Here is a 101797-nt window from a genome sequence, read left to right on the forward strand (position 1 = left end):
TTCTTCCATTTCTTTCAAGGCAGGAATAATCACTTCCTGTTCTTCCATACCCAATAGACCATCGTCTCCTGCGTGTGGGTTCAGTGCCAGTACAGCAATACGTGGAGCACCGATACCGAAATCCTGTTTCAGACAATGATGAAAAATCATTAACTTTTCCTTAATCAGTTCCTTTGTGATGGTAGTAGCAATCTCCCTGACCGGAATATGAGTTGTCACTAACGCCATCCGGAAATCTCCCTTCATCAAGATCATCAAAGATTTACTGCCTGCACCCAGACGTTCTTCGATATACTCCGTATGACCAGGGAAAGAAAACTCTTCAGATTGAATGGTATGCTTATTGATCGGAGCAGTAACAATCACGTCGATCAGCCCTTCCCGATAATCTTCAATAGCCCGCTCCAATGCTCCCAATGCAGCTTTTCCCGCTTCAGGATCAGCCTTGGAAAACTCAACCTTCACCTCATCATCGGTGCAGTTCACTACACTCAACCGGTTATAGGAAGCATCGGAAGCTGAGTTTATAATACTAAAATTAGTAGGCAAATCCAAAGACTTGCGATGATAGGCAGCCACTTTAGGTGAGCCATAGATAATCGGAGTACACAACTCCAACATGGTAGGATCAGAGAAAGTTTTCAAGATGACCTCATAACCTACCCCATTAATATCTCCTTGGGTAATGCCGATTCTTATTTTGTTATCTTCCATGTTTTTATTTTTTAGTTTTTTCCGCTTCTTTAGTCACTCCTAATGGAATCTGTGTTTCCTGTGTTTCTCCCGGAAGTCTCAGTGTATACAAAGAAGCTTCTATCTGGCGGAGTAAGTTACGTTTCATTTTTTCCGGTGAATATACAAATACTTCTGCTACAACTACTCGATGATTCTTTTCATCGACACGTGAATGAGATACAAACGGACCACCCATAAAGTCGCCTTCCATACGCCACAATCCACGTGCTTCCAACGCATATTTATCATGCACCTTGATCGGACGAACATCTGTCCGCAACGAATCGGTGGACATATAAACACCTTCTTTGAATCCCGGGATATTAGCTTTCATGAAAGAGTCGCGTTTGTGTACGAAATATTCCTTTGTAAAGGTATCATTATCTGTATACGGATAGGAGTAAATTACAAAATTCTGATCAGCTGCACCTTTGTTGGTAGAAGCCCAGAAGAAATCCTTGCCTGTCTTATAGTTAGCCAATTCCGAAGGAATCCATATCTCCGCACCAAACAAGCTATCCACTCTATTCGAAATATAATCGCTGTGCTTATTCTCCAATGAAGTAATCTGTCGATTCATTTCAGCACGTGTAAAGAAGTCGATAATAACTTGTTTGTTTTCAGTCACAAATTTCTCGAACTCCTCTTCGTTTGGAGCCTGAATAGTCAGTATTAACTGAGGTGAAGCATATACGTCTTTAGCAAATTTGAAAGAGCCTTTTGTAAAAGTATCTTTGATATCTACAATAATAATATTACGAATCAACTTCAACGTAGAATCATAATCTCTCGTTGAAGTATACATAATCCGGAAAGAAGGTTCCGACTGGGGCAAACCAGGCATATCGGAATCGAGAACATCATGCAAGGCTCTTCCTGCAGCACGATCCCATACTCCGGGATCTACAACAACCAGAAGTTCATACGGACGACCACTGGAAGTATGATTCCCTCTCACGCCACATGAGGCAAAAACAAAGACCACTAAGGCCATGCTCAAATAAAAAAAGTACTTTTTCATGATGATCGATTTTTATAAATTAATTTTTATTGAGTTCCTCCTGTTTCGCTGTAGATAACATACCACATGCAGCAAAGATATCCTCTCCCCTCGAAGCGCGAATTGTAGTAAACAATCCATGTGAAGTAAGATAATCACGGAAACGATTCATTGTTTCCATATCAGCTCCTTCAAGGTTTACTCCCGGAATAGCATGAAAACGAATCAGGTTAATCCGGCAATCCAATCCCCGAAGTAATTTCAATAGCTCCTTAGCATATACTTGCGAATCATTGAGTCCTTTGAAAACAATATATTCAAACGAAAGTCTACGTTGTTTACTAAAATCATAGTTTTTTAACAGTTCTACCATTTCGGTAATAGAAAAGGCTCTTTCTGCCGGCATCAAATCAGAACGCTGTGAAGGTAACGGAGAATGTAAGCTGATAGCAAGATGGCAATCACTCTCCTCGATAAAACGCTGCAATCCTTTTCTTAAGCCAATGGTAGAAAGTGTGATACGCTTTGGACTCCATCCATATCCGTAGGAACCCGTCATGATATCCAGTGCTTTTAATACCTCATCCAGATTGTCAAGCGGTTCGCCCATCCCCATCATTACAACATTCGTCAGCTGATCTCTTTCGGGCAATGAATGAATCTGATTGATAATCTGATTGGCAGTCAGATTAGCTGTGTACCCCTGTTTTCCAGTCATACAAAACTTACAATTCATTTTGCAACCGACCTGAGAAGAGACACAAAGCGTCGCCCGGTCATCATCCGGAATATAAACCGCCTCTACAAAATGATTCTCTCCTACACGATAGAGATATTTCACCGTACCGTCCACAGAACGTATCTCGTCTACCGGAGTAGCCGACCCTACCTCATAGCCTTCTTTCAGCAACTCACGGTACTTTAATGACAAGTTCGTCATTTCATCGATTGTAGTCACTTTCTTATCATAAAGCCACGATGCAATCTGCTTGGCAGCAAAACCCGGCATACCCAGCTTCTTTACCACCGATTGTAGCTCTAAGAGGGTCATTCCTAAAAGAGAATATTTAGACATTATTCTTTCTGTTCATGGTTTATATTTGCAAATGTAAGTAAATAAAGTCGATTTACGTATAGCGAGGATGTAAAAGTTAGCAAAAAAGGTCGTTCCCCGAAGAGGAACGACCTTTTGAAGTTATCGTTTTACGATTAATATTAGAAGAACAAATAACGAGTATCTTTTACATTTGCTTTCAGATACAAGTCGTTCATCAAGCGGCCTGCAAGGCGCTCGTGCATAGAAGTTAGTTTAGCTTCTTCTTCTTTTGCATCGAAAGTTTCGTTCAGTTTGTCCTTAGCATACATTTGCAATACATATACTCCAGCATTACCCTTAATAGGAGCACTCAACTTATTCATCTCAGCAACAGAAGCATAAGCACCTACCAACGGCTCATTGCTACGCAAAGCTGTTACATAAGCAGGAGCGGCAAACGTAACCATTTTCAAAGAATCGCCAACTGCACCATTCATTGCCTTATACTGATCCAATGAAACTGCATTGGCAGCTTTCATATCAGCCATAATCTTTTCAGCTTTCTTATCTTTTATAATCTCAGCTCTCAACTGATCCTGTACTTGTTTCAAAGAACGATATCCTTCCGGAGTAATGCCTGTCAGACCTACTACTAGCATATGATCACTATCACCACATTCATACAATCCTGAAACTTCACCAGGTTTTGCTTTATCAAATACCCATCTCAAAGCCTCTTTAGTACCTCTTACACCTCCGATAGCATGTTCGTAGCTATACATGTCATGTCTGTCGAGTAATTTATATCCGGCTTCTTCTGCATTAGCTACCATCTTCTCTACTGTAGGATTAGCAGCGATAAACTGGCTGAAATCATTATAAGCGCGACTGTATGTATCCTTACTGAATTCTACTTCACGTTTGATAACAGCAACTTTATATTTGTCTTTTACAGCTTTCTTGTTAGTTACCTGAAAAATAACATTTGCCTGACCCATAGGCACGTTAGTCAATTCATTTACATTTGCATTGGTAATAGTCGTGATGAGCTTCAAATTATCACCATCAAGCGGTGCACCTTCGTACTGTGAAGAAGTCAGCCAGCTAGTATCACCATTCTGACCATACTTTTTAGCCAACTCTACAAAATCAGCACCACCTTTAATTGCATTGTAGATACTGTCAGCTAATGTTTTTGTTTTATTAGCATCTTCAGCAAATACTTGAATCTGACGGAACTCGATAGAGTCGGGAGCAGCAGTTTTAGCAACTAATTTAAAAGAATTGATTGTATTATCAGTTCCATTATAATAAGGTCCGTAAATAGAACCTACAGAAACAGAGTCCAAACGAGCAACAACATCTGCCGGGAAAGCAGTCTTGTTATAGAACAAGTCTACATAAGGAGCTTCAGAACCAACCGAACGAATGAGAGAAGTATAGTCTTCTGCCGTAGCCAGTTGCGTTGTAGCTTCATCTACTTCTTTCTGAATAACAGCTCTATCTTCTGCACTTGGAGTTACCTGTACGTCGATATATTTAATATCGCGAGCTTCCTGATATTGTTTGAATTGCTCTTTCTTCTTATTATAAAGGTCTTTCAATTCAGACTCAGATACAGTCAATGTAGAATCTACTACTGTAGAATAAGGAACAACAGCCATCAACAAATCATACTGATTTACTCTTGCATCGAAAGCATCCTGAGCTTCTATCGGGTTAGAAATAAGAGACTTCGTAATTAATGCCTGATATTTCTGTGCCAGACGGCTTTGAATCAATGTCTTTTCAATGAAGCTCCAATATTTATACATATTGTTATATTGTTCAACATATTGAGCGGGCATTTGACTTTCATTCATCTTAGAGTATTCTACTAAGAATTTATTCAGCATATCCTTGTCAAATCGACCCGTCTGTGGATTGCGGAAAGGAGTCTGTTGCAACAAAGGATTAGCACCAGTGTTCAGAATGTCTTGAATTTCAGTAGCAGAAACAGTCAATCCCAGTTTTTTTGCTTCTTTCTCAACCAATTTATTGTTTACATAGGTGTTCCAGACTTCGTCACGGACCTGATTGGCTTGTTCATCATTTAAAGAGCTCAACCCACGTGAAAGTTTTAACACTTCGGTATATTCTTCTACCAAACCCTGAAACTCCTGAGCGGTAAGAGCATCTCCGTTCACCTCACCTACGTCATTCGTCTGATGCGGCTGTAGCACCTTCCATGCGTCACCCGCAATGAAGGCAAACAGCGCCAAGCCGATAACAATCACCAATAGAGGTCCTTTCGACCTGATGTTTTGTAATGTTGCCATTTTGATTAATACAATTTATGTTTATTATTTATTTCTTCCTAATGTCATTTTAGCGCACGAAGATACAAAAAATGCTAATATGCTTCTATTTATTAGCCAAAAATTTCATGTCTATCGTCATTATTCCATGACTTTTAGTCGCACAAGTTCTATTTTAGTCGCCGTAACCTTGATTATCTTGAACTGATAACGTCCTATCCGAATCAATTCATGTAATTTCGGAAAACTTTGATATTGGTTAAGAATTAATCCTCCCACTGTCAGATATTCGTCCGACTCGGGCAGATCAAGTCCAAATGTTTCATTCACCTTTTCAATCTCCAAACGGGCAGACAATACATATTCATGTTCCTCAATCTGTTTGCAGATATAGGACGTATTATCATGTTCATCTTCAATGTCACCAAAAATTTCTTCTACCAAATCTTCCAGAGACACAATACCGGATGTACCTCCAAACTCATCCACTACTACAGCAATCGTCTTTTTCTGTTGCATGAAAAGTTTCATCAACTTATTGGCAGACATGGTTTCGGGCACAATCGGGACTTTCTTCACATTATTACGCCAATCATCCGGATTACGGAACATTTCTGACGAATGAATATAACCTACCACGTTATCTATATTCACATCATATACAATGATCTTTGAAATTCCTGATTCTATAAAACGACCCTTCAGTTCATCCAACGAAGTAGTCAGATCGACAGCCACTACTTCAGTACGAGGGACGATGCAATCGCGAATTTTGATATTTGAGAAATCAAGTGCATTCTGAAATATCTTCACTTCCGTATCGAGATCCTCTTCATTTTCGGCATTACTGATACTCGTTTGAACAAAATAATCCAGATCTACTTTACCAAAAGCTTTATCAGAGACATCTTTATTCACTTTCACTCCAAAAATCCGAAGGAACAAATAAGACATTCCGGAAGAAAACTTAGATATAGGATATAATACTACATAACATATAAATAGAGGTACAGCAAAAATATTTAAAACCAGATTAGGATTAATTTTGAATAATGTCTTTGGTAAAAACTCTCCAGTCACCAAGATAATCAGAGTAGAAATTACAGTTTGCGATAACACCATCAGAAAATGGTTTTCTATAAAACTGGATAACAGATTATCACCAATAATCTGCGCCATCAGAATACCATAAATAACCAAAGCAATATTATTCCCTACCAACATGGTAGAAATAAATTCATTCGGATTTTTAAAGAAAATGGAAAGAATTCGGGAAGTAATCCCCCCCTTGCGCTCCATCTCGAAACGCAATTTATCCACTGAAACAAAAGCAATCTCCATCCCCGAAAAGAAAGCGGAAAATGCCATCGTAATGATTAAAGAGAGATAGATATTCATAACTTATTTCACAGAATCTTTTTTCAATCTGACGGGTTGAGGAAGAGGTTGTGTCTCCGGCTGAGGAGAAGTAGTATCTTCATCTACATCGAAAACACCACTCACATTACGAAAAACGTACTGAGTCAATTGCTCGTTCGAATCAAGACCATACGAATAAATAATCCGGTCAGGTTGTTGAATACGAATAAACTTGTCAGTATATATTTTCTTGGTTGCTTGATTCCAATAAAGCAATTCTGTATTAAAGCGTTCTCCTTTCCGGTTCTGAATATCAACATGCCCCATCAGCTTCCACAGCTTTTCTTTGTCATAATAGTAGGCAGTATCCGCTTTAATACTGGCTTCTACATGAAAGACAGAGTCAAATTGCTCCAGATATACCCCTTTCTCAAAAGCCCAATACGAAGGTACTTTACGGTCATATACCAACCATTCTTCAGTATCCACCTTATATCGAGTCACACCTGAATCGGAAATAAAAGTCGTTACTCCTAATGTTTGCATTACTGGCAAAGAATCACGTTCGGTAATGGCATCACCCATAGCTTTCTTCTTTCCTCCACAGGAAGAAAATAAAAGAAGCATAACAATTGCCCCAAAGACAATTGTTATGCTCATGCATTTATGCAATAAACGGTTACTTCGTTTTCGCAACATAAAATTTATCTAATCGTTACAGTCTCTCCAATCCAACCACCGATTGTAATACGGTCACCTGCTTTATAGCCTAACATAAAGAGATCTTTAGCCTGTGGAGTATAAGCAGAATATTTAGAGATAAGTTTATTAGCCTCATCAGCCACACTCGGGTCTACCGATTTTGCACGTTGCAACTTGTCGATAACCGCAAAGTATGTACAGCTATTCAATGCAGTTTCGTCACTCCAGTTAGGATTTGCTGCATATAGGTTGGCAATCAAGACATAAGGAGCACCATAATTCCCGTTAAAACCAATTGCTTTCTGTGCATAAGCTCTTGCCTGAGACAATTTCTTATCAGCAGTCAATACACCTGCAATTTTATAAGCATGCTCAGCTTTTTTTACATTATCTGTCTCCAGATTAATAGCCTCATCCAAGAATTTAATTGTACCCTCAATATCACCTTTTTTATACGCCTGAGCAGCACAAGCAACAGCAGCTTCAGCTGTCGGTTCAATTTTATAAATATAATATCCTGCTTGCATATATGCTTCGCTTTCTGTGCATCTCATCATCTTCATGATATCAATCACTTTTTTCAAATAAGCCATATCAGACTGGTTAGCTTCCACTTTCGGACCATAAATAGCTTGCAGCGATTCACAATCAGCTGTACCACTATTTACAAACAAAGCAACCAGATTATCTTTGATCTGCTGCAATGCTTTTTTACCCGATTCTTTTACTTCAGCAGCAATAGCAGCATCCGTATATTCAGAAGCTGCCAGATAATCCTGAATAAACTGTTCTTTGTGAGCAGGATCTGTTTTTAATTTATCCAACGACATTTGCAGAAAATAAAATAAAGTTGCAGCTGCAGATTCACCTTTCACAGCATTTACAGATTCACTCAACCATTGATATGCTTGATTCACATCAATTTTCGGAGCAAAAGCAATATAATCTACCGCCTTGACACCCAGTGCTTCTTCAGGAGAAGACACTTTAACTCCTTTGGCAATAAAATCGGGAGTATTTTTAATACGCACATCATGCGTATTCATCAATTCATCAAAATATTTCTGGTATTCCGGACTATTCTTATCTTTGATTTGCCCCATTAAACCTTTCAGAATTTTATATCCGTCAGTAAAAGTATAGAAACGAAGTGTCGGACAATTATCCAATACAGCTTTCCAAGGAGTATATGCATCTTTAAAATTTCCGGCTTTCACTGCTTCATGTGAGATACTACTGTTCGAATTACAGTTAGCATCATCCTGCGCCACCACAGTCGTCGCTCCAGCCGAAAGGAACAGCATAGCCACAAGCGTCTTAATTTTCATTATATCTAATTTTAGTTGTTATTATTAAGTTGTCTAATCTCTCTCAAATTTTTCACTTTATTCTACCCTGCGCTTGAAGAACCAACGTTCATTGAAAGTAAGTCCTATACTCACACGAAATATATTTTCATCTACCATATTTAATTCTTTTCCTTTCACACGGACAAATTGTCCACTAATACTCAGAATAGAGCGCGAACGTGGAACAGGCAAACCGAAACCGGCTGTAATTCCAAATTCTTTTGTAGCATTTTTACCCTCAATCTTATAATATGGTGTAGAATAAAAGCCTCCCAAACGATATTTCACATGCGCGAGATAGCTACGTCCCAACAAATTTGGAATATATTCTGCACCAACAGATATTCTCGAACGATCACAATAGGTAAAAGTCTCATCAAAGTTCTGGCGTAAATCTTCATCACTTGTTGCAAGAGAAGAGTTCACCTTCGACCATTTCTGCAAACTATAATCTACACCTACTGTCAGACGTCTGTCATAGTTATAAGTAACTCCTGCTCCAAAACTATTAGGAGTTCCCAATGTAGCATTCGGGGTCTGGCTAGTTATGGTACTAACCTGTCTGGTTACTGTAAAATCATTATTCAAATTCTGCTTCGGAGTATATACAGCTCCAAAAGTCAGTTGGCGTTTTTTATCGAGTATCTGCGTATATTGGAGACCGAAATCCAGTTTAATATCCGAAACGGATATTAAGGTAGTTTCCTTATAAGAAAAAGCACTGGATTCATTTGGGAAGAGCTGAGTCCGACTACGAGTGATATCTCCCCAAAAATAGGAAACATTTGCACCTATCGACAGATTCTTCAGCACTTTCACTCCCAATCCGGCATATAACTGATGCAAACCACCGTCCCCGGTAAAGCTTCTGCTATATTGTAACCCATTATCCGTCGTCTTGGTATCCGATACCGAATATCCGACATTGGAATACGGCAACAAACCGATACTCATTGCCATCCATGGCTGCAAACGGAATTGCATGGCAAGATAATCCAAGCTGGAATTCTTAGCATTGAGCTTTACACCTCCGCCACTAACGTTCATATTCTGCATAGTGACACCCCCTTCGAACAGGAATGTCAAAGAGTCAATAGCTGTATACGAAGCAGGATTCAACGCATTGATTTGCAATCCATCCCTGAGTCCGTAAGCAATCCCCCCCATTGCTTTACTATTTCCAAAATACTGGTCAGACAAATCGCCAAAGCCATATCGTGTATAAGGAGAGTTTGTATTATTCTGGGCAATTGCCATTCCGGTAACCATCGTGAGCAATAGCGCACAAAGAGTGTGTTTAAATCCTACCATTATTATAGTTTAAAATTCTATTTAATCCTTTCAACACTAAAAATCTATCTGCAAAGATGACACTTTTTACGTTGGTATCAAAAGAAAATTCATCTCCGCCCGTTAAAAAAACCAAAAGTTCAGGATATTTATGCTTCATAGCTTCAATATAACCCGAAATCTCATATTCCATTCCTTTCAGCACCCCTGCCCGTATTGCAGTCTCAGTATTTTTTCCCATCGGAAGTTTACATCCGTTGGAATCTATCAGAGGCAAGCGTCCGGTAAACTGATGAAGTGCCTTGAAACGCATTTGCATACCGGGAGAAATATTACCACCATGATATTGCCCTTTCGAGTCAATAAATTCGTAAGTGATACAAGTTCCAGCATCAATCACGAGTACATCCTTATCAGGAAACCGCTCATTTGCACCAACCACGGCTGCCATTCGATCGTAGCCCAATGTCTCGGGAGTTTCGTATAAATTGACTACCGGCAAAGAAGTTTCATGATTCAGCCACAGCAAAGGAAACGGCAATGCTGCCAAATCTGCCAATACCCGTTCATTCAATTCAATGACAGTAGCAACAATTCCTCGTTTAATTGGATATTTGGCACAAAGTTCTGCCATACAACCCAATGAATGATTGGATTCAGTCAGCACCTCGATCATGTCATCACCTTCAAAAAGTGCCACTTTAGCCATTGTATTTCCTATGTCAATAATTAAATTCAATGCTTTTGCTCTTTTTATGAGGGCGCAAAGGTAAAGCAAAAAAAGATAACTGAAAGCATATCAGGTGAATTATCTTTTCTATATGTACATTTTAAAAAATTAAGAAGAAGAAGCATTCACTTAAATCAAATTATTTATTTCAAAATACATGATTTAGACTATATTATTCATTGATATATTTCACTATGTGTTCAGTAGTTTTGTAAGCAAAAAAAACAAAAGAAAAAGTTGTTTTCAACCGAAACAAAAACCATATTTCACCAAAATGAAAATTGTGTTTTATCCCACCGGAGACCCCATGTACAAGAAATAAACATTCTATCTGTCCGAAATTGAGACTTTGTTTACACAAAATGAAACCTCTATTTTTCCGAATCCAACTATTCTTTGTATCTTCGTCGCCAAAATAAAACAGGTATTCTTCATGAAAAGGATCATTTTATATACATTACTTTCTCTCAATCTGCTGTTATTGCCCAATGAACAAGCATCAGCAAGCAATGATTCCATCCGGCTCAGCTTATTGACTTGTGCTCCCGGAGAAGAGATTTATTCTTTGTTTGGACACACAGCTATCCGTTACGAGAATCTGATACAAGGCATCGATGTGGTATTCAACTACGGTATGTTCAGCTATCACTCTCCCAACTTCATTTTTCGTTTTTCCCTCGGTGAGACTGATTATTCGCTGGGAGTCGCCGACTTTACACACTTTGCAGCAGAATATAATTTTTATGGTCGTAGCGTATGGCAACAAACACTAAACCTGACCGATGAGGAAAAAGTACACCTCATCAATCTCCTGCAAGAGAATTACCGCCCGGAAAACCGGATTTATCGTTATAACTTTTTCTATGATAATTGTGCCACCCGTCCGCGAGACAAAATCGAAGAAAGCATCACCGGCAGAGTTATCTATCCGGAAGGCAGTTCCCATTCTTTCCGCGACATCGTCCACGAATACTGTAAAAATCATCCTTGGTCACGTTTCGGCATTGACCTCTGTATCGGGAGTGAAGCCGACCGTCCGATTACCCAGAGGCAGATGATGTTCTCTCCATTTTATCTGATGAATTTCTTCGCCAATGCAAAAATAAATCATGATGGACAACAACGACCTCTCATTTCATCTACAAAAATAATTGTGGATGCCACGCCTGATACGGAGGAAAGCAATTGGATACCCACTCCCTTTCAATCCACATTGCTTCTGTTTATACTGACTGCCGCTATCACCATCTACGGCATCCGTAAGCAAAAAGGTTTTTGGGTATTCGATCTTATACTGTTTGGTGTTGCAGGTATGGTAGGATGCGTGCTTGCCTTCCTCGCATTGTTTTCAGAGCACCCAACAGTCAGCTCCAACTATCTGCTGTTCGTTTTTCATCCGGGACAGTTATTTTTCCTTCCATACATCATTTATTGTATCCGAAAAGGAAAGAAATGCTGGTATATGAGCCTCAACACGCTCGTTTTAACATTATTTATAGTGCTTTTCCCGTTCATTCCGCAGAGAATTAACTTAGCTGTCGTACCTTTGGCGCTCAGTTTGCTAATACGTTCTGCGAGCAACCTGATTTTGACTTATAAAAAGAAATAATGAAAGGATTACTAACTTCTCTTATCACCGTACTCACATTCACAGGGCTGCAAGCTCAGTCTCTCCCCGCTTCTCCTAAATTAGTGGTGGGGCTGACTATCGACCAGTTACGTACGGACTATCTGGAAGCCTTTTCCTCACTTTATGGAGACCGGGGATTCAAGAGGATATGGAAAGAGGGAAGAGTCTTCTGCAATGCCCAATATACTTTCAATAACGTAGACCGTGCATCTGCCATCGCAGCCATATATACTGGTACAACGCCCTCTCTAAACGGAATTATTTCAAATCAGTGGATGGACGTTTCTACCTTGCGTATGGTCAATAGTACAGACGATAGTGCTTATATGGGATACTACGGAGACATGACAACTGCTCCGACAAAGTTACTTACTTCCACCATTTCTGACGAACTAAAAATAGCTACGCAGGGCAAAGGACAAGTTTATGGTATCGCTCCTACCTGTGATGCAGCCATCTTCTCTGCCGGGCATGCTGCTAATGGAGCTTTCTGGCTCAATCCAAATACCGGAAAATGGAGCGGAACAACTTATTACGGTGAATTCCCGTGGTGGGCAAGCCAATATAATGATCGTCAGGCCATTGATTTCCGTATTTCCGGAATTACCTGGGAACCTGTTTATCCTAAAATGATGTACACATTCCTGCCAGATTGGCGGGATGGAGTATTCAAATATAAATTTGACGACGACCGCCAAAATAAATTTAGAAGATTTATCACAAGCCCTTTTGTTAATGATGAAGTAAACGCACTGGCAGAAGAGGTTATGACTAAAGGGTTGCTCGGTACGGATGACATTACCGACTTACTGTCACTGACATATTATGCGGGAAACTATTCGCATAAGTCCGTACAGGAATGCGCCATGGAAATTCAAGATACTTACGTCCGCCTCGACCGTAGTATCGCGAGCTTGTTGGATATTCTCGACAAAAAAGTAGGTTTACAAAATGTACTGATTTTTATCACTTCTACCGGTTATACGGACAGTGAATCGACGGACTCAGGATTGTATAAGATTCCTACCGGAGAATTCCACCTAAACCGTTGTGCCGCCCTGCTGAATATGTTCCTCATGGCTACTTATGGTGAAGGAAAGTATGTAGAAGCCTACTATGACCAACAAATTTACCTGAATCACAAACTACTAGAACAAAAGCAACTGAACCTGATAGAGGTACAGGAAAAATCTGCAGAATTCCTGATGCAGTTCAGCGGTGTCAATGAAGCTTATTCTGCTCACAGACTTTTATTGGGAGCATGGACTCCGGAAATCTATAAAATACGTAATGGCTTTCACCGCCAACGTTCGGGTGACCTGACAATCGATGTCCTTCCTGGATGGACTATTGTCAATGAAGACACCAATTCAAGTAAAGTCGTACGCCATTCGTACATTCCTTCTCCGCTGATTTTCATCGGTCATTCGGTGAAGCCGGCTATTATTCAGACACCTGTAACCATTGACCATATTGCGCCTACTATGGCTCAATTCATGCGTATACGGGCACCGAATGCCTGTACAACAGCTCCTATTACCGACCTCCGGTAAAAAGACTCCCCACAAAAACAAGGCGTAAAGTATAAATAAATCAGCATTTTAATGTAACTTTGCGCAGATTAATTCAGTACGATAAATAATAAACATAATACAAATGGGATTTAATGAAATTTTAAGCTCGATTTTTGGAAATAAATCCACTCGAGACATGAAAGAGATCAAACCCTGGGTAGAGAAGATTAAAGCTGCTTACCCCGAGGTTGAAGCACTCGACAATGATGCCCTCCGTGCCAAAACTGCGGAGCTGAAGCAATATATCTATGAATCGGCAAGCGCTGAACGTGCGAAAGTGGAAGAACTGAAAGCCAGCATCGAAAGTGTAGAACTGGAAGACCGTGAAGAGGTTTTTGCCCAAATCGACAAAATAGAAAAAGAAATTTTGGATAAATATGAAAAGGCACTGGATGAAGTATTGCCCGTGGCTTTCTCTATCGTAAAGGCGACTGCCAAACGTTTTGCGGAAAATCCGGAAATCGTGGTTACTGCTACTGATTTCGACCGCGAGCTGTCTGCGTCAAAAGATTTTGTACGCATCGAAGGTGACAAGGCCATTTATCAGAATCATTGGGTAGCCGGTGGTAACGATACAATATGGAATATGGTTCATTATGATGTACAGTTATTCGGTGGTGTCGTTCTGCATAAAGGTAAAATTGCGGAAATGGCAACAGGTGAAGGTAAGACTCTTGTAGCTACCCTCCCCGTATTCCTGAATGCATTGACCGGAAATGGTGTGCATCTGGTAACCGTGAACGACTATCTGGCAAAACGTGACTCCGAATGGATGGGACCACTTTATATGTTCCACGGACTGAGTGTAGATTGTATCGACCGTCACCAGCCAAACTCTGACGCACGTCGTCAAGCTTATTTGGCAGATATTACCTTTGGTACAAACAATGAATTCGGTTTCGACTACTTGCGTGACAATATGGCAATCAGCCCCAAAGACCTTGTACAACGCCAGCACAACTATGCAATTGTCGATGAGGTGGACTCCGTATTGATTGACGATGCACGTACGCCGTTGATCATTTCCGGTCCGGTACCAAAAGGGGACGACCAATTATTCGAACAACTCCGTCCGCTGGTAGAACGACTTGTGGAAGCACAAAAGGTATTGGCAACCAAATATCTGTCCGAAGCAAAAAGATTGATTGCTTCAGATGACAAGAAAGAGGTAGAAGAAGGATTCCTTGCATTATACCGTAGCCATAAATGCTTGCCGAAAAACAAAGCATTGATCAAGTATCTCAGTGAACAGGGAATCAAAGCTGGAATGTTGAAAACGGAAGAAATCTACATGGAGCAAAACAACAAGCGTATGCACGAGGTTACTGACCCGTTGTATTTCGTTATTGATGAGAAGCTGAACAGTGTGGATCTGACCGATAAGGGGGTGGATTTAATCACCGGTAATTCAGAAGACCCAACTTTGTTCGTTCTTCCGGACATCGCTGCACAACTTTCAGAACTTGAAAACATACCTGATCTGACAGAAGAGCATAAGTTACAAAGGAAAGATGAGTTACTGACTAATTACGCTATCAAATCAGAACGCGTACATACGATCAATCAGTTACTGAAAGCATATACCATGTTCGAGAAAGACGACGAATACGTAGTAATCGACGGACAGGTGAAGATTGTGGACGAGCAGACCGGACGTATCATGGAAGGTCGCCGTTACTCTGACGGATTGCATCAGGCTATCGAAGCAAAGGAACGTGTGAAAGTGGAAGCTGCCACACAGACATTTGCTACGATCACATTGCAAAACTACTTCCGTATGTACAACAAATTATCCGGTATGACGGGTACTGCCGAAACGGAAGCTGGTGAACTTTGGGATATCTATAAATTGGATGTAGTCGTGATTCCGACGAACCGCCCGATTTCCCGTAAAGATATGAACGACCGCGTTTACAAAACTAAACGTGAGAAATATAAAGCCGTTATCGAAGAGATCGAACAACTCGTTCAAGCAGGACGTCCGGTATTGGTGGGTACTACCTCCGTAGAAATCTCCGAAATGCTGAGCAAAATGCTTACGATGCGCAAGATCGAGCACAATGTATTGAATGCCAAACTGCACCAAAGAGAGGCTGACATCGTTGCTACAGCCGGTATGAAGGGAACAGTAACTATCGCAACCAATATGGCGGGTCGTGGTACCGACATCAAGCTAAGCCCCGAAGTAAAGGCAGCAGGTGGTCTTGCCATCATCGGTACAGAACGTCATGAGTCTCGTCGTGTAGACCGCCAGTTACGTGGTCGCGCAGGGCGTCAGGGAGACCCAGGTTCTTCCATATTTTTTGTATCATTGGAAGACGATTTAATGCGTTTGTTCTCTTCCGACCGTATTGCCAGTGTAATGGACAAGCTCGGTTTCCAGGAAGGTGAAATGATTGAGCACAAGATGATCTCCAATTCTATCGAACGCGCACAAAAGAAAGTAGAAGAAAACAACTTTGGTATCCGTAAACGTTTGCTCGAATATGATGACGTAATGAATAAGCAACGTACGGTTGTTTATACGAAACGCCGCCATGCCTTGATGGGTGAACGTATTGGTATGGATATTGTGAACATGGTTTGGGATCGCTGCGCAAACGCAATCGAGAACAATGACTACGAAGGTTGCAAAATGGAAATGCTTCAGACATTAGCAATGGAATGTCCATTCACGGAAGAGGAGTTCCGCAATGAGAAGAAAGAGGCAATGGCTGAAAAGGCTTTCTCAATAGCAATGGAAAACTTCAAACGAAAGACAGACCGTCTAGCTCAGATCGCTAATCCAGTTATCAAACAGGTATATGAGAACCAGGGACATATGTATGAAAATATCCTGATTCCTATTACGGACGGTAAACGTATGTATAATATCTCTTGCAATCTGAAGACTGCTTACGAATCTGAATCGAAGGAAGTGGTTAAATCGTTCGAAAAGTCAATCTTATTACACGTTATCGATGAATCATGGAAAGAGAACCTTCGCGAGTTGGATGAACTGAAACATTCTGTACAGAATGCAAGTTACGAACAGAAAGACCCGTTGTTGATTTACAAATTAGAATCTGTTACCTTGTTTGACGCAATGGTGAACAAAATCAATAATCAGACTATATCTATCTTGATGCGCGGACAAATCCCTGTACAAGAAGCTCCGACAGATGATCAGGCTGCACGCCGCGTAGAAGTTCGCCAAGCTGCTCCCGAACAACGTCAGGATATGAGCAAATACCGCGAACAAAAACAAGATCTGAGTGATCCGAATCAACAGGCTGCCGCGAGCCAGGATACCCGCGAGCAACAAAAACGCGAACCGATACGTGCCGAAAAGACTGTTGGACGTAATGATCCTTGCCCATGTGGCAGTGGCAAGAAGTACAAAAACTGTCACGGTAATAACGCTTAGTGAAGGACGTATGGATAATGGAAAACGGATCGTAATCTAAGATTTATTTGAAGATTGCGTTATACCCCTTATTCATCACTGAAAAATAAAAGAAAGTCTCAAACGGTTAAAAACTGTTTGAGACTTTCTTTTATCCATTGAAAATTGTATCTTTGTTTAAACTTAACTACTAAATAATCGGCACTATGGCAAAATTTAATTCATTGGCATTTGCCTGTATGTTCCTGTTCTTCTTTGGCAGTTGCCAAAGTTTGGAACAAATTCCTATTGACTATATACAGCCTGCAGAAATAACTTTTCCTCCTGAACTACGCAAAGTAGGTATAGTGAATAACTGCAGTATTCCAGCGGATAGTACATTGATTCTAGCAACTTCAGATCAAAGAAGTTTACTTAATCTTATTAACATGAGAGGCGCCATAGCTTATGCTAACGGTGATCCCCGTATTGTAACGGAATCACTCGCCGAAGAAATTGCGAACCAAAACTACTTTGAAACAGTTGTTATCTGTGATTCTGCTTTACGAGCCAATGATAAAATTGCTCGTGAAAGTACATTAAGTCAGGAGGAAGTTCGCACATTAACATCAAATTTAGGAGTAGATTTAATCATTTCATTGGAAGGTATCCGGTTTATAACAGGAAGATCAATCTATTATCCAGATGATTATGACACTTATCAAGTGACGATAGATCTAAAAGCTTTTCCTACTATAAAAACCTACCTCCCTACACTAAAAAAGCCAATGAACTCACTAACGACTACCGATAGTATTTATTGGGAAGAAGTTGGTACGAAAGAAGAAATAAACGAACGAATGATTTCGGAGAAACAACTACTAAAAGAAGCTGCTGAGTTTGCAGGAAGAATCCCTGTTAAATATTTAATTCCATTTTGGAAGAAAGACGCCCGTTTTATATATGCAAATGGCTCCATACAGATGCGTGATGCTGCTGTTTATGCATACGAAGGCTCATGGGATGAAGCATATAAGCTCTGGCAAGAAGTCTTCAATGATACAAAAAGAAAGAAGAAAAAAATGAAAGCAGCTGTGAACATCGCTGTCTATTATGAAATGAAAGATAGTATTGCTAAAGCAGTAGAATGGGCCACCACTGCACAAAAGATTGCCAAAAAAATTGATAAGGTAGATGAAATTAAAGATACAACAAATATCAATTTCTGGAAAATTCCAAATTACTATCAAACAACACTTTATGTCACCGAATTAAATAAAAGATATGCCTCATTGCCTAAGATAAAAATGCAAATGAGCCGATTTAATGATGATTTTTAAGGAAATCATGCAGCAATTATTTTTTTTTTCATACCTTTGAACTGACAAAAAGAAGGAACCCCATGAAATTGAGCCAACAATCACTATCTATCATCGAATCGGCTATCCAAAAGGCAGTCGCCAAATATGTATGTGCCTGTGAACAAACAGTCGTAACAGATATCCATCTGCAACCCGACCAGACATCCGGAAAACTCTATATTTATAACGACGATGATGAGGAACTGGCTGACGTAATGATCGAAGAATGGACTATCTATGAAGGAGATGACTTCATGGAAAATGTAGAACCGTGCTTGCGCAGACTTCTTTGCAGAATGAAGGATGCTTATAATTTTGAAAAGGTATCAATTTTAAAGCCTTATTCATTTGTATTAGTAGATGAAGAAAAAGAAACCATAGCCGAACTGCTGCTAGTTGATGATGATACCATATTGATAAATGATGAACTTCTAAAAGGGCTGGACAAAGAATTAGACGATTTCCTGAAAGAGTTATTGGAAAAATAGTTTAGGAGACTCTTTCATAAGTCAATCAAACTTTTAATATGTAATTTTTAGATGCGGAGGATACAGATAACGCGGATTTAATAAATTCATCATGCTTAAAAAGTAAAAAAATCCGCGTCATTTGTGTTATTAGTATATAAGATATTGATTTATAGGATTTTGACATAGCATCCTGAGAAATTTCCTACTTCTCACAGATTAAACTGAAAATTCACTCCGTTTTGTTCTATAAGGCAATGTAAACCAAAAAGTAGATCCTTTTCCTTCCTCCGACTCTACCCCTATCTTTCCACCCAATCGCTCCACAATTATGCTACAAATAGAAAGCCCCAAGCCTGTTCCTTGAACAAAAGGATTATATTTCACAAAACGTTCAAAAACGTGCTCACATTGTTCATGAGACATCCCACACCCTGTATCAGAAACATAAAAATAAATATTATGGGCATCTTTCATACGATAACCCAAACAAATAGACCCGCTTTGGGTGAATTTTATAGCATTCACAACAAAATTGGAGATAAGTTGTATCAACCGATTCTTGTCTACATATAAAGCACATTCCGGTAAACGTTCAGTAAATGCAATAGTAACCTTGTTTCCCTTCAACCGTAATTTCATACTTTGCTCTATCTCTTCCATAGTCTGATTTACATCTATCACCGAAGGGAAGAAGTCAAAAGTACCAGCTTCAATCTTCGACATATCAAGAATGTCATTTATCAACTGAAGCAACAGGTTGGTATTCGTTTCAATAATATCCGAATATTCACGCATCTCTTTTTTATCTTCCATATCCGGCAGCATATTTGCAAAACCTACAATCGCATTCAATGGTGTACGTATCTCATGACTCATATTTGCCAGAAATGCAGATTTCAACTGATTAGCTTGCTCTGCTTTTTCCATCGCTTCCCTTAAACGACCATATGCTTTCCGAAGAATACGAATATAATAACTAATGGCAACAATCAGGATAATTACAATTGCTAAAAAAGAAAGGATAACAGTTTGATATTGTTCAAAAAAACTTTTAGGTAAATTAATATAAACAGCATCATCCGGATAACGGTAAGTAGGAATATTATGGGATTTAAGTACAGGATAGCAAAGATAAGCACTTTCTTTACCACCTACACTTCCCTGAATGTTCCGAGCCTGTTCTCCATCTAATATCCTATTTAATATGTCTAGTAATGAATCCCCGAAAGACTCTGCCGAGACATAATAACCTCCGGCAAAAGTATTATTGGACAAGTCTTCGGAAGAAAGCAAAAATAGAGGTGAAGGAGTAAAATTGGTAATGATATCCTGTATATGATCAAAAAGATAATTATTATCATCTTTGTTATGAGACTCAAACCAGGAGTAATATATAATTCCGGTATTTGCTTTATAACCACGTAGAGTATCCAGCAACATTTCTGTAGACAATTCTGTAGTTGATAGAAGATCCAAGGATAAATCCGGAAAGTTTGCTTCCACCGCCTGTTTCACATCACTACGTGTCTCTTCACTGATATAACGATCATCAGAAATAAATGCCAGACGTTTCATATCTGGAATCAACTTGTAAATCAGCTCTACAGTCTCCTTTACATAATAGTGTTGCTCTAATGTAGTAAGGTTATATCCCTGCCTCCACTTTTCAGCAGGAACACTATTAGTTTCTGTCAATGATGCATGAGACAGTAAAACTTCCAATGTAGCAGGCAAACGGTCACGGGAGTTTGTTACAATCACCGGTACATCCTTCCAGATGTCATCAAAAAGTTCCCTACAAACAATCCACCCAGGATCACCAATCATAACAACTGCTGTAGGAGGAAGAGGATATTTCTGACGTAAATGAGTAACCATGGCTTTTACTTCCATTGTATCAATCAATGCCGGCACAGAAAGTGATTCTGCCTTTACCGATATGCCACGGCTCTGAAGTTCGTCATGAACATACCAATAAAAATTTTTAGCCCAAGGAAGATTAAAATTAATGGAATTCAAAACCAGTATTTCTTTATCAGATTGCCCATTCCGAGCTAATACAACAGAAAAGGTTCCTCCAAAAAGAAAGAACAATACATAAAAAATGGCAATTCTCAGTACTTGTTTCATTTGTGCTATTATAAATAGAAAAACAAAGATAATACTATTTTCTATCATATAAAAAAAAGGCGCCTCAAAATCTTGAGACGCCCGATGTTACATAATATTAAATGTTTATGCTTTCTTTAATACTGCAATGCTTTCTTTCAAGGAACTGATAATACTTTCAGCATCCGCTTGTTTCTTACGTTCCAGCTCGATAACAGCAGCCGGAGCATTGTTTACAAAATTCTCATTGCTCAGCTTCTTCGTTACTCCCAACAAGAAACCTTCTTTATGTTTTAGTTCAGTTTCCATACGGGCAATTTCAGCTTCTACATCAATCATATTACCCAACGGTACTGCATATTCAGTTGTTCCTACCATGAAAGAAGCCGCTCCTTCTGCTTTGGATGCAACCACCTCAATAGATGAGAGATTACACATCTTCTGTATAATGGCATTGAACGTAGCTACCGGATTTTCACCTACTACCTGTAATTCGAGCGTTTCTTTCTGTGCAATGTTCTTTTGAAGACGGATACTACGGATATTACTGATCACTTCCTTCACAACTTCAAACTGTTGAACAAGTTCTGTATCCACATAAGTATCCTGAGTCAAGGCACTTACCATCAAGCTTTCACCCTGTTCTTCATTACGTTCATACATCTGTTGCCAGATTTCTTCCGTAATAAACGGCATAAACGGATGGAGCAAATGAAGTAGATTATCTAAGAAACAGAGAGTAGCATTATGAGTACAACTATCGATACCTTGTCCATAAGCCGGTTTTATCATTTCCAGATACCAAGAAGAAAACTCATCCCAAAACAGCTTATACACAGTCATCAATGCTTCACTCAGTCGGTACTTACTAAACAAGTCCACCATTTCAGCAGCTACTTCGTTTTGTTTGGATTCAAACCACTTTGAAGCTAGATTAGCCGCCTCCGAAGGTGCAAGTGTTTTATCTACCTGCCATCCCTTAATCAGACGGAAAGCATTCCATATCTTGTTACAAAAGTTACGTCCTTGTTCACAGAGTGCATCGTCAAAAAGAATATCATTCCCGGCAGGAGCTGCAAGCATCATACCCATACGCACACCATCTGCACCATACTTGTCAATCAACTCCAATGGATCAGGAGAGTTACCGAGCGACTTGGACATTTTACGCCCCAATTTATCACGAACGATACCTGTGAAGTAAACATTCTTAAACGGCATCTTTCCTTCATATTCATAACCTGCCATGATCATACGTGCCACCCAGAAGAAAATGATATCTGGTCCCGTCACCAAGTCACTTGTCGGATAATAGTAGTTAATTTCTTCATTTCCGGGATTATTGATTCCATCGAACAGAGAAATAGGCCACAACCAAGAAGAGAACCAAGTATCCAGACAGTCTTCGTCCTGACGGAGATCTTCTATTTTCAACTTAGAATTGCCGGTCTTTTCTTTAGCCTTAGCCAATGCTTCTTCGGGTATCGATGCTACAACATAACCACCTTCGGGTAAGAAGTAAGCAGGAATACGATGCCCCCACCATAATTGACGGCTGATACACCAATCTTTAATATTTTCCATCCAGTGCCGATAAGTATTCTTATATTTGGCAGGATAGAACTTCAGTTCATCATTCATTACAGGCGGTAATGCCATCTCTGCAAAATGCTGCATTTTGAGGAACCACTGCATGGATAGCTTAGGTTCGATCACAACGCTGGTACGTTCAGAATAGCCTACCTTGTTTGTATAGGTCTCTGTCTTTTCCATCAGTCCAGCGGCTTCAAGATCTTTTTCAATCTGTTTGCGGACGTCGAAACGATCCATCCCGACATACATTCCGGCAGCTTCGCTCAATGTACCATTATCATTGAAAATATCAATACTGGGCAGATTATATTTTTCTCCCAACATATAGTCGTTTACATCATGAGCCGGAGTAACTTTCAGACAACCAGTACCGAATTCGATGTCTACATATTCATCTTCAATCACAGGTATGGCACGGTTTACCAACGGAACAATCACTTTTTTACCTTTCAACCATTCATTCTTCGGGTCGTTCGGATTGATACACATAGCTGTATCTCCCATGATGGTTTCAGGACGGGTAGTTGCTACAACAGCATAACGACCTTCCGCATCACCTTCTACTTTATAACGGAGATAATACAATTTACCATGCTCTTCTTTGTAAATCACTTCTTCGTCAGAAAGAGCAGTCAATGCTTTCGGGTCCCAATTTACCATACGTACACCGCGGTAAATCAGTCCTTTGTCGAATAGATCAACAAATACTTTGATGACACTTTCACTACGTTTCTCGTCCATGGTGAAAGCAGTACGCTCCCAGTCGCAGGATGCACCGAGTTTACGGAGTTGTTTCAAGATAATACCTCCGTGTTCATCTGTCCATTCCCATGCGTGTTTCAGAAACTCATCACGAGTTAAATCCGTTTTCTTAATACCTTGCGTAGCGAGTCTGTTCACTACCTTCGCTTCGGTAGCGATAGATGCATGGTCTGTTCCCGGTACCCAGCAAGCATTTTTACCTTCCATGCGTGCGCGGCGAACTAAAATATCCTGAATGGTATTATTAAGCATATGTCCCATATGGAGTACACCTGTGACGTTAGGAGGCGGAATGACGATGGTGTAAGGCTCACGACCATCGGGTTTCGAACTAAATAAACGGTGTTCCATCCAATACTGGTACCACTTTCCCTCTACATCAGCGGGATTGTACTTACTTGCTAATTCCATGTTGATTTATGTATATAAAATAATAGTTTCGAAAAATAACGGCTACAAAATTAATAATTTTAATTCAAATCTTACCACCCTTAGGCTTATTCTGCGGACGGAAAGAGAATTTATATCCTTCATAAACAGCAAATACATAAAATAAGGCACTCATAGATACCAAATTTTCTTTCATGATGGAAAATACTAATTCATAATCTACTTGCAACAGAGTCTCAATAAAAGACATATCCAACTCTTGGGATGCAATTCCGATAATAGATAAAAAGTCCCCGAAAACACAACTGATCAAAGCCAAAACCCCACCAATAATTCCAAATATCTGACGGACTCCCTTCCCTTGACGCATAGCAAAACCAATAACAAAGCCGATAGCAATTGCCACAATACCAAGCTGACGACCTGTAGAAACTGAAATCAGTCCCCATGCTACTGCACCCACTATACAGGCAATTACTGCTAGCCAAACTCCTTTCGGCAGATTTTCCTGTGCAAGCAACTCTTCCCTTGTCATCGTTATCGGAAAATCATCCGGTTTAGGAGGAGCTATCTTAGCAAGTTCTTCGTCATTTTCAAAGTTTTCACATTCCTCCTCAAAAGTTGGGAACGATTTGGTACGTTTACACACGAGTCCTTTTCCATTAACAAACTCACGCAGCACACAATTCCGGCAATATTTTTCAATTTCTTCAGCAGTAGCCATCTTTTTTATTCTGGTTATGTTAGACAATCAAGGTCGTATTAACAGTTTTTTTGCAAATATAGAGGTATTTTTCCGCGTTACATTTATTAATTGCATATTTTTGTTACTTCAAATCTGAATAAATGATGAAACAGAAGTTAAAAATTAGATATATCATTTTGGGAGTATTATTACTCCTGGTATGGATGACACAATGGATTCCTGCTTTGGCAACAATCTATTCTCAAAAGGTTTACCCTGTCATCTCATCTGTTTTATCAGCATTTTCCAACTTATTCCCTTTAGCCATAGGTGATTTGTTTATTTTTCTCAGTATTGCAGGTGTGATAGTATACCCTATTTATGCCCGACTTCGAAAAAAATTATCTTGGAAAAAAATCTTATTACGTGATGGTGAATATCTGTTATGGATTTATGTCTGGTTTTATTTGGTATGGGGACTTAATTATTCGCAAAAGAACTTTTACCAACGGTCTGGAATTCCATATACGGCGTATACTCCAGAAAACTTCCAGACTTTTGTAGATGACTACATCACGCAGTTAAACCGTTCGTATACCCTTTTGAATAATATTAACCGAAACTTAACCCGTGAAGAAAGTGTACGGTTATATAATCAGCTTAGCGACAGCCTTGCCGTCCACCGTCCTCCGCACGCTAATCCAAAAGTAAAAACTATGTTATTTACTCCGCTCATTTCAATGGTGGGAGTGACTGGTAGCATGGGACCTTTTTTCTGTGAGTTTACTTTGAATGGCGATTTGCTTCCTGTCAATTATCCAGCTACTTATGCTCACGAATTGGCGCACTTACTGGGTATTACGAATGAAGCGGAAGCCAATTTCTATGCCTATCAGGTTTGTACCCGTTCGAAGGTGATGGGAATTCGTTTTTCCGGTTATTTCTCGGTACTCAGCCATGTATTGGGGAATGCACGGGGATTACTTTCAGAAGAGGAATACACCAATCTATTCAAGCGTATCCGGCCTGAGATTATTGAAATAGCAAAACAAAATCAGGCATACTGGTCGGCTAAATATAGCCCCATTATCGGAGATGTTCAAGATTGGATATATGATCTCTATCTCAAAGGGAATAAGATAGGAAGTGGAAGAAAGAACTATTCGGAAGTAATAGGATTACTCATCTCTTATCAAGAATCATTGAAAAGGAAATAGAAAATGAATAAACAGAATGATTAATTATAAAACAAAAAATAGAAACAAAATGTCACATACCAGACAAGAACAGATGGAAGCCTTCGGACGTTTCCTCGATATTCTCGATGAACTACGTATAAAATGTCCATGGGACCGGAAGCAGACCAATGAAAGTCTACGCCCTAACACCATAGAAGAGACTTACGAGCTTTGTGATGCTCTAATGAGAGATGATAAGAAAGATATTTGCAAAGAGCTGGGTGACGTACTGTTGCACGTTGCTTTCTATGCTAAGATAGGCTCGGAAACTGGATGTTTTGATATGAAGGATGTTTGCGACAAACTCTGCGACAAACTGATTTTCCGCCATCCACACGTATTCGGAGAGGTGAAAGTGGAAACTGCCGGACAAGTATCCGAAAACTGGGAGCAACTGAAATTAAAAGAAAAAGATGGTAATAAGACTGTATTAAGTGGAGTCCCTACTGCCCTCCCTTCATTAATTAAAGCATACCGTATTCAGGACAAAGCACGCAATGTAGGTTTTGACTGGAAAGAACGGGAACAAGTATGGGAGAAGGTAAAAGAGGAAATCGCCGAATTTCAGGAAGAAGTTACCAATATGGATAAGGATAAAGCTGAAGCCGAATTCGGCGATGTGATGTTCAGTTTAATCAATGCGGCACGGCTTTACAAAATCAACCCAGATAATGCACTGGAACTTACCAATCAGAAGTTTATCCGGCGCTTCAATTATCTAGAAGAACATACCATCAAAGAAGGAAGAAATCTGAAAGATATGTCTCTTGAAGAAATGGACACTATCTGGAATGAGGCAAAGAAAAAGGGATTATAAACTCAACAGAGAAAATAGTTGTCAAACATTTGAAGCACAGACTACGCAGTATAGATAGTTCTTTAACTAAAACTGTGAAATCTGCGTAATCAGTGCCTAAATATCATACAAAAAACTAGCGTATTTATGACGTTTTTTAGTAAAATACGCATTATCACACTAATATCTATTGATTTACCTGCGCCTCTTTGGCTCATTCTCACCTCGGTTCACAGCTTTCAACATTTCTCTGTGAAAACGAGTTTCCGCACGTTGTACAAGAAATATTTTCTTCCAGGACAAAATCCTATGAAATTTATCTAAATACGACTTATCCAAACGATCGGCTGCAATGCGGTTGTCACAGACCTGTCCGATAATCTGTTCGTATTGTGCTTCGGTAGTATTATCCTCTTTTGCCTTACGCATCAAATTCCAGGAATCATCATTCAATTTCTTCTTTTTATCCTGAAGTTCAAAATAAACAGGGAAAAACTTTGCAGCTTCATCCTTTGTCAATCCGGCTTGTTCTATAATAAATGTTTTTTGCTTCGCCCTAAATTCATCACGGGTTAGATGCTGCTCACATCCACTGGCAGCCAGAAGAAAGGGAACAAAACAAAATAACAAAACAACTAAAGCTATTAATTTTTTCATTTTAAATATTCAAACTTTAATAAATCATTCTACATTTGCATCACTCAGATAAACGTACAGCGAATAGTCATCCATCATGGCAGCTTCTACCGAAAAGTCTATCATCTGATCGGATACAACTTCCATATCCGGTTCGGGTGCCACCACATCACTATTCGTCGGTTTATGATCTGACGATGCCACCCGGATAATCAGAGCCGCTCCCACAAACATTGCTGCCATATATAGTAATGGTTTCAGCCTTGTCCATGTGCTGACAGGTTCTTCCTTGAAAGCTACTTTCTCTTTCTCAGGAAGTTTATTCATTACCTCTGAAGTCAAATTTTCAAAGTAACCTTCGGGAACCTTGAAGGAATGCTCCTTTCCAATCTTCTTCAATAGGATATCTTCTTCTTTCATACGTTTTTCTCCTCTCTTTTTCTTAGACACTGTGTAAGTTAAAAGGTTTAATCAACCCCTTCTAAAAACTTCTCTATTTTCTTCACTGCGTGATGGTAAGAAGCCTTCAATGCTCCGACAGAAGTGCCAAAGATTTCCGACATATCTTCATATTTCATTCCCTGATAATATTTCATGTTGAATACCATCCGCTGTTTCTCCGGCAAAGCCATCAATGCTTTCTGCAATAACAGATGTACCCGATCGCCAGAAAAATAAGAATCACTTTCCAGTTTTTGCACAGCCATCGCTTCCGGATCATCAATAGTCACAGTTGCAGTAGCACGTTGTTTGTTTAGAAAAGTAAGACATTCATTCAGTGCAATGCGATAAAGCCAGGTAGCGAGTTTAGCCTCAGCACGAAAATAATCGATGTTTGTCCATGCCTTAATGAAAGTATTTTGAAGAAGGTCGTTCGCATCTTCATGCGACAACACCATCCGGCGTATCTGCCAATACAGTTGCTCACTGTATTGTGACACGATCATTTCAAATCCTTTCCGCCGCGTACTCTCCTCCTGAAGAAGTTCCAGCACTTCGGGTTCGTTATAAGGGGTCATCATTTCTCGTATTCTGTATTTTTATTTATAGTTTCATATCTGGTTATTCATTCTTTCCAACAGAGATACAAAGATTCTCTTTTGCCAAAATTGTCTGCGGAAAAATGCTCGAAGCTTCATCTAATAATATCTGTTCATTTTCATAGCGTGCTGAAAAATGCCCGATAACCAATTGCCCGACTTCCGCTGTCCGTGCAATCTCTGCCGCCTGTGCAGCAGTTGTATGGTAAGTCTCTTTAGCTCTTGCCACTTCAGTTTGTGCAAAAGTAGCTTCATGAAACAACAAGTCCACTCCTTTGATCTGTTCTATCATTTCTCTTCGATAAATAGTATCGGAACAATAGGCATACTTTCGTACTGGTGCTGCCAAACGGCTCAGACGCAAATTGGCAATAACCTCACCTTCCGGAGTCACATAATCTGCTCCATTCTTAATCCGGTTAAGTTCGTACACAGGCACTTGATAAAAATCTATCATGTCTCTGATAATATGATTAGGACGAGGTTTCTCTTCGAACAGAAAGCCACAACATGGGATACGATGTTTCAAAGGAATGGTTGTCACTATGGCCGAACGGTCTTCATAAATCAAAGTAGGTTTGTGAGTTTCAAATTCGTGAAAAAGCACTTTATATGTAAGCTTTTTGCAAAAGAAGTTCAACATCGGAGCAAACAATTCTTCCAAACCTTTTGGAGAGTGAATATGTAAGTCAGCCGTACGCCCCAGCAGACCGAACGTCGATATCAACCCTAACAGACCAAAGCAATGATCACCATGTAAATGGGAAATGAAAATATGATTAAGTCTGGAAAACTTTAGCCGCGAACGTCTCAACTGCATCTGCGCTCCTTCCCCACAGTCAATCATAAATAGTTTTTCACGCAGATTCACAACCTGCGATGTCGCGAAATGGCGAGTAGTAGGCAAAGCAGAACCGCATCCCAATATATGTAACTCAAATTTTTCCATCTCATGCAAAGATAGAATATTTCAGAATCAATATTGCAAAGAATGAAAAAAAAGTTATTGAAGAATATTTATATAATTCCTGTTTCTATGATCATTCAAATAAATTTTCCGGTTCTCTCCTCAATGTGACATTAAAACGTATGTATATGTTTACCCGAAGCAGTTATTATCAATCTTCCTTGAGCACTGACACCAGTATGTGGTTTGCGTTCGAAGTGGCTATCATTGATCCTATTTTAGGATATGCTTTGCATCCGCTGTCACCCATATTTGGATCTTGTATCCTTCTCTGAAGATTTATCCACTTTTTTCATTCCCTCTACTATGGTCTTCGTTCTATCGTTGCAGTTGTTATAATATCTATCCCAACAACCATGCATCTCAACCACTTTATTATCAACAATCCTAATTTTAGCAACTTTAGCCGTTCCAGACTCAGAATCGGGAAACTCCAGAACTTCACCTTTATCATCGAAACTTCGATAAATCGGTTCACCCAAAATGAATCTTTTTTATATTTAGTATAGTTTTAGTGTTTTACTCATATCACAAAAGTAAAACAGAAAAAATCCCAATGGCAGTGCTTCTACCTATTTACCTATAGGAATTTCCCTGTCTATTTAAATACAATCAAGAATACTGCCCGTATATTTAGTTTAGAACGAACTTATTCAACGCAAGAAGGGCACCCCTTTCCGGGATGCCCTTCTTTATAATATCTGGAAATAATGATTATTTTTTTCCTTCCAACTGTTCTTTCAATGCAGCCAGAGCATCAATATCACCTAATGTAGTTGAAGCAGCTTGGTTTTGAATCATCGGAGCCTCTTCTTTCTTAGAACTAGAAGTTTTCTTAGTAGTAGCCTTCTTTTCTGCTTTTTCTTCTGCCTTAGCAGCATCTTCGAAGATACGGCTGTGAGACAGGATGATTCTCTTTGCGTCTTTATTGAACTCGATTACCTTAAATTCAAGTTTTTCATCTAACTGAGCTTGTGCACCGTCTTCTTTTACAAGGTGTTTCGGAGTTGCGAAACCTTCCACACCGTAAGGAAGAGCTACAACAGCACCCTTATCCAGCATTTCGATGATAGTACCTTCGTGTACGGAACCTACTGTAAATACAGTTTCGAATACATCCCAAGGATTTTCTTCGAGTTGTTTGTGACCAAGGCTTAAACGACGGTTTTCTTTGTCGATTTCCAATACTTGAACTTCGATATCAGCACCAATCTGAGTAAATTCTGACGGATGTTTAACCTTCTTAGTCCAAGACAGGTCAGAAATATGGATCAAGCCATCAACACCTTCTTCGATTTCTACAAATACACCGAAGTTAGTAAAGTTGCGAACTTTTGCAGTATGTTTAGAACCTACAGGATACTTATCTTCGATAGTTTCCCATGGATCTTGTTTCAGTTGTTTGATACCCAAAGACATCTTACGTTCTTCACGGTCCAAAGTCAATACAACAGCTTCTACTTCGTCACCAACCTTCATAAAGTCCTGTGCAGAACGTAAGTGTTGTGACCAAGACATTTCAGAAACGTGGATCAAACCTTCTACGCCCGGAGCGATTTCAATGAATGCACCATAATCAGCCATAACGACAACTTTACCTTTTACCTTGTCACCAACCTTCAAGTCAGTATCCAAAGCATCCCATGGGTGCGGAGTCAATTGTTTCAGACCAAGAGCAATACGTTTCTTTTCGTCATCGAAGTCAAGGATAACAACGTTAAGTTTCTGATCCAATTCAACAACTTCTTTCGGATCGCTAACACGTCCCCAAGAAAGGTCAGTAATGTGGATCAAACCGTCTACGCCACCCAAATCGATGAATACACCGTAAGATGTGATATTTTTAACAGTTCCTTCGAGAACTTGTCCTTTTTCAAGTTTACCGATAATTTCTTTCTTCTGTTGTTCCAGTTCAGCTTCGATAAGAGCCTTGTGAGAAACAACAACATTTTTGAATTCCTGGTTGATCTTAACAACTTTGAATTCCATAGTTTTTCCAACGAATACATCATAGTCGCGGATCGGTTTAACATCGATCTGAGAACCCGGCAAGAATGCTTCAATACCGAATACGTCCACGATCATACCACCCTTAGTACGACACTTAATGTAACCCTTGATAATTTCTTCATTTTCCAGAGCAGCATTAACGCGATCCCAAGAACGAGTAGCACGTGCTTTTCTGTGTGACAGAACAAGTTGTCCTTTTTTATCTTCCTGATTTTCGATGTATACTTCTACAGTATCACCAATCTTCAAGTCAGGATTGTAACGGAATTCATTCAATGGGATGATACCGTCTGATTTGTAACCGATATTCACAACTACTTCACGCTTGTTCATTGCAATTACAGTTCCATCAACAACCTCACGGTCGTTTACTTTATTAAGCGTACCGTCGTAAGCTTTTTCAAGGTCTTCATGACTAACATTGGTTACTGTTTCGCCATTTTCATAAGCATCCCAATTGAAATCGTCAATAGGAGCTACATTCTTTAAGTTTTCCATTAATAAATAAATTGTTAAATACTTTAATTAAATAAGACATTATATTATATATAAATCGGGCGCAAAGTTAGCAATATTTTCTTGATTGACAAAAGAAAGTTTAAAGAAAACAAGGTAACTAAACTAAATTTCACTGTAATTTTTAGAATTGTTATCTTCGCTTTATGAATACAATAATGCCCTCCTATTTTTCAAACATAAAGAATCCTCATATCACAAATCAGTGTTTCCAACTACTATCATACAGACTAACAGGTTTATATAATATGTCAGAAGATACTGATTACCAAGACAGCATTTATTGGATCATTAATCAATAGCCCAAAGAAATAGAATATGTATGGCAACGATCAAAATCAAATTTAGACCTTCTTTAGTAGAGCAGAAAGAAGGTTCACTATTTTTTCAGATTCTGCATAAGAGAATAGCTCGCCAAATCTCTACTAGGTACAGACTGTTTCCTACCGAATGGAATTGTCGTTCGGCAGAAATCATCCTACCATTGTTTAAGGAAAGCAGAAGAAACTATCTGCTAGCAATGAAAAAAGAAATAGACAGCGAAATCTGTCAGATAAAGCAAACTATTAACGCGCTAGAAGAAAAAAAGCAACCCTACACAGCCAGCGATGTGGTAAATGCTTATCTGACACCGAACAAGGAAAAAACGCTTTTTACCTTTATGGGAAGTGTCATCGAGAAACTGAAAAGTATTGGTAAGATGCGTCTCAGTGAAACATATACCACTACCCTAAACAGCTTTGTCCGTTTCCGGGAGGGTGAAGATATTTTACTTATAAAAATAGATTCCGACCTCATGATGGTTTACGAGGCATATCTCAAAAACACGGGCGTATGTCCAAACAGCAGTTCATTTTACCTTCGCAACCTGCGTGCAATCTATAATCGTGCAGTAGAAAAAGAACTTACACCACAGCGGTATCCGTTCAAGCATGTTTATACCGGTATAGACAAGACTGTAAAGCGTGCTATCTCGCTGAAAGAAATCCGTTTGATTAAAGAGCTTGATCTAACACAGAATCCAATACAGGAATACACCCGTGATCTCTTTCTTTTTTCATTTTACACAAGAGGTATGTCATTTATAGACATTGCATTTTTGAAGAAAAAAGACTTGAATCATCATATTCTCTCATATCGTAGAAAGAAAACCGGACAGCAGCTTTCAATTCGATGGGAAAAATGTATGCAAGAGATAGTCGACAAGTATAATACCAGCGCTTCTCCTTACCTACTACCCATTATTAAAATACCTGGAAAGGATGAAAGAAAACAGTACATAAACGCTGCCCACTTAGTAAACAACAAGTTGAAAGAGATCGGGAAAAAGCTCAAACTATCAATCCCACTTACGATGTACTGTGCCCGTCACAGTTGGGCAAGCATAGCCAAAAGTAAGAATGTTCCAGTTTCTGTCATTTCTGAAGGAATGGGACACGATTCGGAAAATACCACGCAAATCTACCTCGCTTCGTTGGATACCTCTGTTATCGACGATGCAAACAGCTTGATACTAAAATCTATATGAAAACAAACTTCGAATAAAGAATAAAAATTGAGAATATCAACATCTCTTTTAAAGAGATATATTAAACGCCGCTAATTTAAAAAAAACATTGCATACAGCCGAATAAAACAGAAAGAATTTAATCTTTCTATTAAAAATAAAGTTGTGCGAAAAGCTCTTATTTATTAAGTTCATCTGATATATATTGATTTAATCATCTTATAATCAGCACATACCGTTCTTAATACTTCTCTTTAAAAGAGAAGTATTAAGAACGGTATGTGTATAAGCCATATCAATAATATAATATTACGAATGCAATGACAACAATTAACAGCTATATCAAGGCTATGGAAAAGATAAATATAGATGACATCTATATTTGGTTCATTGACGAAGATATGCCAATATTATACGGAAATTCGGTCTTTCACTTGAGCGCTAGTTTCCCTGAATTTCCACTCATGATTGCACTAAACACCGACAAGCTGGAATATTATATTATCCAGAACTTTCCCTTAGAATTCGTTCTAGAAAAATTTATGAACTGCCAACAACTTGTGGATAATCACTACATACACATAATGAACATAAAATCTATATAATAATGAAAAGACTGTTTTTTATTATACTGTTAATCTATGGTTGTCATGTGTTGGCACAAGAGGTACAGGATTCCGTAAAAATTTACTTTCAGCAAGGATATTCCAATTTAGATATGTCAATAGCCGGTAACTACAGAGCATTAAACCGGATAGCAGACAGTCTGAAAACAAGCTATGCAGATTCCATTTTCAAACTGCAAAAAATTCTAGTAGTGGGTAGTGCCTCACCGGAAGGTAACATATCACTGAACAGACAACTATCGGAGAAACGTGCGAAAGTGCTATTCGAATATCTTTCTCACCACGGCTTGTTGCCTGATTCATTGAAAGAAATCAAATTTATCGGACGTAACTGGAATGGACTGATCCGTCTGGTAGAAGATGACGAAAATGTACCTTATAAACAGGAAAGTCTGAAACTATTGCGTGAAATTGCAGTAGAAGCAGAAAGAGGTGTTCATTCAAAAAGTGACCATCTGAGACGAATCCGACAGTTTCGTGGAGGCGTGCCTTACTGGTATATGTACAAAAATCTTTTTCCCGAGCTTCGTGTCTCACAGCTATATCTGTGGTATGAAAAAGAGTGGAATCCGATTGTCCCCCAACCGGAAACGAAAGCAGACACACTTATTATTTCACCTATTGATACCGTCACTTTACCTCAAACAATCAACGTAGAAATGACAACACCCTGTAGACCATTCTATATGGCGATAAAGACAAATATGCTATACGATGCACTACTCGTCCCCAACGTCGGAGTGGAGTTTTATCTAGGTAAAAAGTGGTCTATAACAGCCAATTGGATGTATTCATGGTGGAAAAACGACCATCACCACTACTATTTGCGTACCTATAGTGGTGATATAGAGATGCGTCGTTGGTTCGGTAGGAAATCCAAAGAAAAACCACTTATAGGACATCATATTGGACTATACGGACAAATGCTCACTTACGACTTCGAACTTGGAGGAAGGGGTTATCTGGGTGACCGATGGAGTTACGCCGCCGGCATTTCATACGGATATTCGCAACCGATAGCCAAACATCTGAATATAGACTTCACTATCGGAATCGGCTATCTAAAAGGCGAGTATAAAGAATATATACCAATAGACAATTGCTATGTGTGGCATTCAACCAAACAACGACGATGGTTTGGACCGACCAAAGTGGAAATCTCGCTGGTATGGCTGATAAAATGCAATAACTACAATCATAAGAAAGGAGGCAGACGATGAAAAAAAGAATATTATATATAATGTGTATGCTGACAAATTTCGTTCTTTCCTCCTGCGAACACAAAGATTTGTGCTATCATCATCCGCATATGGCAACTATCAAAGTAGCGTTTGACTGGACGAATGCACCAAGTGCCGATCCTGATGGTATGTGTCTATTTTTCTACCCGATAGACGAAGAAAAAAACAATGTACAGCGCTTCGACATTCGTGGAAAAACCGGAGGAATAATAAAAGTTCAGACAGGCAAATACCGAGTAATCTGCTATAACAACGACACTGAGGCGATGTTTTTCCGTGGTATGAATCATTTCGATACACACGAGGGCTTTACGCGTGAAGGAGGCATTTTCGAGTCTGTCTATGGAAGGGCAGTAACCAAAGCACCACAAGCAAAGGGTGCAGAGGATGAATGCGTCATGATCTGCCCGGATATGCTATATGGATGTTGCGCATTCGAAATTGAAATTACTGAATCATCGAATACCGAAAAGCTCATGATGCTCTACCCATATGAATTAGTCTGTACCTATACTTATGAAATACGTAACGTAAAGAATCTGAAACACGCCACACAGATGTGTGGATCACTTTCAAGTATGGCTCCCTCTCTATTTTTTTCTACGGAAGACTTAGGAACCGAATGCGTGACTATTCCTCTTGAAACCCATTCGGACGGTATTTCTACTATCACCGGAAAGTTCTATACTTTCGGACATCACCCGGAAAATATTACAGAACACCGAATGTTACTGTATATCTGGATGGACGATGGCAACAAATACTACTATGGTAGTAGCAGCGAGAAATTCAATGTTACAGAGCAAATACACACTGCCCCAGACAAACGTCACGTACAAATCATTATCGACGGCCTCGACTTGCCACAACCCATTGAAGATGGCAGCGGTTTTGACCCTTCAGTGGATGACTGGCAGGATGTAGAACAAGACATCAATATGTAAAAAGACAAATTGTTTAACTAAAAGACAAATCAAATGAGAAAATTTTTATTCGGAGTATTAGCAATCTCAATGTTAGTTGCATGCTCACAAGATGAAGTGACAAGCTTCAAGCGAGAGGGAATTTCCTACAGCGTGGCAACTGGAAAGCAAACACGCGCGGCGGATTCTTACTGTAATAACGATCTTCCGAGATCATTTATTGTTTGGGCACAAAACTGTAATGATAACAGTCTTTACATTGGCGGCGATAAAATCATGAACATTGGCACCGATGATACACCTATTTGGAATGATGAGAGTGGTACGCGCTATTGGCCGGACAATACTCTTAACTTCTTCGCTCATGTCAATGGGGAAACTTCTTTCGCCTATAACAATGGTGCACCGACGTTCAACAACTTCACGGTCAGTGACAATGTAGAAACACAGGTTGATCTCCTTTATGCAGTAAAAAGAGAGTTAGACAAACCTATTGGAACGGTAAATCTCAATTTCCGTCACGCCCTGTCGCAGATTGTGTTTCGTGCACAGAATACCAATCCTCATTTGTACATTGAGATTTCAGGTGTTTCTGTAGGACACATCGGCAGCACAGCTACTTTTACTTATCCAGATACCGACGGTACGGATGGTAACTTCGAAGAACATAGTGACAACATTAGTAACGCTGTTTTGCCTGGTCAAGGTACATGGACAAATGCGCAAGAATCCACACTTAAGCAATATGATGTAGTTTTTGATCCAGTGGTAGTTAGCTCTGACGTTACCAATCTGACTTGTCCTGAGAAGAATCACAAAAATAGTTTTGAGAACGTCTTGACACTTCTGCCACAGAAAGCCGACGCATGGGATCCGACACAAAAAGGTACAGAATGGAACGGCTCTTACTTCTGGGTAAATTGTAAGATCTGGAATATTGCCGGAAGCGAAATTGATAAGGAAAAAGACCGAGTTTTATATGAAGGTAATGCTGCTATCCCAGTGACTATTGACTGGAAGCAAGGAAAACGTTATATCTATACCTTCGTCTTCAGCAATGGTACCGGTGGTTATGAACCCGATCCAAATGATCCGAAACCGGTATTGACATCCATCAAATATGATCTTACTGTCGATGACTTTATTCCAGTAGACGGCAGTGACAAACCCATGGATGGTGACAGTGAACAAGGTAAAAAAAACACATACAAGGTGATCTATCATTCAAATATACCAGACTACGAGCAAACAACAGATATATCCAAAGAAACCACAGAGGCAAGCTGTATTTTTATAACAAGTAGTCAGCAATTCACATATGAAGGTTATACATTCACCGGTTGGAATACCCAAACAAATGGTAACGGAACCGCGTATGCAGCAGGGGATGCATTGACATTATTAAGCAATAGCCCTACTCTAGATCTCTATGCCATATGGGAAAAGAATCCTGAGCAACACACTTATACATTGAAATTTGATGCCGGTGAGGGCGCCACAAATGTACCGGAAACTCTAATAGCGAAAACGACCAATGAATCTTACACGTTTAATATGCCAACAGATAATCCGTCAAAAGGTAATTATAGATTTGTAGGGTGGACATTGGATAAACCGGAGAATCAAAACATGAACTCCAAAATTATTGAAGATAAAACTTATGAACTGACCCAAGATAGTTCTGAAGTAACCCTCTATGCTCTTTGGAAAACAAAAACGTCCGGAGGTTCCACCCCTGATTCTCCAGGTGAAAATCCGTGGGAATAAATATAGGTTACACCTACCTCTTGTAAAAGAAGTAAAGGAATAAAACAAATACCAATCCTAAAAGAATAAGAATATGAATAAGAAAAACATAATCAAAAACACATTTCTTGTTTTAGGTTTCTTAAGCATGGCTTTGGCTTCGTGTACAAGCGAAGAAGAAGTAGTTCAAGAAAACAGCAATAAGGAAGTAAAAATGATCGTGAAAGCTACACGTGAAAGCTTTGTTGAAACGCGTACAGCTCATGAGGAAAAAGATGGTAACATCAAAACGACTTGGATCGACGGTGATCAACTACTCGTCACAAATAGTCAAGGTAAACCACTTGGAGTGATCACACTTGCTGAAGGTGCAGGAACAAAAGATGGACAATTCGAAGGTGTTTTAACGGGTATAGGAAGTGATGGCACATATAACCTAAATTACTTTTATTTCGGTAAGGCTATCGCTGCTCCTGCAGAATTTGATGGAAATATGGACTTCTCCACACAAAAGGGATTGTTTACAAACCTCGCCGATTACGATGTCTTCTCATCAAGTATAAATGTTGAAGTGAAAGACGGAGAGTCCTACGTTGATAATATTGGTTTGCAACGTAACTTCCTCTTTGCCCACTTTGCTCTCAATTTGCCTGATGGCGTTATTATTAAAGATGAAGTTGTTACCATTTCGGGTGACAACCTCAAGAATAAAGTCGCATTCAGTTTTTCGAGTAGTGCTTATACTGCTTCGGACGGTTCTATTACAGTGACAAATTCTAATGGAGACTTCTACATCAATCTCATTCCCGCCGAACAGGTCGCTCTCAATTTCAGTGTTACTATTGCCGACGTTGAATACACCGGCTTACTTACATCCGTGAATTTAAATCGAAATGCTTTTATCCGAAAAGCGGATAAATTAGGTATTCCAGTACAAATGACACCAACAGAAGAACCCGAAAAACCTAATAATCCCGGAAACACTGGTAGTTGGGGAGGAGATGACTTTGCCGTAGCATATACTACTGGAACATTAACAAAGGTGGCTAATGCAGATGGCTGGACAACTAATGTAGATATATATAGCAATGGTGGCTTTGGGACTCAAATTACATATACAAGCAATGGAATCAAGAATAACCTTCTTACTTCTAATGGTGGAACTGCCTTCTTCTTTCAATGGGGACGTTGGTTGGGATTCCCTTCTACATGCGGCAGAACAAAATTTAATAGTGGCGGATCTATCTCAGGCAATTATCCCAATGATTCTCAATATCTTGCAGGTGTAAATATCTATAACACCAAATTAGGATATACTTTTAATAATGGATTGGTGCCTGCTTACGGAGCTTGTTATATGGGTAATAGTAGTTGGACCAAACAACGAGCTTTAAACAGTTCAATCATGTTTGGTATGGTTCAGAGTAATGGTGCTAAATTTTTGGACTATATAGGTACAAATGAGCAATGCACATGGAATGATCGTAGCGGCAATCCATGTCCTGATGGATATCGTATACCTACAGCAGACGAATTGTCAGCATTTATACCTTCTGGAACTGATCAGATAAATGAAAGTTATGCAGAAATTAAAACTGTTAATGGTACAAAATACGCAATGGAATGGAAAGTAAATACAAGCAACAGTCTTCCATGTGTTGAAATTAGATCTGTGAGAACCTTTGCCACTACAGTTGCAGTAGGTGATGCAATTTTCAATAATGCCAAAATAGTGAAATTGTATGCGTACGGTTATTTAAACAACCAAGCTACACTCTCTAATAGTGGAACCATCGGAGTATATTGGTCTTGCGAATCTGGTACAGCAAGCAGTCAAACTGGGAACGGTGGCAAATATCTTGAAATAGACTTTAATAACAAAACAGCCGTTATGAGTATAAGTGTTGCAGACCGTTGTTTCGGTGCTTGCATATTACCTATCAAAGACACCACTTCCAAAGCAGCTTCCCTTACTCCTTGGTTACCGCTATCAGGTCTCTGACAACCCAAAATACAGGTTTGCAGTAACCCTATTATTAGTACAGGCAAGCATTTGTCTTGCTTGTACTAACTAATAGAATCAAGGATATTAGTATATTATATTCAAGTACTTGCTCATAAAGGACTTTAGATCCTTTCAATAGACCGAACCAAAATGTATTAACACTATCTATTAAACAACTCAAATGTGAATTTGCATCCTATCTGCTTAAATTTCCAGTTCTCACTGCCTACAAACACTCCGACATCAAAAATATGTGTACCAATGCCATAACCTAATTCCAGATAAGGTTGGAGATGGGGAACAGAAAGTGCACTGATATAAATACGTTCATTTTGCACATAACGGGTATATTTCATCAGATGTTTCAGCACAAGGAAAGGGGCTTCATATGTGAAGTGCCCACGTACATAACGACGGGAAGAGTTGTACCAACGACCATCGAGCAGCTGAAAAACTCCACCAATTTCATCGTTCCAACCAACCGGAAGATTCCGACGGGAAAAATTAGCAAAGTCTACGAAATACAACTCATTTTGATTCGTAAACATTCCGAATCCGAAACGATAATAAATATTTCTCATCAGTCCCAGACGGATTTGATGCTGCAAGTCAAATTCTACTTTTTCATACTCTCCTGTACTTTTAAATACCCCCTTCACTCCTCGTTCGTAATCAACCGAAAAAGTCGGATAGTCAGAACGGAGGTTGATCTTTCGTTTACCATTCATATAATAGTAAAGATATGGTGTCCACTCCAAACGGAAACGAGGGGCAAAACTTATATAGGTATTTTTAAAACGTTCCATAAATTCAGGAGGAGGCATCGGATAATTGCCGACGGTAACAAAACGGGTAGGTTGTACCGCTGTTCTCTTATGTGCCGAGAAACCGACGCTTATATCGAATCCGTTTACCACCTCAATGCTATGGCGAAAATTAAAATATAAGTCTTTAAAATAATCGAGATGAATTAAATCAAAATTGAAAATACTATCCGGCATAGCTTTCAATTCATCCAACACTTTGCTACTATAAATTCGGTTACCATTACCTACATTCAGCCTGAAAAATCCACGTTTTTGAGGAAAATATTCAAAATCCGCATTCATGGACCAATAAAACTCTTTACGGGTAAAATTATATCCGAGTTTAGGCACAATACGGAGTACTTTATCACCACGGAAAAGGCGGTTATAACGAAAATCCTGCCTGTATGACAAACCATTACTTCCGCTATAACTGAACAACAGCGGATTGATAAACGGAGAGAAACGTACGCTTCCGATATTAGACAGATTAAATTTATAATCTTCCAACATCAAATCCCCCATTGTACCCCAAAATGCCTGGCTCTTTGATTTTCCTTGCTTGGCAACCGTATCTCTCCGGACCACATAATCCTTATACAGTTTCTTTTCTCCATCCGTCAAAGAAATAGGACGCAATACAGCAAAAGTAGATGCATCTGTTTTGTAAGCATTCGTATCACATTGCAAAGAGAATGATTCCGAAAGGTTATATTTATTCATCTTCTCCTTTTTTTCGGAGTCCTTTTCTTTCAGTTCAATGGATTTATAATCCAACGAAGCCGTATAGTTTCCATCTACCTTATTACCGAGGAAATTAAAGCGAGCATCCAATTCATAATTTACAGGTAGAAATTCATCTTTCTTTCCCACTCCTCCCATCTGAATGTTGCAAGTAAAAGTAATCAGTTCCGACCGACCGGAAAAACGGATTTCACGCACACTCCAACCATCACTGCTTACAATCATATATCCGCCTACCAACTGGTCACTCTTGGTCTTAGGAATAAAACGTATCCGATAATCAAAATTATTCGGATTGCCCATGATACTGTCTATCCGGTATCTGTAATATTTGCGGCCGTTTTTTGCCAAAGGCGATAAAAGACGCTCATCATTGAGCAAAGTAGACGAGTAAATATTCACATTAAAGTATTCCAACAAGCCCGGTAATCCCCTGTTTCCTCTTAAAGTTCCCTGAGACGCTTTTACTTTCTGGTCGTAAATATTAGGAGCCGTGTAATGAAGATCACTATATGTTTCCAGTAAATATTCACGAACACCTTTCTGCAACCGAAACATAGAAGGCACATAGCGAAGAACAAAATTCTTCTTTTTGATATCCATCTTACCTTTGATATAAAGATTTGCTCGATAATCACTGACAATCGTTTCATAAGTGGGGGCCATGTTGATCACACACTCAACAATAGAATCTACAGAGATTCCTTGCCCACCAAACGGATTCACAAAATTACCCGCTGTTCCTTTTGATAAAAAAGAGAACAGGCATAGCATACATAGTATGAATATCTTACCTCTCAATAGTCGTATCTCCTCGCATATGGGAAGCAAATATAGAAAAGAATATTGAAAAATAACGGAATCCAGTACTAAAAAGAGTTATTGCATAGATGCTCTAATTACACCTTGAGTTCGTGCCAACATATGACAATCATTCATTCTTCGGACTGACAATTCTAATACTTCCCATGAGGATTCATGCCAAAACAATCACCGGATCACAATTTGGCGTCAGTACGATCTTCAATTCTTATTAAGACACTTTCATTAAATAATTATAAGAAATTATTTTTCACATTTGATATCTCATACTTTCAAGTTTCTTATAGGTAAGTTCAGATATTCAATATATATATAATTGAAAGATCCCTTTACGAATAACAATCTCCGCAAGCCTCATGTTGTGATCGGGCAACTTTAAATGAATAGATCTTTCCATTCGCATCCGCATAGGGGTAGTTCTCTAAAAAAACAAACTATTTTTCAAATTACCCCCTATAAAAGAGGGGTACTTTCAGAAAAAACATATAATTTTGCACCATCAACCGATAAAAGTTAGACTATTTATGTCCAAAATGAGATTTTTCGCTTTACAAGAACTTTCTAATCGAAAAGTTCTGGAAGTAACTGCCCCTTCCAACAAACTCTCTGATTATTATGGTAGCCATGTGTTCGATCGCAAGAAGATGCAAGAGTATCTTCCGAAAGAAGCCTACAGAGCGGTAATCGATGCCATGGAAAAAAGCACCCCCATAAGCCGGGAAGTAGCAGACCTGATTGCCAATGGCATGAAGAGTTGGGCTAAATCACTCAATGTGACTCATTACACGCACTGGTTCCAACCCCTGACAGATGGTACAGCCGAAAAGCACGATGGCTTCATTGAGTTCAGTGAAGAAGGTGGTGTTATTGAACGTTTTTCGGGCAAACTGCTTATACAGCAAGAACCGGATGCTTCTTCTTTTCCGAATGGTGGTATCCGCAACACCTTCGAAGCCCGTGGATATACAGCATGGGATGTTTCCTCTCCTGCATTTGTAGTAGACACGACTCTTTGTATCCCGACTATTTTTATTTCTTATACAGGCGAAGCACTCGACTACAAAACTCCTTTGCTAAAAGCTCTCGCAGCAGTAGACAAAGCAGCTACAGAAGTTTGCCAATTATTTGACAAAAACATAACGCGTGTATATACAAATCTGGGATGGGAACAGGAGTATTTTCTCGTGGACTCTTCTTTATATAATGCACGCCCCGATCTTTGCCTGACCGGAAGAACATTGATGGGACATTCGTCAGCTAAAGACCAACAGTTGGAAGATCATTATTTCGGTTCAATTCCTCCCCGCGTCACTGCTTTTATGAAGGAGCTTGAAATAGAATGTCACAAACTGGGAATACCTGCAAAAACCCGTCACAACGAAGTAGCCCCGAATCAATTTGAGTTGGCTCCTATCTTCGAAAACTGTAACTTAGCAAACGATCATAACCAACTTGTTATGGACTTGATGAAACGTATCGCCCGCAAACATCATTTCAATGTATTGCTGCACGAAAAGCCATACAGCGGTGTGAACGGTTCCGGCAAACATAATAACTGGTCACTTTGTACCGACACAGGCATCAACTTGTTTGCTCCAGGCAAGAATCCGAAAGGAAATATGTTATTCCTCACGTTCCTGGTAAACGCGCTGATGATGGTATATAAGAATCAAGATCTACTACGTGCGTCTATCATGAGCGCCAATAATAGTTATCGTTTGGGTGCTAACGAAGCTCCTCCGGCTATCCTCTCATGCTTCTTGGGAAAACAACTTTCAGCTACCTTAGACGAAATAGTCCGCCAAGTAGGAAATGACAAAATGACCCCGGAAGAGAAAACGACATTAAAACTAGGCATTGGGCGTATACCTGAAATTCTACTCGACACCACCGATCGTAACCGTACCTCTCCTTTCGCCTTTACCGGAAACCGCTTCGAATTCCGTGCGGCAGGCTCTTCTTCAAACTGCGCCGCCTCGATGATCGCCATCAATGCGGCTATGGCAAATCAGTTGAATGAATTTCGTGCTTCAGTAGAGAAATTAATGGAAGAAGGAGTAGGCAAAGATGAAGCAATCTTCCGTTTGCTAAAAGAAACAATTATCGCTTCCGAGCCTATTCGCTTTGAAGGTGACGGCTATTCGGAAGAATGGAGACAGGAAGCCGCCCGTCGGGGACTGACCAATATCTGCCACGTACCCGAAGCTCTGATGCACTATGTAGATAATCAATCCAAAGCCGTTCTCATCGGTGAACGTATCTTCAATGAAACGGAATTAAATTGCCGTCTGGAAGTAGAATTGGAGAAATATACAATGAAAGTACAGATAGAGGGACGTGTACTTGGTGACCTTGCCATCAACCACATCGTTCCGACAGCCGTCACCTACCAAAATCGCCTGTTAGAGAATCTTAGAGGACTGAAAGAAATCTTCTCTCCTGAAGAATATGAAGTATTAAGTGCCGACCGCAAAGAATTGATCCGTGAAATCTCCCACCGTGTTACTGCCATTAAAGTATTGGTACATGATATGACTGAAGCACGAAAAGTTGCCAACCATAAAGAGAACTACAAGGAAAAAGCATTTGAATATGAAGAAAAGGTACGTCCGTACCTCGACAAAATTCGCGATCACATCGACCATCTCGAAATGGAAGTGGATGATGAAATATGGCCTCTACCTAAGTATAGGGAACTTCTGTTCACTAAATAAGTAAACAAGAAAGAACAAAATAAGATTGCACGAAAGAGGGTTCTTTTGTGCAATCTTTTTATAGATTCGTTCATTTTCTCATTTTTTCTTTCTACTTTTGTGCTGTATAACACAGTTTTGTAGCACCAATGGTAAAAATAAACATATCAGACATCAATATTTCGGATCCTTTGTCCGATTTGTTAGCTCCTTTGAATAATGAGCAGAAGGAGTTTCTGATGAACAATTACATAATACAGACCTACAAAAAAAACGAAACCATCTATTGCGAAGGAGAAGCACCCACCCACTTGATGTGTCTCATTAGTGGTAAAGTCAAAATCTATAAGGATGGTGTAGGAGGTAGAAGCCAGATCATTCGCATGATCAAACCGAGAGAGTATTTTGCCTACCGCGCTTACTTCGCCAAAGAAGACTTCGTAACTGCCGCAGCTGCTTTCGAGCCTTCAATTATCTGTCTGATCCCCATGAGTGCCATTACTACTTTAGTCTCCCAGAACAACGATCTGGCAATGTTCTTTATTCGCCAACTTTCTATTGATTTAGGTATTGCGGATGAACGTACGGTCAATCTGACTCAAAAGCATATTCGCGGACGACTTGCAGAATCTCTGCTCTTCCTGAAAGAAAGTTATGGTTTGGAAGAAGACGGTTCTACTTTAAGTATTTATCTTTCACGTGAAGACCTTGCAAATCTGTCCAACATGACTACATCAAATGCCATCCGTACCCTTTCTCAATTTGCTACGGAACGACTGATCACCATTGACGGAAGGAAAGTCAAGATCATTGAAGAGGAAAAACTCAAGAAAATAAGTAAGATTGGATAATATATTTTTTTCTCGGCCCTACTTACTTTAAACAGTGCTTATATACAGGAAATATTATCGTAGATATTAATATTAAACGTGGTAACAAAAAAGCTTTTAAAAAGCTATTTTGATGACTACTATCCTATTCCTTTGTACATTCGCAACCCACCACATCAACAATAGTTCATCTGCACCGTTTTGAATCAACCGAAACATACTACACAATAAAAGATTTGCAGCAGTTTTGCTCTCACGCCCTCACTCTATACTTGTATCCGCCTATTGATCGGCATTTCAGCAGTGAGAGCAACTGTTAGGGCAGAGTGAGAGCAACCATTTGCCCTCACTCAAGACAAATAGAGGAAACGATTAGCATATCTGACATTAAAGTCAGCTTCCTATTAATAAGATCATACACCATTAAAACACTAATAACTAATTAAATACAAATGTCTACTATTGTTAGCTTATTTATTCACAGCCGTAAGCCTATTTGTTTACTATCGTAAGCCAATAAGCTCACAATTGTGAGCTATTAATAAATAAAGTAGACTAACAGAAAGAACATAAAGGGTTATCAATAAAAGTATCCTTGTTTAAAGCAAAACTTACCTAAGATTGTCGATACGTTTACAGTGAGAGCAAACGGTTGCTCTCACTCATCTCTAACACTTGCTCCACCTACTTAAAAATCTAATAAACAAGCAGATACAAGCAAAAAGTGAGAGCGTGATAGCAAATAGCGGATCAAATTAATTTTCACGATCGTATTTCGGTCATTGCCGAAGCAGTTAGACTCATTGCTATACTGATATGAATCATTTTTGGGGCTGAATACGTGCCATTTCCCTTTACAACAACCTTTTTCTCATGCAACGATTATTTCCGTGTTAAAAATTAAGCCTGAGAAGGAAATAAATCGAAGGATATGGAAAGAGGAAGCTAAGTTTGCGGTGATTACCACATAAATGTTAATTGGATGTTTAACAAACGATCAAACTGATAACCATATATATCAAAATCTAATAAGAAAAAAGTGACAATAGATTTAATATTCAAATCTATTGTCACCTTATTATCACTTCCTATTATCACTTGTACTATTTTGGAAATAAACTTATTAACCTCTAAAAGTGACAAGTGACAATAAAATAGATCTTTTTAAGCACTGAGTATAAATTAAATTATCCTCTCAATGTGATCGATCATCTTGGGATATATCTTAAATAAATCCTTTTTCCGAAAGATAACGTTCTGCCTCAATAGCAGCTTTACAACCACTTCCTGCAGCTGTAATAGCCTGACGATAATGTGGATCGGCTACATCTCCTGCAGCAAACACTCCCGGAACTTTTGTACGAGGGCTATTACCATCAGTGATAATATATCCTACCTCATCCGTATCAATGTAATCCTTGAATATATCAGAGTTCGGATTATGACCAATAGCAAGAAAGAAACCATCAATAGGCAAACTATAACGTTCTTCATCAGGTTCTCCCCAACGTTTCACGAGATTTACACCTTCCACCCCGTTTTCACCATACAATCCGACAGCATTGTGTTCGAAAAGCACTTCTATTTTATCATGCTTCATCACACGTTCCTGCATAATCTTTGAGGCACGCAGATAAGATTTACGAACAATCAGATATACTTTTGATGCCAGACCTGCCAAGTAAATAGCTTCCTCACAAGCAGTATCACCACCACCTACCACAGCAACGACTTTCTTACGATAAAAAAAACCGTCGCAAGTAGCACAGGCACTTACACCCATACCAGCATATTTCTTTTCATCCTCCAGGCCGAGATACTTGGCTGTAGCTCCGGTAGAAATAATCAAACTCTCTGTTTCAATGACTTTTTCTCCGTCAATGGTTATTTTGTAGGGAGCTTTACTTAAATCGGATGCCGTAGCTATTCCAAAACGGATATCTGTTCCAAAGCGGGAAGCTTGGTTACGTAAATCCTCCATCAACTGTGGGCCACTAATTCCTTCGGGATATCCCGGAAAGTTCTCAACATCTGTTGTTGTAGTCAGTTGCCCCCCTGGCTGCAATCCCTCATAGAGTACAGGGCACAAATTAGCACGACCTGCATAAATAGCTGCCGTATATCCGGCAGGTCCTGACCCGATAATCAAGCACTTTACTTTTTCTGTTTCCATCTTCTTATTTCTTTTATCTTAAATCTATTATTTCTGCATTCGGATATTGTTTCCGGTCGAAAGCAAAATCCGCATCAGGATAGTTCAATCCGGTTTTATATCCGGTAATCGTGATTTCACTACGATTCTTGCCACCACGCTGTTGAAGCAATATGAAAATGGGCTGATAAGTATCCGGAGAAACATAAAGGATAATAGACGCTAAATCCTGTTTCCGGTTTGTTGCCGTCAGAATCACTTCCTCCACAGATTTTCCGCCAAAACTCTTAACAGAACCCAGCTTATATGAAAAACCCTTTTGATACAGATACAACAAAGTATAAGGATTGATAGATTGTAACTCTTCCTGCGTCGGAGTAGTTATGTTCACTTCTTCGCTACTTTCCAGATAACTCCATTGAGTTTTCCCATCAAACCATGTGGCTGCTTCCGGAGTTTTCAGTTGAAACCTCTCTCCTTTCAAACGGATGACACCACTGGAAGTTCCTGCAAACTGCCCATTATCGTAATATTTCACACTAAACTCAGCCTGTATGCCTCCCGCTTTCCGGAAAGCTTCGGCAGCCTTGTCTAAAACAGCTTTAGCCTGCGATTGCTGAGCAACCACAGGCCATGACAGTAAAGCTATTAAAACACTAAAAATGTATTTCATCATTTGCTTATATAACAGTCTTTTATTGCAAATTGTTCAAACGCATTCCAAGATCATTCTCATCCATACATAGTACGTCACGCGCTTTGCTACCTTGTGTGGGTCCTACGATTCCGGCTTTTTCAAGCTGGTCCATTATGCGTCCGGCACGATTATATCCGATTGCAAATTTACGTTGAATTAACGAAGTAGATCCCTGTTGGTGAATCACGACCAAGCGGGCAGCATCCTCAAACAATGGGTCAAGACGACCCATATCAATATCGCCCACATCACTCCCACTATCTTCACTGACAAACTCAGGCAAAAAGAACGGAGTAGGATAACTCTGCTGACGGGAAATGAACTTAGTGATTTCTTCCACTTCCGGAGTATCGATAAAGGCACATTGTACACGCACCGGATCAGCACCTTGCAAGAAGAGCATATCACCTTTACCTATCAATCGGTTGGCCCCCGGACGGTCGAGAATAGTACGAGAGTCCATCATGGCAGAAACACGGAACGCAATACGAGCCGGGAAGTTGGCTTTAATCGTACCGGTAATAATGTTCGTTGTCGGTCGCTGTGTGGCGATAATCATATGAATACCTACTGCACGTGCCAACTGAGCAATGCGAGCTATAGGAAGTTCGACTTCCTTACCGGCAGTCATAATCAGGTCTCCAAACTCATCGATTACCACTACTATATAAGGCATGAACTTATGTCCCTTTTCGGGATTTAAGCGACGGTTGATAAACTTGTCATTATACTCCTTAACATTACGCACATGAGCCATTTTCAACAAGTCATAACGGGTATCCATCTCCACACAAACCGAATTCAATGTCTGGACTACTTTTGTCACATCTGTAATAATGGGTTCTCCTCCATCAGGAAGCTTAGCCAGAAAGTGATTTTCAATAACCGAATAGATACTAAACTCTACTTTCTTCGGATCGACCAGCACAAATTTCAATTCAGCCGGATGTTTCTTATATAACAAGGAAGTAATGATAGCATTCAATCCAACAGATTTACCCTGTCCGGTTGCACCTGCCACCAATACGTGCGGCATTTTACAAAGGTCGAACATAAATACTTCGTTGGTGATGGTTTTGCCAAGTACTATTGGCAAGTCAAATTTAGATTCCTGAAACTTCTTACTTCCGATCACACTCTGCCCGGACACCATCTTCGGATTCTTATTCGGCACTTCAATACCGATTGTACCCTTCCCCGGTATCGGAGCAATGATACGAATACCGTCAGCAGACAAACTTAATGCAATATCATCCTCCAAACCACGGATTTTAGAGATACGTACTCCTTGTTCGGGAGTAATTTCATAGAGAGTAACCGTAGGACCTACCGTTGCCTTAATCGTACTGATTTCAATACCGAAACTACGCAAAGTATTGATAATACGATCTTTATTTGCATTCTGTTCATCCATGTCGATAGTTGGATCGTCATTCTCAAAATGCTTCATCAGATCAATAGTTGGGAAACGATAATTTTCCAGATCTTTAGTCGGATTATAAGGTTCTAATTCCGGACCTTGATATTCTTCTTCTTCAGGAGCCGATTCCACATTAAATCCCGGTTCGCATTCATTGCCGGAATCTTTTGTAGAAGCAATCGTTGTGTTGGAAGCCACCGGTTCGAAAACCATTGTCACTTCATCTTCATTAGTTGTTGGAGAAACAGAAGCCGTTTCCGATTCTGAACGATAAAGGAAGGAATCATCTTCCGGTTCTTCATCCTTTACTTCAATTGCCGATGTAGGAGGAGTCTGTTTATAAGTCCGTTTCAGATTAAATTCCACTTCTTGCGGTTGAGAAGTAGTAAATTCCGGCTTTTCTTCTGCCGATGATACCGACGCTTCTTCCTTTTGTTTACGTTTCAGGAAATTTAATGCAAACAGTTTACGCAACCAAACAACAGTCCGGGCACTAATATATATAAAGAAACAAATAGCGGTTATCAACAAAAGCATCCAAACACCGGGTACCCCCACTTGAGAGATCAACCAACGACTCACATTATAGCCGTGCATACCTCCTAAATAAAGGAAGGAATCCTGATAGTGGTCCATAAAAGCAAACCCAAAGAATACAGAAAACCAAACCAGCAAGAGGGTACAGCCAATAAACCATTTCCACAAACGAACAATACGTACACGCATCAACTTCAATCCCGCCACTGCCAGAAAGACAAGAATAAAGAAAGAAGAAACTCCGAAACAGTCATTAATTAAATAACTAGCTAACTGCGCGCCACGCGAACCTGCATAATTTTTCACGTGATTATCGACTACTGCCAGATCGGCGGGGTTACCGCTATCAATGATGCTCTGGTCAGCCGCACCCGTAAAAAAGAACGAGGAAAAAGCTAAAAGTAAATAAACAGAAAAGATAACCAACATCAATCCGATCACAAAATGGATCGTTTCATTCTTAAAATATGCAGCAATCTTGCCAGGAGAAGATGTAGCCTTATCTGCCTCCTTATCTAATTTCTTTTTTGCCATGAACATTATTCTTTTAATAAATTGCAATCTGAATCTAAGCTGCAAAAATAATAAAAAAATAACGAGCGCTACGCTCATTCAATCCTTTTTCTTACCTTTGCGTTTCAAATCAAGCTGATTATGGAAAAAGAAAGCCAAACGATATTTGAAAAGAATGTAATTGAATTTGTAACAGTAGCCGCTGAATTTTGTGGATTCCTTGAACGTGCCGAAAATTTAAAACGTAGTACTTTCGTCGATACGTCACTCAAAATACTGCCCCTGCTCTATCTGAAAGCCTCCATGCTTCCCAAATGCGAGACTATCGGAGACGAGGCTCTCGAAACATATGTAACTGAAGACATTTATGAAATACTACGTATCAACCTGGCAGGTTTAATGGGCGAAAAAGATGATTACTTGGAAGTATTCGTACAGGATATGGCTTATAGCGATCAGCCCATCAAGAAATCCATATCGGAAGATTTGGCAGACATCTACCAGGATATTAAAGATTTTATCTTTGTCTTCCAACTTGGATTGAATCAAACAATGAACGATTCGTTAGCAATCTGTCAGGAAAACTTTAAAATGCTTTGGGGACAGAAACTAGTGAATACGCTGCGTGCGCTTCACGATGTGAAATACAACCAGAATGACGAAGAAGACGAGAATAACGAAGAAATAAATAACGAACCAGACAATGACAATTGTTGTTGTGGAGAAGATGATTGCCATTGCCACGACCATGACGACTGCCATTGTCACAATCATGAACGTCACTGTCATGAAGACAGCCGCGACAAACATGATGACGAATAAACTAAAATGATAGTAAAAAGAACTATAAATAAAGATGAATTAAAAGATCTCCCGAAAACTGTTTTTCCGGGACGGATTCATGTTATCCAATCGGAAATGGAAACCATCAAGGCTGTTTCCTATCTGCAATCTCAACCGATATTGGGTATTGACAGCGAAACGCGTCCTTCTTTTACCAAAGGACAGTCTCACAAAGTGGCCCTTCTCCAGATATCTTCCGAGGAATGCTGCTTTCTATTCCGTCTCAACATGACGGGACTCACTCAACCATTGATTGACCTGTTAGAAAACCCGGTTATTATGAAAGTAGGACTTTCACTGAAAGATGATTTCATGATGTTACATAAGCGGGCTCCTTTCAATCAAAAAAATTGTATTGAACTGCAAGAATATGTACGTCAGTTTGGAATACAAGACAAGAGTTTACAGAAGATCTATGGTATCTTGTTCAAAGAAAAGATTTCCAAATCACAACGGTTGTCCAATTGGGAAGCTGACGTATTAAGTGAGGGACAAAAACAATATGCAGCTACAGATGCCTGGGCATGCCTTAACATTTACAACCTTTTGCAGGAACTGAAACGAACGGGTAATTACGAAGTTGAAAGCCTCCCCTCTTCTCAAGAAGAAGAAGTGAATACCAATTCCGCAGTAGTTGAAAACAAATAATTGACAATAGTATTTTATCTCTATTCCATCTTAAAATAAACAATCATGCATAAAGTATATCTCAAACCCGGCAAAGAAGAGTCTCTTAAAAGGTTTCATCCCTGGATTTTCTCCGGTGCTATTTCCCGTATCGACGGCGAACCGGAAGAAGGTGAAGTAGTAGAAGTGTACACTTCGAAAAAAGAGTTTATAGCCGAAGGACACTTCCAGATCGGAAGTATTGCGGTACGGGTACTCTCTTTCCACCAAGAGCCAATTGACCACGATTTCTGGAAACGTAAACTGGCAATTGCTTATGATATGCGCTGCAGCATCGGTATCGCCATTAATCCTAGCAACAACACCTATCGTCTGGTGCACGGAGAAGGTGATAATTTACCCGGATTAGTGATTGATATCTATGCCGGAACAGCTGTTATGCAGGCACACTCTGCCGGAATGCATATGGACCGCATGGCTATTGCGGAAGCATTGTCCGAAGTAATGGGGGATAAAATTGAAAACATCTATTATAAATCGGAAACAACCCTTCCTTTCAAAGCCGATCTTTTTCCCGAAAACGGTTTCTTAAAAGGAGGAAGTAGTGATAATGTGGCACAGGAATATGGTTTGAAGTTCCATGTTGATTGGTTGAAAGGACAAAAAACCGGTTTCTTTGTAGACCAACGCGAAAATCGCTCATTGCTGGAACGTTATGCCAAGGATTGTTCCGTACTGAATATGTTCTGTTATACCGGTGGCTTTTCATTCTATGCGATGCGTGGAGGAGCCAAGCTCGTTCATTCCGTAGACAGCTCTGCGAAGGCTATTGACTTAACAAATAAAAATGTAGAACTGAACTTCCCCGGTGATTCCCGCCACGAAGCATTTGCTGAGGATGCTTTCAAATATCTCGATCGTATGGGTGACCAATATGATTTAATTATCCTTGATCCGCCTGCATTTGCTAAACATAAAGATGCACTGCGTAATGCACTGCAAGGTTACCGGAAATTGAATGCCAAAGCTTTCGAGAAGATAAAACCGGGAGGTATCTTATTCACTTTCTCTTGTTCGCAAGTAGTAACCAAAGACAATTTCCGCACAGCAGTGTTCACAGCAGCTGCCATGTCGGGTCGTAGCGTACGCATTCTTCATCAGCTGACTCAACCTGCGGATCATCCGGTCAATATTTATCATCCGGAAGGCGAATACCTCAAAGGGCTGGTACTCTATGTAGAGTAATCATCACGACTTTTCAGGGATGCTATAAAAGAATAAAAACACAGACAAAGTTAATTAGAGTTAATAAACAGATTTTCTTGCCGAAACATTATGTTTTATAACATAAAACCCTTTATATTTGCACTGTGTTTTTCATGGTATTAGATTTAAGGTTAATAAAGATTGGCTGTCTGGGATAGATAGCCTTCTTTTTTTTATATACCTTTCTTCGCTGTTTCTTCTCTTTTTATCCCTTTTTTATTACCTTTTTATCGATAATCTTAACCACCCAATCAACGAAAATATTATATTTGCATCTATTATTCAATAATAGGGAAACACAAATTAGAAAAGTCATGAGTGTAAAAGTTCGTTTGATCATTATGAATTTCTTGCAATTCTTTGTTTGGGGTTCATGGTTAATTTCATTAGGTGGGTATATGGGTAGAGAACTCCATTTTGAAGGAGGACAAATCGGAGCCATTTTCGCCACTATGGGAATTGCATCCCTGATTATGCCCGGAATTATCGGTATCATCGCCGACAAATGGTTTAATGCCGAACGTTTATACGGACTTTGCCACATTGTTGGAGGAGTTTGTCTTTTTTATGCTTCTACGGCTACCGGATATGACCAGATGTATTGGGCTATGCTACTTAATCTATTGGTATATATGCCTACTTTGTCACTTGCCAATACAGTTTCATACAATGCACTGGAACAATATAAATGCGATCTGATCAAAGATTTCCCTCCGATTCGTGTATGGGGAACCATTGGTTTCATCTGTGCCATGTGGGCAGTAGACCTCACCGGTTTCAAGAATTCAAGTGCCCAACTTTATGTAGGCGGTGCATCCGCTTTATTGCTGGGGTTCTATTCTTTCACGCTACCTGCTTGCCCTCCCGCCAAAACAGAAAAAAAGTCACTCCTTTCTTCCTTCGGACTAGATGCTTTGGTACTATTCAAAAGAAAGAAAATGGCTATTTTCTTCCTATTCTCTATGCTTTTGGGGGCGGCACTACAAATTACGAATACATATGGTGATTTATTTCTTAGCAGTTTTGCCAGTATTCCGGAATATGCAGATTCTTTTGGCGTGAAACATTCGGTAATCTTGTTGTCTATATCTCAGATGTCCGAGACTCTGTTCATTCTTGCTATACCTTTCTTCTTGAGACATTTCGGAATCAAGCAGGTTATGCTTATCAGTATGTTTGCATGGGTATTCCGTTTCGGACTGTTCAGTTTCGGAGATCCCGGAAGTGGTTTATGGATGCTCATTCTCTCTATGATTGTTTATGGAATGGCCTTTGACTTTTTCAACATTTCAGGTTCTTTGTTTGTTGAACAAGAGACAAATTCCTCCATCCGTGCCAGTGCACAAGGGTTGTTCTTTATGATGACCAACGGTTTAGGCGCAATTATAGGAGGATATGCCAGTGGTGCTGTTGTAGATGCTTTCTCTGTATATGCTAATGGTCAGCTAGTTAGCCGCGAATGGGTTGATATATGGCTTATTTTTGCAGCTTATGCTCTAGTTATCGGTATTTTATTTGCGCTAGTATTCAAATATAAGCACCAACGGGAAAAGCTAGAAAATCAAGTAAAATAGCAATGGATAAAAAGGTAGAATTACAAGTTATAAATATCACAAATAGCCAGGCACAAGTAGGTGCTTTTGCTATGTTACTGGGTGAAGTGAACGGTGAACGGCAATTGCCTATCATCATCGGTCCTGCCGAAGCTCAAGCCACAGCTTTGTATCTGAAAGGAATCAAGACTCCCCGCCCATTAACTCATGATTTGTTTATAACAAGTCTCACCATGATGAGTGCAAGCCTTCTCCGGGTATTAATATACAAAGCCAAAGAAGGTATTTTCTACTCTTATATTTACCTTAAAAAAGACGACGAAATTACACGTATTGACGCACGTACTTCCGATGCCATTGCTTTAGCAGTACGTGCCAACTGCCCGATTCTTATATATGACTCTATCCTTGAACGCGAATGCCTCCATTTATTAGATGAAGCAAGCCCCCGTGGTAAGGATTCTGACAGTGGTGAAGAAGAACAGGGACGTGCAACCTCTACAAACGCTAATTCCATTTCCCTTGAAGAAGAGTTAGAAAAAGCAATTAAGGATGAGAATTATGAACTGGCAGCCCATATACGCGATCAGATCAATTTAAGAAATCAAAATCAATAAATCATTATGCACGTATTTTATACTCCCGATATTCAGAGTAATAATGAACTTCCGGAAGAGGAGGCTCAACATTGTACCCGCGTCCTACGTCTGAATACCGGAGATGAAATAACTCTGACAGACGGAAAAGGTTATTTCTATAAAGCAGAAATTACAGCAGCAACCAATAAACGTTGCCTCATTGCCATAAAAGAAACGACTTTTCAGGAACCACTTTGGTCTTGCCACTTGCACATCGCGATGGCACCTACCAAAAATATGGATCGTAACGAATGGTTCGTAGAAAAAGCCACAGAAATAGGGTTTGATGAACTTACTTTCCTTTATTGCCATTTTTCGGAACGGAAAGTGATTAAATCAGAACGAATTGAAAAGATTCTGGTGTCTGCCATCAAGCAATCTCTTAAAGCCCGTCTGCCCAAACTTAATGAAATGACAGACTTTGATAAGTTTATTACTCAGGAGTTTCATGGACAAAAATTCATTGCCCACTGCTATGAAGGAGATAAACCGTTATTAAAAAACATGATAAATCCCGGTGAAGATGCTCTTGTTTTAATCGGACCTGAAGGAGACTTTAGTGAAGAAGAAGTCAAGAAAGCAATTAAACATGGATTTATCCCAATCAGTCTCGGAAAATCACGGCTTCGAACAGAAACAGCTGCATTGGTAGCTTGCCACACACTGAATCTGATGAACCAATAGTTGTATAACATTTTAAAGAATATAAGTATGGTAAAGAAAATGATTTCACAACTCTCAGCACTGGCAGTACTGATTGTTTTTCTCGTATCTTGTTCCAAACAATCGGAATATACTAACGTAATACCTTCTGATGCTTCTGCTGTAGCAGCTATCGATTTGAAATCGCTGATCAACAAAGCCGGATTGGATGATAAAGAAAACGAAGCTGCTAAGCAAAAGATGCTGGACGCACTGAAAAGCGGAATGAATGCAGCTACTTTCCAACAATTGGAAAAGGTGATAAAGAATCCTGGTGAATCAGGAATCGATGTGGAATCTCCATTTTATGTATTTACCTCTCCTACTTTTCCTTATGCCACAGTAGTAGCCAAAGTCGGCAATGAAAGCGATCTGAATTCTTCTTTGGATATTATGCTTAAAGAACAACTGATTCAACCAATTACTGAAACGGACGATTATAAATTTACGACTATGAATGGCAGCCTGATTGCTTTCAACAATTCTACATTCATGATTGTCGGCGTAAATGGTACTACTCAAACAGAAGAGGCAAAGAAAGCAATCACCAACTTAATGAAACAAACTTCTGATAATAGCATCACTGAATCAGGTGCTTTCCAGAAGGCTATGAAACCAAAGAATGATGTTAATTTCTTTGTTTCTATGATGGCTATTCCCGAAATATATAGAAAACAAGCCAGCATAGGTCTCCCTACAAATATTAAACTGGAAGATATCACGCTGTTAGGTGGATTGAGCTTTGAGAAAGGACGAATCGTTCTTAAAACAGAGAACTACACAGAGAATGACGAAGTAAAAGCAGTGCTTAAGAAGCAACAAGAAGCTCTTAAAAAACCAAACAACGCATTCGCTAAATACTTCCCGGCTTCTACATTATTGTTCTTCAACGCCGGAATAAACGGAGAAGCAATATACAGTATGATCAACGAAAATGCAGAGTTCCGCGATAAAGTATCCATTGCAAAAGCTGCCGAGATAAAAGATCTGTTCAGTTCTTTCGATGGTGATATCTCTGGTGGACTGATTAATGTAACGATGACCAATATGCCTACTTTTGTAGCTTATGCACAAGTCAAAAACGGTGCTGCTCTTGAAGCTCTTTATAAAAATAAGAAAAATCTAGGATTAACGAATGGACAAGACATCATAGAGTTAAGCAAAAATGAGTATGTTTATAAAACCAAAAACATGAACATATTTTTTGGAGTAAAAGAAAAACTGATGTACGCAACCAATGATGAACTGCTCTACAAAAATATCGGAAAAGCAGAGGATAAGTCCATTAAAGATGCTCCATATGCTTCTGACATAAAAGGAAAGAATGTATTTATGGCTATTAATGTAGAAGCTATACTGGACCTTCCTATTGTAAAAATGGTAACAGGTTTCGGTGGAAAAGAAGCTAAAATGTATTTTGATTTAGCTTCTAAAATCTCTTATTTGTCTTCCAGTTCAGAGGGTGAAGTCGGCGAAGTTGATCTGTGTCTGAAAGATAAAGACGTCAATGCACTAAAACAAATTGTAGATTTTGCCAAACAATTTGCCGGAATGTAATCTGTAAATGAACGGTATGAATAGTATTCACCTCCAGCAAACACTTCCCCAAGTGTTTGCTGACCGTAACTCGGTAACCTCGGATGTATGGCATCAGGATCTTACTTTTCGTAAAGGAGAGATATACTTGATAGAAGCTGCTTCAGGTACCGGAAAATCTTCGTTATGTAGTTATATTTATGGCTATCGTAACGACTACCAGGGGATTATCAATTTCGACGAAACTAATATCAAAGCATACTCTGTAAATCAGTGGGTCTACCTGAGAAAATATTCACTGAGTATGCTTTTTCAGGATTTACGTATATTCACTGAGCTTTCCGCTCTCGAAAATGTGCAATTGAAAAACAACCTGACAGGATATAAAAAGAAAAAAGAAATTTTATCATTGTTTGAAAGATTAGGCATTACCGATAAATTGCACGTAAAAGCAGGAAAACTTTCTTTTGGTCAGCAACAACGGGTTGCCTTTATACGTGCCCTCTGCCAACCTTTCGACTTTCTTTTTCTGGATGAGCCGATCAGTCATCTGGACGACGAAAACAACCGGATAATGGGCGAACTCATCATTGCAGAAGCAGAAAAGCAAAGTGCCGGAGTTATTGTTACCTCGATTGGAAAACATATCGAATTACCTTATAACCAGATACTCCAATTATGATAATTTTTCCTTAGTCCATTGATTGATGAACTATATATATGTAAACCATAAATAATAAGATTGTAAATGAACACTCTTGTCTGGAAACTTCTCCGCCAACATATCAGTATCGGTCAATTAACCGGTTTCTTTTTAGCAAACCTGTTCGGGATGATGATTGTATTGCTTAGCGTGCAATTCTATAAAGACGTCATTCCGGTATTCACCGAAGGAGATAGTTTTATGAAAAAAGATTTTATCATCGCTACTAAAAGAATCAGCACCCTCGGTACTTTTACTAACAAAAGTAATGCTTTCTCTCCCGAAGAAATTACTGATTTAAAGAAACAATCGTTCACTAAAACAGTAGGCACTTTTACCCCCTCGCAATTCAAAGTTTCAGCAAGTCTGGGAATGCAGGAAACTGGTATTAACCTATCGACCGAAATGTTCTTTGAATCGGTACCCGATGAATTTGTAGACATCAATCTTGACAAATGGCACTTTAACAAAGATTCTCATACGATCCCAATCATAATTCCCCGTAACTATCTGAACCTATATAATTTCGGATTTGCTCAGAGCCGTAGCCTACCTAAGATTTCGGAAGGACTGATGAGCCTCATCCAAATGAATATTATTCTGCGTGGTAACGGACAAGTAGAGCAATTCAAAGGAAATATTGTCGGATTCTCAAATCGCTTAAATACCATTTTAGTACCGCAGTCATTTATGGACTGGGCAAATAAGAATTTTGCACCGGATACTGAAGCACAACCTGCACGTATGATTATTGAAGTGAATAATCCAGCCGATTCTGCCATAGCCCGTTATTTCCAGCAAAAAGGATACGAAACAGAAGACGGGAAACTGGATGCAGGAAAAACGACTTATTTCCTTCGCCTGATCGTTGGTATCGTATTAGGAGTGGGATTATTTATCAGCATCCTGTCGTTCTATATCCTAATGTTAAGTATTTTCCTTCTACTTCAAAAAAACACCACCAAACTAGAGAGTTTGTTGTTAATCGGATATAGTCCTTCCAGTGTTGCTTTACCCTATCAGATATTAACAGTAGGATTAAACATCATTGTACTCCTATTATCTATTGGCATTGTATCTTGGTTACGCACCTATTATATAGGCAGTATCCGTTTACTCTTTCCTCAATTGGAAACGGGTTCGGTATGGGTAGCGATCGGCATGGGAATTTTCTTATTTCTGATTGTTTCCATCATCAATATATTAGCAGTCAGACGAAAAGTTATCTCTATCTGGATGCACAAAATTTAAAAGACAAATACACTATGGCAAGCAAAATTATTTTTTCAACAAAAAGAAGCAGAATTAAGATAGCTCTTGGAATATTGCTATGCTTCTCATCGTTATCAGCACAAGAAATGCAAGATACGATTATCGCTAATTTCAATATCCGGGAAAACATACCGAACGAAAAGTTATATCTACACTTGGACAAACCTTATTATGGAGCAGGTGAAAAAATATGGTTCAAAGGATATCTTGTAAATGCTACTACACATCAAGATAATTCTAAGAGCAACTTCATCATTACAGAACTTATTAATCGTTCCGATTCTGTTTTGGAACGCAGAAAGGTCCGACGTGATTCTTTGGGGTTTCATAATGCTTTTACATTGCCCGCTACTCTCCCTGCGGGAGATTATTATCTTCGAGGATATAGTACCTGGATGTTAAATGAAGATCCGGACTTTATATATTCGTGTAACCTGAAAATTGGTAATTCCATTGACAATACCATTATTTCAACCATTGAATACCAAAAGGAGGATGAGACGCATTACACTGCAAAAATAAAATTTACCAGCAATGTGCAAGAATCTTTTATTAACACCAATGTTCGTTATCGCTACATTGAAAACGGAAAAGTAAAAGATAAAGGAAAAAAACAGACTGACTCAAAGGGGATAATGTCTATTTCTCTTCCCGACTTGAAACCAAATGCTAACCGCAGCATTGAAGTAGTATTTGACGACCCACAATATATTTATAAAAAAACATTCTATCTACCCGTCTTTGGAAATGATTTCGATGTTACTTTCTTCCCGGAGGGTGGTGCTTTGCTTGCCGTTCCTCATCAAAATGTAGCCTTTAAAGCACAGGGATCAGATGGCTTTTCCAAAGAAGTAGAGGGTACTCTTTTTAATTCAAAAGGTGATACCTTAAGCTCTTTCCGTTCAGAGCATGACGGAATGGGAGTTTTTACATTGAGTACTATTGCTCCTGATGCTTATTATGCCATGATCAAGACCAGTGACGGAATCAAGAAACGATTCAATCTTCCGACTGTAGAAGAAAAAGGAATTGCTCTTTCTATGACACATCGCCGCGATGACATACGTTTTGAAATTCAAAAAACAGAAACTACCGAATGGCCCCAAAAACTATTTTTAGTGGCACATACCCGGGAAAAGCTAGCTATCTTACAACCAATCAATCCAACCAATACTTTCGGAAGAATGAACGACAGTTTATTTCAAGAAGGGATTACTCATTTTCTATTGATTGACGGACATGGTAACACACTTAGCGAACGGCTAATTTTCATCCCTGACAGAAAATCGGGGCAATGGCAGATTCTTGCAGACAAACCATCTTATGGAAAAAAAGAAAAAGTATCTCTGCAAATTTCAGCTAAAGACTATAATAACAATCCTATTGCTGGTAGTTTCTCTATTAGTATTACAGACCGACAGAAAGTTCAGCCCGATTCTCTCGCAGATAATATTTTATCTAATCTATTACTAACTTCTGATTTGAAAGGATATGTAGAAAATCCCGGATATTATTTCCTTAACCAAGATTTCAAAACTCTTCGTGCACTGGACTTTTTAATGATGACACACGGATGGAGAAGACATATTCTCAAAAATCTTCGCATTCCCCCTTCATTAAATTTCAAAAATTATATAGAACAAGGACAAACGATTAGTGGACGAATCAGAGGTTTCTTTGGCAATAACGTAAAAAAGGGACCTATTTACGCTTTAGCACCCAAAGAAAATATATTTTCAACCACAACCAGTGACGAAATGGGAGAATTTGTCATCAACACATCATTCAAAGACAGTACTACGTTTGTTGTCCAAGCACGTACCCAAAAGGGATCCCCTGCAGTTGAGATCGAAATGGATACTCTCCAATATCCAACTATATACCATAAGAGTCCCTTCTACAAAGGAATGCCCACTTTAATGCAAGATTATCTGCTCAATACCCGCGATCAATATTACACGGAAGGAGGTATGCGTGTTTATAATCTCAAAGAAGTTCTCATAACTGCCAAACGTGAAAGGCCCAGTTCTAAAAGTATCTATACAGGTGGTATCAACACCTATACTCTTGAAGGAGACAGGCTAAAACAATATGCAGGACGCACCGCTTACGATATTGCCATCACCCTTCCGGGTGTTACCGTATCGAATGGAAGTGAATTGCATATCCGTAATAATGCCGATCAACCGGCAATCGTTATCAACGACATCATTTATGAAAATGACAATTATATATTAAAAGATATTTTTGCCGATAACATATCGAGCATAAGCCTCCTTCGAGAAACAGATACAATGATTCTGGGTCCTCGTGCCGCAGCAGGTGCCATTGTCATAACTCTTAAAGATCCGAAAGACATTCCAAGCAAACCTGTGCCGGGAATTACGACCTATAATCCATTAGGATACTGTAATACGGTAGAATTCTACCATCCGACTTACGCCTTTCCTGAAAAAGCGGATATCGAGAAATTAGATTTACGGACTACTATCTATTGGAATCCATCTTTACAACTGGATGAAGAAGGAAAAGCTACAATTGAATACTATACATCAGATAGTAAAGGCCCCCAGAATATTATCATCGAAGGTGTGGATAAAAATGGAAAAGCTTGCCGTGTACAACAGACGATCAATAAATAACCTAAAAACATAGATACAGGAACGCCTTTGTATCAGATAATTTCGTAATTTTGCCCGACATTTTAAAGAATGAAACTATGCCGGACTATGATTTAATTGCCATACTCGGACCCACGGCTTCGGGCAAAACACCATTTGCCACTGCTCTGGCTCACAAATTAAATACGGAAATTATCAGTGCCGACTCCCGTCAGATATACAGGGGGATGGACTTAGGTACCGGAAAAGACCTAGCCGATTATACTATTAACGGACATACCATCCCTTATCACTTGATTGACATCGCTGACCCCGGATATAAATATAATGTCTTCGAATATCAACGGGATTTTCTGGTTTCTTACGATTCTATCAAACAAAAAGGTTGCCTCCCCGTTTTATGTGGAGGAACAGGTATGTATCTGGAAGCAGTACTGAAAGGCTATAAGCTGATGCCTGTTCCCGAAGACCCGCAGTTGCGTGCCCGTTTGTCCAATTATTCTCTAGAAGAATTGACAAATATGTTAAGTCAATACAAGACTTTGCATAATTCTACGGACGTGGATACCGTGAAACGTGCTATCCGTGCCATAGAAATTGAAGAGTATTATGCTGCTCATTTGGTTCCCGAACGGGAATTTCCAAAACTGAACAGCCTTATAATTGGAGTAGACATTGATCGTGAACTACGTCGCCAAAAGATTACCCGCCGATTGAAACAACGATTGGACGAAGGAATGGTGGAAGAAGTAAGACAATTGATTACACAAGGAATTTCACCGGACGATCTGATTTATTATGGATTGGAATACAAATACCTGACATTGTATGTCATAGGAAAGATAACTTATGAAGAGATGTTCACGGGATTGGAAACAGCTATTCATCAGTTTGCAAAACGTCAGATGACTTGGTTCCGTGGTATGGAACGCAGAGGATTTACCATTCATTGGATTAGTGCTGAACTACCTATGGAAGAAAAGATAGCCTTTGTGTTAGATAAACTGCAAGAGATTTAGTATCTTTGTCGGATATTTATTAGTTTTATATGAGTGTAGAACCAGGAAAATGGGGAGTGATTTACAACCCTAAAGCCGGTACCCGCAAGGTACAGAAGCGTTGGAAAGAGATCAAGGAGTATATGGACGGCAAAGGTGTCAATTATGACTATGTACAATCCGAAGGTTTCGGTTCAGTGGAACGCCTAGCTAAAATCCTAGCTAATAATGGTTATCGTACCATTGTTATTGTAGGTGGTGACGGTGCTCTGAACGATGCTATCAATGGTATTATGCTTTCTGATGCTGAAGATAAGGACAATATTGCCATCGGAATCATTCCTAATGGTATCGGAAATGACTTTGCCAAGTATTGGGGACTTACTACCGAATATAAAACAGCCGTAGATTGTATCATCAACCACCGCCTAAAAAAGATAGATGTTGGTTATTGCTCTTATTATGATGGTACAGAGCACCAACTTCGTTATTTCCTCAATGCTGTCAATATCGGGTTAGGTGCACGAATCGTAAAAATCACAGATCAGACCAAACGCTTCTGGGGGGTTAAATTCCTGTCGTATTTAGCTGCTCTATTCTCTCTGATATTCGAACGGAAGCTTTATCGGATGCATTTGCGAATCAATGACGAACATATTCGCGGACGTATCATGACTGTATGTGTAGGAAGTGCCTGGGGATGGGGGCAAACGCCTAGTGCCGTACCTTATAATGGTTGGTTAGATGTATCTGTCATTTACCGTCCCGAATTTTTGCAAATTATTTCAGGATTATGGATGCTGATTCAGGGAAGAATCCTGAACCACAAAATGGTTAAAAGTTATCGAACCCGGAAAGTTAAAGTACTGCGGGCGCAGAATGCTGCTGTAGATTTGGATGGTCGCATCATACCAAAATTTTTCCCATTAGAAATAGGAGTACTTTTGGAAAAGATAACATTGATTATTCCTAAATAAGGCGTAAATAGAGTGAAATGAATCTATCAGTTTTGTCTCATAAATAGAAAGACTGTAATTTTGTAATTCATAATTTGTAAATACTATAATGCTAGAACTCAAAAACAATCCTGCTAATAATTTCTTTCTGTTAGCAGGTCCATGTGTAATAGAAGGCGAAGATATGGCAATGCGTATTGCAGAGCGTGTCGTTAAAATCACTGAATCACTGAAGATTCCTTACGTATTTAAAGGATCGTACCGCAAAGCAAACCGCTCACGGTTGGATTCTTTTATGGGTATCGGTGATGAAAAAGCACTCAAAATTCTGAAAAAGGTACATGATACCTTTGGCATTCCTACCGTAACCGACATTCACGCTGCGGATGAAGCAGAAATGGCAGCCGAATATGTAGATGTACTCCAAATTCCGGCTTTTCTATGTCGCCAAACTGACTTGTTAGTAGCAGCAGCCGATACAGGAAAAATAATCAATATCAAGAAAGGTCAATTCCTATCTCCCAACGCCATGAAATTTGCCGCAGACAAGGTAGTTGAAGCAGGAAATAAAAATGTGATGCTAACCGAACGCGGTACTACTTTCGGTTATCAGGATTTAGTAGTAGACTATCGTGGTATTCCGGAAATGCAGTCATTTGGTTATCCGGTCATTCTGGATGTCACTCATTCTTTGCAACAGCCTAATCAGACTAGCGGTGTGACAGGCGGTATGCCACAATTGATAGAAACCGTTGCGAAAGCAGGGATTGCCGTAGGTGCTGACGGACTATTCATTGAAACTCATGAGCACCCGGAAGTAGCCAAAAGCGATGGAGCTAATATGTTAAGATTAGACCTATTGGAAGGATTATTGACCAAATTGGTCAGGATACGGGAAGCTATTCAATCGTAACAAATTGCACGCCAACACACTATGAAACAGCTTTTATTACTCTTAACACTAATAGCTTGTTGCAGTTTTCAGCAGATAACGGCACAGCAATCGGCATCGCTCCCTATCGATCCCGATGTACGCATGGGCAAGCTAAGTAACGGGCTGACTTATTATATTCAAAGAAATATCTTTGCCACAAACCGGGCCGACTTCTTCATCGCACAAAAAGTAGGCTCCATACAGGAAGAAAGCAATCAACTGGGTTTAGCGCATTTCCTGGAACATATGTGTTTCAACGGTACGACCCATTTCCCAGGTGGTGGTTTAAAACAATACTTAGAGCGCATCGGAGTTAAATTTGGAGAGAACCTCAATGCTTATACTTCTGTAGACGAAACGGTATACAATATTTGCAATGTCCCGGTCAATACACCGGGGGCTATAGACTCCTGTCTGATGATCTTACACGACTGGAGCAATGGCCTTACCTTAGATCCTGTAGAAATCAATAAGGAACGTGGAGTCATTAACGAAGAATGGCGTACACGAATGAATGCTATGCAACGCCTTCAGGAGAAAATGTTGCCGGTTATGTTTCCCGGAACCAAGTACGCGACTTGTTTTCCGATCGGAACTATGGAAGTAGTGATGAACTTCAAGCCACAAGCACTCAGAGATTATTATGAAAAGTGGTATCGCCCCGACTTACAAGGTATTATCATTGTAGGAGACATCCTTGTAGATGATACAGAAGCGCAGATCAAAAGGATCTTCGCAGATATTCCCGCACAGCCAAACCCAGCCAAACGGGAGTACTACCCTGTCAATGATAATAAAGAACCTATCATATTCATCGGCAAAGATAAAGAGCAATCATCTGTACAGGCTTTCATCTATAATAAACATGAAGCAACACCCGACGATCAGAAAAACAGCATGGACTATTTGGCAAAAAGCTATTCCAGTTACATGATCACCTGTATGCTCAATCAACGCCTGAACGAACTCTTACAGAAAGCAAATCCTCCTTTTGTAGAAGCTTCGGTATTCGAAGATAACTTCATTGTCGCTAAAACCAAACAAACGTTTACCGGTATGGTAGGCTGTGCCGAAGGCTCGATAGAACAGGGATTTAGAACATTACTAAGAGAAATGGAACGTGCCCGCCGTTTCGGCTTCACCGAGAACGAGTATAACCGTGCCCGGACTAACTACCTGCAAGGATGGGAAAGAGCATACAACGAACGTGATAAACGAAAGAACGCAGAATTAACCAATCAATGCATCCGCCATTTCCTGGATCAAGAACCTCTGTTAGGTATCGAAAACCAATTTAAGATATTCAGCCAAATCGCTTCCGGCGTTACAGTAGGAATGCTGAACGACATGATGAAAAAGCTTATTACAGACACCAATCAGGCAGTGGCTATTTTTGCACCAGAGAAAAACGGTTTATCGCTACCCACAAAGGAATCTATCAAGAAATTATTAGAAGAAGTGAAAAAAGAAGAACTCACTCCTTATGAAGACAAGCACGTGAGTAAGTCTTTGATAAAAGAAATTCCAAAAGGTGGCAAAATCATATCAGAAACTATAGAACCGATTTTTGGGACTACCTTGCTGACTCTGTCCAATGGGGTTAAAGTCATGATTAAGAATACAAATTTTAAGGCTGATGAAATACTGATGAAAGGCGTCAGTCTCGGAGGAAGTTCTCTGTTCCCCGATTCGGAGATTGCCAACATCAATTTCATGCAATCTGCAGGAGTCGGAGGATTAGGAGATCTCAACGCCATTGACATTGGAAAGATTTTAACGGGTAAACAAGCTACCGCAGGTTATAATATAACCAACAATACAGAGTATGTAGATGGTAATTGTGCTCCTAAAGACTTTGAGACGATGTTGCAGCTTGCTTACCTGATTTTCACGGCAATCCGACAAGATGATGAAGCATTCGCCTCCTACAAGGAACGTTGCAGGGAGTCTTTGTTAAATCAGGAAATGGATCCGGGAATAGCATTTTACGACAGCATTAATTATGCAATAAAAAAAGGTCATCCCCGTACGCAACGCTTTAACTCGCAAATGCTTACTCGAACAGACTACAATAAAATATTAGCGATGCATCGCGACCGTTATAAAGATGCCAGCGATTTTACTTTTATTTTTATCGGTAATGTCGATACTGAAAAGATGAAGCCTTTGATAGCTACTTATTTAGGAGCTCTTCCTTCTATAAATAGAAAGGAAACGTTTTTAGACAACAACGTCAAAAACCGTAAAGGAGTTTACAAGAATATATTCTACAAAAAACAAAATGTTGCCAAAGCTTCCAACTTCATGAGTTTCATTGGAGACTGTTCATACAATCTAAGAAATATGGCCTTATTTGATATGTCCTGCCAGATACTCAACCTGATTTATACAGAGAAGATACGCGAACAGGAAGGAGGAACCTACGGTGTATTTGTAGGTGGTAATCTTTCCAAATATCCGGAGGAGATAGTCGGTATGCAGATTAGCTTTGACACATCTCCTACGAAGCGGGAAGCATTGCTGAAGATCATCTATGATGAACTGGAGCAGATATCCAAGGTCGGTCCGACGCAAGAAAACCTCAACAAAGTAAAAGAGTTTATGCTCAAGAAATATGCTGAAAACTTAAATGATAACGGACTATGGCTGTCATGGATTGATGAATACTTGTACACCGGAGTTAATCCAATTGATAATTATGAAGAATTCGTTAAAGGTTTTACAGTGAAAGATGTAGCCGACTTCATTGGAAATTTGATTAAACAGAAAAATCAGATAGAGATTTCAATGATCAGTCCGGAAGAAGATAAACCTCAATAGATATGTATCACATAAACTATAATATTTTTTTAAACAATAGAACATGAAACATTTATTACGTGGATTATTTATTGCAGTCTTAGCAATATGCTGTAACTTCCAATTTGTACTTGCACAGCCCATGCAGGTACTGCCCGTGGACAAAGATGTCCGCATCGGTAAACTGGACAATGGGTTAACTTATTACATTCGCCATAACGCACTGCCCGAAAAGCGTGCAGAATTTTACATTGCGCAAAAGGTAGGTTCTATCCTGGAAGAGCCACAGCAACGTGGTCTCGCACACTTCCTTGAACATATGGCATTTAACGGAACTACTAATTTCCCAGGTAATGAGAAAGGATTAGGTATCATCCCTTGGTGTGAAACCAAAGGTATCAAATTCGGTACAAACTTAAATGCATATACCAGTGTTGATCAAACTGTTTACAACATCAGCAATGTTCCTACTGAAAATGTAAATGTAGTAGACTCTTGTCTGTTAATTCTGCATGACTGGTCGAATGCTATCAACCTTGCCGATAAGGAAATCGACAAAGAACGTGGCGTGATCCGTGAAGAATGGAGAAGCCGTAACAGCGGTATGCAACGCATTATGACCAACGCTCTGTCTACCATGTATCCGGACTCAAAATATGCCGACTGTATGCCTATCGGAAGCCTTGATGTTATCAATAACTTCCCTTATCAGGACATCCGTGATTACTATGCGAAATGGTATCGTCCAGACTTACAAGGTATTATCATTGTAGGTGATATCAATGTAGATGAAATCGAAGCTAAACTAAAGAGTATATTTGCCGACGTGAAAGCTCCGGTAAATCCAGTAGAACGTACTTACTACCCGGTAGCAGACAATCAGGAACCGTTGATCTACATCGGTACGGATAAGGAAGTAAAAACTCCTTCTTTTAATATCTTCTACAAGCATGAAGCTACACCGGATTCAACAAAGAATACCATCAACTATTATGCTACACAGTATATGTTGAATATGGCTATTACAATGTTAAACAACCGTTTGGGAGAACTTATCCAGACCGCAGAACCTCCTTTCACAAGTGCAAGTGCCGGTTTTGGTGGTTATTTCCTTGCTAAAACAAAAGATGCTTTCACACTGAGCGGAAGCAGCAAATTAGATGGTATCGAACTGGCAATGAAAACCGTATTGCAAGAAGCAGAACGCGCACGCCGCTTCGGATTCACTGCTACAGAATATGAACGTGCACGTGCCAACTATCTGCAAGCAATCGAGTCGGCCTACAATGAACGTGATAAGAGAAAAAGTGGTTCTTTTACAGACGAATATGTAAGTAGTTTCCTTGATAACGAACCGATCCCAGGTCTGGAATATGAGTGTGCTATCATGAAGCAATTAGCTCCGCAAGTATCAGTGGAGGTTATCAATCAATTGATGGGACAATTGCTTACTGACAACAATCAGGTAGTTCTGATGGCCGGTCCTGAGAAAGAAGGTATGAAATACCCGACTAAGGAAGAAATTGCAGCTTGGTTGAAAGAAACCAAATCACTCGACGTAAAACCGTACGAAGACAAAGTTTCCAATGAACCATTACTTTCAGAAGAACCGAAAGGCGGAACAATCGTTTCTGAACAGAGTGGAGAAATCTACGGATCAACTAAATTAGTTCTTTCTAACGGTGTGACTGTATACATCAAACCGACAGATTTCAAAGCAGATCAAATCTTGATGCAAGGTATCAGCTTCGGTGGTACCAGCTTGTTCCCGGACAATGAGATTCTGGATATCTCTCAGATTAACAGCATAGCAACAGTAGGTGGCCTTGGCAAATTCAATAAAGTAGAGTTGAGCAAAGTTCTTGCAGGCAAACGTGCTTCTGTAGGTACATCTGTAAGCTCTTTAACTGAAGCTGTTTCAGGAAGCTGCCCTCCGAGAGATTTTGAAACAATGATGCAACTGACCTATTTGTCCTTCACTGCTCCCCGTAAAGACGATGAAGCATTCGAATCATACAAAAACCGCCTGAAAGCAGCTTTGCAAAACAAAGATGCTAATCCGATGAAAGCATTCCAGGATACTGTTTCTCATGTTTTATACGGCAATCATCCGCGTATGTTGGATTTGAAGGAAGAAATGGTTGATAATATCAACTACGACCGTATCATCGAAATGTATATGGACCGTTTCAAAGATGCAAGCGACTTTAAATTCTACTTCGTAGGAAACATCAACATTGAAGAAGCTAAGCCTCTGATCGCTAAATATTTGGGAGGTCTTCCTGCTATCAATCGTAAAGAAACTTACAGAGATACGAAGATGAATATCCGCAAGGGAGAATATAAGAAAGAGTTTGCTAAGAAACAAGAAACTCCGATGGCTACAATCCTATTCTTGTTCAGCGGAAAATGTAAGTACGACTTACGTAACAACATCACTCTCAGCTTCCTTGAACAAGCACTGAATATGGTTTATACCGCAGAGATCCGTGAGAAAGAAGGAGGTACTTATGGTGTAAGTTGCGACGGAAGTCTCAGCCAATATCCGAAAGAAGAACTTACTCTGCAAATTTCATTCCAGACCGATCCTGATCCGGCAAAGAAAGAAAAGTTGGCTAAAATCGTAACTGAACAACTTTACAAAATAGCTAAAGAAGGTCCATCTGAAGAACATCTACAGAAGATCAAGGAATATATGCTGAAGAACTACAAAGATGCACAGAAAGAAAACAGCTATTGGCTAAGTAACTTGAATGCATACTTCTATAGCGGTATCGATTCAACAAAAGGTTATGAAGAACTGATCAATAACATGACAGCAAAAGATGTAAAGGTATTCCTTGACAAGTTGCTGAAACAAAAGAATGAAATTGAAATTATCATGACCGTACCTGAAGAAGATATCAAAAAAGCTGATAAATAAGAATCTTCAATTATCAATTGTATGATGATATTCAACGAATTACGTAAACATGGAAGGCTTGCTGCCAAACGTCATCCGATGTATGAGAAAAATCTGATTGCAAAGATACTCAGCTATGCCATGGGGGTCTTCTGGGCCGGTTACCTGGTATTCTTCGGTATAATGTTTGCAACTTCCTTCGCAAATATGATTCCCAATCGGGAACCATATCATGTAATCAATGGATTTGTTCTAGTTATCATTCTGGTACTGGATTTCCTGTTACGTATTCCGTTGCAAAAAACACTGACACAGGAGGTAAAGCCTTACCTCCTGCTGCCAGTTAAACGAAACCAAATTATTGACTTTTTACTTTTACGTTCCGGACTAAGTATATATAACCTGTTCTGGTTTTTCTTCTTCGTCCCTTTTTCCTTCCTCACTATCACAAAATTCTTTGGTGTATGGAGTGTCATCACCTATCTTATAGGCATTTGGCTTATTATTATTATCAATAACTACTGGTATCTGCTTTGCCGCACACTTATCAACGAACGTATTTGGTGGATATTACTTCCTGTCATTTTATATGCAGTGATTGGTTATCTGCTCATTATTCCCGACAGTGCCGTATCTTCTTTTATGATGGATATGGGCGACGGATTCATTGAAGGGAATATTCTTTATTTTCTCGGTCCGATATTAGTTATAGCTATTTTATGGTTGATAAACCGCCGAGTCATCTTTAGTCTGATCTATGCAGAATTGGCTAGAACCACCGATTTAAAGATAAAACATGTGTCCGATTATAAATTCTTCGAACGCTATGGAGAAGTAGGTGAATATATGCGTTTGGAACTGAAATTGCTTTTGCGTAACCGCAGTTGCAAGGGCTTGTTACGCAGTATTTTCATATTAATCATCATATTTTCCTGCATATTAAGTTTTTCATCTATGTACGATGGAAACTTCATGCGTACCTTTATCTATGTATACAATTTCAGCGCATTTGGTATGATCATCCTTACTCGAATCATGTCTTTCGAAGGAAACTACATTGATGGTCTGATGTCCCGAAAAGACTCTATCCTCAACGTGCTGAAAGCCAAATATTATGTATATAGCATAGGAGAACTCATACCGTTTACATTGATGGTTCCCGCTATCATAATGGGCAAGCTTTCATTATTGGGAGCATTTGCTTGGTTTTTCTATACCACAGGTCTTATCTATTTTGGTTATTTCCAATTAGCCGTTTACAATAAACAAGCGATTCCATTGAATGAGAAGGTTACAAGACGTCAAGGTAGCAGTGCTATACAGACACTTGTTAATTTCTGTTCTTTCGGACTCCCCCTGCTTTTATACAGTGCATTAAATGTGCTTTTAGGAGAAACAATAACATACATCATACTCTTAATCATCGGTTTGGGGTTTACGCTGACCTCCCCCTACTGGATAAAAAGTGTATACCACCGTTTTATGGAACGCCGTTATAAGAATATGGAAGGTTTCAGAGATAGCCGCCAATAAAAAAATATAAAACTATAACCATTATAAAATATAGAAAACCGTGATTAACATTGATCAACTTAAAAAGAACTTCGGTTCAAAGGTAGCCATAGAGATTGAGCACTACGAAATTAATCAAGGTGATATGCTTGGCCTGGTAGGGAACAATGGTGCCGGTAAAACAACACTTTTCCGATTAATGCTGGACTTACTGAAAACAGACAAAGGAAAAGTAACTATTAACGGAATCGAAGTCAGCCAAAGTGAAGACTGGAAAAGTTTTACGGGTGCCTTTATTGATGATGGTTTTCTAATCGATTATCTCACTCCGGAAGAGTACTTTTACTTCATCGGCAAAATGTACGGATTGAGCAAGGAAGAAGTAAACCAACGCCTTCTCCCCTTCGAACGCCTCATGAATGGAGAAGTACTCGGACAAAAGAAGTTCATCCGCAACTACTCTGCCGGTAATAAACAAAAGATCGGTATCATTTCGGCAATGCTCCATCATCCGCAGTTGTTAATATTGGACGAACCGTTCAACTTCCTTGATCCAAGTTCGCAATCTGTTATCAAACATTTGCTTAAAAAATATAATGAAGAGCAACAAGCAACAATTATTATTTCCAGCCACAATCTGGATCATACGATAGATATATGTCCGCGCATTGCATTATTGGAATCCGGTATTATTATCAAAGATCTTATTAACGAAAACAATTCCGCGGAAAAAGAGTTGAAAGATTATTTCAATGTAGAAGAATAACCCCGATTAACAGCGAAAGACCATGAAAAAACTCATCTTACAATCCATTTTACTATTAGGAGTAATCATTAGTTTTAGTTCCTGCCGTACTTCCGCTCCCCGTTTGGATTATAAAGCATTGGCAAAAGCCTCTATTCGGCTAGGTGTCGATATCAATCTCGAAGATAATCACAAACTTTATATAGAATCTGCCGAGTGGATAGGCGTTCCCTATCGTGGCGGAGGTGATTCTAAAAGAGGAACGGATTGTTCGGGACTTACTTATCAGCTATACCGCAAAGTTTACCGAACCCAACTTCCAAGAAATACCGAAGACTTGAAAAAAGAGAGTAATAAGGTTAGTAAACGGAATCTCAGGGAAGGTGATCTGGTATTCTTTACCAGCCGAAACTCCGGAAAAAAAGTGGCCCACGTGGGCATCTATCTGAAAAACGGTAAGTTTATCCACGCCAGCACCAGTAAAGGAGTCATTGTCAGTAATCTGAATGAAGACTACTATACCAGACATTGGATGTCTGGGGGAAGAATACAATAATCATCAACTTTAAAAGTGTAAGAGTCATGAAAATATTCATTGGAGCAGTAATCTTGATATGTGTAGCTCTCAACGCAAATGCACAACTGCTATGGAAAATATCAGGCAAGAACCTTGAAAAGCCTTCTTACATAATAGGTACACATCATTTAGCTCCACTCAGTATTAAAGATAGCATTGCCGGTCTGCAGAAAGCATTGAACGAAACGCAGCAAGTATATGGAGAATTAAAAATATCAGATACACAAACACCTGCTGCTATGCAGAAAATGCAGAAAATGATGATGACAGAAAGTGATTCGACATTAATGACACTTCTTTCGCCAGCTGATTTTGAGACTGCAAACAAATACAGTAAAGAGTACTTAATGATGGATTTACAACAAGTACCTAAACTGAAACCAGCTGCTATACAAAATAACATAATAGTAGTAGCTTATATTAAACACATCCGGAACTTTCATCCACAAGAGCAGCTGGACACCTATTTCCAGACTCAGGCTATCCAAAAAGGTAAGAAAGTAGAAGGATTAGAAACAGTAGAGTTCCAATTCAACTTACTATTCAATGGCACTTCATTAAAACGTCAGGCACAGTTACTAATGTGTGTGCTCAACAATATGGACGATGAAATAGATGTTTTAAGAAAAGTGACAGATGCTTATTTAAAACAAGATTTAACTACTATGCTCAGCCTTAGTGAAGAGCGTAAGGGAAATCAGTGCGATCCGCTTCCGGATGAAGATGAAGCTATGGTTACCAATCGCAATCAGGCGTGGGTTGAGAAACTGGCTAACATCATGAAGGCTGCTCCAACCTTCGTTGCAGTCGGTGCTTTACATCTCCCAGGCGAAAAAGGAGTGCTAAACTTACTGAAAAAACAAGGATATACAGTAGAACCAGTTAAATAGAAATAGGATTTTATTACTTTTGTCGAAAAGTTTTCCTATGGATTATAAAACCTACTTATTCGACTTTGACTATACGTTAGCCGATTCTTCACGCGGCATTGTCGCTTGTTTCAGAATAGTGCTTACTCGCCACCAGTACACAAATGTAACCGATGAAGCCATCAAACGGACTATCGGTAAAACGTTGGAAGAATCTTTCAGTATCCTCACCGGTGTTACAGATCCCGAACAATTAACAGCTTTCCGTCAGGAATACAGAAAAGAAGCGGATATTCACATGAATGCCAATACTCTTCTTTTCCCTGATACACTGTCTACTTTGAAAGAACTTAAAAAACGGGGAGCCCGCATCGGAATCATTTCTACGAAATACCGTTTCCGGATACTGGATTATCTGAACAATTATCTTCCGGCAGACTTTTTTGATATTGTCGTTGGAGGTGAAGATGTAAAAGCAGCAAAACCGTCAGCCGAAGGGGTACAGTTTGCTTTAGAACATCTGAAAAGTATTCCGAAAGAAACGTTGTACATCGGAGACAGCACAGTAGACGCCGAAACAGCCAGAAACGCAGGAGTAGACTTTGCAGCTGTACTCAACGGAATAACAACTGCTGATGAGCTTCGGGCTTACCCCCATCGAATCATAATGAATTCTCTTTCAGAGTTGCAAAACGTTACTTCTCATTCTTGAAGTATCTGACACACCCTTGATTAGAGATGGAAGTCATGCGAGAAAAAAAGCAAAGAAATACTTGTCACATAGAAATAAAAATAGTACTTTTGTGCCCGATTATTCCGCAACGGGTATGACAAAGAGCTCTTTAAGAGATTAAAGACCACCCGCCGGAGCTAACTTATACATTTATTATAAGATGTACGCAATTGTAGAAATCAACGGTCAGCAATTTAAAGCAGAAGCTGGTCAAAAGTTGTTCGTTCACCACATCGAAGGTGCAGAAAACGGTTCAACAGTAGAATTTGAGAAAGTTCTTTTGGTAGACAAAGATGGAAACGTAACTGTAGGTGTTCCTACCGTAGAAGGTGCTAAAGTTGTTTGCCAAGTTATTTCTAACTTGGTTAAAGGTGACAAAGTTCTTGTTTTCCACAAGAAAAAAAGAAAAGGTCACAGAAAACTGAACGGTCACCGTCAGCAGTTTACTGAATTAACAATCACAGAAGTAGTAGCTTAATCAATTAAAAGTAAGAAGAAATGGCACATAAAAAAGGTGTCGGTAGTTCTAAGAACGGCCGCGAATCACACAGTAAAAGATTAGGCGTTAAGATATTTGGTGGCGAAGCTTGCAAAGCAGGTAATATTATTATTCGTCAAAGAGGTACTGAATTCCATCCGGGTGAAAACATCGGTATGGGTAAAGACCACACTCTTTTCGCTTTAGTAGACGGTACAGTAAGTTTCAAAGTAGGTAGAGAAGACAGAAGATATGTTTCTGTAGTTCCTGCAACTGAAGCATAATTGTACAACTGAAAATAGTTAAGAAAAGGAGATGTAATCCAAGCGATTACATCTCCTTTCTTTTTCTATTCTCACCTAGAACTCTTACTATCCGAATAATTATAAAATAAGACCGCCTCATCATATTGCTATTTAGAAACGGCCTTTCAAAAAAAAATTATTCTTTATTTCTTTTTCCGAGTACTCTTTATTATTTCCTGATTAATGTATTTAACCTTATCAATATCCATCTTATCCACTTCTCGGTCATAAGTAACTAAACCGTTTATCTCATGTTCCACATCCGTGGTTTGTGTATAGATAGCTGTACTCAATCCAAAATACTTAATCATCTGCTCCAATTCGGTAGCCATCAATACATAAGTATCCGTCAGTTGCTCTTTATTCAACATCATTTCATAAGCATCATTGCGCACAGGCCACATATGTCCACGCACAAACAGACCTTTTCCTCCAAACTCTCCGAGAGAAGCGGCTCTATTATCAGTGGGACGTGCCATTGCCTGAGGTTCTATCTTACCATAATGATGCATATCTACAAAATCACCATTACCGGGATCTCCATAAGCCTTGCGGTAACCAGGAGCATAATTGTATCCGGACATTCCATTCACCCAACGATTCGGATCATATTTCTTCACCCAGTCAGTAATGTCAGTTGCTTCAAAAGCTCCCCAGTTTTCATTGAACGGAACCCACATTACGATGGACGGCGAACTAACGTGTTGGTCAATCATCACCTTCAATTCATCACGAAACTGTTTGCGAACCGCTACAGAATCCACACCATCAGGTTCCCAAAGATTAGGCATATCTTGCCAAACCATCAAACCAAGCCGATCACAATGATAATACCAACGTTGAGGCTCAACTTTAATATGCTTACGAATCACATTAAATCCGGCACGTTTAGCTAATTCAATATCATAAAGCAAAGCTTCCTCCGTAGGAGCTGTAAATGCACCATCAGGCCAATATCCTTGATCCAAAAGACCGATATGGAAAACAAATTCTCCATTCAATAAAGGACGAAGTACACCGTCTACTTTTCCCATTGTAAGCGAACGCATACCAAAATAAGAGGAAATTTCATCTATAACCTTCCCCTTCCGATCCTTTAACTGCAATTTCAATCCATACAAAAAAGGATCGTCCGGACTCCACAAACGAGGATTCTGAATAGGCAGATAAAAAACAGTATTTGAATTTCCATCCATTTTCGCTATTTCCGTAGTACCATTATCAGCAATCGCAGTCACTTTCAATTCGGGATTATCAGCATAAGCCACTACCTCCAGACGATTATTCTTCAAGTCAGGCACAAGCTTGATATGAGAAATATATTGTTTTTCTACCGGTTCAAGCCAAACTGTCTGCCAAATACCGGAAGTATAAACATAATCTCCATGCGGTCCGTTCTTTCCCGAAGCAGCCCGACCGTCATTAGGATCGTAAGCACCTACTACTAGAACATTTTCTCCCGACTTCAAATAATCAGTGATATCCAAACTAAAAGCATCGTAACCACCTGTATGGGTTCCTACTTTCTTTCCATTTACAAATACCGACGAAATACGATCTACTGCACCAAAATTCAGCAAAACATTCTTTCCTTTCCATTCTTTAGGAACAACGAAGTTACGTCTATACCATAAGCAAGTATCGCCTTTTCGGGCTATACCAGATAACTCCGCTTCAGGAGGAAACGGTACGCGTATCTTCTCTGTTTTTGGAGGAAATACAGGAGGAGTAGTCGCAGTAGTAGGATCAGGTAGTTTTTTACCGCCCATATAGTCCCACATACCGTTCAGGTTTAACCATTCGGACCGTGTCATTTGTGGACGTGGATATTCCGGAAAAGGAACTTCCGCTTTTAATGCTTGCCCTGTCCAAGGAGTAGGCAATGTAAACTTTTCCAAGTTTTGTGCCTTTACATTGAAAGCATCTCCGGATAAAAGCAAGAGGCTAAAAATAAAACAAGTAATGACATTCTTTTTCATAATAACAGTTTTATAAAGTATTTGATCAGTATTCAGACAGACAGGAATATTTCCGAAGAAATTCATGCAGCTTTCGTCAATCTGGTTTCAAAGATAGTATTTTGTAAGTAATAAATTACTTTTATCAAAAGATATATTTGAATGATATATGAAGATAAATATTCATCTCATGAATAAAAAAGCATATATTCTTAGATTTTACCGTAACTATTATACGGAAAATGTATAATAACTATGCCTATATATCTTTTTTTTGCTCTATCTTTGTAACTCGAAACAAAGAAAGTTCAAAAAAAAGTATATAGCTATGCTTACCATTAAACAAATTACAGAGAACACAGAGGCGGTACTCCGCGGACTGGAAAAGAAGCATTTCAAGAATGCAAAAGAAACGATCGACCAAGTTATCGCTTTCAATGACAAGAGACGTAACACACAAAACCAATTAGATAAGAATCTGGCAGAGGTTAATTCCCTTTCACGCACTATCGGACAATTAATGAAAGAAGGTAAGAAAGAAGAAGCCGAAGCTGCACGTGTCCACGTTGCCGAATTGAAGGAAATCAATAAGGAATTGGATGCTACTATGACAGAAGCTGCCAATGATATGCAGAATATGCTTTATACTATTCCTAACATCCCTTACGATAGTGTACCCGAAGGTGCAGGCGCCGAAGATAATGTAGTGGAGAAAATGGGTGGGATGGAAACTGAACTTCCTAAAGACGCTCTTCCTCACTGGGAATTGACAAAGAAATATGATTTAATTGATTTCGACTTGGGTGTGAAGATCACAGGTGCAGGTTTTCCTGTATACAAAGGAAAGGGTGCACAACTTCAACGTGCCCTCATCAACTTCTTTCTGGACGAAGCCCGCAAATCAGGATACACCGAAATTATGCCGCCGACTGTTGTCAATGCCGCTTCCGGTTATGGTACAGGACAGCTTCCTGACAAAGAAGGACAAATGTACCATTGCGAAGTAGATGATTTATATCTGATTCCGACTGCAGAAGTACCTGTTACCAACATTTACCGTGACGTAATTCTGGAAGAGAAACAATTGCCAATCATGAACTGCGCTTATACTCAATGTTTCCGCCGTGAAGCTGGTTCTTATGGCAAGGATGTGCGGGGTTTAAATCGTCTGCACGAATTTTCTAAAGTGGAACTGGTTCGCATTGATAAACCGGAACATTCCAAACAATCTCATCAGGAAATGTTGGATCATGTGGAAGGCTTGTTACAGAAATTGGAGCTACCCTATCGCATCCTGCGTCTTTGTGGTGGTGACATGAGTTTTACGGCTGCCCTCTGCTTTGACTTCGAAGTATATTCCGAAGCACAAAAACGTTGGTTGGAAGTTAGTTCCGTATCCAATTTCGACACTTATCAGGCTAACCGTCTGAAATGCCGTTATCGTAGTGCAGAAAAGAAAACAGAACTTTGTCATACATTAAACGGATCAGCATTGGCACTACCTCGTATCGTTGCTGCTTTACTAGAAAATAATCAGACTCCGGAAGGTATTAAGATTCCGAAAGCATTGGTTCCATACTGCGGTTTCGATATTATCGATTAATTCGAAATCATTCATAAAAAAGCTAACCCAGAAGTTATTTACGCTTTCCTCCACAGAGAGAAAGGACTATAATACTTCTAGGTTAGCTTCTACTATTTATAAATTATCTCTCCTCCTATTTCTTAGAAGGCTTTATTATCTTCCAATAAAAGATATTTCTTCGTCTGCTTTTACTGAATATTACAATAAAAAGCTATGTAATTTCACAATTATAAACACGAAGGATAACAAGTAACGACTGATTTAGAGTCACCTATTATAGGAAAGAATATCCGCAGCAATGGTAATACACAAGTAACCACCAAGATTTACTCCAATCCAAACCATTTCTTCCAACATTGCCAGACTGGGCAAATGGATGGATACATCGAAATAAAGGAAACTTTCAGCAAAGAAGTATTGAAAGATATAGCTGATTGGATACTAAAAACAGTACATAAATGAAAAGACACTAGCAGTTTTAGCAATCAGGCTATTCATTTTTCACAAATAAGCCTTATCTTTGCAAAATCTTAGCAAAAAGAAAGAAATTACGTAATAAAGATAATATAATGAACAGAATTATTCGCAAAGAACGTTTTTCAGAAAAAGTTTTTAAACTTGAGATTGAAGCTCCTTTAATTGCTAAATCCCGCAAGGCCGGACACTTCGTTATTATACGTGTAGGCGAAAAGGGTGAACGTATGCCTTTAACTATTGCCGGTTCTGACATGAAGAAAGGTACTATCACATTGGTAGTGCAAGAAGTCGGCCTTTCTTCTACCCGTCTCTGTGAATTAAACGAGGGCGATTATATCACAGATGTAGTAGGTCCATTGGGACAAGCTACCCATATTGAAAATTTCGGAACAGTAGTTTGTGCCGGAGGAGGTGTAGGTGTTGCTCCGATGCTTCCTATCGTGCAAGCTTTGAAAGCTGCCGGAAATAGAGTGATTACAGTATTGGCAGGTCGCAATAAAGATCTCATTATACTGGAAAAGGAAATGCGCGAAAGCTCAGATGAAGTAATCATCATGACAGACGACGGATCTTATGGCCGTAAAGGTCTGGTAACAGAAGGTGTAGAAGAAGTAATCAAACGCGAGAAAGTAAATAAATGCTTCGCTATCGGTCCTGCCATCATGATGAAATTCGTTTGCTTGCTGACTAAGAAATATGAAATTCCAACTGAAGTATCATTAAATACAATCATGGTGGATGGTACAGGAATGTGTGGTGCTTGCCGTATCACTGTTGGAGGAAAAACGAAGTTCGTTTGTGTAGATGGTCCTGAGTTCGACGGTCACCAAGTGGACTTTGATGAAATGTTGAAACGTATGGGTGCATTCAAAAATATCGAACGTGAGGAAATGCACAAGCTCGAATCTGAATGCGAAGCAACCAAAGAAATAGATGAGAAAAGCCGTAATGCTGCATGGAGACAGGAATTACGTAAATCCATGAAAGCGAAGGAACGCACAGCCATTCCTCGTGTTGAAATGAATGAGCTTGATGCCGAGTATCGTTCACACAGCCGCAAAGAAGAAGTGAATCAAGGATTAACAGCCGAGCAAGCTGTTACTGAAGCAAAGCGTTGTCTCGACTGTGCCAATCCGGGATGTATGGAAGGATGTCCTGTAGGGATTGATATTCCTCGTTTCATCAAAAACATCGAACGCGGTGAATTCCTCGAAGCAGCTAAAACATTGAAAGAAACAAGCGCACTTCCGGCTGTTTGTGGTCGTGTTTGTCCACAGGAAAAACAATGTGAATCAAAATGCATCCATTTAAAAATGAACGAAAAGCCGGTAGCTATCGGCTATTTGGAACGTTTTGCTGCCGATTATGAACGTGAAAGCGGAAACATTTCTGTCCCCGTAATCGCAGAAAAAAATGGTATCAAAATTGCAGTGATTGGTTCAGGACCTGCCGGACTGTCATTTGCAGGAGATATGACCAAATATGGATATGATGTAACTGTATTTGAAGCACTTCATGAAATTGGTGGTGTATTGAAATATGGTATTCCGGAATTCCGTTTGCCTAATAAGATCGTTGATGTCGAAATTGAAAATCTTTCCAAAATGGGAGTCAATTTCATCAAAGATTGTATTGTAGGAAAAACAATCAGCGTAGAAGATTTGAAAGAGGAAGGATTCAAAGGTATATTCGTAGCTTCGGGTGCAGGACTACCCAACTTTATGAATATACCAGGCGAGAACTCCATTAATATTATGTCTTCCAATGAATACCTGACTCGCGTTAATCTGATGGATGCAGCCAGTGAAGATTCCGATACCCCGGTAGCTTTCGGCAAGAATGTAGCAGTAATTGGTGGTGGTAATACAGCTATGGACTCCGTACGTACGGCTAAACGTTTGGGTGCAGAACGTGCTATGATCATCTACCGTCGTTCGGAAGAAGAAATGCCTGCTCGTATTGAAGAAGTAAAACACGCTAAAGAAGAAGGCATAGAGTTCCTTACACTGCATAACCCGATTGAATATACTGCGGATGAACAAGGCCGGGTAAAACAAGTTGTTCTTCAAAAAATGGAATTGGGAGAACCGGATGCTTCCGGACGTCGTAGCCCGGTAGCGATCCCCGGAGCAACTGAAACGATTGACATTGATCTGGCTATAGTCAGCGTTGGTGTATCTCCGAATCCGATTGTTCCAAGCTCTATCAAAGGACTGGAATTAGGTCGTAAAGGCACTATTACTGTAAATGACAACATGGAATCTTCCATTCCCATGATCTTTGCAGGTGGTGATATCGTACGAGGTGGAGCAACAGTAATCCTCGCAATGGGCGATGGTCGTAAAGCAGCCGCTGCAATGAATGAGCAGTTAAAAAAATAGCAAGCTATACACAATTTTCTCAATTAGAATAAACACATCCCCCTACCCCATAAAAAAAATCCTTGACTACTTTTGTAATCAAGGATTTTTTTCATATAAAAGAATTGTTTTCTCTTACTTCACTACCTTGTTCGTTGCCGGATCCGGGAAAATCACGCTCGGCTTAAACGACTTCGCCTCCTCAAAATCCATCAGTGCATACGACATGATAATCACAATATCATCAGGTTGCACCTTACGGGCAGCAGCACCGTTCAGACAAATCTTACCGGAACCGCGTTCACCTTTGATAATGTAGGTTTCAAAGCGTTCGCCATTATTATTATCAGCGATATACACCTTTTCTCCCGGAATCATGTTCGCTGCATCCAACAGGTCTTCATCAATCGTGATACTACCCATGTAGTTCAGATTAGCCTCTGTGACACGTGCACAATGAATTTTCGACTTCAACACTTCAATCATCATAAGGTTTCGTCTTTTAAATTAGAATTCTTTGTATTTAATATTATCAATCAGACGAACTTCTCCGCAGAACACTGTGATACAGCCTACCGCATATGAAGTATCCTCCCAATTGCTAATCTTCTGCAATGTGTTTCCATCTACAATTTCGAAGTACTCCAAACGCAAGCCCGGAGCAACCGCAATCGCATCTTCCACCATCTTTTGTGTCTCACTCACTGTGTGAGACGCTGCAAAGGTATGACTTTTAAAGATTGTTCGTGAAATATTTAAAGCATTTTCACGTTCTTCAGCCGATAAACGTTTATTCCGGCTACTTAATGCCAGCCCATCTTCTTCACGAACGATTGAACAACCAACTATTTCCAGCTTATAATCCATCTGATGAACCATTTCACGAATAATTGCCAATTGTTGAAAATCTTTCTCACCGAAATAAGCACGGTCCGGTGTTACCGCATCAAATAACTTGCTGACAATCTGGCAAACTCCATTAAAATGTCCCGGGCGGAAAGCCCCCTCCATTACCGTATCCAGTGGAGCATAGCTGAACTGACGGGTATCAGGCTGCGGATACATTTCGTCTACCGACGGAGCAAAGACAAATGTTGCCCCGCAATCATCTAATAGACAGCAATCTGCATCTAACGTACGGGGATACTTTTCCAGATCATTTTTATCGTTAAACTGAGTGGGATTTACAAATACACTCACTACTGTTATATCATTCTCGCTTGCACTGCGCTTTACCAGCGATGCGTGTCCTGCGTGTAAAGCACCCATTGTGGGTACCAGTCCTACCTTCTTACCTTGGGCTTTCAGAACTGCCAATTCAGCCTGTAAATCCTTGATAGTGTGTATTACTTTCATCTTCGTTAATTGGTTTATGTTTTGGTCGTTTGCAAAAACTCTGCAAAATAAACTAATATTTGCCACATAAAGAAAGAATATGCTATTTAAAGTTCCTTTTTTTTGCTATCTTTGCAGAATATTATAGAGAACTATTGTTATTATGACAAAGGCGAATAAAGTTTTATTTATTACACAAGAGATTACACCTTACGTTTCAGCATCCGAAATGGCCAATATAGGTAGGAATCTGCCGCAGGCAATCCAGGAAAAAGGCCGTGAAATCAGAACTTTTATGCCCAAATGGGGAAATATCAACGAACGCAGAAACCAACTGCATGAAGTGATCCGACTCTCAGGTATGAATCTGATTATTGACGATACTGATCACCCACTTATCATAAAAGTTGCTTCTATCCAATCTGCACGTATGCAGGTATACTTCATCGATAATGATGACTATTTCCAGAACCGACTGCAAACAGTAGACGAGAATGGTGTGGAATATGATGATAACGACAGTCGTGCCATTTTTTATGCACGTGGTGTGTTGGAAACAGTGAAAAAACTCCGTTGGTGTCCGGATGTTATCCACTGCCATGGTTGGATGACGGCATTAGCACCTCTCTATATTAAGAGAGCGTACAAAGACGAACCTTCTTTCCGCGATGCTAAAATAGTATTCTCCGTATACGAAGATGACTTTAAGAATACATTCAGTGAAGACTTTGCTAGCAAATTAATATTGAAAGGCATTTCGAAAAAAGACTTAGCTGCTTTAAAAGAGCCGATAGATTATGCCACTCTCTGCAAACTTGCTATTGACCATTCCGACGGTGTGATCCAGAACAGCGAAAAAGTGGATCAATCTATCATCGAATATGCCCGCCAATCAGGTAAATTAGTACTTGATTATCAGAACCCGGATAATTACTCAGACGCATGCAATGAGTTCTATGACCAGGTATGGGAAGCTACAGCAAACCAAAAAGAAGAATAAAAAATCAAGAAACGACGATCATGAAAGCAAAATATGCCTTGATAGCCTTATTAGCTATCACATTTTTCGGATGTGATGATAACACTGCCGGACTGGGATTAGGAATGTTTCCGGGAAGCGACCAAAACATTAGCGGAAGATTAACTACTTTTGATGTAACAACCAGTTCTGTTCCCACAGGTCAAATTTATGCGAAAACCAATATCGGCTATGTAGGTAAATTTACTGACGAAACATTTGGGACTTATCAGGCAGGCTTTTTGGCATCTATAAACTGTCCTGAAAAACTAACATTCCCGGGAGTTTATAAAAATAATGCTTTAAATGCTGATGGAAAGGTTGCTAATAATATGGTTATAGAACCTGCCGATGATATTAAACTTATCTACGACAACGACCAAAATGAGCCAATCGGAGAACCTATTGGTAATATTCACACTGTCGAACTTTATTTATGGTATAAAAGCTATTTTGGAGACTCATTGACTGCCTGCCGATTAAGTGTTTATGAGCTAGACGAAAAGCTAGAGCTCAAAGACAAACCTTACTATACCAATATTGATCCGAACAACTATTATAATGAAGCTGATTTATTAGGCAGTAAAACTTATACAGCTGTTGATTTATCTATAAAAGATTCTATCCGCAAGTCGGATAGTTATACGCCAAACGTGAATTTCAGTTTTAAAGATGATATTTCCTATAAAGTCGGTGGAAAGATTTTAAGAGCTGCGAGAAGAGCAGGAACAAGTTTTGATTATAACAAATTCAGTGATATATTTAAGGGAATCTATATAAAAAGCGATTATGGAGATGGAACTATACTATATATTTCCCAAGCACAAATGCGCGTAGTCTATAAATGTTATGAAGTAGACAAAAAAACAGGTATAAAGCTTAAAAAGTCAGGTAGTACAGCAGATTCCACATATTATACGACTCGTGATTTTGTATCTACCCGTGAAGTTATTCAAGCCAATCAACTGGCTAATGATAAAGAAAAGATTAAAGAATTAATTGAGGAAGATAACAATACATATATCAAATCTCCGGCAGGTATTTTTACCCAAGCAATACTTCCGATCAATGAAATTAATGAAAAATTGCAACTGGATACATTGAATGCCGTAAAGCTAACATTCTCTAATTATAATCAGTCAAGTGAGAATAAATTCGGTATGACTTATCCATCGACTCTAATGCTTATACGTAAAAAATTTAAAGATTCATTCTTTGAAAATAATCAGCTGACTGATAATATAACATCCTATTTAACCTCACATTCTACTAACATCAATCAATATGTTTTCAGTAATATAACTAATCTGGTAAATGATTGTGTTGCAGATGGAGAAAGAGAGGCAGCAGAAAAGAAATTCCTGAAAGGAGAAACTATAACGCTTCAATTCACTAATGCTGAAGGTGAAACAGAGACTAAAATTGTTGATAACATAATTGATTGGGAGAAATATAGTGATTGGAATAAGGTCCTTCTCATTCCTGTCCTCATTACTTATGATGATCCTACTTCACAAAACAGGCAAATTATTAGTGTGCAGCATGATTTAAAACCTGGTTATGTACGTCTCAAAGGAGGTTCAAGAGCTACTGATCCTAATTATAGCAAAGAGGAACAAGACAAGTTTAAATTAAAATTAGAAGTCGTTTCAACAAACTTCGGCAACTAATAGAAAAATATTAATAGCATAAAAAAGCGCGGATTACAAATTGTAGTTCGCGCTTTTTTTATACTATACTTATAAAAATAACCATGAGCATTGAAACGATCAAGCGGCTCATGGTTAATAAAATGATCAGTAAAATTATTCTTTCTTCGCTGCCTTCTTTGAACTGGTAGCAGTCTTTTTAGGTGCAGTAGCCTTCTTAACAGGTTCCTCAAATGCAGGCTCCTTTTTCACAGTAACCTTTTTAAAAGCTTTTACAGTCTCTTTTTCTACCTTATGATGCCATTTAGCAACTTCCTTCTGTAAATCTGCAATTTCCTCACCCTGATTCTTAATGGTAGTCAAGAGAGAATTAAGTTCTTCATTATCTACATCCACAGGATATAATGAATCTACCCTCTTAATAAAGTCACCTAAGATATTCATGTAGTTAGTAAAGGCATCATAAGGAGAATCATAAATACCCCGATTCAGCCAGATACCGGTATTCTTTGTAGTCATGAAACGGAAATTATTGCTAGCCTGCAAATAGTCCCAATCTTGTTTGATACGACGGTCGTCACATAAGTGAACACGCTCTGCCACACTATATAACTTATTAAAAGCTTCGCGTTGCAAGATATTACCCAACCAACTGCTGGTATCTCTTTCTTCGTCCACCCATGACATGGGATAAGGAACATCCAGTTGAGAAACAGATTTCAGTTTCGTAACAATCTCTGTCGGTGTGGAGAATGTGATACCTTTAGCCTTTGCACATTCCGGCAAAGCTTTTAAGAATTCAAGAATATTAGAAGACAAAGGCTGAGCCATACCCAATGCAGCCAGCTCCATAAAAATATTGATCACTTGCTCTTCCGGTGGCAAGACATCTATCCAGTTGATATATTTATCTGCAAACAATGGATACTCCGCCCATTCTGAATTAGAGAAACGCAAGCTTATGTCATCAGACAATTTAAAATCCCTCAATAACAATTTCAAGCCGGGAGCCTGGTTGCAATGATATACATAATGAGGACTCTTCCAGCCTAAAACAGGCTTAGCACCTTCAGTCAGCATACCTTTAAAGCCCATAGAAGCTACCATACCACCTATTTCGTCCGAATAAATCAAACTGGAGTTACGGAAAACTTTCGGTTCCTTGCCAAACATCTGCTTCATCTTATCACGTTGCCGAAGTACCTCTTCGCGAAAGCAATCTTCGTTAGCCAATGACGACAAGCCATGTGAGTATGGTTCGCAGAGGAACTCACAACAACCGGTATCATTCAATTGATGAAGCAGGTCAATTACAGCCGGAGCATGAATTTCCAACTGTTCCAATGCTACCCCCGAAATGGACAATGCCACTTTAAATGCACCTCCCGAGTTTCTTGCCATCTCAATTAATGCGTTGAGCGCAGGTATGTAAGAACGCTCGGCAACTTCATTCATGCCTGTTTCATTCGCATAGTCATCATAATAATAATGATCAGTGCCGATATCGAAGAAACGGTAACGTTTCAAGTGTATAATCTGATGTATTTCGAAATAAAGACAGATCGTTCTCATAATCTATAATCTTTTATTGTTTACCATAATTTTTTATAACCTCGTCGTAGATACCACGTACTTTGTATCCCACATTCTCCCATTTAATCTCATCCACTTCTCTCTTACCTTCTTCTTTCAGGTAATCGTACATTGCAGGATAAGTACAAATAGAGTAAATAGCATCTGCCATCGCATGAATATCCCAATAATCTGTTTTGATGCAGTTCTCCAGAATCTCAGCACAACCCGACTGTTTGGAAATAATAGTAGGAACGCTACATTGCATAGCCTCCAACGGAGAAATACCAAATGGTTCGGAAACAGATGGCATGATATACACATCACTAGCTTTCAATACCTCATACACCTGGTTTCCTTTCATGAATCCTGGGAAATGGAAACGGTCAGCAATACCACGCTCGGCTACCAAGCGAATCATCTCGTCCATCATATCACCGCTACCAGCCATTACAAAACGGACATTACGCGTACGGTGCAACACCAATGCAGCAGCTTCCACAAAATATTCCGGTCCCTTCTGCATGGTAATACGTCCCAGAAAAGTTACCACCTTCTCATTCGGTTTCTTTAATGGAACAATATCCTGAATTTCCTGCGACAGAGGCGAAACGGCATTGTGTACGGTAGAGACCTTCTTCGGGTCTTGAAAATACTTATGAATCACCGTTTGACGAGTTAGTTCACTCACACACATGATGTGGTCAGCATGATCCATACCATTCTTCTCAATGGCATACACCGTCGGATTTACATTGCCACGACTACGATCGAAGTCAGTGGCATGTACATGGATCACTAAAGGTTTGCCGGACACCTGTTTGGCATGAATACCTGCCGGATAAGTCAGCCAGTCGTGAGAGTGAATAATATCAAATTCCTGTTGGCGGGCTACCACCCCTGCCACAATAGAATAATTATTAATCTCCTCGTGCAGATTATCCGGATAGCGACCGGAGAACTCAATACATCCAAGATCATTGGTGTGAAGATAGTTGAAGTCAGCATAGATATGGTCCCGCAAATCATAATATAATTGCGGATCCATATAGCTACCTAAACGTCCCTTCACATACTCCCAATCGATATTTTTCCAGACTATAGGAGTACTGTTCATACCGATTATTCTCAAAAAACTCTGGTCCTCGTCTCCCCATGGTTTGGGGATGCAGAAGGTGATTTCCAAATCACTCTGCTGAGACATTCCTTTTGTCAGACCATAACTGGCAGTTCCTAAACCTCCTAAGATATGCGGGGGGAACTCCCATCCAAACATTAAAACTTTCATCTTCGTTCCTCCTCCTTTTAATAATACTTAGACAACAGCTTTAGAATACGCAGCACTTCGGCAACATTCATGGCGAATGAAACGGCTCCACGACCTTTGAAAGGCGGGTTACCATCAAACAATTCAGGCAATGAACTGATGCAATGAATGGTCAATTCATCTTCCAATCCGATGAGCTGACGTTCTACGAACGACAAACCGCTCATCTTATAAATACGAAGATAGGCTTCCATATAGAATCCCATCAACCACGGCCAGGCTGTACCCTGATGGTAAGCATAATCACGCTGTATCTGAGGACCAACATAATTCGGACTATATCCCCCACTCTTGGGACTTAACGTACGAAGTCCCTTTGGAGTCAATAACTCTTTGGTTACAATATCGAGCACTTGCTTCTTTTGTGCCCTATCCAAAGGTGAATAATCGAATGCGACGGCAAAGATCATATTAGGGCGCACACTCCAATCCATCATATTACCATCTACATAATCGAGTAAATAACCGTATTCATTACGGAATACTTCAATAAATGATTGAGCTGTTATCTCTGCCTGTGCATCGAGCGAATCAGCCAGATGAGGATCATTTCCTTCACGAACCAGATCGGCAACAAAGCGAAGCGCATTATACCACAAAGCATTAAACTCAACTATATATCCTGTGCGTGGAATCACCGGACGACCATTTACCGTAGAATTCATCCACGTTATCGCCTTATCCGCTCCATTAGCAAAAAGCAAACCATTTTCATGCAAGAAAAGGTTATCATGTTTTCGCTGCCGAATAAATTCCATAATATCTACCAACAACTCACCGTACTTCTGTCGGCATTGCTCGCGGGAAGTCTCCTTAGCATATTGCTGTAAAGCCCAAACAGCCCAAAGCAAAACATCCGGATGATCCATTTCATAAATTTTGAATCCTATCGGTTCATCATTTATATAATTACGAATCACCTTTGCAGCAGTTTTCATCACATCTTCAAATTGATCCACCTCGTCAATGGCAAGAGTCAGTCCCGGCAAAGAAATAAACATATCACGGGCACGGCACTTAAACCAGGGATAACCGGCAAGGATGTAATGTTCCTCTCCCTGTTGATTGTGGAACTGATGAGCCGAGTTCTTCAAGCAATGATAGAAACTATCACGCGGAGTACGATCGGCAACTTCCGCATCAAATGTTTGCTTCAACCTACGCGGTGAAATTTCGGAGGTTCCGGCAGAGAAAACAATACTTTCGCCTTTCTTGATATCTACCTCGAAATACCCCGGGACGTAAAGATCTTCATTGAAGTCGTATCCACGCTCCTGCTCTTTCGGATATTCGATTCCCCGATACCAGTCCGGCTGAAAAATGAATTCACATTTTTTATTCAACTGCATGAACAATTCCGGATAACCGAAATACATACAAGTCTTGATACCGTTCTCCACAATCTGATAATCGCGACTCGCCTGCGAGTTCTCATGCGTATATTCACGCACACTGCGGAAAGCCAGAAAAGGTCTGAAACGCAAGGTGGTAGCCGAATGCGCGTCAAGTAATGTATAACGAATCAGAATTCTATTTTCATGGTGTACAAAGATTTTCTCTTTGCGAAGAACCACACCTCCAACACGGTAAGTTGTCGCCGGGATATGTTCACAATCAAACTCACGAATATACTTATGTCCATTCGGACTAAAGTGGTTTCCCTGATATTTATGTAAGCCCAAGTTAAACTCCGCACCGTGTTGAATTACCGTTTCATCAAGAGAAGATAGCAGCACATGATTTTCATCGTCGAGATTTGGAACAGGAATTACCAACAACCCGTGATATTTGCGTGTGTTACAATCAACAATCGTTGTACAATGATAAGCTCCCGCTTTGTTCGTCCGGAGAATTTCCCGTTGAAGGGACTCTTCCAGATTCGTCATGAGGGTCTTGTCAAAATGTAAATAACTCATAGTTGTGCATTATTTAAAGGTTAATTATTTGGTCCATAGCACACAAGCACCGCTCAGAGCATTGTCTACATAGGTATAATGCCCAAATGTACAAATTATAGATAAAAACAAAAATAAAAAGGCTTTTTATTTTTAGATTTTGTGCAAATATTCGTAGTATTGCGTAAAATATCTAAAGAAAAGAATGTGATGAAGCAAGACATTCAGCATATCATGCTAGCTGCAGCCAGATCTTTGTTTCTTATTTTTATCCTTTACCTGTTAAAAGTAGTCGAAGTAGGAATGGATCTGGACTTCTCTCATCTGGGAGTTTATCCTATGGAGAAAAGAGGTATAATAGGTATCCTGACTCATCCATTGATACACAGCGGTTTCAGTCATTTATTAGCAAACACCCTCCCCTTATTCTTCTTATCTTGGTGCTTATTTTACTTTTACCGGGGAATATCTGGTAGGATTTTCATACTTATCTGGCTTGGCTGTGGGATGCTTACTTTCTTCATTGGCAAACCAGGATGGCATATTGGTGCAAGTGGACTTGTTTATGGTTTTGCCTTCTTTCTCTTTTTCAGTGGTATTCTTCGCAAATATGTTCCACTAATTGCCATATCTTTATTAGTCACATTTCTATACGGAGGAATTGTGTGGCATATGTTTCCTTATTTTTCTCCTGCCAATATGTCGTGGGAAGGACATCTCAGCGGTGGTATTATGGGAGTCCTCTGTGCATTTGCTTTTGTAAACTATGGACCTCAATGTCCGGATCCTTTTGCAGATGAAAATGAAATTGAGGAAAAGGATCTTGAAATAGAAAGCTTTGAGGAGGAAATAGAAAAAAATGATAAAGAAGATACGGAAAGTCTATAGTCAGATACCTTCTTGTGCACTATAGACTTGCCGAATATTTATATTTTAATCAATGTTTTTGCAACGCTGCTATTAATAAGGTAATATTTGCAGTAAATAGTCTTACAGCAATAGCTAAAAGAATAATCCCAAAAAACTTACGAATAATATAAATACCTCCTTTACCCAAAAAGCGTTCTACCCGTCCGGTCATACTTACCACAAAATAAACCCATATCATATTTAGTATCAAGGCAATAATTATGTTAATATCAGCATATTCTGCCCGAAGGGAAAGTAACATAGTAAACGCACCGGCACCTGCCAATAAGGGGAAAACAAGTGGCACCAAAGTAGCTTCCTTAATAGGCCCCTGATTCTTAAAAATCTCAATGTCCAGAATCATCTCCAAAGATAAAAGAAAAATAACAAATGCACCTGCAACCGCAAATGATTCAATATCCACCCGAAAGAGCTTCAATAACATATCTCCTGCATAAAAGAAGCCTATCAACAAGATAAAAGAGATTATAGTAGCCTTCATTGCATTCACTCCCTTGCCTTTCTCTTTCAAGTTTATGATAATAGGTATAGAACCAATGATATCTATTACAGCAAAAAGTGCAATAAATGCACTGAACATTTGCTGCCAATTAAAGCTTGCAAGCATAATATCCTCCTTTTTTATTGCAAATATACTCTATTTTTAGGCTTTCAAACAATAAAAAAAACAAAAAGTAAGGTCAGATAAGATTATGCATATCGTATAATGAGTAAATTTGTGAAATTAACAAAAGATGATAGCGCATGGAAACGATGTTCGATACTTTGCTTCAATTACCTTTATTTCAGGGTCTTTGTCATGAAGACTTCACCAATATATTAGATAAGGTCAAATTGCATTTTTTCAAACATAAAGCCGGAGAAATAATTATAGAAAACGGCAGCCCCTGCAAACAGCTATGTTTCTTGCTGAAAGGAGAGATCTCTATAATTACAACGTCAAAAGAAGATACGTATACAGTAATTGAGAGAATAGAATCTCCCTATCTGATCGAACCTCAGTCATTATTTGGTATGAGCACTACTTATACATCTTCCTATATAGCTCATACGGAAGCTCATACTGTCAATATAAGCAAGGATTTTGTACTTAACGACCTTTTCAGGTATGAGATTTTCCGCCTCAACTATATGAACATAATCAGTAACCGTGCACAAAATCTTTATGCTCGTTTATGGGAAGAACCCACTCCGGATTTGAAAAGTAAAATTATTCGTTTCCTTTTATCGCACTGCGAAAAGCCACAAGGGAAAAAGATTTTTAAGGCGAAGATGGATGATCTGGCACGCTGTCTGGACGACACTCGTTTGAATATTTCCAAAGCACTGAATGAACTACAGGATTATGGTTTAATTGAGTTGCATAGAAAAGAGATTCTCATTCCGGATGCACAGAAGCTACTATAAGGTCTAAATATTTATATTATGACGAAACTAAAATTAGAACTGGCTCAAGCAACTGGTGAAATAGCAGAAAAGGATTTTAGGCAGTACTATAGGTAGTGGTGAGAATATTTATGCGAGGAAAGATACCTGGGCAAAAACAAATCGTACTAGATTATTGGGCTTCATGGTGTGAACCATGCGCACGGGAGATTGAAAAGGGAACGTTTTTGTATATCTATCGCTGGATAAAACCAAAGACTTTAATAAAGCAAAGGCTAAAGCTACAGAACTTGACATTGTTAAAAAGGCATATATCGCTTCAGGAGACTTTAGTTCCGCATACGCCAAATATATCAATGTGACAAATATCCCACACTTTGTACTCATTGGAAAAGATGGAACATTAAAGAGACTCAATGCGAGCTTTCCCAGCTCCGGTGACTTTCGCTCTTATGAATAATGAGCCTCATTGCCCTCACGCTCTCACTATCCTCACCAAATCCCCTATTCATCGTAGTTCCAGCTATGAGAGATCCGATGGTAGCAGAGTGAGAGCAACTGTTTGCCCTCACTCTGTACTTCATTCATTCCACTTTCATCAAATGATAAAGTGTCCCCTTACTAGACTTCCGACAAGGGATATTCAACTTTTGAAGTGCTCGCCCGAAAACTGACACCTTATTAATAGCCAGCTTATCACGCGTCTTCGTCTGCAAATAATTCAAAATTTGCATGGATGTCATCCATTCGCCACCCTCCTCTTCTCCGGTCGGACGGAGAAAGCAATGAAACAGTTGCTCTAATGGACTCATCTGCTCAAATTCGCGATTTGTCTGCTTCAATATCTTTTCATCTTCATCATCCAGCCAGTAACGCTCCCCCTTAGAAACAGCCTCCATCGCTTGGGCATAGAGCTGTTTGTAATTAATAGGAGCGTTGGTTTTAATAGGAGCTATCACTTCAATGCAGATAAAACGGCGGCTACCAGTGGGATCGGTAAGCAAATCTTTCTGATTGCTGGTGCCAATAAAAGAAGCATAGCGACGCATCTCCCGGATAGTATTACCATGAGGCTTACGTAAGTTAGCAACAGGCTTTTGCAATAAATGTTTCAAAAATCCTTGCTGACTGACATTAACCTGGTCGAACTCATCAATGTTAATCAGGAAAAAACGTCCCAAATAACGTTCAGCTTCTTGCTTGCTCTTAAAATCAATGCTATCCGTATAGCCGAAACGCAATTCCGGTGGCAGAATCATACGACAAAATGTAGATTTGCGATAACCTTGCGCACCGACAAGCAAAGGCGAAGTACTGTTGCCATGCTGCCGATCCACTCCTCTCCAATGGGCTACCATACTTAGAAACCAACGATAGAACAACTCCTTCCAGTATGGATTAGTGCAGGGAACCAGATCTGCCAACGCACGAATACGGTCTTTGCCGTCCCAACGACCTACATCATAAAGAAATTCTTCTACAGGATTATACAAAGGAACAAATTCTGAATTCAGGAAACGGTCTACATCACGATCCCAGGCATTTATACCTTCTTTTAAAGCACTGATAGAGATACTGTTGCGTACCCGTTTATCCACAGGTTTAAAATAGAAATGAACAGAATCACGTTGGCGGTATTCCAAATCATCCAACACTGTGTTGTAACGAAATTCATAACGGCGGCTCATAAATTCTTCCAGCAGAAAAGCCGTTTCTTGCTCCCGGCCCACACTACTTCTCTGCCCGAAGCCTTTACATTCCTGATAAAGATTATGAAGCGTCGAACGTATCAACTGTTTATCCGACTCACGATAATAATGGATAAACGTCTGACGAACAGCTTCTTCATCAGGTATACCTGCTTTAAAACAATGTTCGGCCAAGTGTACGAGCAAAGGTTGCAAATCGTCTCCACGTTTCCAGTTCTCCATTTCCTGAAGTGCTCGGTTTAAGGCAGCTTCATAAATCTTCGTAAAGGTTTTAGCCGACTCATACCCCGGCTTCAGCCGCAATAAAAGGTTCTTCTCCCCCTGTTTCCGTTGCCGGAAAGTTTCCTCACCCGGCATCGTTAGCGGTTGCTCCAAGCAGAACGGCACTGCATGGGGATTATAATAAGGATTCTCGTCCAACGTCATACGGCACTTTTGAGCTAAGACGGGTTCTTTCAGATCAATGTCGTAAGAAAGCATCGGTTGATAACATTTCACAGCGAGCAAATAGGCATGAGCATGAAACAGTTCCGCTTCTGCTTCTTTCACTGGTAGTCCTCCGTCGTCCGACAACGCAAAACGTACCCATATCTTCACGCTACGACCACTGGAACCACAAAATGCGGCAAAGGTCTGGGGTAATAGTGACGCCTGGTGCTTTACAAATTCCATTTCGGACAAGCCCGCCAACCGATTTACCTCCAACTGTACCAGTCCGTTATATTGTTTCATTCTTCGTTCACCTCCTTTGATACGGGCATATTCTATGCCAGGATAAATGTATGGCAATTTATCAATATGTTCATATTGGGCATACGTGCCCTCCAATATCGGTATCAATTCCCGCAAAGCCGTAATATATCCGGATTTAGTTTCCGCCTTCATTTTGTCGAATAAAACACCAGTCTCACATACACTGAGAGCTTCTTTGCCACTCACGTTATCTCGCCTGATTAAAGTAATTTTCATTCTATCTTGTCTATTTTTCACAATTATAACTTACTGCTTAATACCCGTAAAGGTACACTATTAATTACTAAATCACAAGTATTTCATCTGATAAAAAACCTGGATTTTATTTGTTCTGTCCCTATTGTTTATGTATCTTTGTGTAATAGTTATTAAAGGCTCACATCCGTAAACAAATAAGCTAACATATTTGAATCAATTCATTCACAAGTGTAAACAAATTGATTCACAATAGTGAGCTATTAAAGAACAAGTATAGTTTGCAGAAGAAACACAAAGTATTCACACTTTCTATACAAGAGAAAACAGAATAAGAACCATAACATTAAAACATAGAACTATGGCAATATTATTTGATTGGTATGAAGATCCGAGACCATCGGACAAACACGAAGGAAAAAAGACGCTGCATCCGCGTATTAAATACAACGGCTCCATAGGAACTAACATAATACGCCGTCGTATTCAAGAACGCTGTTCACTGACCGAAACCGATGTTACCGCTGTGCTTGATGCTCTTTCGCACATCTTGGGACAGGAATTGGCAGATGGAAAACAAGTACATTTGGACGGCATAGGTTACTTTCGCCCTTGCCTTACCTGTACGGAACCTGTAACAGTTAGCACCAAACGGAAATCAACGAAAGTGAAGCTGAAAGCTATCCAGTTTCGTGCAGACCAAACATTGAAAAACGAATTTGGTATTCTAAAAGCAAAATCCCTCAAAGGAGCGTTGAATTTCAAGCAACTGACAAATGAAGAGATTGATCAACGACTCACTAAGTATTTCCAAACGCATCAATTCATGCGGAGATGTGACTTTCAAAGCCTTTGTGGAATGACCAGAAGTACGGCTATGCGCCATATCCGGCGTTTACGCGAAGAAGGCAAGCTAAAAAATGAAGGTGGTGTGATGCAACCGATTTATGTACCGGAAAGTGGATATTACGGAGCCATATAGAGTGAGGGCAAACGGTTGCTACCACTCTGCCACCATCGTTGCTCTAACTACTGTAAATCCGATGAATACGGAGGTTACAGCAATAAGTGAGGGCATGAGGGCAAAAAGTGATATAAAATATAATTGAGCAGTAAAAAATCAAAGCCCCCCGATCGAAGATTTTCATTGGAAAACAATGTCGAATTCACTAAGCAGTTTCCGATATCATAATCTTGGTTCTTTGTCCGCCGGATAAACTACCCCTATTTGTCTGCGTATCTCATCAATGATCTCTAACGAGATAAGTGAATGATTGTGGCTGTTTATATCAGATTCAATCCTGCGTTGCTCTATCAAATTTATAAACTCTTCCACTTCATAAAAATATTTATCTCTTTCCAATTGAGAACCTACCGATTCAGAAAGTATAGTTGTCCCCTTGTTTAATATAGCAGTAGTATGGCGCGGCAAATATGTAACTTCTTGTATGGTCTGAATTTTATCTAAAAGTAAATTACCTTCTTCCCCTTCAATTTCAGTAGGAAGGAAAGAATCTACTATTTTTGAGTACAACACGGTAGCATTCATTCCCTCATATTGGAAATTAACAGCCCCCTGTCCGTCTACACCGGACGAAAGTATAATACCACTCGCATCAATCTTATGAGGACGTCCGAATAATGCTACCATTGGATAAATAGTATAAATACCAATATCCATTACAGCACCATTTGACAATTCAGGTTTGAACGCATTCATAACAATTCCTTCTTTGAAATGATCATATCGGGAAGAATACTGGCAATAACATGCAAAATAACGGCGGATGGTTCCTATTTTTTTCAAATACTCTTTTATGATACGAAAATTTGGATTCACGGTTGCTATCATGGCCTCCATTAAAGTCATACCGTATTTATGTGAAGCTGCAATCATAGCTTCAGCCTCAATCGCATTTGAAGCAAGAGGTTTTTCACATAATACATGTTTTCCATAACGCATACACAAGATACTTTGAGAGGCATGCATATAGGTAGGGGTTGCAATATATACGGCATCAATCAAGGAACTCCTTGCCATATCCTCCAATGAAGTAAAAGTGTATGGAATGTGGTGTTTCACAGCAAATGAGTTCGCTCTTTCTTCTGTGCGTGAGCATACGGCCACTAACTCAAACCGACTGTCTTGCCGGGCACCGGCAATTACCTTATCAGTAATAGTATTTGTACCGACTACTCCAAAACGTATTTTCTTTTCCATAATCTTATTGATTGTCATTTAAGATCCGCAACATTAATTGCAGATTTTAGCGATATAAAGTGAACTTTGAAAAAAATGTGTTGCAGATAAAATATCCGCAACACATTTATAATGACTTCTGCAACACCAATAAACTACTTTATATCAAATTGCCAATGAGCATTTACGGTAATTGCATAATAAAAAACATCCGGATTTATTCCCACTCAATCGTTGCCGGTGGTTTGGAACTGATATCATAGGTAACACGGTTCACACCTTTTACCTTATTGATGATATCATTCGAAACCTTACCAAGAAATTCGTAAGGCAAATGTGCCCAATCAGCAGTCATCGCATCAGTAGAAGTAACAGCACGCAATGCTACCGCTCTTTCGTAAGTACGTTCATCTCCCATTACACCAACAGATTGAACCGGAAGCAGAATAACACCGGCTTGCCATACCTGGTCATACAATCCCCAGTCACGCAATCCCTGAATATAAACATCATCAGCATCTTGCAGAATACGTACTTTTTCAGGAGTGATATCACCCAAGATACGCACAGCTAAACCCGGTCCGGGGAACGGATGACGAGTAATCAAATGTTCCGGCATACCCAATTCACGACCTACACGACGAACTTCATCTTTAAACAACAAACGAAGTGGCTCACAAAGTTTCAAATGCATCTTTTCCGGCAAACCACCTACGTTGTGATGACTTTTAATAACTGTTCCTGTAATAGACAATGATTCGATGCAGTCTGGGTAAATAGTACCTTGAGCCAGCCATTTCACATCTTTTATTTTGTGGGCTTCTTCATCAAATACATCGATAAAGCCCTTACCTATAATCTTACGCTTATTTTCGGGTTCTGTCACACCAGCCAGTTCAGCAAAGAACTTTTCACTGGCATCCACACCGATCACATTCAGTCCCAGACATTCATAATCACTCATCACATTCTTGAACTCATTCTTACGCAGCATTCCATGATCTACGAAGATACAAGTTAAGTTCTTACCAATCGCACGATTCAGCAATACGGCGGCAACTGAAGAATCAACTCCACCACTCAAACCCAGTACTACTTTATCATCACCCAACTGTTCCTTCAACTCGGCAACCGTACTTTCAATAAACGAAGCCGGAGACCAGTCTTGTTTACAGCCGCAAACATCTACAACGAAATTCTTCAAAATCTGAGTACCGTCTTCGCTATGGAACACTTCCGGGTGAAACTGTACACCCCATACATTTTCTCCTTCAACCTGGTAAGCAGCAATCTCCACTTTATCAGTAGAAGCTATCTTTTTAAAGTTATCAGGAATCGCAGTAATTGTATCTCCATGACTCATCCATACCTGTGTATTCTCGCGTACTCCTTTAAAAAGCACATTATCTTTGCAGAAAGAAGCCAAATGAGCACGACCATATTCACGTGTGCCCGCGGGCTCAACCTTTCCATTATTAGTATAAGCCATAAACTGCGCACCATAGCAAATACCTAAAATCGGATATTTACCACGAATCTCGCTCAAATCAATTTTGAAAGCATCTTTATCGTATACCGAGAAAGGACTTCCGGAGAGGATAACTCCTTTGATGGTAGGATCATCATTAGGAAATTTGTTATAAGGAATAATTTCGCAATACGTATCCAATTCGCGTACACGCCGCCCGATGAGCTGTGTTGTCTGCGAACCGAAATCAAGAATTATTATCTTTTCCTGCATATAAATGGTTGGATTTTAAATAAATGATTTGCAAAAGTAGAAAAAAGTACGCAATCTATTTAAATTATAAATCAAAAATCTATCATTTTATCATATTTAAAAGATAAGCAAACACTCGTATGGTTGGTTTTCCAGACTGACCTATAACCTATTTATAATGCTTGTTACAAAGAGTCATATAGTTAATGTGAGTTAATTATTGTCCCCCAGTAAACCTTTTAATCGGCTTTTTCGAGATACGACAGCACTTTCTAAAGTATATATTTTGTCCCCCTTATCTTTTTCGACTATTTGGTAGTACGAAAAAAAAGATTCTATTTTGTAATACTGTTCCGACAAACCTATTATTTACATCTAAAATTTAAAATTATGGAAATGTTCACTTATCCTAACTGCCGTACATCTATTTGGTTGGCTATTTTATTCTTATTATGGACTATAGTCATTCTAATTATCTGCGTCATAACAAATACTCCCTCTTACTTATACTCTACGCTTCTTTACGGAATTACAACAGGAGTACTTGCCATCGCTTTCCGAACGAAAGTTATGGACCGGTCTATTCTTCGATTCAATAATGTAGGAACAAAAACTTTATTGCTTGCTGTGGGAGGCACACTCTGCATCCCTTGGTTACACGCACTGATTCATTCTGTGATACCGTATCCTGAATTTCTTACAAAAGAATTTGCTGCCATTAACAATGAAAGGGTCGATGAAACTCAATACATCTTTTATATTATTAGTGCCATACTCACTCCATTTACAATAGAAATTATATTTAGAGGAGTCATTTTAAGAGGACTTCTCCTTGAGTATAATACTCGTAAATCTATCGTAATAGCAGCTATTATTTATGCAGTAGTATGGGGTTGTATAACACTGTTACCTATATTAGGGTTGTTATACGGACTATGGTTCGGCTGGCTGTATGTGCATAGTCGTAGTTTATGGACAAGCCTTATAGCTTTCATTGCCCTACAACTTATGAGTGCAATATATTCCATAATCGGAAATTACTTTACCATATCTCCGCAAGTAGAATCGGCTATGACCGGAGATTCATGGATCGTCAATCTGATCATGACTGTACTGTTCTGTATACCAACTTATTTTCTGCATTTAACATTCAAACACAATGGAAACTGAAATTATACAATCAACTTCTTCACAATCGTGGACTGAGCACAATATACTGCTGCAACAATTACAACTGCAGCAACTCATCATACTAGGG

The 101797-nt window shown here is 39.5% G+C and carries 76 protein-coding genes (1 of these 76 only partly in view); 44 read left to right on the top strand and 32 right to left on the bottom strand.

Annotation, left to right across the window (positions count from 1 at the left end; genetic code table 11):
• The 9 genes from pdxA to PHO71_RS02610 all read right to left on the bottom strand — a co-directional run.
• Positions 1-714, bottom strand: partial view of a 4-hydroxythreonine-4-phosphate dehydrogenase PdxA gene (pdxA, locus tag PHO71_RS02570; RefSeq protein ID WP_300198424.1) — the 5' portion only. Its footprint begins 381 nt before the window's first position; the window shows 714 of its 1095 coding nt (coding positions 1-714); the start codon lies at positions 712-714; its stop codon lies beyond the left edge, outside the window.
• A 4-nt stretch (positions 715-718) separates the two neighbouring features.
• Positions 719-1756 (bottom strand): DUF4837 family protein, encoded by a 1038-nt coding sequence (locus PHO71_RS02575; protein ID WP_300198426.1) that lies wholly within the window; start codon positions 1754-1756, stop codon positions 719-721.
• A gap of 19 nt (positions 1757-1775) precedes the next feature.
• A complete protein-coding gene (rlmN, locus tag PHO71_RS02580) occupies positions 1776-2810 on the bottom strand; it encodes a 23S rRNA (adenine(2503)-C(2))-methyltransferase RlmN (protein ID WP_300198429.1) in 1035 nt (344 codons plus the stop codon).
• A gap of 140 nt (positions 2811-2950) precedes the next feature.
• The gene (locus PHO71_RS02585) at positions 2951-5089 is read right to left on the bottom strand and encodes a SurA N-terminal domain-containing protein (protein WP_300198432.1); all 2139 of its coding nucleotides are present in this window, start codon (positions 5087-5089) and stop codon (positions 2951-2953) included.
• Positions 5090-5209: 120 nt separating this feature from the next.
• The gene (locus tag PHO71_RS02590) at positions 5210-6466 is read right to left on the bottom strand and encodes a hemolysin family protein (RefSeq protein ID WP_300198436.1); all 1257 of its coding nucleotides are present in this window, start codon (positions 6464-6466) and stop codon (positions 5210-5212) included.
• 3 nt (positions 6467-6469) lie between these two features.
• Positions 6470-7087 carry an LPS export ABC transporter periplasmic protein LptC gene (lptC, locus tag PHO71_RS02595; protein WP_300198439.1) on the bottom strand — a complete coding sequence of 206 codons (618 nt, stop codon included), beginning with the start codon at positions 7085-7087 and terminating at the stop codon, positions 6470-6472.
• 44 nt (positions 7088-7131) lie between these two features.
• Entirely contained in the window at positions 7132-8457 is a 1326-nt protein-coding gene (locus tag PHO71_RS02600; protein WP_300198442.1) for a hypothetical protein, read from the bottom strand.
• A gap of 57 nt (positions 8458-8514) precedes the next feature.
• Positions 8515-9789: a hypothetical protein gene (locus PHO71_RS02605; RefSeq protein WP_300198445.1), complete on the bottom strand. Its 1275-nt coding sequence runs from the start codon at positions 9787-9789 to the stop codon at positions 8515-8517.
• The gene (locus tag PHO71_RS02610; protein WP_300198448.1) at positions 9776-10507 is read right to left on the bottom strand and encodes a type III pantothenate kinase; all 732 of its coding nucleotides are present in this window, start codon (positions 10505-10507) and stop codon (positions 9776-9778) included. Before PHO71_RS02610 ends, PHO71_RS02605 begins: the two co-directional genes overlap by 14 nt.
• Before the next feature lie 424 nt (positions 10508-10931).
• On the opposite strand from PHO71_RS02610, the gene PHO71_RS02615 reads away from it, so the two are divergent.
• The 5 genes from PHO71_RS02615 to PHO71_RS02635 all read left to right on the top strand — a co-directional run bounded on the left by PHO71_RS02615 (position 10932) and on the right by PHO71_RS02635 (position 18915).
• Entirely contained in the window at positions 10932-12107 is a 1176-nt protein-coding gene (locus PHO71_RS02615; protein WP_300198451.1) for a DUF4105 domain-containing protein, read from the top strand.
• Positions 12107-13681 (top strand): alkaline phosphatase family protein, encoded by a 1575-nt coding sequence (locus tag PHO71_RS02620; protein WP_300198454.1) that lies wholly within the window; start codon positions 12107-12109, stop codon positions 13679-13681. Before PHO71_RS02615 ends, PHO71_RS02620 begins: the two co-directional genes overlap by 1 nt.
• Positions 13682-13784: 103 nt before the next feature.
• On the top strand, positions 13785-17108 hold the full coding sequence (secA, locus tag PHO71_RS02625) for a preprotein translocase subunit SecA (RefSeq protein ID WP_300198457.1): 3324 nt from the start codon (positions 13785-13787) through the stop codon (positions 17106-17108).
• 185 nt (positions 17109-17293) lie between these two features.
• Entirely contained in the window at positions 17294-18406 is a 1113-nt protein-coding gene (locus PHO71_RS02630; protein WP_300198460.1) for a DUF6340 family protein, read from the top strand.
• Between the two features lie 62 nt (positions 18407-18468).
• Entirely contained in the window at positions 18469-18915 is a 447-nt protein-coding gene (locus PHO71_RS02635; protein ID WP_300198463.1) for a hypothetical protein, read from the top strand.
• Positions 18916-19113: 198 nt separating this feature from the next.
• Here PHO71_RS02635 and PHO71_RS02640 read toward each other — a convergent pair whose 3' ends face one another.
• The 3 genes from PHO71_RS02640 to PHO71_RS02650 form a co-directional block, all read right to left on the bottom strand.
• Positions 19114-21027, bottom strand: coding sequence for an ATP-binding protein (locus PHO71_RS02640; RefSeq protein ID WP_300198467.1), 1914 nt, complete (start codon positions 21025-21027; stop codon positions 19114-19116).
• Between the two features lie 105 nt (positions 21028-21132).
• On the bottom strand, positions 21133-23772 hold the full coding sequence (locus PHO71_RS02645) for a valine--tRNA ligase (RefSeq protein ID WP_300198470.1): 2640 nt from the start codon (positions 23770-23772) through the stop codon (positions 21133-21135).
• 64 nt (positions 23773-23836) lie between these two features.
• Complete coding sequence (locus PHO71_RS02650) at positions 23837-24475, bottom strand: hypothetical protein (RefSeq protein ID WP_300198472.1); 639 nt, start codon at positions 24473-24475, stop codon at positions 23837-23839.
• Positions 24476-24597: 122 nt separating this feature from the next.
• On the opposite strand from PHO71_RS02650, the gene PHO71_RS02655 reads away from it, so the two are divergent.
• Together PHO71_RS02655 and mazG are read left to right on the top strand one after the other, a co-directional pair.
• Positions 24598-25653: a DUF3810 domain-containing protein gene (locus PHO71_RS02655; protein ID WP_300198475.1), complete on the top strand. Its 1056-nt coding sequence runs from the start codon at positions 24598-24600 to the stop codon at positions 25651-25653.
• 49 nt (positions 25654-25702) lie between these two features.
• Positions 25703-26491: a nucleoside triphosphate pyrophosphohydrolase gene (mazG, locus tag PHO71_RS02660; RefSeq protein ID WP_300198478.1), complete on the top strand. Its 789-nt coding sequence runs from the start codon at positions 25703-25705 to the stop codon at positions 26489-26491.
• 174 nt (positions 26492-26665) lie between these two features.
• On the opposite strand, the gene PHO71_RS02665 is transcribed toward mazG, so the two are convergent.
• The 6 genes from PHO71_RS02665 to rpsA form a co-directional block, all read right to left on the bottom strand.
• Entirely contained in the window at positions 26666-27127 is a 462-nt protein-coding gene (locus tag PHO71_RS02665; RefSeq protein WP_300198481.1) for a hypothetical protein, read from the bottom strand.
• A 24-nt stretch (positions 27128-27151) separates the two neighbouring features.
• Entirely contained in the window at positions 27152-27526 is a 375-nt protein-coding gene (locus PHO71_RS02670) for a hypothetical protein (protein WP_300198484.1), read from the bottom strand.
• A gap of 47 nt (positions 27527-27573) precedes the next feature.
• Positions 27574-28125 carry a sigma-70 family RNA polymerase sigma factor gene (locus PHO71_RS02675; protein ID WP_300198663.1) on the bottom strand — a complete coding sequence of 184 codons (552 nt, stop codon included), beginning with the start codon at positions 28123-28125 and terminating at the stop codon, positions 27574-27576.
• A gap of 43 nt (positions 28126-28168) precedes the next feature.
• Positions 28169-29095, bottom strand: a complete 927-nt coding sequence (locus tag PHO71_RS02680; protein ID WP_300198487.1) for a ribonuclease Z — start codon at positions 29093-29095, stop codon at positions 28169-28171.
• 260 nt (positions 29096-29355) lie between these two features.
• Positions 29356-29595: a hypothetical protein gene (locus PHO71_RS02685; protein ID WP_300198490.1), complete on the bottom strand. Its 240-nt coding sequence runs from the start codon at positions 29593-29595 to the stop codon at positions 29356-29358.
• Positions 29596-29827: 232 nt separating this feature from the next.
• Entirely contained in the window at positions 29828-31621 is a 1794-nt protein-coding gene (gene rpsA / locus PHO71_RS02690) for a 30S ribosomal protein S1 (RefSeq protein WP_300198491.1), read from the bottom strand.
• A 340-nt stretch (positions 31622-31961) separates the two neighbouring features.
• Here rpsA and PHO71_RS02695 point away from each other — a divergent pair, with 340 nt between their 5' ends.
• The 5 genes from PHO71_RS02695 (at position 31962) to PHO71_RS02715 (ending at position 39684) form a co-directional block, all read left to right on the top strand.
• Positions 31962-33167: a site-specific integrase gene (locus PHO71_RS02695; RefSeq protein ID WP_300198494.1), complete on the top strand. Its 1206-nt coding sequence runs from the start codon at positions 31962-31964 to the stop codon at positions 33165-33167.
• 586 nt (positions 33168-33753) lie between these two features.
• The gene (locus PHO71_RS02700; protein ID WP_300198497.1) at positions 33754-34992 is read left to right on the top strand and encodes a DUF3575 domain-containing protein; all 1239 of its coding nucleotides are present in this window, start codon (positions 33754-33756) and stop codon (positions 34990-34992) included.
• The gene (locus PHO71_RS02705) at positions 34989-35957 is read left to right on the top strand and encodes a DUF5119 domain-containing protein (RefSeq protein WP_300198500.1); all 969 of its coding nucleotides are present in this window, start codon (positions 34989-34991) and stop codon (positions 35955-35957) included. The genes PHO71_RS02700 and PHO71_RS02705 overlap by 4 nt, the downstream gene beginning before the upstream one ends.
• 33 nt (positions 35958-35990) lie before the next feature.
• Positions 35991-37703, top strand: a complete 1713-nt coding sequence (locus PHO71_RS02710; protein WP_300198504.1) for a fimbrillin family protein — start codon at positions 35991-35993, stop codon at positions 37701-37703.
• A gap of 73 nt (positions 37704-37776) precedes the next feature.
• Entirely contained in the window at positions 37777-39684 is a 1908-nt protein-coding gene (locus PHO71_RS02715) for a hypothetical protein (RefSeq protein ID WP_300198507.1), read from the top strand.
• Positions 39685-39848: 164 nt separating this feature from the next.
• Here PHO71_RS02715 and PHO71_RS02720 read toward each other — a convergent pair whose 3' ends face one another.
• Complete coding sequence (locus tag PHO71_RS02720; RefSeq protein WP_300198665.1) at positions 39849-42011, bottom strand: DUF5686 family protein; 2163 nt, start codon at positions 42009-42011, stop codon at positions 39849-39851.
• Positions 42012-42583: 572 nt separating this feature from the next.
• On the opposite strand from PHO71_RS02720, the gene PHO71_RS02725 reads away from it, so the two are divergent.
• Positions 42584-44773 (top strand): glutamine synthetase III, encoded by a 2190-nt coding sequence (locus PHO71_RS02725; protein ID WP_300198510.1) that lies wholly within the window; start codon positions 42584-42586, stop codon positions 44771-44773.
• Positions 44774-44901: 128 nt separating this feature from the next.
• The gene (locus PHO71_RS02730; protein ID WP_300198513.1) at positions 44902-45603 is read left to right on the top strand and encodes a Crp/Fnr family transcriptional regulator; all 702 of its coding nucleotides are present in this window, start codon (positions 44902-44904) and stop codon (positions 45601-45603) included.
• Between the two features lie 1204 nt (positions 45604-46807).
• Here PHO71_RS02730 and trxB read toward each other — a convergent pair.
• From trxB to PHO71_RS02745, 3 genes are read right to left on the bottom strand one after another with little or no spacing between them, the layout of a single operon-like run.
• Positions 46808-47755, bottom strand: a complete 948-nt coding sequence (gene trxB / locus PHO71_RS02735) for a thioredoxin-disulfide reductase (RefSeq protein ID WP_300198517.1) — start codon at positions 47753-47755, stop codon at positions 46808-46810.
• Between the two features lie 13 nt (positions 47756-47768).
• Entirely contained in the window at positions 47769-48410 is a 642-nt protein-coding gene (locus PHO71_RS02740; RefSeq protein ID WP_300198520.1) for a LolA-like putative outer membrane lipoprotein chaperone, read from the bottom strand.
• Between the two features lie 19 nt (positions 48411-48429).
• On the bottom strand, positions 48430-50922 hold the full coding sequence (locus tag PHO71_RS02745) for a DNA translocase FtsK (protein ID WP_300198523.1): 2493 nt from the start codon (positions 50920-50922) through the stop codon (positions 48430-48432).
• A gap of 120 nt (positions 50923-51042) precedes the next feature.
• Between PHO71_RS02745 and PHO71_RS02750 the strand changes: the two genes are divergently transcribed.
• The 22 genes from PHO71_RS02750 (at position 51043) to rpmA (ending at position 76449) form a co-directional block, all read left to right on the top strand.
• Positions 51043-51723: a DUF5063 domain-containing protein gene (locus PHO71_RS02750; RefSeq protein WP_300198526.1), complete on the top strand. Its 681-nt coding sequence runs from the start codon at positions 51043-51045 to the stop codon at positions 51721-51723.
• A 6-nt stretch (positions 51724-51729) separates the two neighbouring features.
• Complete coding sequence (locus PHO71_RS02755; RefSeq protein ID WP_300198529.1) at positions 51730-52392, top strand: 3'-5' exonuclease; 663 nt, start codon at positions 51730-51732, stop codon at positions 52390-52392.
• Positions 52393-52437: 45 nt separating this feature from the next.
• On the top strand, positions 52438-53616 hold the full coding sequence (locus tag PHO71_RS02760; protein WP_300198531.1) for a class I SAM-dependent rRNA methyltransferase: 1179 nt from the start codon (positions 52438-52440) through the stop codon (positions 53614-53616).
• A 335-nt stretch (positions 53617-53951) separates the two neighbouring features.
• Positions 53952-55211, top strand: coding sequence for a nucleoside permease (locus PHO71_RS02765; RefSeq protein WP_300198534.1), 1260 nt, complete (start codon positions 53952-53954; stop codon positions 55209-55211).
• A gap of 2 nt (positions 55212-55213) precedes the next feature.
• Entirely contained in the window at positions 55214-55807 is a 594-nt protein-coding gene (locus tag PHO71_RS02770; protein WP_300198536.1) for a bifunctional nuclease domain-containing protein, read from the top strand.
• A gap of 6 nt (positions 55808-55813) precedes the next feature.
• Entirely contained in the window at positions 55814-56512 is a 699-nt protein-coding gene (locus PHO71_RS02775; RefSeq protein WP_300198539.1) for a 16S rRNA (uracil(1498)-N(3))-methyltransferase, read from the top strand.
• A gap of 27 nt (positions 56513-56539) precedes the next feature.
• Positions 56540-58087 carry a DUF4836 family protein gene (locus PHO71_RS02780; RefSeq protein ID WP_300198541.1) on the top strand — a complete coding sequence of 516 codons (1548 nt, stop codon included), beginning with the start codon at positions 56540-56542 and terminating at the stop codon, positions 58085-58087.
• 16 nt (positions 58088-58103) lie between these two features.
• Positions 58104-58748 (top strand): ATP-binding cassette domain-containing protein, encoded by a 645-nt coding sequence (locus tag PHO71_RS02785; RefSeq protein ID WP_300198544.1) that lies wholly within the window; start codon positions 58104-58106, stop codon positions 58746-58748.
• Positions 58749-58814: 66 nt separating this feature from the next.
• Positions 58815-60020, top strand: coding sequence for an ABC transporter permease (locus tag PHO71_RS02790; protein WP_300198547.1), 1206 nt, complete (start codon positions 58815-58817; stop codon positions 60018-60020).
• A gap of 14 nt (positions 60021-60034) precedes the next feature.
• The gene (locus tag PHO71_RS02795) at positions 60035-62683 is read left to right on the top strand and encodes a TonB-dependent receptor plug domain-containing protein (RefSeq protein ID WP_300198549.1); all 2649 of its coding nucleotides are present in this window, start codon (positions 60035-60037) and stop codon (positions 62681-62683) included.
• Positions 62684-62760: 77 nt separating this feature from the next.
• A complete protein-coding gene (gene miaA / locus PHO71_RS02800) occupies positions 62761-63681 on the top strand; it encodes a tRNA (adenosine(37)-N6)-dimethylallyltransferase MiaA (RefSeq protein WP_300198552.1) in 921 nt (306 codons plus the stop codon).
• A 29-nt stretch (positions 63682-63710) separates the two neighbouring features.
• Complete coding sequence (locus PHO71_RS02805; protein ID WP_300198555.1) at positions 63711-64637, top strand: diacylglycerol kinase family protein; 927 nt, start codon at positions 63711-63713, stop codon at positions 64635-64637.
• 88 nt (positions 64638-64725) lie between these two features.
• On the top strand, positions 64726-65529 hold the full coding sequence (kdsA, locus tag PHO71_RS02810; protein ID WP_300198558.1) for a 3-deoxy-8-phosphooctulonate synthase: 804 nt from the start codon (positions 64726-64728) through the stop codon (positions 65527-65529).
• A gap of 21 nt (positions 65530-65550) precedes the next feature.
• A complete protein-coding gene (locus tag PHO71_RS02815; protein ID WP_300198560.1) occupies positions 65551-68370 on the top strand; it encodes an insulinase family protein in 2820 nt (939 codons plus the stop codon).
• A 43-nt stretch (positions 68371-68413) separates the two neighbouring features.
• Entirely contained in the window at positions 68414-71272 is a 2859-nt protein-coding gene (locus PHO71_RS02820; RefSeq protein WP_300198563.1) for a pitrilysin family protein, read from the top strand.
• A gap of 21 nt (positions 71273-71293) precedes the next feature.
• Positions 71294-72784: a DUF5687 family protein gene (locus PHO71_RS02825; protein WP_300198566.1), complete on the top strand. Its 1491-nt coding sequence runs from the start codon at positions 71294-71296 to the stop codon at positions 72782-72784.
• 40 nt (positions 72785-72824) lie between these two features.
• Positions 72825-73529 carry an ABC transporter ATP-binding protein gene (locus tag PHO71_RS02830; RefSeq protein ID WP_300198569.1) on the top strand — a complete coding sequence of 235 codons (705 nt, stop codon included), beginning with the start codon at positions 72825-72827 and terminating at the stop codon, positions 73527-73529.
• Between the two features lie 22 nt (positions 73530-73551).
• Positions 73552-74064: an NlpC/P60 family protein gene (locus PHO71_RS02835; protein WP_300198572.1), complete on the top strand. Its 513-nt coding sequence runs from the start codon at positions 73552-73554 to the stop codon at positions 74062-74064.
• 26 nt (positions 74065-74090) lie between these two features.
• A complete protein-coding gene (locus PHO71_RS02840) occupies positions 74091-74975 on the top strand; it encodes a TraB/GumN family protein (RefSeq protein WP_300198574.1) in 885 nt (294 codons plus the stop codon).
• Positions 74976-75012: 37 nt separating this feature from the next.
• On the top strand, positions 75013-75666 hold the full coding sequence (locus tag PHO71_RS02845; RefSeq protein ID WP_300198577.1) for an HAD-IA family hydrolase: 654 nt from the start codon (positions 75013-75015) through the stop codon (positions 75664-75666).
• A 181-nt stretch (positions 75667-75847) separates the two neighbouring features.
• Entirely contained in the window at positions 75848-76165 is a 318-nt protein-coding gene (gene rplU, locus PHO71_RS02850; RefSeq protein ID WP_300198580.1) for a 50S ribosomal protein L21, read from the top strand.
• Positions 76166-76185: 20 nt separating this feature from the next.
• Positions 76186-76449: a 50S ribosomal protein L27 gene (gene rpmA, locus PHO71_RS02855; protein ID WP_300198582.1), complete on the top strand. Its 264-nt coding sequence runs from the start codon at positions 76186-76188 to the stop codon at positions 76447-76449.
• Between the two features lie 164 nt (positions 76450-76613).
• On the opposite strand, the gene PHO71_RS02860 is transcribed toward rpmA, so the two are convergent.
• On the bottom strand, positions 76614-78449 hold the full coding sequence (locus PHO71_RS02860) for a glycoside hydrolase family 2 protein (RefSeq protein ID WP_300198585.1): 1836 nt from the start codon (positions 78447-78449) through the stop codon (positions 76614-76616).
• A gap of 307 nt (positions 78450-78756) precedes the next feature.
• Here PHO71_RS02860 and serS point away from each other — a divergent pair, with 307 nt between their 5' ends.
• Both serS and PHO71_RS02870 read left to right on the top strand, forming a co-directional pair.
• A complete protein-coding gene (gene serS / locus PHO71_RS02865; RefSeq protein WP_300198587.1) occupies positions 78757-80031 on the top strand; it encodes a serine--tRNA ligase in 1275 nt (424 codons plus the stop codon).
• A gap of 551 nt (positions 80032-80582) precedes the next feature.
• Positions 80583-82871 (top strand): bifunctional dihydroorotate dehydrogenase B NAD binding subunit/NADPH-dependent glutamate synthase, encoded by a 2289-nt coding sequence (locus PHO71_RS02870; protein ID WP_300198590.1) that lies wholly within the window; start codon positions 80583-80585, stop codon positions 82869-82871.
• Between the two features lie 114 nt (positions 82872-82985).
• On the opposite strand, the gene panD is transcribed toward PHO71_RS02870, so the two are convergent.
• Positions 82986-83339, bottom strand: coding sequence for an aspartate 1-decarboxylase (panD, locus tag PHO71_RS02875; protein WP_005677409.1), 354 nt, complete (start codon positions 83337-83339; stop codon positions 82986-82988).
• A gap of 18 nt (positions 83340-83357) precedes the next feature.
• Positions 83358-84206: a pantoate--beta-alanine ligase gene (gene panC, locus PHO71_RS02880; RefSeq protein ID WP_300198601.1), complete on the bottom strand. Its 849-nt coding sequence runs from the start codon at positions 84204-84206 to the stop codon at positions 83358-83360.
• 142 nt (positions 84207-84348) lie between these two features.
• Between panC and PHO71_RS02885 the strand changes: the two genes are divergently transcribed.
• Both PHO71_RS02885 and PHO71_RS02890 read left to right on the top strand, forming a co-directional pair.
• On the top strand, positions 84349-85185 hold the full coding sequence (locus tag PHO71_RS02885; RefSeq protein ID WP_300198604.1) for a glycogen/starch synthase: 837 nt from the start codon (positions 84349-84351) through the stop codon (positions 85183-85185).
• Positions 85186-85205: 20 nt separating this feature from the next.
• A complete protein-coding gene (locus tag PHO71_RS02890; protein WP_300198607.1) occupies positions 85206-86873 on the top strand; it encodes a DUF4270 domain-containing protein in 1668 nt (555 codons plus the stop codon).
• A 135-nt stretch (positions 86874-87008) separates the two neighbouring features.
• On the opposite strand, the gene PHO71_RS02895 is transcribed toward PHO71_RS02890, so the two are convergent.
• From PHO71_RS02895 to PHO71_RS02905, 3 genes are read right to left on the bottom strand one after another with little or no spacing between them, the layout of a single operon-like run.
• Positions 87009-88424 (bottom strand): alpha-amylase, encoded by a 1416-nt coding sequence (locus tag PHO71_RS02895; RefSeq protein ID WP_300198610.1) that lies wholly within the window; start codon positions 88422-88424, stop codon positions 87009-87011.
• Positions 88425-88437: 13 nt separating this feature from the next.
• Complete coding sequence (locus PHO71_RS02900; RefSeq protein WP_300198613.1) at positions 88438-89712, bottom strand: glycosyltransferase family 4 protein; 1275 nt, start codon at positions 89710-89712, stop codon at positions 88438-88440.
• Positions 89713-89729: 17 nt separating this feature from the next.
• Entirely contained in the window at positions 89730-91667 is a 1938-nt protein-coding gene (locus tag PHO71_RS02905) for a glycogen debranching enzyme N-terminal domain-containing protein (protein WP_300198616.1), read from the bottom strand.
• A 189-nt stretch (positions 91668-91856) separates the two neighbouring features.
• On the opposite strand from PHO71_RS02905, the gene PHO71_RS02910 reads away from it, so the two are divergent.
• Positions 91857-92534 carry a rhomboid family intramembrane serine protease gene (locus tag PHO71_RS02910; RefSeq protein ID WP_300198619.1) on the top strand — a complete coding sequence of 226 codons (678 nt, stop codon included), beginning with the start codon at positions 91857-91859 and terminating at the stop codon, positions 92532-92534.
• 49 nt (positions 92535-92583) lie between these two features.
• On the opposite strand, the gene PHO71_RS02915 is transcribed toward PHO71_RS02910, so the two are convergent.
• Positions 92584-93183, bottom strand: a complete 600-nt coding sequence (locus PHO71_RS02915; RefSeq protein ID WP_300198622.1) for a MarC family protein — start codon at positions 93181-93183, stop codon at positions 92584-92586.
• Between the two features lie 137 nt (positions 93184-93320).
• Between PHO71_RS02915 and PHO71_RS02920 the strand changes: the two genes are divergently transcribed.
• On the top strand, positions 93321-93983 hold the full coding sequence (locus PHO71_RS02920; RefSeq protein WP_300198625.1) for a Crp/Fnr family transcriptional regulator: 663 nt from the start codon (positions 93321-93323) through the stop codon (positions 93981-93983).
• Positions 93984-94546: 563 nt separating this feature from the next.
• Here PHO71_RS02920 and PHO71_RS02925 read toward each other — a convergent pair.
• Complete coding sequence (locus tag PHO71_RS02925) at positions 94547-96640, bottom strand: BT4734/BF3469 family protein (RefSeq protein WP_300198628.1); 2094 nt, start codon at positions 96638-96640, stop codon at positions 94547-94549.
• A gap of 340 nt (positions 96641-96980) precedes the next feature.
• On the opposite strand from PHO71_RS02925, the gene PHO71_RS02930 reads away from it, so the two are divergent.
• Positions 96981-97601: an HU family DNA-binding protein gene (locus PHO71_RS02930; protein ID WP_300198631.1), complete on the top strand. Its 621-nt coding sequence runs from the start codon at positions 96981-96983 to the stop codon at positions 97599-97601.
• Between the two features lie 204 nt (positions 97602-97805).
• On the opposite strand, the gene PHO71_RS02935 is transcribed toward PHO71_RS02930, so the two are convergent.
• Positions 97806-98840, bottom strand: coding sequence for a Gfo/Idh/MocA family oxidoreductase (locus PHO71_RS02935; protein ID WP_300198634.1), 1035 nt, complete (start codon positions 98838-98840; stop codon positions 97806-97808).
• 196 nt (positions 98841-99036) lie between these two features.
• On the bottom strand, positions 99037-100560 hold the full coding sequence (gene guaA, locus PHO71_RS02940; RefSeq protein ID WP_300198637.1) for a glutamine-hydrolyzing GMP synthase: 1524 nt from the start codon (positions 100558-100560) through the stop codon (positions 99037-99039).
• 369 nt (positions 100561-100929) lie between these two features.
• Between guaA and PHO71_RS02945 the strand changes: the two genes are divergently transcribed.
• Positions 100930-101709, top strand: a complete 780-nt coding sequence (locus PHO71_RS02945; RefSeq protein WP_300198640.1) for a CPBP family intramembrane glutamic endopeptidase — start codon at positions 100930-100932, stop codon at positions 101707-101709.
• The last annotated feature ends 88 nt before the right edge of the window (positions 101710-101797 follow it).

It is taken from the genome of Bacteroides sp. (genome assembly GCF_028690125.1).
Taxonomy (GTDB): Bacteria; Bacteroidota; Bacteroidia; order Bacteroidales; family Bacteroidaceae; genus Bacteroides.

What these genes read in the sequence shown, in the direction of transcription:
- PHO71_RS02575 (WP_300198426.1), bottom strand. Translation starts at nt 1,756, where the DNA reads ATGAAAAAGTACTTTTTTTATTTGAGCATGGCCTTAGTGGTCTTTGTT.
- rlmN (WP_300198429.1), bottom strand. Translation starts at nt 2,810, where the DNA reads ATGTCTAAATATTCTCTTTTAGGAATGACCCTCTTAGAGCTACAATCG.
- PHO71_RS02585 (WP_300198432.1), bottom strand. Translation starts at nt 5,089, where the DNA reads ATGGCAACATTACAAAACATCAGGTCGAAAGGACCTCTATTGGTGATT.
- PHO71_RS02590 (WP_300198436.1), bottom strand. Translation starts at nt 6,466, where the DNA reads ATGAATATCTATCTCTCTTTAATCATTACGATGGCATTTTCCGCTTTC.
- lptC (WP_300198439.1), bottom strand. Translation starts at nt 7,087, where the DNA reads ATGAGCATAACAATTGTCTTTGGGGCAATTGTTATGCTTCTTTTATTT.
- PHO71_RS02600 (WP_300198442.1), bottom strand. Translation starts at nt 8,457, where the DNA reads ATGAAAATTAAGACGCTTGTGGCTATGCTGTTCCTTTCGGCTGGAGCG.
- PHO71_RS02605 (WP_300198445.1), bottom strand. Translation starts at nt 9,789, where the DNA reads ATGGTAGGATTTAAACACACTCTTTGTGCGCTATTGCTCACGATGGTT.
- PHO71_RS02615 (WP_300198451.1), top strand. Translation starts at nt 10,932, where the DNA reads ATGAAAAGGATCATTTTATATACATTACTTTCTCTCAATCTGCTGTTA.
- PHO71_RS02620 (WP_300198454.1), top strand. Translation starts at nt 12,107, where the DNA reads ATGAAAGGATTACTAACTTCTCTTATCACCGTACTCACATTCACAGGG.
- secA (WP_300198457.1), top strand. Translation starts at nt 13,785, where the DNA reads ATGGGATTTAATGAAATTTTAAGCTCGATTTTTGGAAATAAATCCACT.
- PHO71_RS02630 (WP_300198460.1), top strand. Translation starts at nt 17,294, where the DNA reads ATGGCAAAATTTAATTCATTGGCATTTGCCTGTATGTTCCTGTTCTTC.
- PHO71_RS02635 (WP_300198463.1), top strand. Translation starts at nt 18,469, where the DNA reads ATGAAATTGAGCCAACAATCACTATCTATCATCGAATCGGCTATCCAA.
- PHO71_RS02640 (WP_300198467.1), bottom strand. Translation starts at nt 21,027, where the DNA reads ATGAAACAAGTACTGAGAATTGCCATTTTTTATGTATTGTTCTTTCTT.
- PHO71_RS02645 (WP_300198470.1), bottom strand. Translation starts at nt 23,772, where the DNA reads ATGGAATTAGCAAGTAAGTACAATCCCGCTGATGTAGAGGGAAAGTGG.
- PHO71_RS02650 (WP_300198472.1), bottom strand. Translation starts at nt 24,475, where the DNA reads ATGGCTACTGCTGAAGAAATTGAAAAATATTGCCGGAATTGTGTGCTG.
- PHO71_RS02655 (WP_300198475.1), top strand. Translation starts at nt 24,598, where the DNA reads ATGATGAAACAGAAGTTAAAAATTAGATATATCATTTTGGGAGTATTA.
- mazG (WP_300198478.1), top strand. Translation starts at nt 25,703, where the DNA reads ATGTCACATACCAGACAAGAACAGATGGAAGCCTTCGGACGTTTCCTC.
- PHO71_RS02665 (WP_300198481.1), bottom strand. Translation starts at nt 27,127, where the DNA reads ATGAAAAAATTAATAGCTTTAGTTGTTTTGTTATTTTGTTTTGTTCCC.
- PHO71_RS02670 (WP_300198484.1), bottom strand. Translation starts at nt 27,526, where the DNA reads ATGAAAGAAGAAGATATCCTATTGAAGAAGATTGGAAAGGAGCATTCC.
- PHO71_RS02675 (WP_300198663.1), bottom strand. Translation starts at nt 28,125, where the DNA reads ATGACCCCTTATAACGAACCCGAAGTGCTGGAACTTCTTCAGGAGGAG.
- PHO71_RS02680 (WP_300198487.1), bottom strand. Translation starts at nt 29,095, where the DNA reads ATGGAAAAATTTGAGTTACATATATTGGGATGCGGTTCTGCTTTGCCT.
- rpsA (WP_300198491.1), bottom strand. Translation starts at nt 31,621, where the DNA reads ATGGAAAACTTAAAGAATGTAGCTCCTATTGACGATTTCAATTGGGAT.
- PHO71_RS02695 (WP_300198494.1), top strand. Translation starts at nt 31,962, where the DNA reads ATGGCAACGATCAAAATCAAATTTAGACCTTCTTTAGTAGAGCAGAAA.
- PHO71_RS02700 (WP_300198497.1), top strand. Translation starts at nt 33,754, where the DNA reads ATGAAAAGACTGTTTTTTATTATACTGTTAATCTATGGTTGTCATGTG.
- PHO71_RS02705 (WP_300198500.1), top strand. Translation starts at nt 34,989, where the DNA reads ATGAAAAAAAGAATATTATATATAATGTGTATGCTGACAAATTTCGTT.
- PHO71_RS02710 (WP_300198504.1), top strand. Translation starts at nt 35,991, where the DNA reads ATGAGAAAATTTTTATTCGGAGTATTAGCAATCTCAATGTTAGTTGCA.
- PHO71_RS02715 (WP_300198507.1), top strand. Translation starts at nt 37,777, where the DNA reads ATGAATAAGAAAAACATAATCAAAAACACATTTCTTGTTTTAGGTTTC.
- PHO71_RS02720 (WP_300198665.1), bottom strand. Translation starts at nt 42,011, where the DNA reads ATGCTATGCCTGTTCTCTTTTTTATCAAAAGGAACAGCGGGTAATTTT.
- PHO71_RS02725 (WP_300198510.1), top strand. Translation starts at nt 42,584, where the DNA reads ATGTCCAAAATGAGATTTTTCGCTTTACAAGAACTTTCTAATCGAAAA.
- PHO71_RS02730 (WP_300198513.1), top strand. Translation starts at nt 44,902, where the DNA reads ATGGTAAAAATAAACATATCAGACATCAATATTTCGGATCCTTTGTCC.
- trxB (WP_300198517.1), bottom strand. Translation starts at nt 47,755, where the DNA reads ATGGAAACAGAAAAAGTAAAGTGCTTGATTATCGGGTCAGGACCTGCC.
- PHO71_RS02740 (WP_300198520.1), bottom strand. Translation starts at nt 48,410, where the DNA reads ATGATGAAATACATTTTTAGTGTTTTAATAGCTTTACTGTCATGGCCT.
- PHO71_RS02745 (WP_300198523.1), bottom strand. Translation starts at nt 50,922, where the DNA reads ATGGCAAAAAAGAAATTAGATAAGGAGGCAGATAAGGCTACATCTTCT.
- PHO71_RS02750 (WP_300198526.1), top strand. Translation starts at nt 51,043, where the DNA reads ATGGAAAAAGAAAGCCAAACGATATTTGAAAAGAATGTAATTGAATTT.
- PHO71_RS02755 (WP_300198529.1), top strand. Translation starts at nt 51,730, where the DNA reads ATGATAGTAAAAAGAACTATAAATAAAGATGAATTAAAAGATCTCCCG.
- PHO71_RS02760 (WP_300198531.1), top strand. Translation starts at nt 52,438, where the DNA reads ATGCATAAAGTATATCTCAAACCCGGCAAAGAAGAGTCTCTTAAAAGG.
- PHO71_RS02765 (WP_300198534.1), top strand. Translation starts at nt 53,952, where the DNA reads ATGAGTGTAAAAGTTCGTTTGATCATTATGAATTTCTTGCAATTCTTT.
- PHO71_RS02770 (WP_300198536.1), top strand. Translation starts at nt 55,214, where the DNA reads ATGGATAAAAAGGTAGAATTACAAGTTATAAATATCACAAATAGCCAG.
- PHO71_RS02775 (WP_300198539.1), top strand. Translation starts at nt 55,814, where the DNA reads ATGCACGTATTTTATACTCCCGATATTCAGAGTAATAATGAACTTCCG.
- PHO71_RS02780 (WP_300198541.1), top strand. Translation starts at nt 56,540, where the DNA reads ATGGTAAAGAAAATGATTTCACAACTCTCAGCACTGGCAGTACTGATT.
- PHO71_RS02785 (WP_300198544.1), top strand. Translation starts at nt 58,104, where the DNA reads ATGAATAGTATTCACCTCCAGCAAACACTTCCCCAAGTGTTTGCTGAC.
- PHO71_RS02790 (WP_300198547.1), top strand. Translation starts at nt 58,815, where the DNA reads ATGAACACTCTTGTCTGGAAACTTCTCCGCCAACATATCAGTATCGGT.
- PHO71_RS02795 (WP_300198549.1), top strand. Translation starts at nt 60,035, where the DNA reads ATGGCAAGCAAAATTATTTTTTCAACAAAAAGAAGCAGAATTAAGATA.
- miaA (WP_300198552.1), top strand. Translation starts at nt 62,761, where the DNA reads ATGCCGGACTATGATTTAATTGCCATACTCGGACCCACGGCTTCGGGC.
- PHO71_RS02805 (WP_300198555.1), top strand. Translation starts at nt 63,711, where the DNA reads ATGAGTGTAGAACCAGGAAAATGGGGAGTGATTTACAACCCTAAAGCC.
- kdsA (WP_300198558.1), top strand. Translation starts at nt 64,726, where the DNA reads ATGCTAGAACTCAAAAACAATCCTGCTAATAATTTCTTTCTGTTAGCA.
- PHO71_RS02815 (WP_300198560.1), top strand. Translation starts at nt 65,551, where the DNA reads ATGAAACAGCTTTTATTACTCTTAACACTAATAGCTTGTTGCAGTTTT.
- PHO71_RS02820 (WP_300198563.1), top strand. Translation starts at nt 68,414, where the DNA reads ATGAAACATTTATTACGTGGATTATTTATTGCAGTCTTAGCAATATGC.
- PHO71_RS02825 (WP_300198566.1), top strand. Translation starts at nt 71,294, where the DNA reads ATGATGATATTCAACGAATTACGTAAACATGGAAGGCTTGCTGCCAAA.
- PHO71_RS02835 (WP_300198572.1), top strand. Translation starts at nt 73,552, where the DNA reads ATGAAAAAACTCATCTTACAATCCATTTTACTATTAGGAGTAATCATT.
- PHO71_RS02840 (WP_300198574.1), top strand. Translation starts at nt 74,091, where the DNA reads ATGAAAATATTCATTGGAGCAGTAATCTTGATATGTGTAGCTCTCAAC.
- PHO71_RS02845 (WP_300198577.1), top strand. Translation starts at nt 75,013, where the DNA reads ATGGATTATAAAACCTACTTATTCGACTTTGACTATACGTTAGCCGAT.
- rplU (WP_300198580.1), top strand. Translation starts at nt 75,848, where the DNA reads ATGTACGCAATTGTAGAAATCAACGGTCAGCAATTTAAAGCAGAAGCT.
- rpmA (WP_300198582.1), top strand. Translation starts at nt 76,186, where the DNA reads ATGGCACATAAAAAAGGTGTCGGTAGTTCTAAGAACGGCCGCGAATCA.
- PHO71_RS02860 (WP_300198585.1), bottom strand. Translation starts at nt 78,449, where the DNA reads ATGAAAAAGAATGTCATTACTTGTTTTATTTTTAGCCTCTTGCTTTTA.
- serS (WP_300198587.1), top strand. Translation starts at nt 78,757, where the DNA reads ATGCTTACCATTAAACAAATTACAGAGAACACAGAGGCGGTACTCCGC.
- PHO71_RS02870 (WP_300198590.1), top strand. Translation starts at nt 80,583, where the DNA reads ATGAACAGAATTATTCGCAAAGAACGTTTTTCAGAAAAAGTTTTTAAA.
- panD (WP_005677409.1), bottom strand. Translation starts at nt 83,339, where the DNA reads ATGATGATTGAAGTGTTGAAGTCGAAAATTCATTGTGCACGTGTCACA.
- panC (WP_300198601.1), bottom strand. Translation starts at nt 84,206, where the DNA reads ATGAAAGTAATACACACTATCAAGGATTTACAGGCTGAATTGGCAGTT.
- PHO71_RS02885 (WP_300198604.1), top strand. Translation starts at nt 84,349, where the DNA reads ATGACAAAGGCGAATAAAGTTTTATTTATTACACAAGAGATTACACCT.
- PHO71_RS02890 (WP_300198607.1), top strand. Translation starts at nt 85,206, where the DNA reads ATGAAAGCAAAATATGCCTTGATAGCCTTATTAGCTATCACATTTTTC.
- PHO71_RS02895 (WP_300198610.1), bottom strand. Translation starts at nt 88,424, where the DNA reads ATGAGAACGATCTGTCTTTATTTCGAAATACATCAGATTATACACTTG.
- PHO71_RS02900 (WP_300198613.1), bottom strand. Translation starts at nt 89,712, where the DNA reads ATGAAAGTTTTAATGTTTGGATGGGAGTTCCCCCCGCATATCTTAGGA.
- PHO71_RS02905 (WP_300198616.1), bottom strand. Translation starts at nt 91,667, where the DNA reads ATGAGTTATTTACATTTTGACAAGACCCTCATGACGAATCTGGAAGAG.
- PHO71_RS02910 (WP_300198619.1), top strand. Translation starts at nt 91,857, where the DNA reads ATGAAGCAAGACATTCAGCATATCATGCTAGCTGCAGCCAGATCTTTG.
- PHO71_RS02915 (WP_300198622.1), bottom strand. Translation starts at nt 93,183, where the DNA reads ATGCTTGCAAGCTTTAATTGGCAGCAAATGTTCAGTGCATTTATTGCA.
- PHO71_RS02920 (WP_300198625.1), top strand. Translation starts at nt 93,321, where the DNA reads ATGGAAACGATGTTCGATACTTTGCTTCAATTACCTTTATTTCAGGGT.
- PHO71_RS02925 (WP_300198628.1), bottom strand. Translation starts at nt 96,640, where the DNA reads ATGAAAATTACTTTAATCAGGCGAGATAACGTGAGTGGCAAAGAAGCT.
- PHO71_RS02930 (WP_300198631.1), top strand. Translation starts at nt 96,981, where the DNA reads ATGGCAATATTATTTGATTGGTATGAAGATCCGAGACCATCGGACAAA.
- PHO71_RS02935 (WP_300198634.1), bottom strand. Translation starts at nt 98,840, where the DNA reads ATGGAAAAGAAAATACGTTTTGGAGTAGTCGGTACAAATACTATTACT.
- guaA (WP_300198637.1), bottom strand. Translation starts at nt 100,560, where the DNA reads ATGCAGGAAAAGATAATAATTCTTGATTTCGGTTCGCAGACAACACAG.
- PHO71_RS02945 (WP_300198640.1), top strand. Translation starts at nt 100,930, where the DNA reads ATGGAAATGTTCACTTATCCTAACTGCCGTACATCTATTTGGTTGGCT.